This window comes from Thalassomonas sp. RHCl1 (assembly GCF_947387555.1).
Lineage (GTDB): Bacteria > Pseudomonadota > Gammaproteobacteria > Enterobacterales > Alteromonadaceae > Thalassomonas.
This window is the reverse complement of sequence record NZ_CANDNZ010000007.1, coordinates 230,327-345,669: the sequence shown is the minus strand read 5'-3', so window position 1 is coordinate 345,669 and position 115,343 is coordinate 230,327. Positions and strand designations below refer to the sequence as shown.

The following is a 115,343-nucleotide window of genomic DNA, read 5'->3' as shown; positions in this document are numbered from 1 at the left end:
ACCGCGTTGACCCTGACCTTAGGGGCACATTCTATTGCCGCCAGCTCGGTTAAGGTCTCCAGAGCTTTTTTGGCGATAAAATACGCCGATTTACCGGTATAACGGTGCGCTAAATTCGCATCTAATATATTAATGATCTGCGCAGAAGGTCCGGTGTTAAGCTTCATCATTTCTTGGATCAGCACCCAGGGACTGGTGAGATGAACATGCATATGGGCCTGTATCTGGGCTAAAGAGGATTCAAGCAAAGCACCCTGCTCAAATATCGAGGCATTATTAATCAATAAATCAAGCTGCGGCACCTGACTGTGCAGGCTTTGAAAAACCAAAGGCAAGGTTTGCGGCTCGGCTAAATTTGCCTGCCATAACACCACCTGAACATCATGCTGCTGCAACTGTGCTTTTAACGCCAACGCCGCCGTTTCCGACTGATGATAATGCAGGACAATATTATAACCCGCCTCAGCAAGGCACTGGTTAAAGTAGGCACCGATACGCTGGGCGCCTCCTGTCACCAGGGCCCAGGGAGAGTTATTCATCATGCTTTTATCAGCTGTAAAAATTCCGCCCGGGTATCTTTATCTTTCATAAAAGAGCCCAGCATGCAGGAGGTTTTCATTTCCGAGTTTTGCTTTTCCACCCCGCGCATTCTCATGCATAAATGGGAAGCTTCCACCACAACCCCCACTCCTTTGGCGCCGGTAACGTCCATAATGGCATTGGCAATTTCCTGGGTCAGGTTTTCCTGGATCTGTAAACGACGGGCATACATATCAACAATACGTGCCAGCTTGGATAAGCCCAACACTTTGCCATTGGGGATATAACCTATGTGGCAGCGGCCGGTAAAAGGCAGCATGTGATGTTCGCATAAGGAATACAATTCGATATGATCCACCACCACCATAGAATCGCAATCTGAACTGAACAAAGCCCCGTTAATTACCGTATCTAAGTCCTGCTCATAACCCCGGGTCAGATATTTCAGGGCTTTTGCAGCCCGGCTGGGCGTATCGACTAATCCTTCACGGCTTGGATCTTCACCTATTGCCGTGATGATGCGCTTAAACTCTTGCTCCATTGGCTGCTCAACCTGGAGATTTTCATCTGCTTCGCTGACAACAGCTTTTAATTGTTGGTCCATCATTTGTCTGCTTATTGCTTTGATTTTTCCTCATAATACGGTAATTACCGGGCCGGTTCAAAGCTGAGCGGGCAATATTTCATTTAAGCGACGTTTTTATGACCTGAGCCTGTCCGGGACAGATATACCGGCTATGTTTTCCTTGACTATTTCAGCCCTGTAACAAGCCATCACCCCCTATTTTTATTCATATCTTTCATATAGTTGATGTTTTCGTACCGCTATCAATACAGTGCGGACAATTAACATAAATATTAAATGCCAGCCCAGGGAGATTTTTCCGGTATTTTGTACTATCACTAACAGGTGAATTCCCCGTCAGCGGAGGTGTTTAAAAAAGAGAACCAGCAGATAAACCAAGCGCTGCCCCTAAGTGCACCACCACTCAGAGACAGCTAACCACAACAGATAAACGAGGTATCCATCATGGCTAAATCTAATGATATGCCAGAGTTTCAATCGGTTAAAGCTTACCTAACAGAAAGTTTAACAGAAAATATACCAACCCCCGCCGTCAGGCAGCCACCATCAGCTTATGCCGGCAACTATACGCCGTTAACTAACAAGGGAGGAAGCTGTCATGTCTGAATCAAACCTGCCACTCACGGAGGATGCAATCAAAAGGGAACAGCTGTCGAGCGATTTTGTCAATCTTGGTGACGACTTTAGCAAATTCAGTGAAGAATACGCCTTCCTGTTCGATGCGTTCGCAGCGGTTACCCGCGAGCCCGAATGCATCACGGAGCACACCAGTGAAGGTATCAGGCACCTGTGCTATTGGCTCAAATATCAGGTTATCAGCTACCGGGAGAAAATAGGCGAGATGCAAGCGTGCTGGAGAGTGCTTAACCGCAAGAAGTAATGTTAACTATGTAAGATTGACTACGGCTTAAACGGAGCAAAAGACGGGCGGGTTAACGGCAATAATAGTTTCAGCTATGTCAGTGACCCGCCCGGTACTAAATGCAATCCTGGCAACCCTGGGGGAAATCGCCTTCCTGTTAGCGCATGTTAACTTAAGCGTTAGTGTTTACCTGTCCGTCACTAGCAATCCATACCTTTTATCGCTACTGGCTACCAATCCTGATGTCGTGATAATCCCCCGTATAGCTGAACTTTTCATACCGCAGTCTACACCGTGGTGAATAATTAACAGCAACACTAAATGCCAACAAAGCCGATATAGCCATTGCCCGGCTTAAGGTTGCTGCTGGCAAATGGTAGTATGTTGGCCGTTGGCGGCATTAAATTGATCTATGGTGGTGCCGACACAATCGGTATTGGTTTCACTGAACCGGTCCATATCGTCATTGAACTGCTGCCTTGCAGTGGCATAGGCCTGCATCGCCTGTTCAAACGCCTGAACCGACATGCCAATAGCACCGCTAAATTGCGGAAAGGGGTTGGCATTTAAGAATTGCATAAAGTCCAAACCGTGACGGCCCTCGTGAAAACCTAAACTGGTATTGCCCGCCTGGACATCCGCCGTTGTCGTACCGCGTCCGTAGCCGGAAGTAGAAGCAGCACTGACACCGCCGCCATAAGTGGTCACTATGGTAATGGTCGTCGCTCCCGGACCGGTAAAGGAAGTTATCCGCCCGCCACTGGCCTGGTAATTGATGTTATAGGCAGAAATAGAAAATGACGTTTGCGCCCGGTTGGCCATGGCCGGATCGGCGCTGACAGCATCCGGTAAAAAGACAACATTGACACCGCCGGCACGCAAATTTGTTGCCCCCGCGGCATTGGCCCGGGTGCCAAAAGGCTGCGGCGTTGAAATTCCCGGTATATTGACATGAGTTGGTTGCGGCGGTGCTTCCCCCAGTACTTCCTGGCGACAATAATCCCTGTTTTCCTCCCCCATAATACGGATACATTCCACCAGCTCAGTGGCTTCACGATAGGGTAAGGTTGAACCCGGGTGTCTTTGCTCGGGGTTTGTCGGATCAAAAGGCAAACGCTGGATCACAGCTCCTGTGCTCTGCCCCTGCCGCAGGATATTGCTTACCGCACGACTTTGCCCGCTAAAGGCAAAATTATCTCTTACGGGAGCTGAACTTTTAGATGGTTGTCGCGCGTACTTTTTCTGTAACAAGGTATGCATATTTTCTCCCTGAACTATCATTCCTTAAAACCAGGTTCACTTTCAACAGCTTGATAAAACAAGATAGCGGCGGCATTTTTTACTATAGGCATAAAACCATTTAAATCCACCCGGCTTCCCCTCTTTTCAGCCACAGTGATGACCCCTGCCGATAAGAGCAGTTAGGTCATTTTTACCATAGACCGACGATATTTTGATCAATTATCTTGTGCCGGTGACGATGTTGTCACTCTTGACGAAAAAAACGATAAAAAACCGCCAAGACATTAAGTGCTCCACCCCGTGGGTATAATGCGCTGACAACCCGGGTTGCCAGGCATTAACAGATAAAATTAACAATAAAAATCCTCCGGGAGCATAGGCACAGGGAAGCGGTGCAGGCTGATTATCGTTGTCCGTCAAGTCACAAAGGAATAGCAACTATGAACAAATTATTAAACAGGATCACCCGTACAGGCCTGGTGGTCGGTACCACAATAGGCATGCTCGCCTCCCCTTTATCATCCGCTTATGCTGCCAGCAGCTGGAATATCGGCTCCGGCATCTATGACGTCACAGGTCCCGCCGCCGATGCCGGCATGGTGGGTTACGGCGATACCAGCCAGACCACCAAAGGCATACATACCCGCTTATGGTCCAGGGCCTATGTAGTTGAAAAACCGGCTAGCGGTAAGCGCCTGGCCTTTGTCAGCGCCGATATCCAGAGTATCCCCCAGGGGGTTAAGCAGGCGGTGGTGGCCAAACTAAAAAGCCGTTACGGCAATTTATACGACGACAGCAATGTCATGTTAACCGCCACCCATACCCATGTCGGCCCGGGGGGATATGATCATTATGTGCTGCTTAACCTCAGCGCCCTGGGTTATGACGAGCTTAACTTTGATGTTATCGTCGACGGCATTTACCAGTCGATTGTCCGGGCAACCGATACCCTGGCACCCGGCAGCATCAAATTTAACCGCGGCGATTTGCTCGATACCAGCTATAACCGCAATCCTGTTCCCTATGCCCAAAACCCGGATGCCGCCAACTATGAGCACACCACCAACAAATCCATGAGCCTGCTGAAATTTGTCCGCGACGACGGTACCGAAATCGGTATGCTGAACTGGTTCCCGGTCCATGCCGTCTCCAACGACCAGAGCCAGCGGCTGATAAGCTCTGACAACAAAGGCATCGCCAGCCAGCTGTTTGAGCGGGATCACAACGCCGATTACAGCCAGGCATTAACCTTTGTCGCCGCCTTTGCCAACAGCAACGAAGGGGATGTATCCCCCAACAGCAATGGGCAAAATACCCCGGGGACTAACCACGAAAAAGCCATTGCCTCCGGACAAAAACAATACGCCAAGGCCCGCAGCCTGTATGACAGTGCCAGCATCAGTTTAAGCAGCGCCGGCAATCTCGATTACCGTCACCAGTACGTAGACTTTCCCGGCTACCAGGTCGGCAGCGAATTTACCGGCAACAGTGCCGCAACTATTTGTGACGGCGCCATCGGCTGGTCTATGGTGGCGGGATCCGACTGGGACGGCCCCACCAATATGGAAGGCATTTTTGAAGGCATGACGGTAGACAACGAAGGCACGGCCTGGAACAAAGATGCCAGTTTATACGACAGCTATTTGGGCAAATACGCCCTCTTTGGCTGGATGAACCTGTTCTCCGGCAGCAGCTTACTGGCCAATGCCGAGGACGATCCCTGCCAATATCCTAAACCGACTTTCGTTAACCGCGAAGCCATAGGGGCCGAGCTTTATACCACCACCCTGCCGTTCCAGATGTTTATCCTGGACTCTTTAGCCATAGTATCAGTACCGGGTGAAATGACCACCATGGCAGGGCGACGCCTTGAAGCCCACCTGTTGGGAGAGCTGGCACCTATGGGAGTCGATAAAATCGTTATCGCAGGTTTAGCCAACGCCTATACCGGTTATATCACCACACCGGAAGAATATTCGCTGCAATATTATGAAGGCGGCCACACCATATACGGTGCCAATACCCTGGCCGGATATACCCAGATTTATCACAACATGGCTAATGCCCTGGTAAGCGGCAGCGCAGTTGATGCCGGACCGACTCCGAAAGATTTAAGCGATGATCAGATCATCACTAAGATCGGCGTGGTTTATGATGATAAACGCTTGTGGGAAAGCTTCGGTCAGGTCACCAAGGACACCAACAACAGCTATAGTTACGGCGATACCATTATGGCGGAATTCCGCTCAGGTCACCCCCGCAACAATCTGAAAACCATGGATACCTTCTTAAAGGTACAAAAGAAGGTTAACGGCAGCTGGGAAACCATCTTGACCGACAACGATATCGAAACGGAGTTTAAATGGATCCGCGATACCGATGCCGACTGTCTGGCCTGCTCAAACGCCAGGGTCTACTGGACACCGAGTGCCGATACCCCGTCAGGTACCTACCGCCTGAAACACCAGGGTCACTGGAAGTCCGGCTGGACCGGGAATATTTCAAGCTATTCAGGTACTTCTGACTCCTTCACTTATAACAAATAAGCAAAAACAACAAGATAAGCCAAAGTGATGATTGCCGCATAAACCACGGCAATCATCGGCTTTTACCATGTCCCTGCCGGGGCTTGCCCAAGGGATAACTTCAACAAGGATGATTTATGAAATTTAAAAAGAAAGTACTTGCCGGATTCATCATTGGCGCTTTAGGGTTTTCCGCCAATGCCCAGGCCGCCTGGTATGACGATGCCTGGGACTGGATCAAGGATAATATTGCCGAGCCCGTCGTAGATGCCGGTAAGGTTACCCTGGACTGGCTCGATACCAAAGTAATTGAACCGATAGCAGGCCTGGCCTCCGATGTCGACGGTTATATTTCTATTTTAGAAGCCACCATGTCGGATCACGGCTACATCGACGCTTATGGCCTGGATTACAGTCCGGCGACAAATTACGCACAAAGCAGCGGCAGCCTGGATGTCATTACCTTTAATATCAAGGGATTTCCCGAAGCCCTTAACGGTATCTCCAACAGCCAGGCCCGCGAGCTCAGCACTATCATTGAAAGCTGGGGTGCCGATATTGTCGGTATCCAGGAAAACTGGGTGCGCACCGATGCCCTGACCGATAACCTGACCACAGCCACTTACCCGTATCGCAGCGATTACTGGGCCGGCACCCCCACCACCTTTGGCGACGGCTTATTAACCCTGTCCCCTTACCCTTTCAGCCAGCACAAGGTGCAATATCATGAGTGGAACAAGTGTCACGGCACCTTGCTGGAATACCTGACAGGCAACGTCAACAGCCCGGATTGCGCCACCGAAAAAGGCTTTACCCTTACCGAAGTCGAAATCGCCAAAGATTTTATCGTGCACTTTTATAACCTGCACGGCAATACCGGCGGCAATGAAGCCAATAACAAGTCAGATCTGGATCAGGTTGCGGAAATGATCCATACCTATTCCGCCGGTTCACCGGTGATCATCGTCGGCGACTTTAATATCTACTTTGCCCAGCGGGATAAAAACTCGCACCAATACCAGCAAATGATAGATTTTAAAATCAAAACCGGCATCACCTTTACCTGTGAACAGCCGCAACCGGACGGCACCATAGAGGGTTGTGACCGCATCGATTACATTGGCTACCGGGGTAACCCCAAATACCAGTTCAGCCATATTCCGCTGGAAGATAATCGCTTAGATCACAATAATATCAGCGATCATCCGCCGAGGATTGGTAAACTGGAATGGATCAATACCTATGCCGACCAGGCAGTTGTCGACTACCCGAAAATCAGCCAAAATATCGCCCTGATCAGCGACAGCGGTAAATACCTGGTGGCAGAAGGCAACGGCGGCGGCACAGTCAATGCAGACCGCAATAATCAAGGCGCCTGGGAGTCCTTTAAGTTAAACCTGGAGCAGGCGAAATACTTCGAAGGCTGTATCCAAAGTGGCGACCTGATCTCCATCAGCACCAGTGAGGGTTATTACTTCAGCGCCCAGAGTAATGGCGACCTGGACGCGGATCGCACCAACCTCGGCTCCTGGGAGCAGTTCACCTTAATCAACCATGATGATAATTCCGGTTGTCTTGAAAACAATGACAAAATCTCGTTTAGATCGGCACACGGTAAATATCTTGTCGGTGAAAACGACGGTGACGCCCATGCCAACCGCAGTGATATCGGACCTTGGGAAATCTTTACTGTGAAGTTTTAATGCTTAAACAGGCTTAGACAGGAAACCGGATACGGCAACCTAGATAAAACCAGGGTTTCCTGCAAAGCGCTTTAATTAAACGATAATTTCTTGATTTTCATTAAAGCTAAAAAAGGCAGGCAATCATATGATTGCCTGCCTTTTATTAACAGCTTAACAGCAAATTTTTAAATGGATTATTCCCATTCAATCGTTGCCGGCGGCTTACCTGAAATATCGTAAACCACACGGGAAATACCGTCGATTTCATTGATGATGCGATTAGACACCAAGCCTAAGAAATCATAAGGCAAATGCGCCCAATGTGCGGTCATAAAGTCTATGGTTTCTACGGCGCGCAATGACACTACCCAGTCATATTTACGGCCATCCCCCATAACCCCTACCGAGCGTACCGGCAAGAATACGGTAAAGGCCTGGCTGACCTTGTTATAAAGATCGGCTTTATGCAGCTCTTCAATGAAAATCGCATCGGCGCGGCGCAGCAGATCGCAATATTCTTTTTTCACTTCACCCAATACCCGAACTCCTAAGCCCGGTCCCGGGAACGGGTGGCGGTATAACATGTCGTACGGTAAGCCCAGCTCCAGACCGATTTTACGTACTTCATCTTTAAAGAGTTCACGCAGCGGCTCAACCAGCCCCAGCTCCATGTCTTCCGGCAGACCGCCGACATTATGGTGAGACTTGATCACATGGGCCTTACCGGTAGCAGAAGCCGCTGATTCGATCACATCCGGGTAAATGGTGCCTTGCGCCAGCCATTTGGCATTAGCAAGCTTACTGGCTTCTTCATCAAAAACTTCAACGAAGACATTACCGATGATTTTACGCTTGGCTTCCGGATCGTTCTCTCCCGCCAGGCGGTCAAGGAACCTTTGCTCGGCATTGACATGCACGATGTTTAAACCGAAGTGATCGCCGAACATATCCATTACCTGCTTGCCTTCATTAAGACGCAGCAGGCCGTTATCGACAAACACACAGGTCAGCTTATCGCCGATAGCCCGATGCAACAACATGGCTACCACGGAGGAGTCGACACCGCCGGATAAACCTAACACCACTTCGTCATCGCCAACCTGGGCTTTCATTTTTGCCACGGCATCTTCGATAATAGAGGCTGAAGTCCACAACTTTTCACAACGACAGATATCTACCACGAAATGCTCAAGAATACGCATGCCCTGCTTGGTATGGGTCACTTCCGGGTGGAATTGTACGCCGTAGAATTGTTTTTCTTCATTGGCCATGGCGGCGTAAGCACAGCTTGGCGTTTGCGCGGTAGTGGTGAAACCTTCCGGAATCGCGGAAACTTTATCACCGTGGCTCATCCACACATCCAGCATGGCATTGCCGTTGTCGCTTAAGTGATCTTCAATTTTCTTAAACAGGGCGGTCTCGGCGATGACTTCCACCGCGGCATAACCAAACTCTTTATGGGTTGAACTTTGTACGCTGCCACCCAGTTGCTCCGCCATGGTTTGCATACCGTAACAAATACCCAATACAGGTACGCCGGCATTAAAAACATATTCAGGGGCACGGGGAGAGTCGGTTTCGGTGACACTTTCCGGGCCACCGGCCAATATGATACCGCTCGGGTTAAATTCACGAATTTGCGCTTCGCTGACATCCCAGGCCCATAACTCACAGTAAACGCCAATTTCACGCACGCGACGGGCAATCAGCTGGGTATACTGGGAGCCGAAGTCTAATATCAGTATTCGGTGATCATGAATATCTTTTGTCATAACAAACCCTTAAATGAGTTAACTTAACTGCTGTCAGTTAAATAAGTAAAACCCGCCGACTTGAGCCTTAGGTATAAAAGTAAAGCCAAAGTCAGCAAATTTAAAATAATAAGTGAGAGCCGCTGTAACCGGATAAACCAAGGTTTTCAGCGACATAAGAGTATCTAGCCTAAGATTAGCCCATACGGTAGTTAGGTGCTTCTTTGGTGATAGTGACATCATGCACATGTGATTCACCCATGCCCGCTGCCGTGATCTTCATAAACTGAGGTTTAGTACGCATCTGTTCGATATTGGCACAACCGGTTAGTCCCATGGAAGAGCGCACCCCGCCCATTTGCTGGTGGATAATCGCTGCTACCGGGCCCTTATAGGCAACACGGCCTTCGATACCTTCAGGTACCAGCTTGTCCGCTTCGCTCGGCTTTTGGAAATAACGGTCGCTGGAACCATCCTTCTGGTTCATGGCCCCTAATGAGCCCATACCGCGGTAAGACTTATAGTAACGCCCCTGGTATAACTCAACTTCACCGGGAGATTCTTCGGTACCGGCAAACATACTGCCTACCATCACACAGTGGGCACCGGCCACTAAGGCCTTGGCAATATCACCGGAGAACCGGATACCGCCATCGGCGATCACCGGGATATCTGTATCCTGCAAGGCTTCTACGGCATTGGAAATTGCGGTTAGTTGCGGTACACCGACACCGGTGACGATACGCGTGGTACAGATAGACCCCGGACCGATCCCAACCTTAACGGCATCAACACCGGCATCAGCCAGCGCTTTGGCGCCCGCTGCCGTGGCAACATTACCGGCAATCAGTTGTAAGTCAGGGTAGGCTTTGCGAATATCTTTCACGCTTTCGATAACCCCCTGGGAATGGCCATGGGATGTATCGATTAATAATACATCAACACCTGCCGCCACTAACGCCGCGATGCGCTCCGTGGTACCGGCACCTACGCCAACGGCTGCGCCGACACGTAAGCGACCTAACTCGTCTTTACAGGCGTTAGGTTTGCTTTCCGCTTTTTGGTAATCTTTTACCGTGATCATGCCTTTTAATTTAAAGACATTATCTACCACCAGGATCTTTTCAATGCGGTGCTCGTGCATCAAGCTTAAGATTTCTTCACGGCTGGCACCTTCTTTTACCGTCACCAGGTCTTTTTTGATGGTCATCAGCTTAGATACCGGCTTGCTTAAATCGGTTTCAAAACGCAGATCCCGTCCGGTGACTATACCCACCAGGTTATTGGCATCGTCTACGACCGGAAAGCCGGAAAAGCCCAGCTCTTTTGCCAGATCTATGGTGTCCTTAATGCTGGCATCCGGGCTAACGGTTACCGGCTCGGAAACAATGCCGCTTTCATATTTTTTCACCATAGCAACATTTTTCGCCTGTTCTTCTATGGTCATATTTTTATGAATAAAGCCCATGCCCCCTTCCTGCGCCAGGGTAATGGCCAGACGTGCTTCGGTTACGGTATCCATAGAGGCAGAAACCATAGGCACATTCAGGTTAATTTTACGGGTTAAACGGGTTTTTAAATCGGCGGTATGGGGTAGTACCGTAGAATGGGCAGGTACCAGTAGAACATCATCAAAGGTCAAAGCTTCTTGAGCAATTCTCAGCATCGCAACATCTCACAAAAGTGGGTAGGTTTGGTGTAAATATTGCCGAAGAATTTTAACCGTTTTATTAAATCAGGTAAACTAATATTTGTTATTATTTGTCCATTATTGGCAAAATTAAAGCAAAAATGAAGCCAAAGCGTCTTTCAAGTCAAATAGCACTTTATTTAGCCGAGGGAATTTCTATCCGTTGACTAATAACCAAAAGGATAGTTCTATCTTCATTTTAAGCCTCAGATATAAGTAATCTATATCTTAAAGTGCTTTTCCAATTGCCTTAACAGCTCTGGCGACTTACTAATCTCTTCCTTTAGGTATTCTTTACATTCAAAAATTTGCAGCAACCACTCCTCAATATCTTCTATATCAGTAACCGTTTCACTTTTTCTTAAACTGTCATTGTACTTAACGGCATCGTTAAGAGCGCATAATATCGTTGCCAGCCAATCATCGTTTACTTGCATTAACTTACCTCTTCTTTTTCAACTAAACCCGCCAACTCATTAAGCAACATTTTAAAATGAAACAAGGGCATATCTCTTTCAGGTGCAATAGTGTAATGAGTTGCATTAAAGACAGGATTATATGAATCCTTAACTATCGCATGCCCCTTAGGCAAGATAGTTCCCGCCGGTAATTTATAATACAGCCAATGCCCACGGAAAGTGTTAGGCCGGTCAAAGGTACTAATGCCTCTTGGCCTATGTCTGACATAAACTCTTCCATCTTTAATCGTTATGTCAGCTTTTCTAGGCGCTCCCCTTTTCCTTACTATTTCTGTTTCAACCAAATCAAATAGTGGCTTATCACTTTTTACTTTTCGGGCTCGATAAAGATCTACAGGGACATGGTCGCCAAAAAATCTCTCTATGCTTCCGGCTTCCAACAATACATCTTTAAGCAATTCAACATCTTCCATAATGTTTCCTTTTGCTTTGTTTTTATGGCACAAACATAATGCTTTTAAAAAGACTCAATTTGACAAAGAAGTTAATTTATCAAGCAGAGGACGAGTGCCTGCCTCTACTTATTTCTCCTTTGCCTGTCGCCACCGAGATAACAATACTATTGTATCACGACACTTTGTCCTTCATTGAGACGTTCAGCGCCACGGATTGCCACTTTATCGCCATCAGCCAATTCGCCGGTAATACTAACCCTGTCCCTGACCCCTTCACCAACTAACACCTGCAGGCGGCGGACCTTGTTATCACTGTCCACCTTGACCACATATGTGCCGTCTTTACGTAAAATCAGGGCGTCCCTGTGCACCGTCAATGCCGCCTCGGTATTTTGTACCGGTACGCCAACCTTGATCAGCTGGCCTGCGGTCCAGGCTTCATTGAGGTGCTGCGGCAGAGCAAGACGCACCTCAAAGGTTTGCGACCTGTGATCGGCACTTGGGATCACTGCTGTCACTGCGGCATTTACCTGCTGTCCGGTGGCGCTTAAATGCAAAGACTTTCCTTTACGTACATAAGACAAGTATTTCACCGGCACATAAACCCTCACTTCCAGTTGCTCGGTATCGAGAAATTTAAGCAAAACATCACTGCGGTTAACATCGGTACCGGCACGTACCAAACGCTCGGTTACCACACCGCTGTAAGGAGCTAATACCGTGGCCCGGCTCAGCTGGTCTTCTATTTGCCTGAGTTTCAAGCGGGCAATTTCAATATCCATAACCGCCAAATCGTATTGGGACTGGGTTTGATCCAGCTGAAACTGCGAAGCCGCCTTGGTTTTCGCCAAAGTTGTTAACCGGGATAATTCATGCTGCTGGTAACGCATATTGATCTCTGCCCGCTTAATTTCCGCCCTTTGCTCTGCCTGTTGCAGCTGCAAAGGCAAGAGATCCATTTTCACCAGGACTTCTCCCTGCTCAACATAACTGCCGGGCTCTGCCAGCCAGGCCAAACGGCCGTTGACACCTGCGGTGATTTGCACGTCGGCGCGGCTATAAACCGTCCCCATAAGATCTGCGGTGGCGGCCAGCACTTCCCGGGTAACGGTATCGACCTTCACCGGACTGGCAGGGGCCTCTTGTGCCCAAGTCCAGGAGGATAAGGCGCTTAGGGAAAATAAAATGCCCGCGGCAAGTAACCGGGATTTACTCTTGTTTTTACTCTGATAGAAATATTGGCGTAACTTGCTCATGATGCGCTCCTAGACGGTAATACTTGCTCCGAATGCAAAGGAGTTATATTGGTTTTTTGTGGTTCTCCCCCCTGTTCCTGCGGTTTTTTATCTTCTCCCATTCTTAGTAAGCTTGGGAATAATACCAGGGTAAATATCGCACTTACCCCCATGCCGCCGACAATAACGGTCGCCAGGCCGCGGTAAATTTCACTGCCTACCCCCGGCATGGTCATCAGCGGTAACATGCCGAATAAACTGGTTAAGGTACTCATATAAACCGGACGGGCCCTAAGACGTACCGCCTGGGCCACCGCCTGTGTTTTATCTAAGCCCTGCCTTTGACCATCACGGGTTTGATCTACCAGTAAGATGGCATTATTTACCACCAGACCCAATAAAATAATGAAACCTATCATGGTCAGTAAATCCAGCGACTGGAACGTCACCAGGTTGAGGATATTCAGGGCGATAACCCCGCCGGCAACCGCAAGCGGCATCACCAACAATACCAGCAAACTGTCTTTGGCGGATTTAAATAAAGCCGTCATCAATAAAAATAAAATGATCAACGCCAGCGCGAAGTTTTTAATCATGTCATTGATGGCCGAGGCCATTTTATTGGCATTGCCGCTTAACAGAATCGATGAATTGGCCGGCAAATCTTTATTCATCACCGGGATCACTTTCTCATTGAGCACCTTCAGCGCTTCTTCCAGCGACATATTAGCCGGCGGCGATACCTGCAAACTGATGGTACGTTTGCCATCCACCCGCCTTAACTGGGTCGGGCCTGCGGTACGGGTGATATCGGTCAGCTCCCCTATGGTCTGGATACCGGCAAAAGGCGAATACACAGGCAAAGCCGCCAGTTCATCCGGGGTATGCCATTGCTCGCCGCGCAGGATGACATTGACCCTGTCGTTGCCGTCAAAATATTCATTGATAAATAAACCGCTGGTATAGGCGCGGATGGCATTGGCGACATCCTGGCGGGTCAGTCCCGCCTGGGTAATCCGCTGATCTTTTGGCACCAGTTTTAATTCCGGCTCTGCCAGGCTTAAGCCGGGAATAGGAAAGGCTGTGGTATCAGGCATATGTTCGTTGATAGCGGCAATACCGGCACCGGCGACCGCCATCAGGCGTTCGATATCCGGCCCTTTAATGTCGATATCCACGGTGCGACCGTTTCCGCCGCCGGAAACATTGATCATAGAACCCCGGAACAAGAATACCTGGGTATCCGGCAAGTCGTTAAGTACCTTGGTGCGCACCACGGACATCAATTCTTCCACCCGGGTGGGGTCATCTGAGTAAATAAAACCGCCGGTGGCACCTGCGCCATAGGAATAGAAGTTATAACTTTTAATTTTGGGCTCTTGTTCTCCGGATAAATAAGGTGCCAGGCGCTCTTTTACCAGGTTAGCCAGTTCATGCTCGATAACTTCAACATTGCCCCCGGGCGGAATATTCAAGCTGAAAAAGAAACCGTCAATGGGTGCACGGGGCATAAAATCGGTTTTTGGCATCAGCATAACGGCAACGGCGATCGACCCCCCCACCAGCAAAGCAATCCAGCTACAACGTTTAGTAACACTGTTGGTTAACGCCATCACCAGACGCGTTAATTTATCCCAGTAGCCGGCGTATGGATCCGCTTGCTCGCTGTCTTTTAACCAGAACTTACTGGCAATAGGTAAAACGCTGATAGCGGCCACCAGGGAGGCGATCACCGCAATCGATAAAGTCAGCGCCAAATCCGAAAATAACTGGCCTTCGATGCCTTCCATAAAAAGAATAGGCAAGAAAATGGCGACACTGGTGGCGGTGGAGGCAAATAATGCCCCCGTCACCTGCAAGGTGCCTTTCATCACTGCCTTATGGTTATCCAGCCCCTGACTGCGGAAGCGGACAATATTTTCCTGGACGATAATCGCGGCATCAAGCACCAGGCCGACCGAGAAAGCCAGACCCGCCAAAGAAATCACATTGAGGCTACGGTCAAAAATGCTCAGCGCGACAAAAGCCACCAGCAGGGAAATTGGGATAGTGGTGGCAATGATCAGGGTATTTTTCAAGCCCCGCAGGAACAGCCATAAGATGATCAGCGCCAGCAAGACCCCGAGTCCCAAATTGTTTTGCACCAGTTTCAGGGCATTGCGGATATGAACCGAAGAATCAAAGCTTAAGTCTATGGTCAACCCGGCTGCTTTCATCGGCCCTTCATTGAGCTCTTTTATGGCAAGGTTGATTTCATCCAATAACGCCACGGTATTGGCATCGTTTTGCCGTTTGACGGTAAAGTAATAGGAAGGCTGGCCGCTGCGCATGTTAAAACCGAAACGATCAACCAGGGTATTTTCCACCGTGGCGATATCTTTAAGGTAAATCGGCCGGTTACCGCTGTAGGCCACTATCATCTCGGTCAGGTTTTCAACGCTGTATTTACCGGCAAAACGCACTGTATATTGCCTGCGGCCGACCTTGGCAGTACCGGCTGAGACATCGCTGGCACGGGCCACGGTATTGCTGATATCACTGATGCTGATGCCCAAAGAAGCGGCGCGCAGGGGATCAAAAGAAATCCTCAGCTCTCTTGGCCGCGAGCTGGCCAAATTCACCTGCCCCATCCCCGGGATACGGGCAAACCTGGGCTGGACCACATCTTCAATCAGCTTTTGGTATTGTCCCATGTCGGTGTCGGGATTACCCGGTAAGGTCTTGATCATGAGTGAGGCGGTATTCGGCCCCCCCTGGCCGCCGCCGGCAGAAACCACAGGCTCTATAGCATCTAAAGGCAAGGGCGGCGCCTGGTTGAGGTTATTGATCACATCCAGCATCGCCCTTTGCATATCGGCGCCGACATCAAAAGTCAAAGTGATGTTACCAGAGCCGCGCTGGATACTGGTGGTTACTTTAGTGACCCCTTGTGTGTTTTTCACAACATTTTCAATGGGCTCGATGATCACCGACTCCATCTCTTCCGGCGCGGCACTGCGCCAGCCGGTACTGATGTTGATTTGCGGCTGTTCGATATCCGGCGTTAACTGGATGGGCAGTTTAAAAACACTTAACAGGCCAAAGACCATGACCAGGGCAACGATCACTATCACCGCTGCCGGGTTTTTCAAGGCGGTTCGGGTAAGATTCATTATTAATTCTCAAATCTATCATCTGCTCGCGATTATATAAAAACCGGGATGAGTTTGAGAAAAAACAGGTTGAACAGCATTAATTCTACGGTGAAAACAAATCCTGTAACAAAGGGTTACAAATAGAATCAATCAACAATACTAACAGCATTATCCCTAATAACCTGATCAGGTGTGTCCATAATAACCTTATCAGTATTAGCCATAATCTGCTTGATAACCAGCTTTCGGCGGTTCAAACCGCCGAAAGTCAGGTAAGGAGGGGGGAACTACTGAGTACCGCCTATGGTCATTTCATCAATTTTTAAGGTCGGCTGACCGACACCCACCGGCACGCTTTGCCCGTCTTTACCGCAAATACCAACCCCGGCATCGAGCTTAAGATCATTGCCGACCATGCTGACATTTTTCATCGCCTCGGGACCGCTGCCGATCAGGGTGGCGCCTTTAACCGGCGAAGTGATTTCGCCGTTTTCGATCATATAGGCTTCCGAGCTGGTGAAAACAAATTTACCAGAAGTAATATCCACCTGGCCACCGGCAAAATTCGGGGCATAAATGCCTTTTTTCACCGACTTGATAATATCTTCTGGCGTGTGCTCACCGCCGAGCATATAGGTATTGGTCATTCTCGGCATCGGCAGGTGGGCATAAGATTCACGACGGCCGTTGCCTGTGGGCTTGACTCCCATTAAGGCGGCATTATGTTTATCCTGCATATAACCTTTCAAGATGCCTTTTTCGATTAAAACATTATATTGTCCCGGCGTGCCTTCATCATCGATATTAACCGAGCCCCTGCGGTTACTGATGGTGCCGTCGTCTACAATAGTACAATGCTCGGATGTTACCTGCTGGCCCACCTTGCCGGAGAACGCCGACGAGCCCTTACGGTTAAAGTCTCCCTCCAGGCCATGGCCTACCGCTTCATGTAATAGCACACCCGGCCAGCCGGCGCCCAATACCACAGGTAAATTGCCAGCCGGGGCTTCAATGGCCACCAGGTTTACCAGCGCCTGGCGCACCGCTTCTTCGGCATAAGCCAGATAGCGGGCCTTGCCGTTTTCGGCTTCAAAAAAATAACTATAATCGGTGCGGGCGCCGCCACCTGAGCTGGCCCGTTCACGTTTACCGTTTTCTTCCACCAGCACAGAGCAGTTAAGGCGAACCAAAGGCCGTATATCCGTGCCATAGGTGCCATCGGTTGCCGCCACCAGCACTTTCTCATAAACGCCGGACAGGTTGACGATTACCTGCTGTACCCGCTTATCTGTAGCGCGGGCATGAGCTTCTACCTCATGCATCAGGCTGATTTTTTGTTCCTGGGTCAAACTCGATAACGGCTCTACCGCGGCATAGGTCAGGATCGGACTTTGCCGCTTAAATGCCTGAACCCTGGCACTTTGACCGCTGTGGGCTATGCCCTTGGCGGCATCGGCAGCCAGCTGCAATGCCCGCGATGAAATATCATCGGAATAGGAAAACCCGGTTTTTTCACCGGAAATCGCCCTGACACCGACGCCACGTTCAATGTTATAAGAACCTTCCCTGACAATGCCGTCTTCGAGCATCCAGGATTCATGCTGGCTCGCCTGAAAATACAGATCGGCATAATCAATTTGCTTTTGCTGAAAGCTTTCCAGGGTTTTGGTTAACACGGCTTCATCAATCTGACTATCGCCTAAGAGCTCCTGCTCAACATTATTCATAAGACATCAACTCTGTTTTAAATTGGTTATGCTCAGACACTGGAATGCTTTCGCGTACCTTGACCAGTTCTTCACTCGAATATTCGGCGGTCGCCACGCCGGTACCGGTTTCCAGGGAAGATAAAACCTCTCCCCAGGGACTGATGATCATGCTATGACCCCAGGTTTCACGACCGTTTTTATGTATGCCTTCCTGATTTGCCGCCACGATAAAGACCTGGTTTTCGATGGCCCTGGCGCGCAACAGGGTCTGCCAGTGCGCCTTGCCCGTTACCCGGGTGAAGGCACTGGGTACGGTAATAATATCAGCACCGCGGCTCCTGAGCTGACGATATAATTCCGGGAAACGTAAGTCATAACAAACCGATAAGCCGACATTGGCAAAAGGGGTCTTGACCACTTCTACCGATTTACCCGCCTGGGTATATTTAGATTCAAAATAATGCTTTTCGTTATCCTGGACATGGACATCAAATAAATGAATCTTATCATAGCGCCCCAACTGCTCGCCCTCGGGAGAGAACACACAGCTGCTGTTGGTAAATTTATCACCCTGCTCGGTTAAGGTCGGTATCGTGCCCCCCACCAGGTGGACCCGGTATTTTTGTGCCAGCTTTGCCAACCCCAGGCGCAGTGAGTCGTTTGCCACCGTCTCTTGTGCCAGGGTTAACTGATCAACATCCCGGGCGCCAAAAAACAAACAACACTCGGGCACAACCACTAAATGCTGCTGAGCAATCTCTAATGACTGTAACTGCTGCTCTATGGCATCCAGGTTGGCATTAACATCCGGTACTGAGCATAACTGAACTGCTGATAATTTAACCATCGATTTCCTTCGCTTGTTGTAAATAGTTTATCGGGAGTTTATTTCCCTGGCCGTCTGGCTTTTTCTTGCCGCTTACCTCAGGTGTAACCTCGGGCGGTTCAATGATCTTCGGCGGGGTTGAACGACCAACGCTGATATCCTTGGTTTTACGGTTCACCACCTGTAAATCCGGCTCGGCGATGCTGCCGGTTAATTCGAAATTAAGCTCTGACACCACCTTGGAGGTAAACACCTCGTCTATGGCGATACCGGCTAAAAAAGTGACCGGATTCAAAGTGGCGATCCAGGCCAATACCGGCAAACTCGATGTCAGGTTAGGCTTGTAGGACATACGGTAGTCCAGCAACTCTTCGCCAAGACGGGTATTGCCTTTCATGGTCAAATCACCCGCCGTCCCTTTCATCATAGTATTATCTGTGTATAACACCCCCTGCTCTATACGAAAATCTCCCTTGATTTCACTATAGAAAACACCGTCACTGAAGATATCGCGAAAATCCAGGGTCAGCTTACGTACCAGCGACTGCAAGCTCAGTACCGACAGGATACGCAAGCCTTTATCGCTGACATCCGCCAGATAGCCGTCATCTATCTTGACGGAAACATCGCCGTTAAGTTCCTGCAAAGCATAATTTTGCGGCCCTCCCGGCCAGTTGGCGGTAAATTCAACTTTACCGCCGCTGTCTTTAATGATGGAGGCAAAGCCCAGCTTTTCAATTTCATGCTCGACATCCTTGGTGGAAAACAAACCGCTCATTTTTGTCTCTGAGCTGGTCTGGTTATGGCTCCACTCCCCTTCCAGGGTCAACCGGGTCTTGTCACGCCGTGAAACAAAATTTTTCAACTCGATAACATCATCCCGGCTATGGCTGATTTCAAAATCCAACTCACCGAAATCCAGTTCATCGAAGCGACAGGCATCGCAATGTACCCGCATCGGCGGTACATTGGCAAAAATAATATCGTTTTCCGCGCGAATGCTTTGTGCGCTTTGCTCTGTGCTTTCCTCGGCGCCGGCTGCTGTTTTCAGGTTCAAAAAGTCCGCATCGATATCTATCCCCTGACCATACCAGTCAGGATAAAATTTAATCTGGCCACGGGCCTCTTTGGCATTAAGCTGCAATAACCACCAATTCTCTTGATCTAACAGGTTAAAAGACACCTCGGTTAATGCCTGGCCGACAATATCTAAACTGCCCACCGAGCCGCGGATGCGTTCCGGTTGGGCCAACAAGCCGGGTTCATCGTCCGCCCCGGTACCTGTCTCTAAACTGTCGAGGATATCTAAAATCAGCGGCTGCCACTGGCTGACCTTGGCCTGATCTAATTTGGCGGTAATATGGAAGCCGTCCATAGGCAAAAGCATAGTTTCATCCCCCAGCACCAGATGGGCGCGGGAGAATTGCACCTTGTCATGGTTAAGCACGCCGTAAAAACTCAGCTGCTCGCCCAAATTGGCATTGATGGTCGACTGGTTAAGCTGCCCGGAAACTTTGGCACTAAAAGCGGTTTGCTCTGTCTCAGCCAGGGAAAAGGGATCCGGCAACATCAGCTCGGTTGCCGCCATATCCGAAGCCAGGGAAAAGTCATAGGAAAAACCGCCGTCATGATGCATATTTAACGACAAATCCCCCTGCCACACCAGGGCGCCGCCGCCATATTGTTGAAGCTCAGACGGCAACTGTGCCAGCCAGAGTTTATCCTGCCAGTTGGCATCAATATCAATTTTTGTATGGTAATACTCAGACTTGTCAGCCGCCGCTACCTTAAGCCTCAGAGGCAAGCCGCGCCAGTTCAGGGCCAGCTTATCTATGGCCAGCACATCATTTTCAAAGGTTAACCGGCCACTGACATCACGAAAGTCCATTTCGGGTGCCTGCAGGGCGATACGGTTATCGATAAAGTCCACCACACCGCTGGCCAGGGTATCGTCCGGGTTCTGCAGCGGGATACTCAGGGAAAACTCACCGGAAACGGGGCCCGACACCGCAAGTTGTTCCAGGGTTGCACCTACCGTGTCTTTCATCGGGCTTAACAGCATCAACTCGGTCACCGCTTCAGGTGACACCTGGTTTATCGGGGCATCAACCGTCAGCAACTGCTCTTGTGACAAGCTCTTGATTTCGGCTTCAACACCGGTGACATCTACTCCGGTCAGCTCACCGCCGCGTGCCGTGATCAACATGCTGTCATTGGTAAAATTCAGGTTGGCGGAAAAATCGGTAATTGCCGGCCATAAGGGATCAAATTGAAAGTGCGCCTGTTCCAGTTCGGCATCTACGGTGAAAATACCGCTATGACCGTCAACCGGGCCGGTAAAAGGGAATCCCTGCAGCGGCCCGTTAAATAATACCGAGGCTTGGGGAATAACCCCGGAAACAATCCCCTCATTGAGATAACCCACCAGGTCTTTGCCCATCAGCAAATGGGGGTAATAATACCGGACATTGGCGGCATCAACATTCTCTACCGATGCCAGCAGCGACATGGTTACCGGGTTATCATCCGCCCCGTCAAGCGCCAGCTCGCCGGAAAGTTCCACTTCCGGCGACATCAAGCGGATATCTTGCACGTTAAGCTGCCAGCCGTTATCGCCCATTTGAGCAAAAACAGAGGCACTTAAACTGTCATAAGGAATTGGCCGCGGGAAGTGTTGCCGGAAGTCCAGGGCGCCGCCACTGGCATGAATATCCAATTGTAATTGCTGATCCGCCAACAAGATACTGCCGGAGGCGTGTTTTATCCCCGGGATACCTGAGCCATATTCGGTACTGATATCATTAAAATTCGCCACCAGTTGCAGTTTTTCACTTTGTTTTTGTAAATAGATATCCGTTAACCTGCCCACAGGCGCCATTTCAGCGATCAGCTGATTCACTTCTTCATTATCTACCAGCAAAGAAGAAAAATGTCGTAACCCGGACAAGTCTACATAGGATAAATAAGTAAAAAGATTAGAGCCCAGCTTTTGCGCCTGCACGGTAAAAGGCTGCAGCTTCTGCTGATCGATACTCAGCGCCAGCGGCGATGACTGCAAACTGAACTGATTAAAGTTGTTTAAGTCGGTAGCAAAAAACTGCCCTTCACTGATGGCCAGCTGATGATGGACCTCCTTATCCTGCCAGCTGATTTCATTGTCCCCCAACACCAGCTGTAACTGGCCGGCAACACCGTTTTCTATCGTCAGCCAGGCATTAAAATTTAATACCGAGTCAGTATTGTCTATCTCGGTTGCCAGCACATCGGCAAGCCAGGGGGTAATATTGACCTGGTTCGCGGCCAGGAAAATCTGCCCGGACATTTCTGCACTGTCGCTGCCGTTGATATCAAGCTGCACTTTTAAATTGTTAGAAGTAATGCCGTCGAGAATCACATCCCCTTTTGCCTGGTGGCGGCTGTCTTTATTGACCCAGTCCAGGTAACTGATCAGGAAGGTAGAGCTGTGCTCCCGGGTTTGTAGAATAATCTGGGAATTGCGTAAAGAGAAACGCTCTATCTGTTCAAGAAACAGATCGGTTAATTTGCCGATTTCCGGGGGCTCGCTGTTATTATCTTGCTGCTCCAGCAATAACTCTGGGTCTACCACCACCTTGGCCCCCGCCAGGGTAAAATCATGGGTGATCAATTGCCGGGCGCGGATACTGGCCCAAAAATCCAGGTGGATATCAATATTTTTGATAAAAACATTCACGGCATCCGACTGCAGCAAGCTGACATTGTTTGCCACCAGCACAGGCCCCAGCCCCTGCCAGTCCATGGATAAACTGCCAATTAAGATCTGGCTCTGATAGGTGTCACTCAGGTATTCCTGAAAATTTTGCCGATAGTTATGGGCATAGGGCAGCATAAGGCGCAAGGCACTGATCACAACCGCGGTCAGCACCAGCAAGATCGCAACGGTTTTATACAGGCGATTCAACCAAAGATTTAATACCTTTGAAACACTCAAATTTTCAGGCACCCTATTAACATTATCACTTAACCTTTTACCTTCTATACAAAAACACAAAGACCACGGTATTGAATATGCTCAAAACTATGGCAACACTCCCTATTTTACACGATAACCGCGGTCACATCATGATGACATCAAATTGTTCCTGGTTATACATGGGCTCGGTCTGTACCTTGATCAACTTGCCGATGAACACTTCCAGCTCCGCCAGGTTATGATATTCATCATTCACCAGGAACTCACTGACCTCGGAGGAGGCATAAACAATAAACTTATCCGCATCATAGGCCCGGTTAACCCGAACGATTTCCCGTAGAATTTCAAAACAAACGGTTTCTACGGTTTTTAAATTCCCCCGGCCGGAGCAGACACTGCATTCGCTGCATAACACATGCTCCAGGCTTTCCCGGGTGCGTTTTCGGGTCATTTCCACCAGCCCCAGGGAAGAGAAACCATGCACGCTGAACTTGACCTTATCCTTGGACATCGCCTGCTCCAGGCTGTGCAATACCCTGTGCTTGTGTTCTTCACTGTTCATATCGATAAAGTCGATAATAATAATACCGCCAAGATTACGCAGCCTTAACTGGCGCGCAATTGCCTGGGTCGCTTCGATATTGGTACTGAAAATCGTCTCTTCCAGGTTACGGTGCCCGACATACGCCCCGGTATTGATGTCTATGGTAGTCATGGCTTCTGTTTGATCGATAATCAAAGAGCCGCCGGATTTCAGTTCAATTTTCCTGTGCAGGGCCCGCTGAATTTCCCGCTCGGCATCGAACAAATCAAAAATCGGCCTTTCCCCGGGATAATATTCCAATACCGAAGTGAGCTCGGGGACAAATTCCCGGGTAAAGTCCGCCAACTGATCAAAACTTAATTTAGAGTCGATACGAATACGCTCCAGCGAAATGCCCACCACATCCCGGATCACCCTAAATGCCAGGGATAAATCCTGGTACAGGGCGGTTTTGACCACTTTCCTTTGTTTTCGTTCCTGGATTTTTTCCCAGACACGACGCAAAAATTCGGCATCATGTTTTAAATCCGGCTCATCTGCGCCTTCTGCCGCGGTTCTGACAATAAAACCATGCTGGTCATCGCAATATTCGCTGACAATACCTTTTAAGCGGTTTCTTTCATTAACATCTTCAATGCGCTGGGAAATCCCGGCATGATGGGCCCCCGGCATCAACACCAGGTAACGGGAGGCTATGGTAAGATCTGTGGTTAACCGGGCACCCTTGGTGCCCAGGGGATCTTTCACCACCTGCACCATCAAATACTGGCCTTCATGCACTAAAGTGCGGATATCCGGCACCTGGTCATTTTCGTTGCCGTTTTTCGCCGTGATCAGTTTCGAGTTGATATCTGAGGCGTGCAAAAATGCCGCCTTGTCGAGATTAATATCAATAAACGCCGCCTGCATCCCGGGTAAAACCCGGATCACTTTACCCAAATAAATATTACCTACCAAACCCCGTCTCGCTTCCCGCTCGACATGCACTTCCTGGAGCACCCCATTTTCAATCAGGGCAACCCGGGTTTCACTCGGGGTCACATTAACCAGTAACTCTGCGCTCATCTTGAACCTTATTGATTTGTTTGTACTTGGGTGGGCAGACCGCAAGCAAGCAACATTTGTGCTGTTTCATATAACGGTAGCCCAACCACAGCAGAATAACTACCCCGGATCCCGGTCACGAATTGCCCGCCAATGCCCTGAATACCATAAGATCCGGCTTTATCCTGCGGCTCTCCCGTTTGCCAGTAACGGCTTATCTCCTGCGCCGTCAGTTTTTTGAAACTGACATCGGTCACCACCAGCTCACTGGTGATCTCCTGCCCGTGCGCCACGGCTATACCTGTGATCACCTGATGGCTGCGTCCGGAAAGCATAGCTAACATTCTTTGACAGTCATTTAAGTCAATTGGTTTCCCCAAGATGACATTATCCACCACCACAGCGGTATCTGAGCCGAGCACCAAGCTATTGGCTGCCTGTTGTTTTTCAAAGGTATTGGCGATGGCAAGGGCCTTTTCCCGGGAAAGGCGCTTTACATAATCCCCGGGGGATTCATTGGCGAGCACGCTTTCATCGATATCCGCGGCCATACAGTCAAACTGATAACCGAGCTGGGCAAGCAACTCGCTTCTTCTCGGGGACTTGGAGGCTAAAACCAGCTTCATGGTTTTCCTTATTTTATTTTAAAGTGACGACGTACTTTGCGCAGCAGTAAAAAGGCCCAGGGCCAGAGCACAATAGTGGTAAAGACCGGGTAGAGGTAGCTGGGCAGAAAAACAATATCGGTAAGAAACCTTTGCAGCCAGAACACCAGCAAATGATATAAAGCCGCTGACACCCCGACGATTAACGCCTGCTGCCACACGGAAAAGTTGCGGATCTTTTGAAAATTCACCGCGATAATGTAAACAGATAAGGCCATGGCCGCGGCATGTACCCCGAGCACTGAGCCCAAGAGTACATCCATCAGAAAGCCCATCACCCAGGCGGTGATAACATTCACCCGGTTAGGCAAAGCCAGGCACCAATATAACAGCACCACCAGCACCCAGTCTGGCCTGAAGGCATCCAGACTCAGCGGCATCGGCATAATCGTCGCCATCAGGGCGATCAATAAGCTAAACAAAATAATGATGCCGTTATTGAGCAGCATTGCTATCCCCTTTGCTGTTATTGCTTTTAGCTTTCGAAGCGGCTTCAGCTCCTGACTTTGAAGAAAAAATACTGCTGGGCTTTTCCGGCCAGAGCAAAAGCAGATACCTTAACCGGTCGATCTGTGCCACCGGCTGGCTAAATACCTGGGCAAAAGGACGGGACTCGTCCTGGGTGACTATGGTCACCCGGGATACCGGATAGCCCTCGGGGTATTTGCCCCCCAAGCCGGAAGTCACCAATAAATCGCCGCTGCGAATATCGGCGCTGTGGGAGACATGGTTATGGGTAAGCCTGTCTATCTGGCCGCTGCCGGAAGCAATTAAACGGATACCGTTACGGCTGATGCGCACCGGCACCCCATGGGTGACATCGGTAATTAATATCACCCGGCTGCTGGTGGTACCGACATGCTGGATTTGCCCAACGATCCCCTGCTCGTCAAGCACAGGCTGACCTTCAAAGACTCCGTCATTGGCGCCTTTATTGATCACTATCTGGTGGGTATAGGGGTCGCTGTCAACAGAAAGGATTTCCGCCACCATTTTCCTGACTTCAGAGCGCAGCGGCGATGCCAGTAAAGAGCGCAAGCGCTCGTTTTCCTGCTTGATGATATCAAGCTGCATCAACTCTTCATGCAAACGTAATTCATTGACCTTAAGCTGCTGGTTCTCTTCCATCAAATGCTTACGGGTCACCAGGTTTTCAGCGGCCCAGGTCATCATCTGCTTGGGGGCATTGGCAATATATTGCAGCGGGCTCACCAGGGATTGCAGGTAACCGCGGACACCGTCAAAACTGTTGGCTTTATGATCAAGGAAAATCAGCAGCACGGACAACAGCAGCACAAAAACCAGTCTGTGCTGTGGGGAGGGGCCGTGTTTAAATATTGGATTCATCTGAGCAGGCTGCGCCCGGCCAAAGGCCAGGCGCACTCATCATTATTCGTAAGAGAAAAGATCACCGCCGTGCATGTCGATCATTTCCAGTGCCTTGCCGCCGCCACGGGCAACACAAGTTAATGGATCTTCTGCAACAACCACAGGGATACCGGTTTCTTCCATCAATAAACGGTCGAGATCTTTTAATAAAGCACCACCGCCGGTTAACACCATGCCGCGCTCGGAAATATCCGATGCCAGCTCAGGCGGTGACTGCTCCAGCGCTACCATAATGGCACTGACGATACCGGTTAACGGCTCCTGCAGCGCTTCAAGAATTTCATTGCTGTTTAAGGTAAAGCTGCGCGGTACACCTTCTGCCAGGTTACGGCCGCGCACTTCGATTTCAATCAGCTCTTCGCCCGGGTAGGCGGAGCCGATTTCATGCTTGATACGCTCGGCAGTGGCTTCACCAATCAGGCTGCCGAAATTACGGCGCACGTAGTTGATAATGGCTTCATCGAACTTATCGCCGCCGATGCGCACCGAAGAAGAATACACCACACCGTTAAGGGAGATAATGCCGACTTCGGTAGTACCACCACCGATATCGACCACCATAGAGCCGGTGGCTTCAGATACCGGCATACCGGCACCGATAGCTGCCGCCATAGGTTCGTCAATCAGGTAAACTTCACGTGCCCCGGCACCTAAAGCCGATTCACGAATGGCGCGGCGTTCCACCTGGGTAGAACCGCAAGGAACACAAACCAAAACCCGCGGACTGGGGCGTAAAAAGTTATTGCTGTGCACTTGCTTGATAAAGTGTTGCAGCATCTTTTCGGTGACAAAAAAGTTTGCGATCACACCGTCTTTCATCGGGCGGATGGCTTCAATATTTCCCGGGGTACGACCAAGCATTTGTTTTGCTGCAATACCGACGGCAGCAACACTTTTCGAACCTCCTGAACGGTCCTGGCGAATCGCCACCACCGAAGGTTCATTCAGTACTATCCCCTGCTCTTTTACATATATCAGTGTATTTGCAGTTCCCAAATCAATAGATAAATCGTTGGAAAACATGCCGCGTAATTTTTTAAACATAACTACAAAATGTCCTTTAAATGTCGCAGGTTCGCAATAGGAACTACTTTTTCTGAGCTTTCACCGGACAATTACCGCGAAATGCCGGATAAAAGCATATTGTTTTTAGATCCGTCAATCATACCCCAGTATTTAGGTCATGTGTTGTATGTTTTCAAAATAAATGTAAAAAAGTGCATTTTTTTTTCAGATCGGCGCAGAGGAATAAAATAAGATTGATTTTCAGGGGATTATTGCCGATAAATTCGCCATAGGGTAAAAACAAGCTTTTAAAGTAAAAACTCAGCCAGCCCGGACAAAATGAGCCAAAAGCGGCTAATAAAAAATTATCCGCAGCCATCAACAAGTATTAGGGGGTTTTTGCTTCCACCTGCACCCTGCGGCTACTTAAGACAATATTTTTACTGTCTTGTGCCATCACGCCTGTACCGCAGTTGCCGGTGCTTTCCAGGGAAAAATAAGCGACAGAAAATCCTTTGCGGTTAAGGTGAGTTCCATCCGTATATAAGGCGGTACAGGTGACGGTTGCACTGCAATGATCTAATCCTGCGATACCGTCAAAATCATAAGTGGCATTTGCCGGACAACTATCCTCATTGGCATCATGCGGAAACAATAACAGTAAATGCGCCTGCATTCCGGAATTGGCCGCCGCCAGCGCCCGGGTGCCCAAAACTTCCTGAACAATAGTTTCACTGCTGCTGGACAAGGTTCGCATCAGGGCCGCCCCCAACAGCAATAATACCGTCAGCACAAACAGCGCCAGCATCAGGGCACTGCCCCGCTGGGCTGAAAAGTGGCGAGCCTGCACCAGTTTTACTTTAAATCGCAGCATTGACATTAGCGTAAAAATAAATAAAAAGCTTTTGATAACAGCTATTAATAGCCGTTATCACCCGACAAAGCAACTTTTTAAACGCACGCTATGCCCCCGCCTTATGCAGCAAAGTGAAACAAAAAACCCGCTAACGCGGGTTTAAAGAAAACAAGTTATTATGCCCTGAGCCTGAATGCCAGCAGGCACATCATAACAGCAAACAGCAATAAGCTTGACGGCTCCGGCACCACAATTTCATGGTCACGTACATAAAAAGTTTCATAACCGGTCGAGCCCCATTCACTGGCAACATAACCGGATAAAAAGTTACGGTAATCCACCGTGGTATAGGCGGTATTCCAATAGGCTGATGCCTGAATTAAACTGCCGTTGCTGGCGACAAAAGCCGATAGCCCTATCTCGTTCAGCAGCATATCCAGTTCGCTCGCCGTGGCATAACGCCAGTTTTCGTGAAATTCAGGCGCCATTAACTGGTTGCTGCAGACATCAGCAGCATTATCATAAACATTTGTTAAATAGTTTTCAGGATCAGCAGGACCGCTGCAGCCCTGAAACTGTATGTTATCCGGGGAAGCCCAGGCCCAGTCCATACCCTGATAAGCAATATAAGCATCTGCGGACAAGTCTGATGTGATCAGGCTGGCCCGGGCGGTGTTAACCGCAAAAAGAGATATCAGCAGCAAAATATTTATTATTGATTTCATCATTATTACATCCGTCTAATGAAGTAAGACCTAAAAACCACCCGCTTCGCCTCACCGGTATTCCCGGTGCCATTTATAGCATTTCTATTAAGCTAAACGGTTAATTTTCCGGCATTATCGCACATTTTTTAGATGAATGGCATGATCAAAAACAATTTGTTCATCATCACGCTCAAAAGTGAGCTTGAGTTTCACCAAAGCATTACGCTGCAAGGTCGGCGCTTCAAGGGAGAAAGGCAAATCCCCGGCATCGATATCCACTATATTTTCTGCCATAAGCACCGAGGGAGTCGGCGGGACCAAGTCCTGATTTTGGCTGATACCGTGACCTTCATAACGTAATAAACGATTATTATCGACACAATAAGCGACAGGGTCATCAAAAATATAAGCCCGCTGAGTCGGAGATGTCCGGGTAAAAGTAAAACCAGGCGGCTCGTCACCTTTTAGGGTTACCACCCATAAATCACTGTCTTCAGGGGAGGGAATATCCAACTCTTTAATCCCAGCCGTCTGCCCTGAAGTCGGCAAGGGATTATTATTGACATCGATATAAACCTCAGAGCTGTCAAGCGGGTAAACCGTGATCGCAGATGGGCAAAAAATACCACATTCAAAAAATTCACCGGTGCTAGTTTTAATTGGAATCACGTCCATGGTTAATCCCGAAGAGCCAAGTTCAGGTATACGGGTATAGGTGGTGCTGGCTTTAACCGGTATATACTCCAGGCATTGCTGATTAGTATCGCTGTCGGTTTTTATGCGTATGCTGTTCGGCACAGCATTGCTTACTTCCCGGTTTAAGCGCTCAATGGCAAAACGGGCACTGGCCAGGAGCTCATCACGTTCGCTGACATTAACAAAGGTTTGTGTCGACAGGGTGACAAAACCGCCGATGCCCGCCGCCATGATCCCCAGCAAGATAATGACGATAACAAACTCAATCAGGGTAAAGCCATTACTTGGTTTTGAAGGGCGACATCGCAGCACATGCAACCTTAGACAATAAGACATTAGAAGTTCGCCTTATAGCCGGTAAAGGTCATGGCCGTCCCCAACGGCGTAGTAACGGTGATCATAATGCGTTTAGCCAGCCGGTCATTACCCAGGCCAAGTTCACTGCCCTGATAAGATACGGCAACGTTTAGGGTGAAGGTATTATAACTGGTATCTAAATTATCACCGCTGGCATTTACCCTGGCGCTATAACCATGATAATCATCAACATCATTAAACAGGCTACGTTCGTTTTCGCCAGCTTCGGTGCCAAAGTTTGCTTCATCGGTACAAGTTATCACTGTCGCACTGGCATCATCACAGCGCACCACTCCGCCCACCATATCGGAATTTTGATCAAAAGCCCGTCCGGTGATTTCTGCCAACAAACTCTGGGCCAATTCCGCAGCTTTTACCTGATGGATTTGATCGGCGCTGTGCTGCTCTGTCGGAATGATCACCCGCATGATCACCGAAAAGGATATCGCCAATACCACGATACCGATAATCACTTCTATCAGGGTAAAACCGGTATTTTTGCTGGCACTAAGACGCTTGCTTCCCGGGGGAAAATTAACCGGCACGGATATACCCCTGCTCGGCAATCAACACAGTCAGCACTTCATATTCACCGGTAATATTTAAGATGCAGCCACCACTGCAATTATTCAACGGCACTCCCATACCGTCAAAACGGATAATGCCGGGATTGGCATTGCCGTTGATATCAAAGCTGATGTTATGTTTGCTATCCACATCGGCGCCGGTTAAGTCCGGCTGCCAGTCGGCGGGAAAGTTAGTGACATTACAATCGGTACGATCCGGAATACCATAACGACTGTCTTGTATAACAATTTGGTGGCATAAAGTACTGTTGGTTTGCTGCATCGCCCTTTGCTGGGTCAATCTCAGCGCGGCTATCAACTGGCTACGATAGGCATAAATTTCATAATCCCGGGTACCGGAAAACCTCGGCAGAACCGAGACCGCCAAAACCCCAAGCAGGATAATGACGGTAACAGATTCGATGAGGGTGAAACCTGAAATACGGCCCGGCATAACAAAAAGCGAGGTATTTAATTACCGCTTAACTGCATCCGGTAACATCAATGTCAATAACGGGCTTAACATTTGGATTGGTACTTTCGGTATATTGTACCCGGCAATTTCCCGGTGCCGCCTCAGTAGGGACGGTATCGCCGCTAATATAGATAAAAAAGGAATCGTCGTCGACAGCGCTATTAAACTGTTCGTTGGCGCCAAATTCTATATCCAGCAAATCATTAAAATTATCTACGGTGGCATTGTGCCAGCCGCTGCCGATTTCGATAGTAGCGCCGGCAACGGTAACTGTGGGGTTGGTCGCCTTTAATGCCGTATGGTTACCGGCAATCAACGACTTGGCATGCACTCCTGTAGTGGCGGTTTCCACCGCAGCTTTCACCCCCTGCAAGGTGGCGCCATTGGCATCGCCGGTCAAATCAACAAATTTAGGCGCCGCGGTTACTGCCAAAATCCCCAAAATAACGATAACCACCACTAACTCTATCAGGGTAAAACCCGCTTGCTTTTGTAAACGTTTCATTTTATGTCCTTACTAGTACTCAAAAATTAATTGGTATTGATATAAACAATCACAGAGCTGTTGGCAGGCTGATAGGTAAAACTATTTCCCACAGTTGTGGCATTGCCGGGATCTGTGGCATTGCCGTCGCCGTCATGGGCCAGGGTTTGCTCTAAATAATAATGGCACAGGCTGTCTGCCCCGGTGCCGGATTTACTGACCAGATAATCGATAGTATCGTCACCGTTTAAGGTGGCCAGGGTATCGGTCACCTTAGGCGGTTGCTGCAGGATATTTTCCCAGATATCGACACAATCATCGGCTCCCAGCCCTGCCAGAGTATTGCCGTTATCCGACAAGCCAGTCACATAACCGGGACGTATGCCGGTCCCTTCAAAGGTTAAAAACATTTCGGTGCCGTCATAAACCACGCTATTTTGATCCGAGGCATTACTGGGGCGTCCTTCCGCCTCCCACTGGGCGCGGATCAGGGAAACGCCGGTGGCAAAACCGCCCGCCATGCCCTCGATATTGGCCTGTTGCGCCTGGCTGGTCAGGTCAAGAAACTTAGGGATCGCCGTCACCGCCAACAACCCCAAAATCACTACGACGATAACCAATTCAATAAGGGTAAATCCCGATTGTTTTTTCATATCGACCTCTTGCTTGTCGTCCTAATGTCGCCTTCTTAAGCAATCTCATTTGATTCTATCAATGAAATACTAATCAAGTCACTTACTTAGTGTTGCCCATTGTATTTATTTTGCTAAATTTTTGCCTGTCTTCCGGTTATTTTTCGCCTGATTTTTACCGTTTTCATCCCAAACCGTCATTTTAACCTGCGCTGGTTTCTACCGTGCCGTTAAACAAATGGTATTGAAAATACTCTCCCGACAACAGGCTATAACGGCAGATGCTGCCAGGGTGTTGGCGATATTGTTCCCTTGATGACGGTCTTACCGGCTCCCTTGGCTTATCCTTTTCCGGCAGCGAAACCGGCCTTATCAGTTCTAGTGAACTCACCGGAGATTTTAAAAACATCATAGGCATATCCATTACCTGCTGCCAGATAAGATCACAGCGGGATAAATTTTTCTTGCCCCCCGGCGGCGCATCTACCCAGCCATAAGCATTAAGTGCTACCCTTTGCTGTTGCCTCGCTTGGACTCCTTCTCCCGCCAGTGAAGTAAGCAGCACCAGCGAAGCGGGTTTTCCTTCCATCAGCCACTGGGCATGTACCGATGTCAGCTTTGCACTAAAACTATGGCTCAGGGCATTAAAACCTACCGAGCTGACCCCCGCCTGATGCTTAAAATAATAATAAATAAAACTGGCCATCAACACGACCACCAGCAAGATCACCATCAAGGTTTCTATCAGAGACCTTTCCCGCTTTTCAACCTGCTGCTGCCGAGACATTATTTTCCCTGGAAGGCAGAAGCCATATCCCACATCGGGGTAAATATACCCAACGCCAGCATCAATACCATGCCCGCCACCAGGATCAACAATACCGGCTCAATACGTGCGGTCAGGGTACTGAGTTCGTAATCCACTTCCCGCTCGTAGTAATCGCCCACTTCTGCCAGAAGCTCGTCTACCCGGCCGGTTTCCTCACCCACGGCTATCATCTGCAATACCAGGGAGGTAAATAACTCACTGGCCACGGCAGAGCGCAGTAAACTTTCGCCGCTTTCAATACCGCTGCGCATGGTGAGGATTTTTTCCTGCATATAACTGTTATCCACCGCATCCGCCACCAGACTCAAGCCCGAGGTCATGGCAACCCCCGCCCGCAGCACAATGGCAAAGCTGTGGGAGAAGCGTGATAAAATCGACCTTTCAATAATACCGCCGACGATAGGCAGCCGGGTTTTAAACTTATCCCACTGGTAACGCCCCGCAGGCGTCCTGACATAATAACGGCTGCCGAAAAAGCCAAAAATAGCCAGCACCAGCATATAGGGCCAGTAATTGACAAAAAAGTTAGAGCTAGTGATCAACACCTTGGTCGCCCAGGGCAAATCACTGCCCAATTTGGCAAACATATCGGCAAAGGTCGGGATCACCCAGATATTGAGCACCACCATGGCCGCCGTCAGCGCCACCAGCACAAAGCTGGGATAACGCAGCGCGGTCTTAATCCGTTTTCTCGTTTCCAGCTCCCGTTGGAAATAACTGGCCAGCTTAAGAAAGGCTTCATCCAGGTTACCGGTATTTTCCCCGACATGGATAATGGAAACCACTAAAGGAGAGAAGAGTTTGGCATGCTGATTCATGGCAGACGACAAGGCAAAGCCCCCTTCAAGCTGGCTGGCAACATCAGCCAGCGCCAGGCGCAGCCTGGGGGAATTGCTCGACTCGGATAAACCGTGAATGGCCCTGAGGATAGGCACGCCCGAGCGCATCAGGGCATACATTTGCCGGCAAAAAACAATCAGATCATCTAAAGAAACCAGGGAAAACCCCAGCGCTTCCCGGATATCCAGCTGGGCAAGGCTGGCGCCGGCGGTTTTCGCAGGCTCTATCCCGGTCACGATAATTTGCTGGCGCGCCAGCTGCTCGGCCACCGCTGCCGCATTCGCCGCTTCCAACTGGCCTTTGACCTGTGCGCCTTTATTATCCCGACCTGTATATTGAAATGCCGCCATAGGGGTTAATTATCCTGTCACATTCACGGTTTCTACCAGGCGCAAGACTTCTTCGACACTGGTGATACCGGCATTGGCATAATCAAATGCCGATACGGCCAGGGGTTTAAACCCGGGATGCTCTTTGGCCAGCCGGGTAAAACTTTCGGCGTCGTCCCGTTTAAGCGCCGCCATCATAGGTTCATTCATTTCCAGTAACTCAAACACCCCGATACGGCCTTTATAACCGGTATAGTGGCAAGACTGGCATCCCAGGCCGCGTTTAAAGTGTGCCTGCTCCGCCCGGTTCCCCACCAGGTGCTGTAACCATAACATGTCCTGACTTTCCACCTCATAATCGGTGGCACACTTGGTACATAACCTTCGTACCAGGCGCTGGGCGATAATCGCCCTAAGCGAGCTGCCCACCAAAAAGCCCGCCGCCCCCATATCAATCAGGCGAATAGCACTGGTGATGGCGTCGTTGGTATGTAAGGTGGATAACACCATGTGTCCGGTTAACGCGCCCCGCAAGCCGATTTCCACGGTTTCCTGATCCCGCATTTCCCCCACCATCAAAATATCGGGATCCTGACGTAAGGCGGTACGCAGGACGCTGGAAAAGTCCAGGTCAATCTTAGCGTTGATCTGTACCTGGTTGACACGCGGCAGCTGATATTCCACCGGATCTTCCACGGTAATGATCTTTTTACTGGCCAGGTTCAATTCGCTTAAGGCCGCATATAAAGTGGTAGTTTTTCCGCTCCCGGTTGGCCCGGTCACCAGCACCATACCATGGGGACGGCTGATCTGGTTCCTTAACCGGGTAATAAGTTCTTCCGGCATACCGGTTTCATCAAAAGAGAGCAAACCGGCAGACTGGTCCAGTAGCCGCATGACCACAGACTCGCCATGCTGCACCGGCATGGTCGACATACGCACATCTATGCTGTGGCCTTTGGTTCTCAGGTTAAAACGGCCATCCTGGGGCAGGCGCTTCTCCGAAATATCCAATCCGGCCATCAGCTTTAACCTCAGTACCATGGCCGAGGCTATTTTGTTTTCCTTTAACACATTTTCCTGCAAAACCCCGTCGATACGTTGACGGATGCGCAACAGGTTTTCATCCGGTTCAATATGAATATCCGAAGCACGCATTTGAATGGCATCTTCAAACACGGACTGCAGCAACTTGCCGACGGTGGCATCACCGCCGTCATCAAAGGTGGTGGTGAGATCAAACTCTGTGGTTTGATCGTATTCTTCTTCCAGCTGGCTGGCAAAAGATTCAATATCCGCGGTACGCCGGTATAAGCCGTCAAAGGCTTCAAATATCTGCGACTCCATGACCACCGCCAGGTTAAGCGCCTTGGGAGAGAGCATCACTTCCAGCTGATCCAGGGCATTAAGATCCGCCGGATCGCTCATACCAAGCAATACCGAATCTCCCTGATCTTCAATCACCAGCGCCCTTAACCGCCGGGCATGCACCTCAGGCAGCAGCGCCGCGACATTTCCCGGGATATTACGCTGACTGATATCGAGAAAAGGCACCCCCAATTGTTGCGCCAAAAACTCCAGCAACTGACGTTCACCGATATGCCCCAGTTCTATCAGGGTATCCCCAAGTTTTCTTCCGGAAGTTTTCTGGCTGCTAAGCGCCTGCATCAACTGCTCATTGGTAATGATATGCTCATGGACCAAAAGGTCCCCCAGCCGCATCTTTAATTTAGGTGCCACCATAACTAACAAGCTCCTGATGATAAAACGGGTATAAACCCGAGGGAGAATTTAGCCGGCTGTTTAACAACAAGCGGCTTTACCATGTTCAGCAGCTCGCCGCCAGCGGCTTTCACTTTACGGATATCAAACATGGTTAACCTCCCAGCTGCTGCAAACGTTGCCGGGCAAACTGTGAGGAGCTCATGGATAAATTCCCTGTTTCCAGCGCATAACGATAGGCACTGATGGCCTGGTCAAAGCGGCTGTTACTGTCATGGGCAACGCCAAGTCCCAGCCACCAACGGCTAAGCGTCGGCTGTGACCGGGTTAACTGCAGATAAAGTTCGCTGGCCTGCTGATAACGCCCGGTTTGCTGGGCGGCATTGGCCAGTGCCGCCAGGTAATCGTTATTTTCTGCTGCGGCTAAAACCTGCAACACCTGGTAGGCTTTTTCTTTAAGGCCCCGAGACAGGTAAATTTTTGCCTGCATCAGGCGAAATTCCTGATTATCCGGCGCCAGGCTGATGCCCTGTGCCAGGACGTTGATCGCCGCCTGATATGCCTGGCGGCCGAACCACAGCGCCGCCAATTGTTTACGCCCTTGCTCGTGGCCGGGCTGAAGCAGCAGAATATCTTCAAGTAATTCTTCCGCCAGCGCCAGCTGCTTGCTGTTAATGGCCTGCTCCGCCTGTAGCCACTTTTGCCTCACCAGCTCATCGGCACTGACTTTTTTGCGGGATATTGCCAGCCTGGGGGGCTCTGCTTTAAGTTCAGGCTCAAGTCCTGCTGTTTTGACGGCAGGCTTTTGACTGGCTAAAGGCTCTTGCTTGGCTGAAGGCTCTTGCCCCGTTGAAGACTCCACCTGCACTAAAGCTTGCTTTGCAGCCAAAGGAAGTTCTTCTGTCAAACCTGCCTTAGCAACTACAGCTTGTGCTTGCGTTAGCATGGTTTCCTCAGCCGAAGAATTAATCGCTTTCAGTGCTGCTTTAGTACCTGAAGAGTCTTGCTTGGCTGATAACTCCCTGGAGGCTAACGGCTCTGCACTTTTTAAACTCTCCTCAGCAACCGAAGGCTCTTTAGATGCTGAAGGCTTTGCGCTTGTCAACTCTTGCGAAGTGACGGGCACTTGTTGCGCCAAAGTTTGCTTTAACAGCTGGTTTTCATTAGACAATTGCCAAAGAAAAAAAACAACACCACAACTTATCAGGGTCAGTAACACCGCCAGCACTGAATTTCTGGAACTTGAGGGCACCTTAGCCGCGACAACGGCAGAAGCAGTGAGCGCCGCCGATGCCTGCTGATCTTGCCCTTGCTTTTGCCGCTCCCTTTGCTGTAAATCATTTAACATCTGATTGATAACACTCAAGCGCCTGCTCCAAAAATAAAATAACCTAAAAACAACGCCGCTAGCACCGAAACACTTGCCACCATCAAATAAGCACGGTTGCTGCTGTCAACCGATTCAGTATCCTTGATTGCCGCCTGCAGCTGTTTACCGGTTAACTGATAAGAGCCCTGCCCATACCCCAGCATCAGCATCTTATGGCATAAAACATTTACCAGGCGCGGAATGCCTTGGCTAACCCGGGCAATTTTCCGGCTAAGGGCGGCGGGAAATAACTCCGCCCCTTTATAACCCGCTACGGTTAACCTGTGCTGGATATACTGCTCCACCTCGGTCGCATCCATGGCTCTTAAGCGATAGGAGAAAGTGATCCTTTGTCTAAGCTGGCGAAAATGCGCTTCACCAAGACGCTGATCCAATTCCGGCTGGGCGAACAATACCACCTGCAATAGTTTTCGGCTTTCGGTCTCCAAATTAGTAAACAAACGCAGTGCTTCCAGGCTTTCCGACGGCAGTGCCTGGGCCTCATCTAAAATCAGCACCACAGAATGTCCCTGCCGGTGCAGCTCCAGCAAGCGCTCCTGAATACGTTGGGTCAACAATTGCACCGACATCCGCTGTGCCTGTTTTACCCCCAACTCTACCGCCACCGCCCGGCGCAATTCATCCGGCTTCAAATAAGGGTTGGGAATATAGGCAGTCACAAAATGTTCGGGCAACTCATTCAGCAGCTTGCGGCATAACAAGGTTTTGCCGGTGCCGACTTCTCCCACCAGCTTGATAAAACCTTCACCGGTTTTCAAAGCGGTCAACAGCACCGCCAATGCTTCATTATGAGGCTGCAACCCCAGATAAAAGCTGGTATTCGGGGTTAAGGTGAAAGGCAGCTCAGTTAAGCCAAAATGATAAAGATACATAACTCCCCCTGATTATTGCCCCAACAGCTCTAACTGCCCGCACCAACACGGCCTCTTGCCCATTTATCAGGATTTCTCTTCTGGAAACCATTGTTTTAGCAGAGATCTGGCATCTTCTAACTGGTTATGCCAAGTATCCTGCCCGATAACGATAGGTTTTAGCATGATCACCAACTCTTTTTTCTGGCTCGCCTTACTTTTATTTTTAAACACTTCCCCCAAAATAGGCAGATCCCCCAGCAGCGGAGTTTTTGATTCGAGGTCGGTTTTTTGGGTTTCAATTAAGCCGCCGATCACCACGATTTCTCCGGATTTGGCCTTCACTATGGTATCTGACTCCCGGACACTGCTTTGCGCCAGCGGCAAAACATAATCCCCTTCACTTAAGGTGATAACTTTTACCTGCTCTTCAATCACAGTAACCGAGGGATGGACATGTAAAATCACTTCGCCGCTGCCGTCAATTTGCGGCGTAACATCCAGGGCAATACCGCCAAAAAAGGAGGTTAATTCAACTTCCGGCGATGTTGTGGTGGTTGAGCCGGTAGAGGTAGTATTGCTGGATAACCCGGTGACAAAAAATTCGTCTTCGCCAACCTTGATCACCGCCTTCTGGTTATTGGTGGCGGTAATACGCGGGCTGGATAATACCTGGACATTGCCCTGGGTAGATAATAAAGATATGACACCATTAAAGTCAGCATTAACAAAAGATAGACTGGTCACCCCGCCTATGGCTTTGGAAATAACATTGCCGGCAATCCTTTCCCCTGAGCCATTGGTACTGGTGGAAAAGTTGAGATCTGTACTGCCAATATGACCAACAACGTTTTGCCAGTTAATACCCTGCTGGAAATCATCATTGAGGGTGACTTCCATGATTTTCGCTTCGATAATTACCTGGCGTCTTAAGCGGTCCTGACTGTCGTTGATAAAGTCTTTCACCGCCTTGATTTCATCCGGCAAAGCGCGCACCGTCACCAGCCCGGCATGAGGAGAGATAAACACAGATCTGTCTTCCCCTTCACCAATCAACATCTGCAGGGTTTGTTCAAGTTCGGTCCAAAAATCCGAGCTGCTTTGCGTTTCGATATTAATACCGCTGCCGCCCTGGTTGTTGCGGTTATTATTGTTGTTGTCCGAGTCATCGTTATTATTCGAGGTATTATTGCTGGAATTATTATTGTTATTGCCGCTGCCCTCGACATTTTCCGAAACCCCGCCGGAATTGATCTGGGTACTGGATCGGCCAAAACGTTTCACGAATAAATAATTTAACGGAATCGTTTCGGTGCGGATCCCCGCCGGAAAAACCTGGATAATTTTGCCCTGGCGGTTGATATCAAAACCGTAAAGCTGCTCCAGCACTTCCAGCACTTCATCCAGGGTGACTCCTTTAAGATTAAGGGTAATATTGCCGGAGACCCCGGGATGCACGGCAACGCTGTATTGGGAATCATCGACGATGGCGGCAAAAAACTCCGCCGCCGGAATCTGATTGGCGGCAATTTCCAGGCGTTTTTCTGCCAACAGGCTCTGTTTTCCCTGCTCCAGCCCCTGCGCCATCAACTCCTGGTTGACAATATCAGGTACCTGCTGCAGCGGTTTGGGCGCTTTGAGTTCAGCACTTTCACTGATGGCTTGCTCTAACGCCTGGTTGATCTCTGTTGGCGCCTCAGGCACCGACTGGCAACCCAACAGCAGCACAGAGCAGATAAGCGATGATATTTTTAACTGTTTCATTCGATAAATTCTTTTCATTTTTGTTTTTTTACTTCGCCGGAAAACTCTGCGCCCGAAAGCTCTTTACCAGAAGGCTCTCTACCAGAAAGCTCTTTACCCGAAAATATGGCGCCGGAAAATAAGGATAACTCAAGCTGATTTTCTGCGGACTTTAACAGTACCGAAGAAGACCTGATTTCAACCACCCGATATTCATTGATGCTGTCCCCCTGGCTCACCACTTCACCATTAATCACCGCTTTATGTGCCTGCTGTTTGCGGATAATGGACTGCAGTACAATATCACCTTTACTTTTTATCGCAGCAGCCGTCTGCCCCGGCACAAGGGGCCGGGTAGGATCTGCCCCCTGCCAGGCAAACACGGGAAGCGATAACAGAATACATAATAAAACTAACGTCAATCTAAACACCGAGAAAAGCCCTCTTGGTACTCAGACTATAAATTTCTACCTCCAGCTCACTGCTGGGATACTCGACTAAACGGTAATCAAAATCTTGCCAGAAAAAACGCCAGGAGAGTTTTTCCATTTGCGCCAGATAATCCCGCAGCTGAAAATACCCCCCCTGAAGTTTCAACTTAATGCCATGGCGATACAAGGTCATGGCTTTAAGAGGGCTATAGCTTTCCGCCTCCAGACTATTTTTTTGTTTACTGCCTGATGCTGGTGCTGAAACTTGTGTTGCCGGCTCCTCAGTTGCCGGGGCTGAAATCAATTCCCTCGGCGGGATCAGTTCAAACGAAAGTAATTGGATCTCAGGCTGCATTGCCAGTAAGTCGATAAGTGCAAAACGCATTTGCACCGGGTCGATCAAATCTGAGGTTAAGGTCAATAACTGCTGATCGGCGGCTAACAGTTCTTGTTCGTATTGCTCCAGCTGTTGCTTCAAGGCAATATTGGGATCCCGCTTTAACGCCTGCTGCAAACCGGAAACCGACTCGCTTAATCCCTTATTTGATGAGGTCAACTGCTGCTTTTGCTGTTGCAGGTTGCGCACCGCCACCAGGTTTTTATCTATGGCCAGGGTAAAAAAGGTAAAAACAATCAACACAGTGCCGGTTAACAGGATCAACAGCTGCTCCCTTTGGCTCAGGGATAAAAACTTTTCACTTAACTGCTGCCATTGCTGCATTATTTTTGCCCCATCAGAGAAAGTAAACTGGCTTTTTTCACCCCGTCCGCGGGTTTATCATCCCCCCGGGCCGCCATAGTGGCCGAAGTGCTGACCTTAAATTTCAGGTACTGCTCCTGCTCAGGGTCTTGCTCCAGGCTGAAATCAGAAAAAACCTGGCCGGATAAAACACTCGATTGTTCAAAATTGGCCAGCCACTGCGGTACCGCCTGGGCAGAGCGGGTCATGCCCTCAAAGCTTATCTGTTTACCGGCGATGCTGATATGCTCTAAACTGATATCCGCACTATGAAACTTGGCCAGTTCAGTCATGGCCCCGGAAAAACCGGCAACATAACTGCCGGAAACATCCGTTAACTGCCCGTGCAAATCTTGTTTATTGGCAACGATAAGTTTCATGGTCTCGAGTTTAGCCAATAGCAGCGAATCCGGTTTGTGCCGGGTAATGTCCTGCTCTAACTTTTCCAGTAATTTTGTCTGTTTATTCTTTTCTGTATTCAATTGCCCGACCTCGGCCTTCACCTGAGTTAAGCTATAATCACTGCTATACCACCAGCTCAACATCAAGAACAAGACCACAGTCCACAGCGCCAGCACCCGGTTTAAGGTGACCAGGGCTTTTGGCGGCAATAATTCCGGCTGTAACAGGTTAATACCGGTTTTTATCGCCATCAGGAAACTCCCCGGCGTTCGGCTAAAATCGCTCCCCGGGCCGCAGATTTTTCACGCGGCACCGTGTCTTCCACGGCTAGCAGAGTAACCGGCACATTGGTATTTTCACCGAGTTTTTCCGCCAGAAACGCCTCCTGCGCCATTGGCAACATTAAACGAATATGTTTAATCGGTGCCTGTTTTAGCTGACGTTCAAAAAAGTCACTCGACCTTTGAATTTCCAGGCTCAGGGCGTCAACCACCCCCGCCTGTAATTCAAGCTCAGAGCGCTTGGCAATCTCACTAAAGCCGCGTAAGCGGCGATGAAAATAAATTTGCCCCTGCTTGATAATTAACAACACGATTTCTTCATGGGGCTGCTGGCATACCAGCAAACTGGCATCTTCTTCCGGCGGCAACAGGGCGCTAAAGGCAAATTCTTCGGTAATAATGCTTTTTAAACGCAGGCGTTTCTCCTGCAGCAGGGCCACCATTTCCTTCAACACAGACTGGCGCGCGCACACGACATTAATTTTTTGCGGGCTGTTCGGCAGCTGCGGTGCATCGAAATAATCCAGCACCATATCTTCGGGAGGAAAAGTGACTAAATCTTTTACCTGCCACTTTAAGGCCGCATTAATCTCATCGGGAGGCACCTGGGGTTTATCCAGCTGTACCACCTGGTAAAACTGAGACGACAATACCAGATGGCAATCCCCTTTGAGGGAGCCGTCCTCGGCAAGCTTCATCAGACCAAGCTGGTAATTATTATCAATTAAAGGGATTTCCTGCGCCTTAGGCGCTGAATTTTCAGGAAAATAGCAAAATACCAAGGCATCCTGGCGTAAGCTGATACCAAGCTGGTGATGAGATTCTTTTTTTACAAAGAATTTTGTTAATGAGTTAATAACTGGCATTTATCAATATTATTATTGCTATTGGCATGATGCTATAATCCATTATCGTCTATTCATCTCGCGGCGCAAGCTTTTTAATTTTAAAAAACAAAGCTTAACAGATCAAAATCAAGACCTGACACCGGGTATTATACTATTTATGCAAACTCACTCTCCTTTACAAACTATACAACACCCGCTCTTTGCAAAACATAAGCTGGAGGTAAAAATTAAACGGGATGACTTGATCCACCCGATTATTTCCGGCAATAAATGGCGTAAACTCAAATATAACCTTAGCTTTGCCCAAGAGCAGGGATTTAAAGGCGCACTCAGTTTTGGCGGCAGTTACTCCAACCATATCCATGCCCTGGCTTTTGCCTGTTACCAGCAGCAACTTCCCTGTCGGGGCATCATCCGCGGTGAAAACCAATATGCGGCCAATTGCACCTTAAGCCAGGCAAAAAATTGGGGCATGGAACTCACCTTTGTCGATCGCCAGACCTACCGCTTACGCCATGACGAGGCTTACCTGCAAGAGCTGCAAGCCTTATACCCGGATTATTTTATTATTCCCGAAGGAGGCAGTAACGAACTGGCCTTGCCCGGTGTCGGGGAAGTGATAACAGAATTAAATGAGCAAACCGATTTTGATACCTTAATGACCCCGGTAGGCAGCGGCGGTACTCTGGCCGGCTTAATTGCCGCCGATAACAACCAGCATCAACTGCTGGGAGTAGCGGTATTAAAACAGCAAGATTACCTGATACAGGAAGTTAACCGGCTATTAGGGAGCAGTGCCGAGCAGCAGCATAACTGGCAAATATTAAACACCTTTCACCGCGGCGGATATGCCAGGTTCTGCGAACAGGATTGCCAGCGAATCTTAGCCTTCAACCGACACACCGGCATCACCTTTGAACCGGTTTATTCCGGTAAAATGTTGCTGGCCTTGTTAGATTTAATCGAACAAGAATATTTCCCGCCGGGACATAAAATCGTGCTCTTGCATACCGGGGGCTTACAGGGCTTAGGCGGATTGGCAGAGCGTGGCCTGATTGAGCATAAGGACTGGCCAGTGCCTTCTTTTGAAGGAAATATCTAGCTTATCAAGGATATATAAGCAAAAATACTTCCACATATAAACCCGGCTCATTCAAATCCATTTGACCGCAGGATTGCTTGCAGGGAGGCAAGTAGTTAACTTATGCCGGGAGCTGATAAGTTGAAATACATCCATGTATAAACCCAGCTCATTCAAATCCATTTGAACGCTGAATTGCTTGCAGGGAGGCAAGTACTTAACTTATGCCGGGAGCTGATAAGTTGAAATACATCCATGTATAAAAAAACACCGCCTTGTTGCCAGGGCGGTGTTTTTATTAATTTTAATGGTTACCGGCTTATTCCTGAGAATCAGCCCGTTAACCGGTAAAATTAAGCTTCAGCGATAACAATTACTTTGATGCTGGTATCAACATCATTGTGTAAGTGAATAGCGATATCGAATTCACCAGTTTCGCGGATAGTACCTAAAGGTAAACGTACTTCAGCTTTAGCTACTTCAACACCGGCTTCGGTGATGGCGTCAGCAATGTCACGAGTACCGATAGAACCGAATAACTTACCTTCGTCACCGGCTTTAGAAGCGATAGTCACTTCAGCTAATTCAGTAACTTTAGCAGCACGAGCTTCAGCAGCTTTTAATACTTCAGCAAGTTTCTTTTCTAAGTCTGCACGACGCGCTTCAAAATGTTCAACATTTTCTTTAGAAGCGAAAACTGCTTTACCTTTTGGTAATAAGAAGTTACGAGCATAACCTGATTTTACGGTAACTTTGTCACCAAGACCGCCTAATTTGGCGATTTTATCTAGAAGAATTACTTCCATTATAAACCCCTTATTAGCTTACTTATGTAAATCGGTGTATGGTAAAAGTGCTAAGTAACGAGCACGCTTGATCGCACGACCAAGTTGACGTTGGTATTTAGCATTAGTACCGGTAATACGGCTAGGAACAATTTTACCACTTTCAGTGATATAGTTTTTCAGCGTAGCGATATCTTTGTAATCGATAGAGCTAACGCCTTCCGCTGTGAAGCGGCAGAACTTACGACGTCTAAAAAAACGAGACATGGATTTCTCCTAATTAATCATTTCAATCTGTTGGGCATGTAATACCAAAAGCGGATTACCGTTTCTGGATTCATGGCGGTTGATAAAACCACTCACTTTTATATTACTGCCTGCAGTTAAATCACGAGTTAAGTGTTGTGACCATTCCCCGGTTGCCACTACCTGCATCCTGACAAATGCCTGCCGGTTCAAACCGGCTTCGTTTTGTATAGAGCGATGCTCTATCGAAAACTGACAATGATGAATGCCTGCCGGGCTGGTTGATAATTTAGGGGCCTTAACCACCTGCCCTATCAACACCAGGTTATTTTCAATCACAGACGACTATTATTCGCCGGCAGCTTCTTCTGTTTTTTCAACAGCAGCTGGGGCTTCAGCAACGTCTTTCTTAACTTCGCTGCGCTCTTCGCGACGGTCGTCACGACGCTCTTCTTTGGCAGTAGCCATAGCAGAAGCTTCGGTAACGGCAGTTTTAGTGCGCATGATCATGTTACGGATGATGACATCGTTATAACGGAAAGATGTTTCTAGTTCATCAATAACTACTTGAGGCGCTTCAATGTTCATCAGAACATAGTGAGCTTTGTGTAGTTTGTTGATTGGGTATGCTAATTGGCGACGTCCCCAGTCTTCAAGACGGTGGATTTTACCTTCGGCACCATTGATAAGATCAGTATAACGCTGGATCATACCTGGTACTTGTTCACTCTGATCAGGGTGAACCATAAATACGATTTCGTAATGACGCATTACGAGCTCCTTACGGTTGTAGCCTTATACCTGGCTCAGCCAACACCAGCATTAAGGCAAGGAACAAAAAATTCTAGGGCTGAATTAAGGTCGCGTATTGTAGGGAAAACAGGCTAAAAAGGCAAGCTGCGGCCAGAGGTATTTTGCTTTTAATTCATTTTTACCCGGCTATTGGCTTATTTTACCCGGACTGGCGGGCAAAATAACGCCGCTTTTCCGGGGAGCGATTTTGAAATTAACCCGGCTAACTGCTAAACCTATAGATACCTGTGCCTAAAGGGAGTTAGCGCCATGTCCTTGTCTGTCCTGAACCGTATCGCAAACCTGACTATCAAACGCAAGTTACACCTGTTATTTTTCCTGATCCTCGCCAGTATCTTGATACTTGGCTTAACCGGGCAGTATTTTCAACATAAAATCGACACCCTGGCAACAATAAAAAGCCAGGTGCAAGATCTGCAGTTATTACAACTGCAGCTGCGCAGAAATGAAAAAGATTTCCTGATGCGCTTTGATGCCAAGTATCCGAAACGTTTTACCGGCAATTACCAGACATTAACCACCGGCTTATCCCAGCTGAGCGGGCAGCTATCCCGGGAAGGTATCGACTATAATACCGATAACTTTAGCCAGTTGATGCAAAGTTATCAGCACCACTTTAATACCCTGGTACAGGCCTATTTCAAAAAAGGCATAGCAAAAGATAAAGGCCTGTATGGCGAATTACGCGCCAAAAGCCACGAATTAGAACAGCGTTTTATCGATAACAATCACCAGCTCAATTATCTGACTTTGCTGAAAATCAGGCGCAGTGAAAAAGATTATATGATGCGTCTGGAGCAAAGATATGCCGACCAGCATGCCCAACTATCCGGGCAGCTAAAGCAAGCCCTGAAAAATGACAACCGTTCGTTGTTGCTACTCGATAGCTATAGCCAATTGTTTAGCGCTTTTTCTGCCCTGACCGCCCAAATAGGGTTAGATGAAAACAGCGGCTTGAGAGGGGAATTACGGCAAAGTGTCCACCTGGCGGAGCAGGAACTTAAAGCCCTGTCTGCAACCATCATCCAGGCCAGTTTAGCAAAAACCAACAGCAGCTACCTGAGCGCTATCATCCTATTTGTCCTGATCACCCTGGCGCTGGCCACTGCCATTTTTTATATGATCCGCACCATATTAACCCCAATTAATTACTTTATCGAAGACATCAATACCATTAAAACCAGCAAAGAAATGAGCTTAAGGGCAAGAAAAATCCGCGATGATGAAATCGGCGGTTTTGTCGATGTCTTCAATGACTTTATGAACTTTACCAACAAGGTATTACAACAGGTCAAACAACTCTCCAATGTCACTTTTGATGTGCAAAACAATGCCGAGCAAATTTGCGGCCACCTGAGTCAGCAAATGGGCCAAAGTGAAATGGTCGCCTCGGCAGCCACCCAGCTCGAAGCATCCGCCAATGAGATCGCCGTCAATACCAGCGATACCGCAGAGTCTGTCGCCAATGCCAATGAGTTTGTCAAACAAGGCCAGGAGAAACTCAAACAGGCAAGCGAGATGATCAGCCAGTTATCCGATAAGTTAGTGCACTCAGATCAACAGATAAATACCCTGAATGAAAAAAGCACCGGCATTTCAGATGTGATCGAAGTGATTCGCAGCATTGCCGAACAAACGAATTTACTGGCCCTTAACGCGGCTATCGAGGCGGCCCGCGCCGGCGAGCAGGGCCGGGGATTTTCTGTGGTGGCCGACGAAGTGCGGATGCTTGCCAACCGCACCCAGGAATCAACCGAGCAAATTTCACAGATCATCAATGAATTGCAGCAATTTACCCAAATCATTGTCACCGATACCCAAAGTTGCAAGCAAGCAGGTATCAACAGCTTACAGAGCATCAACAGCACCAGCGATATCCTGGGGCAGGTGGTGGAAAAAATGAACCTGGTTAATCAAAAAAGCGCCAGCATCGCCACCGCGGTAGAAGAGCAAACCCAGGTGATGCATGAGGTTTCACAGAGCATAGTGCAGATCAAAGACTTTACCGAGCAGGTAAGCACACATTCAGAAAGTAACCTGCTTTCCTGTAAGGATGTCAATGAACAAACCCGGGGCTTGTTAAGCTTATCCGCCCATTAATAATAAAGCCCCTAAAACAACAGCGCAGGCTTAAGCCTGCGCTGAAAAACCTTGCCTGTTATGCTTTGTCTACAGCCGACGCTGCCTGACCATCTCGAACAAACAAATCCCGGTAGCCACCGAGACATTCAGGCTCGACACGCTGCCCGCCATCGGCAGCTTCACCAGCTCATCGCAATTTTCCCGGGTTAAACGGCGCATGCCTTTACCTTCGGCCCCCATCACCAGCGCCATAGGGCCGGATAATTTAACATCATAAAGGCATTTGTCGGTTTCCCCCGCCGTCCCTATGATCCAAATCCCCATCTGCTGCAGGCTTTTCATGGTACGGGCCAGGTTGGTGACCTGCACCAAAGGCACACTTTCTGCGGCGCCCACGGCGACCTTACGTACCACGCCGGTTATCCGCGCGGCATTATCTTTGGGTACGATAATCGCCTGTACCCCGGCAGCATCGGCATTACGTAAACAGGCACCTAAATTATGAGGGTCGGTGACTCCGTCGAGGATCAGCAAAAATGCCTGCTCCCCTTTAGCATCTGCCCGGGACAAAATATCATCGAGATCGGCTTCTGTTAACGGTTTCTCAGCCTTAACCCGCGCCAATACCCCCTGGTGCTGCTCGCCGCTGCTTTTATCGTCAAGCACCTTACGCTGGACGAACTGGGCGTTAATGCCGTATTTACGGGCGAGATTAATCACCGGCATCAAACGTTCATCGTCACGGCCTTTTAACAGCCATAATTCTATAAAGCGCTCCGGCGCTCTTTCTATCAATGCTTTAACGGCATGAATGCCAAAAACGAGTTCTTCTTGTTTCGCCATGATCTTTGTTTACCTAACTAAATACTGTTAACCGGGTTTATTTCACTTTCTTGCGGGCATTTTTTCCGGGTCTTGATTTTCTCGCCTTACGCTTGGCCGCCTTAGACTTTTCTTTTTTCACCTTCTCTTTTTTAGCGCCTTTTGTCTTTGCTGTGCTTTTACCTTTGACCGGCTTATCGCTTGTTTTGCCTTTGCCGGGGGCTGATTTCGTGCCCGCCTCGGCGTTAGCACGGCTTTTAGCCGGGGATTTTCCCGAGCGCCTGCCGCGAAGCGGTTTTGCCCGGCTCAGCACCGCATGCTCACCGGATAATACCAGGTCAATTTTTTTCTCATCCAGGTTCACGGCGGCCACTTTCACTTCCACCACATCTCCGACATGGTATTTAGCGCCGGTATTTTCTCCGGTCAGCGACATGCGGATATCATCGTAATGATAATAGTCATGCCCCAGGGAAGTGATATGTACTAAGCCTTCGATATGCAGCTCGCTTAAGCGGACAAAAAGACCAAAGTTGGTTACTGTGGCTATCACCCCGGTAAAAGTATCACCGACGTGATCCTGCATAAATTCACATTTTAACCAGTCGCTGACATCCCGTGTGGCGTCGTCGGCGCGCCGCTCAGTCATGGAACAGTGTTCGCCAAGCTCAATCACAGCCTCCACCGGATAAGCGTAACAGCCGATGTTCACGATGTCGTCTTTCTGTCCCTGCAAAATGGCTTTTATCACCCTGTGGATCACAAGATCCGGGTAGCGACGTATCGGCGAGGTGAAATGGGCATAAGAAGCCAGAGCCAGGCCAAAATGGCCGACATTATCACTTTGATAAACTGCCTGTTTCATCGAGCGCAATAACATGGTCTGGATCAGCTCCTGATCCGGCCTTCCGGCGACTTTTTCCAGGATCCGGGAATAATCCGCCGGTTCCGGCTGCTCCCTGGCAGGCACTTCAATACCAAGCTCACCAAGATAACTGATAAAGTTTTTATACTTATCTTCACTCGGTTTGTCATGCACCCTGAACAGGCCCGGCACCTGATGCTTTTCCACAAATTTCGCGGTAGCGACATTGGCCAGGATCATACATTCTTCGATGATCTTATGGGCGTCATTGCGTACCACTTCCTCGACCGCTTCAATTTTACGCTGGGCATTAAAGATAAACCGGGATTCATTGGTTTCAAAGGCAATGGCGCCGCGCTTGTTTCTGGCCTCGGTGAGGGCATGATACATCTGATGCAGGTTTTCCAAATCTCCCACCAAGGCGGCGTATTGCTCGCGCAGCTCCTTATCGCCGTCAAGTATCGCCGCTACCTTGGTATAGGTAAAACGGGCATGGGAGCGCATCAGCGCCGGATAAAACTTAGCCCCAGATAACTTGCCCTTGGCGCTGACCGTCATTTCACACACCATACACAGGCGGTCAACATCCGGGTTTAGTGAACATAAGCCGTTGGAGAGTTTTTCCGGCAGCATAGGGATCACCTGGCTGGGAAAATAGACCGAGTTGCCCCGGCTGATAGCCTCATCGTCTAACGCCGAACCGGGACGCACATAATAGCTGACATCGGCAATCGCCACCCACAGGCGCCAGCCGCCGCTTTTTTTCTTTTCACAATACACGGCATCGTCAAAGTCACGGGCGTCTTCACCGTCTATGGTCACTAAGGGTAAATCGCGCAGGTCGATACGGCCTGCTTTGGCCTTGGCATCCACTTCTTCCTGCAAAGGCTCAATTTCATCCAGCACCGCCTGGGACCACTGGTGCGGCAAATCATGCTCGCGCAGGGCAATTTCGATTTCCATGCCCGGCGCCATATGGTCCCCTAACACTTCCACCACCTTACCGACGGCATTGGCCCGCCTGCTCGGCCGATGAATAATTTCCACCACCACCATCTGGCCATGACGGGCACCGTGCTTTTCATCCGGAGAGATCAAGATATCTTGCTTGATGCGGGTATCGTCCGGCACCACACAGGCAATGTTATGTTCAACAAAAAAACGCCCAACAATACCGGCTTTTCTCGGCTCGACCACATTGAGGATACGCACCTCTTTGCGGCCTTTTTTATCCAGGCGCTCGATCAAGATAGCTTCAACGATATCGCCGTGGAAAACCCTTTGCATTTCATGGGAGGAAATATAGTAGTCTTTGCCGCCGCTGTCGGGGGCAAAAAAACCATAGCCGTCCCTGTGGCCGATGACCTTACCCGTCAAGACACTGTCTTTAGGGGCGAGTACATATTGTTTGAATTTATTAAAAAATAACTGGCCGCTGTTTTCCATCGCCCGCAAACGGCGTTTCAGCCCTATCTGCTGTTCATCTTGGTGATAATTGAGGGCTTTACACAGGGCTTTAAAGGTATAGGGGGAAGGTGCTTTTTCAATTATGGAGAGCAAGAGTTCTCTGCTTGCTACCGGATTTTCGTATTTTTCAGCTTCTCGCTTCGAAAAGGGATCTTTATGTGTCACAGGCTAGGGTCGTTGGTTTTTTGTCTAGTATATCCCAGAATAGCATTCAAATACATCAACTAGAGATAAACTGACAGTTTCACCTCACCCTGAGGTTTACTGTTAAAAGCAAGGACCTTGGCGTGCTTATGGCAAATCACCGGCAGTACAGCTGACTAGCGACAAGATTAATAAACCGACTTTTTCGCCGCCCGCACCACATGTTCAGGCATTTTCTCCGCCAGCTGTGCCAGCAGTTTACTGATTTTTTTATGCTGCTTTTTATCATCCGTCACCGAATGGTGCAGCTGGGAATAGAGCATAGGATAATCAAGCGGACTGCCAAAGCCCTGGTGATAAATGTCCGCCAGCCGCATCTGGGCCTTAAGGTTATTTTGCGAGGCCGCCACGCGCAGAAAAACAATAGCCTTTTCAATATCTACCTGCATAAACTTGCCGATATGATAATAGCGCCCCAGTTGCTCCAGCGCTTCCGCCAGCCCCTGATCCGCCGCTTCCCGCATGTAATGCAGACCTAATTCAATATTTTTATCGACACACACCCCATAGGCAAGCATATCCCCCCACAGGAACTGATAGGAAGGCATTTCCGCCTTGATCGCCCGCGCTTCGATATCTTGTACCAGCTGGCATTCATCCAATACCACCTGGCCCAAGTGTTTATTTTCTTTGATCAAATCAAGCAATTGATCATCGGTATAAACCTGAACCGCCTGTAAATTCTGTGCCTGGGCCATACCGGCCAGGGAAAGCATCATTAAAACTATCAAGTAGCGCATATATTTCCTGCTTATTTTCCAGCAATCATTCCTGCCAATACACAGGAATAGCGTGATCTTATTTGCTGCTTATTACTAAGCAACCTTGCCTCTGTTAATTATCGGCCAATAACCCAATAAGTTAAGGGTCGGCTTAGCAGATAACTCCTAAAAGGCGAAGGTACTCACTCTTTTTAATATTTCTAAAGCAATTTCAGTACCAGAAATTAGTCAATATTATGCCATTTGGCTAGCTTACTCCTAAAATTTTAAGCGCTAAAAGTTTAGGCAAAGTTTGCTTGCCAAAAAGTCATAAAAAAACCACAATGCCGGTAAAGCTCAGTATTAACAAAGTTTCAGTTTCAGCTATGCCCGATTTACAACAATTAATTGAGAACTCCAGAGTTAATGAAAGCATAGCGAACAAGCTGTTTGAAATTGAAACCGAAATCCTGGCCTGCCAGTCCAGCCAGGAACTGCTGCAGCGCCTGCTGGAGTTGATCAAGGAAAAGTTTACCTTAACAGGTATTAGCCTGTTACTGGCCGAACCTACCCCCATCAGTTATCTGCTCGGGGTCAAACTACAGTCTAGCTGGCACCAGCAAAACAGCCGCCAGGTAAGCGCGGAAACACTTAAAGCGTTTCATCCCGACAGCAAACCTTTACTCTGCAATGAACTGGACTCGCTGAAACCTGCTTTACCTCAGTCTTTACTGGCAGGTGCCGAGTCTGTAGCCCTAATCCCGTTAAGGCTGGAAAATAAACTCTTTGCCAGTTTATTGTTTACCGACTGTGATAAAAACCGCTTCCATCCCGCGCTGGGCACTTTACATTTAGAGCAGCTAGGGGTCAAAGCCAGCTTATGCCTGTCCAATGCCCTTATTCGCGATCAACTTGAATATATGGCCCATTACGACAGGCTTACCGGGGTCGCCAACCGCCGCTTAATGGAAAGCACGATTTCTGAAGAACTGGTGCGGCAACGACGCTACGGCGTACCTTTTTCCCTGCTGTTTATTGACTGTAATAAGTTCAAGCAAATCAACGATACCTATGGCCATGATTGCGGCGATAAGGTACTGACCTATGTGGCGGATCAGCTCAGGGAGCTGATCCGGGAAAATGATCATTGTTTCCGTTATGCCGGTGATGAATTCGTGATCACCCTGGCGGGCCAGAGCTACCAGGAAGCCCGGGCGGTGGCCAAGCGCCTGATGGCATTTTTCCAAAATAACCCTATGCCCTACCAGGAGCAGAAATTGGCGGTTACCATCAGCTGCGGCGTCGCCCAAAGCAAAGGGCAGGAAAACATGGACGAGCTGTTAAAAGCTGCCGACCAGGACCTGTACCGGATAAAATCAGCTCAACCAAGCTAGACTAAACCCCTAATATCACTCCTTTTTTAACTCCTTGCTCTTTACCTCGGCAGAAAATTGCAAATTCGCCCATCTTAAGCTTATATAAATAATAACATTGGAAAACCGGCGCTCTCGCCAACCGATTGCAGGCTGTTGGCCGGCCCTTCTCACCCCATGGAAGTATGCTGCGCTTTTTTACCTGTTAGTTTTCAACTGAGCTTATATGCAATAAAACTGACGTAACATGATAACGATAAAAAAAATTTCAGAATTATCCGTCGGGCATTACGTCGTTGCCATCGCCGAACAAACAGGTCAGTTTACCCTGACCCAGCCCGACTATATCAAAAGCAAACTGGTGATCCGTAACCTCAGTAAAAAAGGCGTGTTATCGGTTAAGGTTGATATCAGTAAAAGTCTGGATATCAAAAAAAACAACCAAAACGTAGAGACAGCTGTCGACTACCCGATAGCACCTTTTCCCCAGACGCCGGTGATACGGGATCTTAACAAGGCGCGCAAACTGTTTAACGAATCAAAAGAAATACAACAGCAGGTGATCACGGATGTGCAAAACGGCCGCCAGCTTGATTTGCGTCCGGTGGCGAATATTACCGGCGAGACCATGGAGGCGATCATGAAAGATCCCGATGCCCTGGCCTGCGTGATCAACATCCGGGAAAAAGATGCCTATTTACTCGAACATTCGATTTCGGTATCGGTATTAATCACTATCTTCGCCCGCTATTTAGGCTTTAAAAAGAAAATTATTCACCAGCTGGCCATAGGGGCTTTTCTGCACGATGTCGGCAAAATCAAGATCCCGGATAATGTTTTGAATAAACCGGCAAAACTAAGCCATGACGAATTCGAGCTGATGAAAACCCATGTTAATCACTCCATCAAAATTGTCAAAAACCTGCCCGGGATCAGTAATGCCGCTTTGTCCGTGGTCGCCCTGCACCATGAAAAACTTACCGGCAATGGCTATCCGCTGCAGCTAAACGCTGAAAAAATATCCAGGTACGGGCGGATGATCACCATCTGCGACATTTTTGATGCCTTAACCGCCGACCGGGTATATAAAGAAGGTTACTGCCATGTCAAAGCCTTCAGCATATTACGTAAACTGGCCCAGCAAAATGAACTCGACCGGCCGCTGGTGGATCAATTTATCAAGTGTATGGGGATTTATCCGGTCGGTACCCTGGTAGAGCTGAACTCACATCGCTTAGCCATAGTTGACGGCCGCAACCAGGAAGATCCCATCCGTCCCAAAGTGCGTTCGTTTTATAATGTCGAACATCAGCATTATATGATGACGGAGGACATAGATCTGGCCGTCAATGAAGACTATATCGTCAAAGGAGTCAGGGCGGACGATTTTAATCTGGATATGAATAAAATCGTCGAATTCCTGCTGATGGAAGGCTAAGTTTGCCGGTAGCAAGCTTAGCGGTCAAAAGCTGTCTACTGCCTGAAATCTATACCGCTTTGGGCGGCAAAATAACTGAATAGGGTATATACAGCGGTGGTTTGCTTAAGATCTTCGGCGTTGACCTTATCCAGGGTATCATTTTCGGTATGGTGGTAATCAAAATAAGCTAAGCCGTCCGGCGAAAAATTAATGCTCGGCATACCGGCATCGCTTAACAGCCCCATATCCGACTGTGCCCGGGCGTTATTTTCCGGCGACAAGGATACACCCAGAGGAGCCAGATAGCCGGCCAGTTCACGTACGCCGTTGAGGGCGCTTGCACCAACCCCGGGAGTCATCTGGTAAATTCGGCCGCTGCCAAAGTCCCACTCGGCTCCTATCATATGTTTGTCCATGTCATTTTTATGCCTTTTCACATAATCTTTCGCCCCCAATAAGCCGATTTCTTCCGCGGCAAAAAGGATGACCCTGATGCTGCGCTTGGGCCGTTTCGGCAGCTTGGCAATATAATGGGCGGCTGATAACACCATGCCTATGCCTAAACCGTCATCCAGAGCGCCGGTACCGACATCCCAGCTGTCCAGGTGTGCGCCGATCACTACCACTTCGTTTGGTTTTTCACTGCCGGTAATTTCACCGATCACATTTGCCGACTTCACCAATTGTTTTTCCCGGCTTGAACTCATATTCAAGTGAAAACTCACCGGCTTGCCGCGCTTCAGCTGGTTCACCAGCAAATCGGCATCCGGGTTAGACAAGGCCGCCGCCGGGATTTGTTTGACCCCGTCTTTATAACGCATCAAGCCGGTATGGGCGGTGCGGTTATTATCTGTACCGACAGAGCGCATGATCAGGGCAAGCGCGCCTTTTTCAGCGGCGATGCTGGCACCGACAACCCTGGTACCTACTGCGGCGCCATAACCATGCCCGTCGATATGGCGTTCCATACGATAAGAGACAAAGGCAATTTTTCCATCCAGGCTGCCGGGCTTGGCGGCTTTTAACGCATCCAGGGTAGCAAAATGCGCCACAGGCGCCGTAATGCCGTCGCTTGACGTGCCGACACTGCCGCCAAGGGCCAATATCGTCATTTTTTGCGGATAAGGGGCAACAATTTTTGCCTGCGCTTCCCCGCGCAGCCATAACTCATTGCTGATTTCTTCGGTCCAGACTTTATCAAACCCCAGGGCCTTCATTTTCTCCTGCGCCCAGATCACTGCTTTTTCATCCCCCGGCGTGCCCATCATGCGGTTACCCACTTCCGTGGTTAACGACTCAATCAGCTGATAAGACAAATCGGAATTTAACGTGGTATCTTTTAGTTGCTTTAACTCTTCCTGCTCTGCAGCCGATAAGGAAGCTGCCTGACTCAGGGGGGCAAGCAAAGTGGCGGCACTGACAAGCGCCATAAAACCTAGTGTTTTAACGAACATGGGGGACCTCTTATTAGTAAGGGGCTCTATGGTAATGGAAAGAATCACCGGGGGTAAAGCAAAGTTTTAGCAGATAAAGAATAAGGGGGTGTTGCAAGAATATTGCTACACCCCCTTCTTAAGCTTTAGATAAGTTTAACCAGGTTAAGGCAAAAACCGTTAAGCGGCATCATTCACGGCATTCACCACGGCCTGCCTTTTGATTGCCCGGGTTTTAGCCCGCTGACTCTTACCTCTGTCCCTAAGCACCAGCAAACAAGGAGTCAATACCAGGGTTAATACCGTGGCAAATGCCAGGCCGCCGGCAACCGCCGTAGCCAGCTGTGTCCACCACTGGGTTGAAGGTGCGCCGACAACCGCAGTACGTGCGAAGAAGTCGAGGTTAACCTGCAACACCATAGGCAATAACCCCAGAATAGTGGTCACTGTGGTCAGGGCCACGGGACGAAGACGCTGGGCACCGGTGCGTAAAATCGCATCTATGGCATTATAACCCTCTCTTCTAAGCACATTATAGGTATCGATAAGCACGATATTATTGTTCACTACGATACCCGCCAGAGAAATAACGCCAATCCCCCCCATCACGATACCGAAAGGTTTCTGGGCCAGTAACAGGGCCAAAAAGACCCCGACGGTTGAGAAGATCACCGCACTGAGAATTAAAAATGCCTGGTAGAAACTGTTGAACTGGGTCACCAGGATGATCGCCATCACGAACAGGGCAATACCAAAGGCTTTCATCAAAAAGTCCTGGGATTCCTGCTGATCCTGGTTTTGCCCTTTTACATTGATCTCAACGCTGGGATCTATGCCCAAACCGGGAAATGCCTGCTGCAACTTAGGCAATTCTTTTATCAGCTGCTTGCCCGGCATCAGGTTTGCCTGCACGGTCACAACACGCTTGCCGTCTACCCGGCGGATGGTATCGACTTTTTCCGCCGCCTTGCGGCTGACAAAACTGCCGATGGGCACCAGGCCTTCACTGGTTTTTAACCGTAAGGAATCCAGGCGGCTGATATTACGTTTTTCCAGCGGGTAACGCACCCGGATATCGAGCTCATCATCAACATCATCCGGACGGTATTCCCCGAGCTTAAGGCCGTTGGTCACCATTTGCACTGTGGTCCCCACCAGGGCGGCATCGGCGCCGTAAGTGGCGGCCAGGTTCCGGTCGACATCCAGCTGCCATTCGATACCCGGTTTGGAGCCAGAGTCTTCGATATCGGTGAAGCTGCCGCTTTCTACTAAGCCCTGGCGGATAAGGCCCACAGATTGCTGTAGCTTCTCTGGAAAACGCGAGCTGAGTTCAATTTTTAAATCTTTGCCGCTTTGCGGGCCGTCTTCATTTTTCCTGACTTCAATTTCAACCCCCGCCAGGTCTTGGGTGCGCTGGTGGATTTCTTCTATAATGGCATCCGCCGGGCGCCTGAACTGCCAGTTGGTAAAGTTCACCTGGAAGCTGCCCACCTGATCATTACCGCCGGTACGGGTATATAAGGTGCGGATTTCCGTCATATCCAGGATACGATCTTCTATCGACACCATAATGGCATCCTTTTCCTTAATCGACAGATCGCCGTGGGAGCGCACCACCATAGTGGCGCTATTGGGTTCGATATCCGGGAAGAAAATCGCTCCCAGCCCCGAGTTGGCGTAAAGCATCATCACAGTGATCGCTATGGCAATAGTACCGAGTACAACCTTCCACGGATGATGAATCGCCTTGGTTAACAGGCGCACATATTTGCCGGTGAAACCGGTGAGTTTACTTAAGTCTCCCTGCTCCGCCTGTTTTACCTGTGCCTGTTCTGCGGCGCTGATCACACGGGCCTTACCGAACACTGTGCCTAAAGTCGGCACAAAAACCAATGCCATCGCCAGCGATGCCGTTAATACCGCTATCAGGGTAAAGGGCAGATATTTCATAAACTCCCCCATCATGCCCGGCCAAAACATCAAGGGAGCAAAGGCGGCCAGCGTGGTCGCGGTAGAGGCAATAATGGGCCAGGCCATGCGTTTGGCCGCCTGGCCATAGGCTTCTTTTCTGGGCACCCCTTCATTCATTTGCCGGTCGGCAAATTCCGTCACCACTATGGCGCCGTCCACTAACATGCCGACGGCCATAATCAAACCGAATAACACCACGATATTGACCGTCATACCGGCAATAGCAATCACCAGGATACCGGTGAGGAAAGCACCTGGAATGGCCAGTCCCACCAGCATAGCGGTACGGCCGCCCAGGGCGGCGATAACGACGATAACCACCAGTAACACGGCAGAGAAAACATTGTTTTGCAGATCTGTCAGGGTATCTTTAACGTCTTTGGACTGATCGCCGATATAGTCCACGTTCACCTGCTCGGGCCAACGCAAACGTTGCTCTTCGATCAGTACTTTAACCTTATCGACGGTATCGATAATATTTTCACCGGAGCGCTTTTTCACTTCCAGCGAAATGGAACGATCACCGTTCAACCGGGCGAAACTGCTGGGGTCTTTATAAGCACGACGCACTTGTGCGACATCCTGGAAAGTGATCACCCGATCGCCGGAGGTTTTTATCGGCAACTCCAATAAATCCTGGATATTTTCAAAAACCGAAGGCACCTTGATCGCAAAACGGCCTTTACCGTTATCCATGGTACCGGCAGGCACTAAGCGGTTATTACGCTCCACCAGGTTATAAATATCATTTTGATCCAGGCCGTAGCTTTCCATCAGCAAGGGATCGACGATGATTTCCAGCATATCCTCGCGGTCGCCGCCGATATCCACTTCCAACACTTCCTGCATGCCTTCAATTTTATCTTTGACGTCCCGGGCCAGGGTCAGCAAACCGCGCTCGGTCACGGGGCCGGATAAGATCACCGTCACCGCCGCCACCTGGTTGGCCATAGTCACTTCATGTACTTCCGGCTCTTCGGTTTCCGAAGGCAGTTTGGCCTTGGCCAGGGTAACTTTATCCCGTACGTCCGCCAGCGCCTCTTTTGGATCTAAACCGGCAATAAACTCCAGGTTAATGGAGGCATGCCCTTCGCTGGCATTCGATTTCATTTCCTTGATGCCGGCAATGGACTTTAATTCATTTTCCATCGGCCGTACCAGCATGCGTTCTGCATCTTCCGGTGAAATACCGTCATGTACGATAGAGACATAAATATTGGGGATAGTGATATCCGGATTCGATTCTTTGGCGATATTGGCATAAGTCACCGCCCCGGAAATCAATAATAATAAAAAGATCATCAGCACCGAGCGGGTGCGGGCCAGAGCCGCTTCTATGATAGCTAACATAAAACCTCCCTAGCGGACCTGGGCCTTAACGGCTTCAACCTTGTCACCGGCACGGACAAAGCCCTGCCCCAGGGTGATAATATCTGCCTGTTCACCTAAACCGGATAACCAGATACCGTCACTTTCGCTTTTTACGATATTAATCGGCGTGAATACCACGATATCATCAACCACAGATTTAATGCCGACATTACCGGACTCATCCAGCGCCAGCAGTGCAGGAGAAACCTTAACCGCCGGCAGATTTTTCATGGCGATGCTCACTTCGCTGCTCACTCCCGCCAGGGTCTGGTAATCACCGTTATCCAGGGTTATTTCGATTTTAAAAGTATTGGTGGCTTCATCGGCAACACTGGCAATATAACGGATAGTCCCCTGCTTTAATTCCTGCCCCAATAAACGCACATCGGCTGTTTTGCCGGCGGTTAAAAAAGGCACCTGGTTTTCCGTGGCATAGGCACGCACCACCAGGGGATCAAGGTCGGCAATCACGGCAATATCATCGCCGGAAGCAACATAGTCGCCGACTTCCACCATACGGGTATTTAATACGCCATCAAAAGGTGCGCGGATCACGGTATTTTCAATATCGATTTCCAGACGGGCAACTTCCGCTTTTGCGGCTTCGAGATAGGCAAAGGCACGGGCCAGATCGGCTTCCCCCTGGTGCCCTTTGGCATGTAGTTCTTTTGCTCCCCGGTATTCAATTTCCCTTTGTACCAGTAAAGCCTTGCTATGGGCCAGTTGCGCTTTAAGATCGTTCAGGGCGATTTTCACAATCACCTGTCCCTGCTTTACCTTAGAACCGCGCTCTGCATAAACGGCGGCAATCTTCCCGCGTACTTCTGCCTTCAAGGTGGTAATGCGATCCGGCTCGGTACGGCCGTAAAGCTCTATCACTTCAGAAACATTTTCGGCAAAGCGGGTATCGATTTGCACCTTAGGGATAATGGTTTCTTTGATACCGGCGTCCATGTCTTCTTCGTTGGCCTGCGCAGAGCCCGACAACATGCCCGATAACATCCATATGACTAAAGCTGCGGCAATCACTACCGCGAAGATATAAGGTCGTTCTGCCAGCCATTGACGGCGGCCACTTGCCATGTTGTTCATATTATTTCCCAAGCACTGCGTTAATTTAAGAAAGTAAGAGAGTTAACGACCGTTATTATATCGCCTATACGCGGGAATTAGTGTAAAAAATTGTTAGCGAATGATACGAATATCAACAAAGAACAGAAACAGGTAAGAAAAAATAGCAGAGCAGAAAAATACAGCAGATGATTTACATTAAGGACACAGACAGCAAATGCCTGCGCCCTTTAGAGCTTGATGGCTAGATCGAGAAAGACGAGCCACAGCCACAGGTAGTCGTGGCATTGGGGTTGTTGATCAAAAACCGGCTGCCTTCAAGACCTTCGGTATAGTCGACTTCACCGCCGACCAGATATTGCAGACTCATGGGGTCCACCACCATAGTGACGCCATTTTTTTCTATGGTCATATCACCGTCATTGACCTTCTCATCAAAGGTAAAACCGTATTGAAAACCAGAACAGCCGCCCCCGGTAACATACACCCGTAATTTCAGCTCCGGATTTTCTTCCTCGGTGATCAAGGTCATCACTTTATTGGCCGCAGCATCGGTAAATTGAATAGGCAATTCGGGGTTTGACATGTATCTTTTCTTCGCACTAGAGGGTTTAAAAGCCAATTATCTTAAACCTGACCTCTTTAATCAAGTATTAGTGTCGAAGTTTGTAGATCATTTTTAACTATCATAGGCCAGGGATAGCTTTCATCCAACCGACGATATTTTTGCCATTTGCCTTTGGGCAAGATGGCGGCAACCTCAACTTTCTCGGGAACAAAAGCTTCCGGCAGGGTAAATTCCCCTTCAATCACCTGGAAATATTGAAAGCTGAATTTTAAGTCTTCCCGCTTTAAGGTCGAGATATCGGCAAGTTTAATTTCACTGGGTTTATCATTTAAACTGCCGCTTAACGCCAGCTCAACAAAACCTTTGGCATAACGTTTTTTCAGCACCTGCTGCACCAGCACCACCTGGAAACGATAATGGTTCGGGCTTTCGGTAGGCGTCACCGAGACTTGGTCTATCACCAGGCCGTCTGCCTGCTTCTCCGGCGCCATCACTTTTTCATAAAACGCCAGTTCTTTTTTCAGCTGGTAATGCTTTTCTCCCATCTCCTTAAGGCTGTCCTGGGTGCCCTGGTTTGCCAGGCGCTCAAAGGCAAGTTCCGCTTCCAGAGTATTGATCTGGCGGACATATTCCACCTGCCGGGCATAATAATCATCCAGACGGGCCTTTTGCTGCTCCAGGGTCTGTACCTGAAAACTATGGAAACGGTTGCCCAGGCGATAACCGCAATAGACACAAAGTCCGACCAACGCCAGGATCAGGATTGTCAGGCGAAACGGCCCCAGGCGTCCCGGTATAGTGTTAAAATTATTCTTTGCTAACCAGTTCATTTGTAAAGTATTATATATCCTACAACTAATAAGGGGTTATGTGACGACATCGGATATAAGATCGTCTTTTTTGTTTATGGTATCAGCTGCTTCCCTCAGAAAAAGACTGGCCTTGCCGAAAACGTCCTGGCAGTTATGCCTGCTGGCCATTATTGGCGGCGCTGTCTCTGCACTGCTGGTGATCCTTTTTACCCTGAGCATAGATCTGCTCCAGCAGTTTTACCTAACAAAACTTGGTGACTATACCAGTTTAAGCGGCATAAGTCGTTTGCTATTGCCAATAATCGGCGTCTGCGGCATTTTGCTCTTTGCCAGATTAACCGGGTTTCACTACCTCAGGGCCGGTATTCCCTTTGTTTTGCACCGGCTGAAAATTTCCTACGGCATTATCCCGTTAAAAAATACCCTCAACCAGTTTGTCGGCGGCGTGATCGCCCTGTCCACCGGTTTTTCCCTCGGCAAGGAAGGCCCGGCGGTGCATCTTGGCGCCGCCTGTTGCGGCTATCTCGGCAGTAAGCTGCACCTGCCTTTTAACAGCATCAGAACCTTGTCCGCCTGCGGCGTTGCCGCCGGTATCGCCGCCTGTTTTAATACCCCGGTAGCGGCGGTAATTTTTGTTATGGAAGTCATTTTACGGGAATACAAGGTGCATATGTTTATTCCCGTCATGCTCTCCGCCATTGTCGGCTCCATGATCACCCGCAGCTTTTTGGGCCAGGCCCACGGACTGGACTTTTTTACCCATGTCTCTTTCGGCCCGGAGCATTACCTGCCGCTGATCTTATTGGGGGTTTTACTCGGTTGTCTGGCTTCTGCCTTTAATCACCAGCTGGTGTTGATCATCAAATATTTTCAGCGCTGGCATATCACCACCCGGTTGCTGGTAGCCGCCGTAATTACCGGCACCCTGGGCTATTTTTTCCCCTATGCCATGGGCATAGACAGCAGCGCCATTTCCTTTACCCTGGCTAACCAGGATCAGCTCTCGGTATTGCTGCTATTGCTGCTGGCCAAGTTTTTGATGACCATCTTTGCCATCGGCTTAGGCGTACCCGGCGGTATTGTCGGCCCTATTCTCGGCATAGGCGCCATCGCGGGTACCTGCTCCGCCCTGATGATTATGCAGCTGTTACCCGGGGACTATGTCGCCAGTGATTTTGCCCTGATGGGCATCGCAGGCTTTATGGCCGCTACCTTAAATGCGCCGTTGGCAGCATTGCTTGCTGTGGTGGAGCTTTCCAACCAGGTAGAGCTTATCATCCCGGCGATGTTGTCGATCGCCAGCTCCTGTTTGATCTCCGGACAATTTTTCAGAAACCGTTCGGTATTTTTGATGCAGCTGGATGTGCAGCAACTCAGTTACCGCAAACCGCCGATTGAAAGTTCCCTGCAAAAAATCGGGGTCGCCGGCGCCATGAAAACCGAATTCAGCTTGCTGGAAAGCCCTTCTCCGCAATCGATTGCCCAAGCTTTAACCTCATCGGATAGCAAGGCGCTGCTCATCAAAAAGCCGCTGCAAAATTCAAATGACTATTATTTCGCTGAGTTTAACGTCCCAAATCAAGCTCCTTCGGCGGAAACCGTGGTAAAACATAAAATGACGCCGCTTTCAAGCCAGGAAACATTAGCCGAGGCTTACCTGGCCCTGGGGGAAGCACGTTGCGGCGCCGTATATATCTATCACAGGGACCCGGACAATATCCTGGGTTTTATTACTTTTGAACAAATTCGTCGTTATCTATTAGAAGGAAAGCTCCGTTCATGACAAGTCTACTCTGGTTAAAAGCATTTCATGTGATTTTTATGGTGGCCTGGTTTGCCGGGATTTTTTACCTGCCACGGCTGTTTGTCAACCATGCAGAAACCGACAATAAAGATATCAGCGAACACTTTAAGGGCATGGAGCGCAGGTTACTTTATTTCGTCACGCCTTTTGCCATTTTCACTATCGTCCTGGGCCTAGCGATGATCTTTCTCTATGGCCACGCCTGGTTTGTGCAATCAACATGGCTGCACATCAAAATCACCCTGGTGATTTTCCTGGTCGCCTATCACCTTTATTGCTTTAAGTTGGTGAAAGATTTCCGCGAAGATAAAAACACCCGCTCCGGCAAGTTTTACCGCCTCTTCAATGAAATCCCGGTGCTGATTTTATTTGCCGTGATTATCCTGGCTTATGTAAAACCTTTTTAGCACTTAGCCCCTGATTATTTTCCCGTACCAAATAAAGGTGCGGGAAAGCACCAACAGAAAATATTCCCATCCGGTTGAACAATTTCCTTTACCGGCTGTCCAACAGCAAAATCCCGCTCCAGCCAATAAAAGCCGTTTTTATGATCCAGCTCTGCTTGTGCCGAAATTTTCCCCCGCCATTCGATTATAAATTTTCAACGATACACATATATGCTATATTCCTGCGGCATTTTACCTCTAGCTTAACCAAAGCACGGGTAAAACTTTAACCATGAAACAGCGGTAATTTATCTGTGTCTTAACAAGCACACAAATAAAGTTTTAACCATGAAATAGCAAATTTACTCGCTCAGGTAACCCATTATGATGAAGTTTCAAGGCAGCCATATCCTTTCCGTCTCGCAATTTGACCGGGATGCAATCTCCAGAATATTAGAAGTTTCTGCCCGCATGGCTCCTTATGCCGCCAGAAAAAAGCGCTGCCACGTGCTCGATGGCGCCATATTAAATAATCTTTTTTTCGAACCCAGTACCCGTACCCGGGTCAGTTTCGGCACCGCCTTTAATTTACTCGGCGGTTATGTCCGGGAAACCGTAGGTGAAGAAAATTCTTCGTTAAGCAAAGGAGAATCCCTGTTTGATACCGCCCAGGTACTGAGCGGCTATTCCGATGTTATCGCCATGCGCCACCCGAAAATTCTTTCCGTGGAAGAGTTTTCCAAAGGCAGTACGGTACCTGTGATCAACGGCGGCGACGGCGCCAACGAACACCCGACCCAGGCCCTGCTCGATTTATTTACTATAGAGTCGGAAATGGCTCCTTTTGGCAAAGGACTCGACGGTCTCAATATCGTACTGATGGGAGATCTTAAACACGGCCGCACGGTACATTCACTGTCGAAACTGCTCAGCCTGTATAACAACCTTAAAATTACCCTGGTCTCCCCCAAGGCGCTGCAAATGCCGGATAATGTTGTCTCTATCCTCAGCAATGCCGGCCACAGGGTGGAAATTACCGATCAACTGGGCACCAGCCTCGCCTGCGATGTGATTTACCAAACCCGAATTCAGCAGGAAAGGTTTTCCGATAAAGCCGAAGCCGATTTATACCGCGGCCATTTCAGCTTAAACAAGCAGGTTTACCAGCAATACTGCAAAGAAAATACCGTGATCATGCACCCCCTGCCCAGAGACTCCCGCCCGGAAGCCAATGAGCTGGATGTTGACTTAGATGATATGCAAAACCTGGCCATTTTCCGCCAGGCACAAAACGGCGTTCTGGTACGCATGGCGTTATTTGCCTTGACCCTGGGCGTGGAAGACAAATTAAGTGAATTTGAACAACCGGTTCACTGGTACACAAACAAAAATTAAAGCGAAATTATTATGCAAAAATCTCAACAATTATTTGAAAATGCAAAAGATATTATTCCAGGTGGCGTAAACTCACCGGTACGTGCCTTTAATGGTGTCGGTGGTACCCCTTGCTTCATCAAGCGTGCCGAAGGCGCCTATATTTATGATGCAGATGACAAAGCCTATATCGATTATGTCGGCTCCTGGGGCCCGATGATCTTAGGCCACAACCATCCGGCCATCCGTGAAGCCGTGATCGAAACCGCACAAAACGGTCTCAGCTTCGGCGCGCCCACCGAGCTGGAAATCACCATGGCGGAGAAAGTCCGCGAACTGGTACCGTCGATGGAATCCCTGCGTATGGTCAGCTCAGGCACAGAAGCCACCATGAGCGCCATCCGTTTGGCCCGCGGTTACACCGGCCGGGATAAAATCCTGAAATTTGAAGGCTGCTACCACGGGCACGCCGACTCCTTATTGGTCAAAGCCGGCTCTGGCGCCCTGACTATGGGCGTGCCAAATTCTCCGGGCATCCCGGAAGATTTTGCCAAACATACCCTGACCGTCAGCTACAACAAACTGGACGAAGTTAAAGCCATGTTTGAAGCGGTAGGACAGGAAATCGCCTGTATTATCGTTGAGCCGGTTGCCGGCAACATGAACTGCATCCCACCGGTGGAAGGTTTCCTCGAAGGCTTGCGTGAAATTTGCGACCAATACGACAGCGTATTGATTTTTGATGAAGTGATGACAGGTTTTAGGGTTGCCTTAGGCGGCGCCCAGGCGTTTTACAATATCACCCCGGACCTGACCACGTTAGGTAAAGTGATCGGCGGCGGCATGCCGGTTGGCGCTTTCGGCGGTAAAAAAGCCATTATGGATTATATCGCCCCAGTAGGCCCGGTTTACCAGGCTGGCACCCTATCCGGCAACCCTATCGCCATGGCCGCAGGCCTGGCATCTCTCAATGAATTGTCCCAGGGAGATAAACACCAGCAGCTGGCCAGCGCCACAGAAAAACTGGCAATGGGCTTTAAAGCCGCAGCAGAGCGCAACGGTGTCTCGTTAAGTATTAATTATGCCGGTGCCATGTTCGGTTTCTTCTTCACCGATGAAGAGCAGATCACTACCTATGAGCAGGCCACCGCCTGTGACGGCGAGAAGTTCAAACGTTTCTTCCATTTGATGTTAGAGCAAGGGGTTTACCTGGCACCTTCGGCGTTTGAAGCCAGCTTCCTGTCTACCGCCCATAGCGAAGAGATTTTAGATAAAACCCTGGCTGCGGCTGATATCTGTTTCGCACAACTCTAATCTTCTTTGATCACCTGCTAAAAAAGGCAAGCTATTGGCATAGCTTGCCTTTTTATTTACCATATTCACAACAGTAAAGCCGGATAAAGTCCCTAATTCGCTTCCGTCATCACCAGTTCGCTTTGCAGCCAGTCATACGCCTGTTGCCAGCCTAACTCCAGACCGGAAAAACTTTTCAGGTTCCAGTCGTCCATGGCACGCTTTTCCAATAACTCCCTGGTAATCTGCTCGCTCTGCTTATTGTAGGTAACCACTGCCATGGCCTTGATCTTTTCATAAGAAACCACAGTGAGCTGGGCTTCATAGGTAAAAGTGTAGTTATTGATTCTGTGCACTAAAATACCGAGATCGCCGGAAAATTCAGACGCCAGGAAATCATCACACTCTTCTGTCATTTCCAGCGTGATTTCAACGCCTTCGTCCACGATAATTTCTGCGATGTTTTCCGATAGGATATTTACATAACCAAAACTTAACTTATGCTTCATACTTCTCACTTCCTTTTGTTTTAATTGTGTATTTTACTAGAGTAGCAAGCAGACAATAATGATATTGCTCAATGAAGTTTTAATGACAACTCCCGAAATGTTTTTGATGTGCTGCCGTTACCAAACCCTGGCTCCTGCTTCGGCTAAGGGTTAGCCGAAGCAAAATATTAACATAAATTTACAACGTGTTAATAAGAAGAGCCTATTTGTTAACTATAGTTCAAGAATTTTTATTTGCGTGATTTTCCTTTAGTGAGCTTTTATTTGCCAAGCAAACGCTCCAGCCAGGAGCGGGTATCCGGACGTTTCTGCAGGCAATTTTCGTTCACCCGAATAGCCAGGCTGATGGCAGGATAAAGCTCGGTATTATCGCATTCATCCGTGACCGCATTACCGCTTTGGCGTTCAAACAAGGTCATGGCGATCCCTTCCGGCATCACCACCTGCTTCTCAACAACCCCCTGTTGCTTTAAAAAATCGGCAAATAACACCAGGGCGCCGCTGCTGCCGGTAAGGCCCATGGATTTGTTATCGTCACGTCCGACCCAAGTGGTTACCAGGTGACGGGCATCGTAACCGATAAACCAGCTGTCGCGTAAATCATTGGTGGTGCCGGTTTTACCCGCCACCTGCTGGTCTTTCAAACGCCAGCTCAGGGAGCGGGCGGTACCCCGCTGCGTGACCTGCTCCAGGGCGTAATCAAGCAGGTAGGCGGCGTTTTCCGACATCCTGGGCTCAGCCGGGCGGTCAAACTGCCATAAGCTTTCTCCCTGTCCGGAAACAATATGGGTGATGGTGTGCGTTTGCTGATAAGCCCCCTGCGCGGCAATGGGCAAATAAAGCTGGTTGATTTCCATCGGCGACATATTGATAGAGCCCAGCAACATCGACGGCCGGGTGGTAATATCGCGCTGATAACCAAGTAAATGAATGGCATCGGCAACCGCATCCAGCCCCAGAGACATACCCAGATTTACGGTGGGAATATTTAATGACAATACCAGACTGTCCATCAAAGAGACCTGCTCCCGGTACTTGCCGTCATAATTTTTCGGCCGCCATTCTTTACCGCCGTCGCTGGCCAGGGTAATGGCCTTGTCATCAAGTACGGTGGCAAAGTTATATTCTTCATATCTTTCCAGCGCCGCCAGATAAACTGCGGGTTTGATCAAAGAGCCCACCGGGCGCCTGGCGTTTAACGCCCGGTTAAAACCGGAATAATTGCTTTTACGGCCGCCGCTTAATGCCCTAATTTCACCGCTGGCAATATCGGTCACCAGCATCGCCGCCTGCAATTCTTGCTGGCCGCTGCTTTTTTCCAGCGCCGCCAGGCGCTTGGTAATGGTTTGCTCCAACAAATCCTGGCTGCGGTGGGAAAAGCCGGTAAAGACCTTGATATCCGACAGCTCCCGGTAGTTTTCCAGATGCTGGGATAACTCGCGTTTCACCTGCTGCAAATAAGCCGGGTACTTTTGTTTCACCAAACGGCGGGACTTTCGCACCGATAGAGGATCATTGAGCGCCTGCTCAAAATCCGGCTGACTTAATAAGTGGTGCTCATACATCAGGCGGAGAATAAGGTCGCGCCGCTTTTTGGCGCGCTCGGGGTAACGCCAGGGATCATAATAACTCGGTCCCTTGATCTGGCCGATCAACAGTGCCATTTCTCCGGCATCGAGCTGATTAACACTTTTGCCGAAATAAAATTTTGCCGCCAAACCAAAACCATAGATACCGTTGGCATAATGCTGGCCGAGATAAACTTCATTGACATAGGCTTCAAGCAACTGATCTTTGCTATACCTGTACTCAAGAATGAGCGACATCAGGGCTTCATTGACCTTACGCCACAGTGTTTTTTGCCGGGTTAAAAACATATTTTTCACCAGCTGCTGTGTCAGGGTGCTGCCCCCCTGCACCGTACGACCGGCCCGGATATTTTGTACCAAAGCCCTGAGAATGCCGAGCGGCGAAACCCCGGCATGAAAATAAAAATCCCTGTCTTCTACCAGCAATAGGGTATCGAGCAAGGCTTCAGGGACATTTTCCAATCCTACCAAGACTCTGTCTTCTTTGTTTTCCGGTACGATGCGATCCAAAAGTACCGGCTCAAGCACTAACTGCGCCGACGGTTCATTGTCCCGATATAAGCGAGAGATCTGGCCCTGGTTGACATCCACGGTCAACTCTGCGGCAGCTTCTATGCCTGAGCCGAAATCAAAGGCGCGGCGAAAAATAATGATGCGCTTTTTAGATAAGGCAAATTGCCCGGGACGGCTGACCCTGGCCACTTTTTGATAACCGTTGTAAGTTAATGAGGAAGCCAATGCCTTTAAATCCAGCGGCTCCCCCACCAGCAGGGTTTCGGTCCGGCCAAACACCTGTACCGGCACCTGCCACTTTTGCCCCTCAAAGGTGCGGCGAACTTTACCGTCCAGGTAGATGGCGTACCCCCCAAGGACCAGCAAAGCCACCAGGGTTAATTTCATTCCGGTAAAAAACAGCCAGCGTAGCCAGCCTCTGCTGCGGACAGCGGCCTTTGCCTGTGTTTTTTGCTTGTTACTTTTTTTACTGGTTTTACTGCTTGTTGCTTTTTTCTTCGCCATTTTAATTCTGCTCTAACATAAGGTTGCCACGGGCTAAGATTTGCGCGGTTTAATGGATCTGCCTGCTTTTTCCAGCAAGGGCTGCTCCGGCCAACGGTGTTTCGGATAACGACCACGCATGTCTTTTGCCACTTCAAAATAAGAGTTTTGCCAGAAGTGGTTTAAATCACTGGTCACCTGAATCGGCCTTTTCGCCGGTGACAACAATTCAAAACATAACGGGGCCTTGCCCCAGGCCAGCAGAGGTGACGCCAGCTCGCCGAACACTTCCTGCAACACCACAGACACTTTAGGGTTATGCTGCTGGCTATAGGTGATTTTGACTTTTTTATCCGATGGCGTCAGATAATACTCTGGCGCCTGCTGCTCCAGCTCAGCCTGTTTTGACCAATCCAGGGTTTGCTTTAATACCGACAGCAGGTTGATTTTTTTCAGCTCGGCCACCGAGCTGATGCCGCTCAGGTAAGGCTGCAACCATTCCGATAATTGTTCCAACATATTCTTTTCGGTGAAGACCTCAAAACTGCTGTCATATAACGCCAGCCACCTGGCCCTGTCCAGCCAGGACAGGGATGCTTTATCCCAGGGCAGAATGGCCAGCTTAGTTTCTTTTACCGCCGCCAGCAAACAGGCTTCAATGACCGCTTTATCCGGCTCGGTTATCGTTTGCCTGCTTATAACCAGCGCCCCCAGCTTATGCTCGACGGTACCGGATATTCTGTTTTTTTCTTTATCGTAACGGTACTGGCTTTTTTGCTTTAGCTGGTCGCCAAACAGGGATTTAATGTCCTCCAGGCTGACAGGCGCCGCCAGATAAATACGCCCCTGTGTTTTTTGCCCGTCTACCTGGGGTGCGACTAAAAAGGCTTCTTCCGCCAGCGGATCATCGTCGAACAGCATCGCCCCTTTGCCGTTGGCTAACTGGAAATTGGCGGCATGGCCTACGCGCCGTTTGCCTATCCGGTCCGGATAGGCCAGCGCCAGCAGTTGCCCGCTGTATTGATGAATGTCGGCCAGGCTATAAGCCCGGGCCTGGTTATCGCCGCCAAGCTTTCGCTGCCAGTTACGGCTGTTTTGCAGCGCCTGCTCGGCAGCAAAGGTCGTTAAAGGATATTGCCCGCGGGCCTTATTGCGCTGGCGGCGATAATCTTGCAGGGCAATTAACCGGGCATTCAGATCTGCCCCCTGGCCGCTGGTAAAGATATCCCGCTCCGACAGCAGCGCCGCCAAATCGCAGGCCAGGGTCAGCTGCTGCCATTTTTTCCCCTGCATCAGCATTTTGGCAAAGCGCGGCTCTATGCCTAAGGCAATGCCCTGCTGGCCGGTCTCGGTTATGCCGCCGTCTTCATCGAGCAGGCCGACTTCGGTGAGCAGGTTTTTCGCCTGCTGAAAATGTGCGGCCGGCGGCGGCGTCAACCAGCTAAGCTCGGAAATCTGTTTTACCCCCCACATCGCCAGCTCGAGCACCAGGGAGGCAAGGTCAACCACCTTGATTTCTTCTTCGTAATAATCCGCCAGCTGATGGTGCTGGCTTTCGGTCCACAAGCGGTAACAGCTGCCTTCGCTGAGACGGCCGGCCCGGCCTTTTCTTTGCTCTGCCGATGCCTTGGACACCATACAACTGACCAAACGTGTCATGCCGCTTGAAGGATCATACAGGGATCTTTTGCTTAAACCGGTATCGATCACGCAGCGTATGCCTTCTATGGTCAAACTGGTTTCGGCAACATTGGTGGTAAACACCAGCTTACGCCGCCCTTGGGCATCCGGCAAAATCGCCTGTTGTTGCTTGTCTGCCGACAATTCACCATATAAGGGCAACAGCAGTACATCGAGATCGCGATAATCCGGCGCCAGGATTTCAATCGCCTTATTGATCTCCCCTTTACCCGGGAGGAATATCAGGATATCGCCTTCATGCTCGCGAAAGGCCGCTGCCGCTGTCTTTTTCAATGGCTCAAGATAACTGTAACGGCCGGTCGCCGGTGTTGGCCGGGGCAGATAAAAAGTCTCCACCGGAAATACCCGGCCGGGGCAAATCACCACAGGCGCATCCGACAAAAACTTGCTGACCGCCGCCGTGTCTATGGTGGCAGACATCACCAGGATTTTCAGGTCATCGCGCAGGGCCTGTTGAATTTCCAGGCCCAGGGTCAAAGACAGATCGGCATGTATGGAGCGCTCGTGAAATTCATCAAAAATAATCAGGCCGATATCCGCCAGTTCGGGATCATGTTGGATCCTGCGGGTGAGTATGCCTTCGGTCACAATTTCCAACCTGGTGGTTTTAGAGCAGGTATTATCATTTTTTACCTGATAACCGACACTTTGCCCGACTTTTTCCCCTAACTGAGCTGCCAGGTAGGTAGCAATAGACTTAGCCGCCAAGCGCCTGGGTTCAAGCATAACGATTTTTTTGCCTGCGCCGATATTCGCCTGTAACAGGGACAGGGGCACCTTAGTGGATTTACCGGCGCCGGGGTCCGCCTGCAATACCAGGGTGTTGTTTGTTGTCAGTAACCGGGTGATCTCAGGCAGGAAATCGTCAATGGGCAGTGATTTAGTCAAGGTTATGTCTTTAATGCAAAGTAATATCAAAGGCATATAATAAACATGAGACGCACTCCCGCAAAGGCTTATTTTACCAAGCAGGCATGTTAATTATGAACCGGTATTTTTTTGCCCTGAACCTGTCCCACAAAAGCAAAAAACAGTTGATACGCTGGCGAGACAGTGAACTGCCCCTGCCCTGTCACCCGGTAGCCGAGGACAACCTCCATATTACCCTGGCGTTTTTAGGGGTGTTAACAGACGAGCTGAAACAGCAGCTGCTAACCGGAGCCGGACTGTTGGCCGATACCCTCAAACATGAAGAGATAACCCCGTTAACTCTCAACCGCCTGGGTTACTTTAAAAGGCCCAAGGTACTCTACCTTGCCAATGACGATATCCCTGACTGGCAAAATGAACTGGCAGCAGGCATAACAAAACAGGCTTTGGATGTTGGCTTAAACCAGGAACAACGCCGTTATCTTTCCCATATAACCCTTTATCGAAAAGTACGCGCTTTACCCAAAGAACTGCCCCTGCCGAACATGCTTATCCCTATTGACAGGTTCAGCTTATTTCAATCACTGTCAACAGAAACGGGTGTGCGTTATCAGGCAGTAAAAACCTGGCAGCTGACAGTAAGTCAAGATGCAGGATAACAGCAGGTGATAACAAATCCCCCGGGTTTTAATATCCGGGTCTACTGCTATTAACGGATAAAAATCAGCCAGGATTTTAGCGCTAATATTTTGTCCGGCTTTCTTACTTGGCAACTCAGGCTAAACTTGGTACTAATAAAGATCACATTGACAAATGGAATTTGAAAATGACTGAAAGCACTCTAGGCAATAACAGTGGCAATTTCTCCGGTTACGAGCCAGGTAGTTACACGATAGAACATCAGGATAATATTCTCGCCTCGACAGTACGTGGGCCGTTAACCCCTCCGATACTCGAACAATACCAACTGGATATGCGCAACGCCTGTGAAAAGTTTCACGGAAAAACCTGGGGAGCGCTGGTGACTTATTACGGCGGAGATCTGCTCACGCAAGATACTGAAGAAACCTTGCTCAACATCGCCAAACACCGCATACGACATGGCATGGTGGCAAACGCTACCGTGATCCTCGAAAGTAAACACACCGACCTGCAGCAGATGCAATTAAAGCGTATCTATCAAAACTGCCAGCTGGAATTTCATGTCTTCACCAATACCGAAATCGCCAGGAACTGGTTATCTCAATATTTAGCACAACAGTAACTTATCGGAAATAGCAGCAGCCAACGGCGCTCATTTGAACTAGTCCATGTGTTCACCCATGCAGAGATCGCCGGGAACCGGCAAGCTCTGCATTGAGCGCAGCAAAACCTTATGCTTTATCGCAAATCAAGGCTGCAATGGTCGCGATGCCCTGGCCTGTGCCGCCGGCAGCCCACAGACTATTAGCACTGCCGTTATAGGCGGCAGCTAAATCCATATGCAACCAGCCTTTGCCTTCGTTAGGCACAAAACGCGCCAGGAAGCCCGCGGCATTGCTGGCGCCACCGGCACCACCGCCTTTTTGGGTGCGGCTGTTGGCGGTATCGGCAAATACCGAACTACATTTATCCTGATGCCAGCGCTCTAAAGGCAACTGCCACACCGGCTCATTCGCTTTTACGGCTTCGGCTTTGGTTTGCTCCATCAAGTCGGCATCTAAACCGAATAATGCGGTGTAATCACCGCCGGTGGCCATCATCGCCGCCCCGGTCAGGGTTGCCGCATTGATGATCAGGCCGCTGCCGGCTTCTGCCGCCGCCAGTAAACCATCCGCCAGCACTAAACGGCCCTCGGCATCAGTATTGGCCACTTCCACCGTCAGGCCGTTTTTATAGGTTAAAATATCACCGAGTTTATAGGCATGGCTACTGACCATGTTCTCGGCGCAACATAAAAAGAGCTTCACTCTTTTATCCAGCCCCTGGTTGATGGCCAGCGCCAAAGCGCCGGCAACAACGGCCGCACCGCCCATGTCACATTTCATGTCAAACATGCCGGCACTGGGTTTTATGCTGTAACCGCCACTGTCAAAGGTGATGCCTTTACCCACCAAACTGGCCGCAACCGGGGCCTGACTGTCGCCGGTAGGGTTATAATCAAGGATCATCAAACAAGGGGGATTGATGCTGCCTTTACCGACATTATAAATCCCGGTCCAGCCTTGTTGCTCCAGATCTTCCCCGGAGATGGTTTCCACCGATACATGCTCAGGGGCCTGAGCTTTAATGTATTCCGCCGCCAGCTCTGCCAGTTTCAACGGGTATAACTGCGACGGCGTCTGGTTGGTCAGATCCCGGCTCCAGGCAAAAATAGCCAGTTTATCCGCCAGCTGCTCAGCCTTATCTCCGGTAAACTCAACATTGGTGAGTTTACCGACACAGGTAAAGCCCATAGCAAATGCCCACTGGCTTTGCTCTGTCCATAGATCGCCGGTTAATTTAGCGGTATCTATGCCCAAACCTTCAATTTTGCGCCCGGCCTTTTGGATGTCCCTTAACGACAACTCCTGGCCTTCCTTAAGACAAATATGAATTTCATTCTTAAAAATCTGTACCGGATTATCCGCCTGCCAGCCTTCTGACACCGGGGTATTGGTTAATATGATATTGGTTGTTTTAGTCATTATTCTTCCTTCACTGGGCGTTATCTGCCTTAGTCTATCTTAATCACGGCGTTTTTTTGCAATTTTAGTCATAAAAATGATATTTATAGCTTTTTCTGTATTGCCAACAAAATAACCCTATGCAATTAGCCTTACAAAGCGCAACCTTATTAAAACGTTATAAACGCTTTTTAGCGGATATAGAATTCCCCGACGGCGAGCAAACCACCATACATTGCGCCAATACCGGCGCGATGACAGGATGTGCCGATCCCGGTAATACCGTCTGGTACAGCCAGTCGGACAACCCGAAACGCAAATATCCCTTTAGCTGGGAGTTATCGCAAACTCAGGCGCAAGATATCATTTGCGTCAATACCATACGCGCCAACCAGCTGGTGGAAGAAGCCCTTGAGTCGGGAAAAATAGCCGAACTGACCGGTTACGATGAGCTAAAACGGGAAGTCAAATACGGCAATGAGAACAGTAAAATCGATTTTTACCTGTCCTCCCCCGAAAAAGCCGATACCTATATCGAAGTAAAGAGCGTCACCCTGCTCAGCGATGGCCAGGGCTATTTTCCCGATGCCGTGACCACCCGGGGGCAAAAGCACCTGAGGGAATTAACCGAACTGGCGCAACAAGGTAAAAGAGCGGTATTATTTTTTGCGGTATTGCACAGCGGTATTCACTCGGTAAAAGCCGCCGACCATGTAGATCCGCTTTATGGCCGGTTATTGGCAGAAGCCATCGAAGCCGGAGTAGAAGTCCTGGCCTATAAGGCCAGCTTTACCCTGGGAGATAAAGTGACCGAGATCAGCTTATCTCAGCCCCTTGATTTTAAGCCGTAACAGTAAATTTTTATGGTACTATAGTGGAATTATATTTGACTGACGGTGTCAATCATTGATAGAAAGGTCTCAATAGAAAGCCTGATTGCGAGAGCTGATAAAAACAGCCCTCAAAACAGTTAACAGCGCCGGCAAAATTAATCTTGATAATGTGTGATTTTACATATTTATAAAAGATTGATTTATAATGAATATGGTTTTTTTTGCAATTAAGCCTTGATATTTATTTACGTCGGCACAATATAGGCCAGATACCAATGGTCTATTTAATATTGGCAATTGCAACCACGTGGTTTTTAACCGGTATCCGCAATAGAGTGCGCTTTACCAGCTAAATTAAGGTCACTTTGGTCTATGTAGCATTAGGAGATTCAGCATGCCAAACAGTAAAAATAAAGCCTTAGGCATCCTAGCATTAGCCGGCGTTGAGCCGTATCAGGAAAAGCCTGACGAAGAATACATGAACGTTGAGCAACTGGAGCATTTTAAAAAAATTCTCGATGCTTGGCGTGTTCAACTCAGAGAAGAAGTTGATCGCACAGTAACGCATATGCAAGATGAAGCGGCCAACTTCCCCGACCCTGTCGATCGCGCAGCCCAGGAAGAAGAATTCAGCCTGGAACTACGCACCCGGGATCGTGAACGTAAGTTGATCAAAAAAATTGAGAAAACGTTACAGTTAATCGAAGAAGATGAATTCGGTTTCTGTAAGTCTTGTGGCATCGAAATCGGTATCCGTCGCCTTGAAGCGCGTCCGACTGCCGACCTTTGTATTGAATGTAAAACCTTACAGGAAATCAAAGAGCGCCAGATGGCAGGTTAATACCCGGTTCATCTATGGTATTACCCCTCCCCCAGCGACCACAGCCAGGTTATCGTGGTCGCTTTGCTCCATCCCCTTCAGGGCTATTACACTTTGGCTCGTTAATATCGGCCTTAGCCAGTTATCTGCATGCCAAAAGCTGCCAGGGAAAATGGCTGGTGCGTATTGAAGATATCGATCCCCCCAGGGAGCAGGCAGGCGCCAGTTCAGCCATTTTATCCACCCTGGAAGCATTCGGCTTACACTGGGATGAAGAAGTGCTTTACCAGAGCAACCAAACCCAGATTTACCTGGATGTGCTCGACTATCTCAAGCAGCAAAAACTCAGTTATTTTTGCCAATGTACCCGGGCTGAAATCAAGACCGCAGGCGGTATTTATCCGGGTATCTGCAAATCCCGGGAACATCCGGCAGCCAACAGTGCCATCCGCTTGATCAATTCTGTCGGACATTATCAATACCAGGACATCTTTCAGGGAGCAATCAGCTGCGATCCGGCACTTGCCCGGGAAGACTTTATCCTGCTGCGCAAAGACGGCCTGTTTGCCTATCAACTGGCGGTTGTCGTAGACGATATTTGCCAGGGGATCAGCCATGTTATCCGCGGCTGTGATTTACTCGAACCCACGGCGAGACAATTAAGCTTTTATCATATCCTCGAGCAGCCAAGTCCCCAATATGGCCACGTTCCCTTAGCCGTGACCAATGAAGGTTATAAACTGAGCAAGCAAAACAAGGCGCCTGCGATAGATAACCGGCACCCGCAACCGGCACTGATCGCCGCATTAACTTTCCTTGGCCAGGAGCCGCCAGCTGAGCTGGTTGATGCTTCAGTTGAAGAAGTCATCACCTGGGCCATCAAGCACTGGAACCTGGATAAAGTCCCGAGAAAACAGCAAATCATCTTGCCTGAGTAAACCGGGAAAAAATCATTCTGCGCAAAGAAGCGGGTAAATTCGGCAAAGATCACTAAATAGTGCGGTTTTTTCATTCTCTTTTGCCCTGTGCTGTTATATCATTGCGCGATAATTTCTAGCGAAAATGCGCATAACCTCGAGGTCAAAAATTATCAAAAGCGTGATTAATTTGTGTAAAAAAGTTCTGGGACGAAAAACCAACAAAACGGAAAAGAAAGCAACATTTTCCAACCCGGTAGTTTTAACACGTGATCAACACCCTGTTTCCCGAAAACATATCAGCACCAATGCTTTAAAGGTACTTTATCGCCTCAATAAAGGCGGTTATGACGCTTATCTGGTGGGCGGCGGCGTCAGGGATATTATTTTGGGACTGGAACCGAAAGATTTTGATATCGCCACCAATGCCACCCCGGAGCAGATTAAAGAGCTGTTTCGCAACTGCCGCCTTATCGGCCGCCGTTTTCGCTTAGCCCATATCGTGTTTGGCCGCGATGTTATCGAAGTCGCCACTTTCCGCGGACACCATGACAACAACAACCAGGAAAAGGCCAAAGGCAACCAGAAAATCTCCAAGCAGAGCGAGCACGGCATGCTGCTGCGCGACAATATTTACGGCTCGATTGAAGAAGACGCCGAGCGCCGCGACTTTTCCATTAACGCCCTGTATTACTCGGTCACCGATTTTAAAGTCTATGATTTTGCCAATGGCGTTGAAGACGTCCACAACCGCATTATCCGGTTGATCGGCGATCCCGAAACCCGCTACCGCGAAGATCCGGTGCGCATGCTCAGGGCAATCCGTTTTGCCACTAAGCTGGATATGACCATCAGTGAAGAAACCCAGGCGCCTATCGCTGAGTTGGCCCCGCTGCTGGCCAATATTCCCGCCGCCAGGATGTTTGAAGAATTCAATAAGCTTTTTCTGTCCGGCAAAGCCCGGGCAAATTTTGATATGCTAAGGGATTACGGCCTGTTTCAATATTTCTTCCCTGTGGTGGAGCAAAACCTGGAGCATGAAGAGAACATCCATTTAAATGATTTTATCCGCCTGGCATTAAAAAATACCGATTTGCGCATCAACAATAACCAGAGGGTCACCCCCGCCTTCTTGCTGGCAGCCATGTTATGGTACCCGCTGCAGGCACGTATCCAGAGGTTGAATGCCGCCAGTCAGTTAACGCCGCAAGATGCCTTTTTTGCCGCCTATAACGAGCTGATCTCCGAGCAGCAACGCAGCATTTCAATTCCGAAACGCTTCCAGCTGGTGATGAAAGATATCTGGATTTTACAGGACAAACTGGCGCGCCGTGACGGCAAACGCGCCTATAAAAGTTTCGAGCATCCGAAATTCAGGGCCGGATACGACTTCCTGTTGCTGCGCGGCGAGATAGAAGGCGGACCGGCTCAGGAGCTGGCCAAATGGTGGACAGATTTTCAGTCCGCCCACCCGGAAACCCAGCAGCAAATGATCAAAGCGGTTGCCGGTAACCGCCCTGGGGGCCGCAGATCCACCCGCAAGCGGAAAAAGCCCGGTGCTCAGAGTGCCGATAAGGCAAGCTCTGAGAAAAACAGCGTCTGATAATCCGCCACTTCGGCGTAGACTTTTGGCTTAAACTTTTAGCTTAATAATTGACCCGATCAAGAACATGAGTACAGACAACCCTCAGGTTAACACCGAAAAGCATACTGCCTACATAGGATTAGGCAGTAACCTGTCTGATCCTGAGCAGCAGATCCGCCAGGCAGTTATTGCCATAGCGGGCATAGCAGATTCAAGTATTATCCGGATATCTTCCCTATATTTCAGTAAACCCATGGGACCACAAGATCAGCCGGATTATATGAATGCGGTGCTGGCATTAACAACAAGGTTAGCTCCGCTGGCCTTACTCGATGCCCTGCAAGACATAGAAAACAAAGCCGGACGGATACGCAAAGACAACCGTTGGGGTGCCCGGGTACTGGATCTCGATATCCTGCTGTTTGACCAGGAAACTATCGATAACGAACGCCTGACTGTGCCCCATTACGGGATGAAAGAGCGGGAATTTGTGCTCTTGCCGCTGGCAGAAGTTGCCCCTTCACTGGTACTCCCCTGTGGTGAGTCCGTGCTGGAACTAAGCAAGAACATTAACCCTAACGGTCTGAAAATACACAGCAAACTCGGCTAAGAACTGATAGAAAGTGCTGACGATACTTATTTTTAACGGAAAAGAGCTTTAACGGAAAAATTATGGCGAAAATAACAACATCCCGCTTATTAAAAATGAAAGAGCAGGGGGAGAAGATTTCCACCATTACCGCTTACGATGCCAGTTTTGCCAAGATCTTTGATCAGGCAGGCATCCATGCCATTTTAATCGGTGACTCCCTCGGCATGGTTTTGCAGGGAGAAAATGATACCGTACCGGTAACCATAGAAGATATGGCCTATCACACCCGCTGTGTCAGCAAAGGGGTAGAAGAAACCTTAGTGATCAGCGATATGCCTTTTATGAGCTACGCCACCAAAGAGCAGGCCTTTGTCAACGCCACTAAGTTGATGCAGGCGGGCGCCAATATCATCAAAATGGAAGGCGGCAGCTGGTTGGCAGAGACTATCTCCTCGCTGGTAGAGCGCGGTATCCCGGTATGCGGCCATTTAGGTTTAACGCCGCAATCTGTCCATGTGCTGGGCGGCTTCAAGGTACAGGGGCGCGAGCAGGAAAAAGCGCAAGAAATGATCGCCCAGGCCAAAGAGCTGGAACAGGCAGGTGTGCAGTTATTGGTACTGGAATGTATTCCTGCCGAACTGGGTAAAGCCATTTCAGAAGCGGTAAGTATCCCGACCATCGGCATAGGCGCGGGTAAGGACACCGACGGGCAGATCCTGGTGATGCACGATGCCTTAGGCATTTCCTGCAGTTATATGCCAAAATTCTCAAGGAATTTCCTGGTGGATACCGGTGATATCAAAAAAGCGATCGAGCTTTATATCAGCGAAGTAAGCGAAGGCAACTTCCCCGGTCCCGAGCATATTTTTAAGTAAGCCGTCCAAGCGAGCGAGTAAGAAATAACATGAAAACAGTTAATGACATTACCGCGCTGCGCCAACAGGTTAATGAATGGCGTCAGCAAGGCCTTAAAATAGCCTTTGTGCCGACCATGGGCAACTTACATGCCGGACATATAGCTTTAGTAGAAGAAGCCCGTAAACATGCGGATAAGGTGGTTGCCAGCATCTTTATCAATCCGATGCAGTTCGGCCCCAATGAAGACATCGACAGCTATCCAAAAACCTTAGGCGAAGATCAGCAAAAACTGATCGCCGCAGGCACGGACCTGCTGTTTACCCCGACCGCGGCCATCATCTACCCCAAGGGGCTGGATCAGCAAACCTATATCGAAGTACCGGATGTCTCTGAAGGCAGCTGCGGCGAAAGCCGTCCCGGGCACTTTCGCGGCGTTGCCACCATAGTGGCCAAGTTATTTAACCTGGTACAACCGGATGTTGCCTGTTTCGGGAAAAAAGATTACCAGCAGCTCCAGGTGATTCAAACCATGGTGGAAGACCTGTCGATGCCGATCCGCATCATAGGGGTTGAAACCGTACGCGAAGCCTCGGGTTTAGCCATGAGCTCCCGCAACGGTTATTTAACCGAACAGGAAAAAGCCATGGCCCCGGCCTTAAGGCAGGCCCTGTTATGGTTAGGGGAGCAGCTTGAACAAGGCAACCAGGATTTTCAAGCCCTGAGCAAGCAGGCCGCAGGAAAAATTAATCTGGCGGGACTCAATACCGACTATATCGATATTCGCCATGCCCGCACCCTGGCCCGGCCAAAGCCGGCAGACAAGGAGCTGGTTGTCCTGGCTGCAGCCCATTGCGGTAAAGCCCGGCTGATCGATAATTTACAAGTCTCTGTAAAGTAAGGTTAAAGTAGCAAATAGACAAAGGGGAGCTTTATAGCTCCCCTTTTTAATTACAGGATGTAATGTATGTCACGGGTTCATGGATGAACAGGAGTGACGCTACAGGATGTAATCTATGTCACGGGTTCATGGATGAACAGGAGTGACGCTACAGGATGTAATCTATGTCACGGGTTCACGGATGAACAGGAGTGACGCTACAGGATGTAATCTATGTCACGGGTTCACGGATGAACAGTAATGACGATAATGCCTGTTTTTCTAGAGAAGTCTTACAGCATAGCCTTCAGCTGGGGATAGAAGTTCTCACTTTCCTGGGCCAACTCGGTTTGTTCCTGCAAAATATCATGCAAAATTTCTTTAGAGGTCAGTGGGTTGGCCAGTACCACTCTGAATACCAGAATTTTCTCACCGCCGTAACGGGAAACTTCAATCCGGGTACGGGAAACAAACGATTTACCGTTTTCCCGCTGGCGTTTCTGGATAAACTTGGTGAGCTTGCCCAATAAGCCATTGATCTCTTGCTGCTGCTCTTGTGAGCCATTACGCAAGAGCTCCTGTATCCCGGGAGGAACATAGCGGTAGGTCAATAAACACAGCTCAGGCTCGGAAATCAGTTCAAATTCCGGGTGCTGGTTAATGATCCCGGCAAAATAAGCAGCTTTTTCTATGCCCTGGTTGATCAGCATTTCATAACCCGGGCGGCTGATAATATGCAAACTGGCATACACTAACATCGCCATACCGGGACGGGAACCTTCCAGGGTATGGCTACCCAAATCTTTCGAGCCCTTACGCAGGATATACTCGGCATGATGCTCGATGGCAGTTACCGAGGAAGGATTTTTAAAGACCACCAATCCTGCCCCCATAGGCACATACATTTGTTTGTGAGCGTCTATGGTGACAGAGTCGGCCCGCTCTATGCCGTTAAGCAAAGGACGGTATTTTTCCGACAGCAAGGTTGCCCCACCCCAGGCGGCATCCACATGGAAGTGACAGCCGTATTCCCCGGCGATATCCGCCATCTCGTTTAACGGATCGATATTGCCGGTTTCCGTGGTGCCTGCCACGCCGACAATACTTAAAATCTTGATGTTGTTTTCCGTCAGCTCCCGGCACTTCTGGCGCAGTAACTGACAATCGATGCGGTTATCTTCATCGGTAGGAATAGCAATCACACTTTCCTGGCCTATGCCCAGAACATCGGCGGACTTTTTCAGGGAATAATGGCCGCGCTCCGACACTAGAATAGCCAAACCGTCGCAGTCATAATGTTTAAGGGCTTTAAACAGGCCTTCGCGGGCAATACCTTTAAAGTCGCCGTCTGGCTTTAACAGATTATTACGCGCCACCCACAAGGCGGTCAGGTTGGCTACGGTGCCGCCTGAACAAAAGGCACCCAGGGAGTGGTTGGCACTGTGCATCCAGCGCTGGTAAAAGTCTTCTTCATCCCGGTAAACCAGGCGATGTATCATACCCAGCACCTGACGCTCCAGCGGGGTAAAAGCCTTGGACGTTTCTATCTTCACCAGGTTCTGGTTAAGGCCCACCATCAGCTTGGACAGGGGTAAAATAAAATACGGCAGGGCCGAAGTCATATGGCCGATAAAGCTCGGGCTGGAGGTATGTACCGATTGCGAGATCAGCTTATCCAGCAAGTGGTGCATATGATCCGAAACAAATTCCGGCTCTTCCGGGATCTGCGAACAGGCAAAGTCCTGCTCGATATCGGTTAATGGTTTTTCAGTCGCAACAATATGGTTGCCAAGAAAACCCGCCAGGTTTTCCGAGATCTCTTTCTCGATCAAACCCAGGGTTGATTCCGGAGCTTCTGGAATTGTGAAGATGCGATGCAAAGACTCTTGAGTTGCTTTTGCTTTACGCTTGCCAGTCGTCATACCTTACCATTCTTTACATTTTGCCTAGCTATTTACTCAGCTATCTCGTTAGCGATTTACTTAATTATTTGCTTAGCAAAAAGCCTGATTGCTTTTGAATGCGGCACTGTAATAAAAAATGAAGCAAAAGTCTTCTCTTTTTAATAAGAAGTCATACCAGCTGGCTGGTTTTCTTGTTACTGCTATAAAGAACTCGCGACATAAATCAAAGCAAACTGTGATAAGGCGACACAGGATAAAGCCGGGACAAAAACATTTTTTCTTATGGTTAAGCGCATGATAGTTATCTCTTGTTAAGTTCACAGGAACATAAACAAGATCCAGACCACAAAGCTAAACCATTGATTTACATTGGATAAACAAAAAAGTTAAGGCTTGCGCTAAACGTTGAATTAGCAGATAACACTAAATAGTGGGGAAATTTACCAGTATCCCCACTTTAAATGCCATTTATATAGATAACTGCCAGCATTGCTGGCCGCTGGCCCGGTATTTGGCCTCAAACGGCGTTAACGGCTCGATATCTGTCACCTCGCTAATGTCACCGCTTTTTCCGGCAATTTCGGCGGCAAACAGAAATTCTTCCAGATACAAGCGCCAATTGCTGCGCAGGATGATCTGCTCGCCGATATTGATAATATCCGGGAATACGGCTGTGCCGTGCCAGCGGCGCTGCACATGCTTGGCTTTCGGCCAGGGATTGGGATAAAGAATATAATGCTTGGCCACTTGCCACTGCGCCTTAGTCACCAGGCGATAAAAGTCGTTGAGATCGGCGCGGATCAAATGATAATTGTCCGCCTGCCAGAGATCTTCGACATTACGCTCGATACGGTGGGCGGATTTATCCACCCCTATCACCAGGGCCCCGGGATTATTTTTTGCCAGGATACGGGTACTTTGCCCGACACCGCAGCAGGAGTCTAAAATCACCTCGCCGTCAAAGGCCTTAACCTTGGCATCAATTTCGGCAAAAGCGTCCAGGGTATGCTGCTGGAACGGTTTTTTCGAGGTATGGCTTAAATGCTTGTTGACGATATCCGCCAGGTTCTCGTGGATCCCCGGCTGATTGCTGACAATGGCTTTTGAATCTCCGAAACTCATTAACTTCTCAATCCTATACCTTTGGTGATCAAGGTCATGGCTATGGTGTATAAAGTTACAATAAAGACGCCCAGTACGGAAAATGCCAGGGTCAGGTTAACATCTGTAATACCCAGGAAACCATAACGGAAGGCATTGACCATATAAACGATAGGGTTGATTTGCGATACCCCCTGCCAAAAATCCGGTAACAGGCTGATCGAATAAAATACCCCGCCCAAATAGGTTAACGGCGTCAGCACAAAAGTGGGGATAATGGAAATATCATCAAAACTGCCGGCAAAAACCGCATTGATCAGTCCCCCCAGGGAAAACACCGCCGAGGTTAAACACACGGTAATGATGATCACCGCCAGGTTATGGATCTGGATATCGACAAAAAACAAAGACACCAGGGTGACGATCAAGCCCACCAGGATACCGCGGGCCATACCGCCGCCGACATATCCGGCCACTATCACCCAGTTGGGCACCGGGGCCACCAGCATTTCTTCAACATTACGCTGCCATTTGGCGCTAAAAAAAGACGAGGCGACATTGGAATAAGAGTTAGTGATCACACTCATCATGATCAGGCCGGGTACGATAAAGGACATGTAATCAAAGCCGCCCATTTCCCCGATGCGTGAACCGATCAGCGAGCCAAAAATCACGAAATACAAGGTGATAGTGATCGCAGGCGGCACTAAGGTCTGCACCCAGATACGCATAAAGCGGTTTATTTCTTTATAAAGTATGCTCTTTAAGGCAATACGGTTAACCTTGGCCGACATCTTAATTGTTCTCCTGGGTAGCGCCATTCACCTGGGCATTGCCAATCAAGCTGACAAACAATTCTTCCAGGCGGTTGCTTTTATTTCTCATACTGTAAACTTCAATCCCCTGCTCGCTCAGCTGGCTGAACACCTGGTTGATACTTTGGGATTTTTTCACATCCACTTCCAGGGTATGGTCATCTATCATACGGCTGTTGAAATCAGACAATTGCTCGCAAATACTGCCTTTGGCAATATCAAGCACAAAAGTTTCCATATCCAGCTTCGCCAGCAAGGCCTTCATATTGGTATTTTCCACTATGGTGCCTTTGTCGATAATCGCGATATTGCGGCACAACATTTCCGCTTCTTCCAGATAATGGGTGGTTAAAATAATGGTGATGCCCTGCTTATTGATTTCCCTCAGGAAATCCCACATAGAGCGGCGCAGCTCAATATCGACCCCGGCGGTTGGTTCATCCAAAATTAATATCTTAGGCTCATGCATCAAGGCCCTGGCGATCATCAGCCGGCGCTTCATGCCGCCGGAGAGCATACGGGCGCTGTCATTGCGTTTATCCCATAACTCCAGCTGTTTCAGGTACTTTTCTGCCCGCTGGTGAGCCACGGAGCGTTCGACACCATAATAACCCGCCTGGTTGACCAAGATGGTGGTCAGTTTTTCAAACTGATTGAAATTAAACTCTTGCGGCACCAGACCCAAATAGCTCTTGGCCTGCTCCAGCTCGCTATCGATATCATGCCCGAAGACCTTGACCTTACCCGAAGTTTTATTCACCAGGGAGGAAATAATGCCGATAGTGGTCGACTTACCGGCGCCATTAGGCCCCAACAAGGCAAAGAAGTCCCCTTGTTTCACCGTTAAATCTATGCCTTTAAGGGCCTTGAATCCGCCTTTATATACTTTTTCTAAATGAGAAATTTCTAACGCGTGCTGCATGCTTAATACCTAAATCATTTGAACTTTACTAAATGAGGGGGCGGCTCGCCTTTTTCAAGTAGGCACCCGGATATATTGTGACCCTTAGCTGCCGGTTGAAATAAGGACGTAAAAAAACCAGCAATGTTGTTCCCCGAGATAAAAATCGGGATAACAAGACGGCTGGTTTTATCAGCCCGGCCAAGATTGAACTCAGCCGGAAAACAAGCTTAAGTTACTTACCTGCGCGTGATACATATTCGCCGGAGCGGGTATCAACTTTAACCACTTCACCGATTTGCACAAATAAAGGCACACGAACAACAGCGCCTGTGCTTAAGGTTGCAGGCTTGCCACCGGTACCCGCAGTATCGCCTTTAAGGCCCGGATCGGTTTCAGTGACTTCCAGCTCAACAAAGTTAGGCGGGGTTACCGAGATAGGTGAACCGTTCCACTGGGTAATGGTGCAAACGTTACCTTCCACCAGCCATTTCTCGGCATCGGCAACCGCTTTTTCATCGGCAGCGATTTGCTCGAAGGTGTCATTGTTCATAAAGTGCCAGAATTCACCGTCGGCATAAAGGTATGCCAGTTCGCTGTCCATCACATCGGCGCCTTCAACGCTCTCACCTGATTTAAACGTTTTTTCCAGTACCTTACCGGAAATTAATTTGCGAATTTTCACCCGGTTAAAAGCTTGACCTTTACCCGGTTTAACGATTTCATTCTCAAGAATGTTGCAAGGTTCGCCGTCAAGCATTATTTTAAGCCCGGCTTTGAATTGGTTTGTACTGAAATTAGCCATAATGTTCTCAATTAACGCAGAGATAGAAATTAGAAATGCCGCAGATAATAACCCAAATCAGCGAACAATTGCACACTTCTTGGCAAAAAGAATTGGCAAATGTTGTGACAGATCCAAAAACCTTACTGGAAATGCTGGATATTGCCCCACAGGCCTATCAGGATCACTTTAAGGCAAGGAAATTATTTCCGGTACGCGTCCCCCGGCCTTTTATCAAACGTATGAAAAAAGGCGATATTAACGACCCGCTGTTAACACAGGTAATGCCGTTAAGGGATGAGTTTGACCTAAGCGACGGTTATCTCACCGATCCGCTACAAGAACATGATACCGTCGCAGAAGGGTTATTACACAAATACCGCCACCGGGTGCTGATGATAGTCAAAGCCGGCTGCGCGGTGAATTGCCGCTACTGTTTCCGCCGACACTTTCCTTACGCCGATAACAGCCCGAACAAGGCCCGCTGGCAGCAGGCGCTGGACTATATCGCCGGGCATAAAGAAATCAGCGAAGTCATTTTCAGCGGCGGCGATCCGTTAATGGCCAGCGACGAACACCTGGCCTGGCTGATAGAGAGAATTGAAGCCATTCCCCATGTAAAACGCCTGCGCCTGCACAGCCGCTTACCTGTGGTGATCCCGCAGCGGATAACGCCAATGCTGGTGAACTTACTTAGCAATAGCCGGTTAAAAGCCACCATTGTCTTTCATATCAACCACGCCAATGAAGTCGATGAAACCTTTATCTCGGCAGTCGAGCCGCTGCGGGCTGCACGGGTTCCGCTGTTTAACCAAAGCGTATTACTTAAAGGGGTAAACGATAACAGCCAAGTTTTATGCCGGTTAAGCGAAGTGTTATTTGATAACGGCATACAGCCCTATTACCTGCATATGTTTGATCCCGTCCAGGGAGCCGCCCATTTTGATGTCAAAGAAGAAGATGCGGTCAAAATAGTCAATGAAATGCTGGCGGTTTTGCCCGGTTTCCTGATGCCGAAACTGGTACGGGAAATAGCCGGCGAAGCCAACAAAACACCGATTAATTTAACTTAGGAAATAATGGCTGAACATTGCCCCGAATGAAGGGACAATCAGGGAAATAGCGACATAAGCTGACAAAACCTGATCTAATTTGGCATAATAAGCCAATAATGGCGCCAGCAGCCGCTCAGCGAAAAATGTGAAGATATATGACAGCAACAGCAAACGTTAATCAACAACTCATCGAAAATATTTCTATTATCCTAAAAAAATCCCTGACCGCAGATGCCACGCTGCAGGATCTGCGGGAACATAAAAAAGCCGGTTTTGAGGCTATTTTTAAAAAAGATGCCGGCTTTAAATGCTCCGCCAACACTTTCCAGCCGTATGTCCAGGAAGTGGCGGATAACCTGCTGCACTGGCAAGAGCACCAGGATCAACCAACCCTGGTGACCTTAGTCAAACAAATAGAACAGTTATTTACCGTACTCGGCCAGTTTGAGAACAGCCACAGTAAATAACATCACAGGGGAATAAACGCCTTTATTCCCCTTGCGTTGCAGCGGCTACCACAGGAGAAAACGTTTCTTCAAACCAGTCATCCAGCATATTTTTTTCATAGTTAAAAGATTCACTGCGATGCTTTAAGCGGCTGCCGCGCATAAAGCTCATGTCTTTGAGATCCACCTCACCCGAGCTGAGCAGCGTTTCATCGGCAGAAAACAGCTGATAGGAAAACGTCATGCGCGGCGCATAAATTTCTTTAATGATCCTTATTTGCCGGTGACTGCCAAAGCGAACATCTCCCGCCAGATCGACATCGGTAACCTCAATTTTTAATTGCTGTTTTTCCGGCAGCCTGGCGGCCAGTTTGGCAAAATATAACTCAAGCTCTTTAAAGGTACGCTCCTGAAAGCGCTTGCGGTTCTCGTCACCGGGGCGGATATCCCGGTATTTTTCCGGCTCCGTCCATTTAACCTCACTGCCAGCGGCAAAGGCGGTCGACAAAGCCGTTGATGTCATCAGTAACAAAGCACCCGTGGTAATAATCAAGCCTATATGTTTTTTCATTGTTAGATCCCTTATTTAAAGTTGCTATCGGAGTAACGTCAGCAGAACAAGCCATAGCAATGAAACTTCTATGATATAAGACCACAGACAAAGGGAAAAAGTCACTGATATTTGTAATTTTTTGTATAGATTTATCACGCTCCGGCGTGGGCGGAAATTAGCAAGACAATATATCCATTTAACAAGCGCTATATCCGGCATGCTCCCTGGCTGAGTACAAGCAGCGCATTGGCCAACTTGTCTGTCGGTATAAAACCACGCTTTTTGGCAACCAGCTCACCTTTACCGTCAAAAATCAAGGTGGTTGGTGACGCTTGATAGCCCCCGATTTTCCGCAAAAACTGTCGATCGGCGGCATATGCCGGCATGTCTTTATGGTAATGCTTCAACTCCTTTTTGAGCTGCCGGTCATTGCCCCGGGTGCCCACCAAAGCAGTATTCACCGAAGACTGGCAGTGCTTAAAGGCTTTTGCCAGCGCCTTTCCCTGCTTTTTACACCAGGGGCAATCGGGTTGGTAAATCATGGCAACGGTTGCTAAACCGTTATTTTCAAGCATCACCGACTCTTGAGCAGGTTTTAACGATTTTAAGGTAAATGGCAGCGCCTGAACCCGGGCAGAGGCAATAATAGCGCTGACAGAGATCAGCACTATTATTTTCAGCCAGTTGAGAATATTACTTTTCATCATCGACAATAGATAACTTACAATTTGATTTCTATACCGGCATACATTTCACGGCCGTGCAGGGCGCCGTAGATGTAGGCAACATCATAACCGCCGTCGGCATCGTAAAACAACGGGCTGTCGCTGCTGTCTATCTGGGTTTCTTCAAAAACGTTAGAAACACCGGCGTAGACCTTTGTCTGCTCGGTCAACTGATACTGTACCTTGATATCAGAGGTTGAAAATGCTTTACCGGTTAACGTTTTAACTGTGCTCGGGTCATTACGTCTGTTATAACCTTGGTAGCCGTAATCACTCAGGTCTTTTTCTCCAAACCAAACCGTTGACCAGAAGACTTTTAAGTTGTCCATTTCATATTGCAATTCAACACTGGCGCGCTCTTCTACCGGTGCAATGGCATAGGAAGACTTAAAGGCACTATCATAATTGAACTTCTCAAGGCCAACATTAACGGTGAAATTGTCAGTGACGTTGTAACCCAAAGTAATATCAAATGTTGTCACCGCCGCGCTGTCATCTAGTTGTGTAAGCAAAGGTACGCCTTCTGCCGTTTCCACCAGGCTGGCCAGATTATCAACTCTTGAATGGGCAAGTGATGCGGTGACCGCCAAGACCTGGGTATCGTAACTGAAGGAGTAGCTTGCCGACAGGGATTCTTCCAAAGCATCAATCGCAATTTGATAGCCTAATTCCGCATCTAAGATACCGTGGTCGGTTTCAAAGAAGGACAGCGGCGCACGATAACCCCGCCCGGTAGAAAAACGGGACGTTATCTCATCGCTGTGGAAATAGCGGATATCCACCCGAGGTGCAAAGAAGGTTTCATCAATTTCAGTGCCTGGCTTTTCAGGGTCAACAAAATCTGCAGTCACCCTGTCAACACGTAACGCCAGCGCCACTTCAATCTCTTCGCTGGGGGTCCAGGTATCCTGAAAGAAAATCCCACTGGTATCATAATCAAAGGCATCGCTTTGATAGGCCTCTACCGCTTCCAATGCCTCGGTAGAGGAGCGCATTTCTTCACGGCGCGTATCTATCCCAAAGGTCATAAAGTGCTCATCGGAGAATTCCATATCGAACTTGGCGCGGGCATACCACATGGTATCGTCGGCTTGATAATCTATGCCTTCATAGAAAGAGTCTTGCTCATGTTTTGCATAGCTGACGGCAAATTCTGCAACGGTATAGTCACTTAATTCGGTGAGATACTTGATATAGGCTTCATCACGGGAGGTATCGATCCACTCGGTAGTTTCCCAGGGCTTGCCGATATATTGATTGCGAACATCATCATTTTCAAATAATTGCCCGGACTCAAGTTGATCATAACCCGAGATGGCCGCCCCAATGGAACTGACTTGATCACCTATAACGGGGCCGCCAAATATTTCAGACTGCACTTTAGAAATGCGCACCTGGACATTGCTGGTATCGGTCAGATCCTGGGTTAAAAAGCTGGTAAAAGATAAGTTTTCAATGAAAGGCGCTTCACTGACTCCGTTATCATCATGATCTTCCTGATCCTGTTTGTCATATTGCGCCATAAAGGTCATCCCTGTTTTACCATCTTCAGAGATCCCTGTGGCCATGCCTTTCATCGCGGTAAAATCATGGGAGCCTTTGGCAAAATCAAAGCTGGCGGTATTCTCGTACGCCTCTTTGGTAATAATATTAACCGTGCCGCCAATCGCTTCCGGCGCTATCAGCGATGCCCCGGCGCCGCGCGCCACTTCAATTCGGTCAACACCTGTGGTTGCTATGGCATCGACGGCATAAAAACCTGAAATCAGGGTATGGGTAGGCAAACCATCCACCAGGATAGTGGTATGCTCACCTTTCATGCCGTTGAGCATAATACGCTTAACGCCACACATTGAGCATTCATTCGAGACATTAACACCCGGTTCATTGTTAATGGCAGCCGTAAGGCTTAAGGCATTCTTATTTTCTATGGTTAACGCATCTAAAATTTCAGTTTGCTGAATAACATCTTTTAATCTCCCTGCCTGATCCAGCTTTTGCCTGAAGCTACGCACCTGGATAACTTCAATTTCATCATCAGCTTTAGCGACCTCCTCTGCAAAGACCTGTGTGGTTGTACTTAAGGAGATACTTGCTGCGATGGCAAGATATAAGGGAGATAAAACTTTCATTGGCAACCCTGTTATAAATGTGAAAAAAACACTAAATTAAACACGAGAGACAATGTAAATCATTCTCATTTGTATTGGGTTGATCGATATCAAGTTTTACCAGGCATTATGAAAATCATGACAATTTGAAGGTTGTTGAAACATGCAAGAACGGTGATACCTTGTTAAGACTCCAGGCAAAGAAAAAGTCACTGATATCCGTTGTTTTGCCTGGTTCTCATCAGTAGCGGATAAAGGATTAAAGCTACCTGAGCGGATGTGCCGGTAAACCCGCCGGGTTATTTCCTATAAATTCGATTATAGCGCTTACCTATTTCAACCTGCGCTTCTTTGAGTTCAGTTGCCGATAAATGCTTACCGATAGTATACCTGTGAAAAAAGGCCATATCATCTCCGCCCATTGCCGCTACCCCGCACCAGATATAAGCCTGAATATTGTTTTTGGCCACCCCTTCACCACGGAAGTATTTCATGCCCAAATTATCCTGAGCCAAGACATTGCCCTGCTGCGCGGCCTTTCGATACCAATAAACCGCTTGATTATGGTCCTGCTTCACCCCGCGGCCAAAATGGTACATGGCCCCTAAATGATTTTGAGCGCGGGCAAAACCCTGCTGTGCGGCTTTTTGATACCAGGATAGCGCTTGTTTATAATCCTGCTTAACCCCCCGTCCAAAGTTATACATCAGCCCCAGGCGATTTTGAGCAGCGGCATAGCCCTGCTCTGCGGCCTGTAAATACCAGTGTAAGGCTTGACTGTAATCCTGCTTGGTAGCACTGCCATACTCATACATAGTACCGAGGTAAAACTGGGCCTGGGCATGACCCAACTTAGCCGCTTTCAGGTACCAATTAAAGGCAGTTTTATAGTCTTTTGCTTGATCGGCACCCTCACCTTGAGCAAAAGCTTTTTGCCCTGGGTGAGTTAAACCGCCTGAGACACTGGCATGGGAGGAGCTTATCAAGAATAAACAAAGGGCAGTCCATTTCCATCTCACCTGAATAACATCCTTGTCTGCTAACAGAAGATTTTCCCTGCAAAGCAAATAATCACAGCCGCCCGCTTTGCAACTAAGGTAATATATTTTATAACTCTATGTTGTTTTTAAATTTATTCAACATAGCAGCCAAAAACAATGTAAAAGCTAGATCTTATCTTTTAACCATTAACACTTAGCCATACAGCAAGCAGCCCGGTAATCCGTCTCAGCTTGCTGAATGCATTCCTTCTTCCCTTCTATTTATTATTGAGAATACAGGGATCACTTACAAAAAAACGGGGGCTTCACTTAGTCCGCAGCCATAGCAAGCCAATATGCTTCCGTATTGCTATAAACTTCCCTTGTTACCTATCAATAAAGTAAAAGTCTGGACTTTTTTCGAAGATAAACTAACAAAACGCCAATAAATTTACCGGTTCAACTAGCTTAGGCCAATCAGGATGGTTGACAGGGTTAACAGCCTGCTCACATTTGGCAGCATTGAGATACCGCCAGGGCTCACCTCCCGCTTTGAGCAGCTTACCTTGGCCATCGATAATAAAATAACTTTTATCTATCCTCCTTAGGGTGATGTTTAATGCGTTGTCTTTCGATATGATATTTAAAAAATAAAAATAATTTATGGATAAAGAGGGCCTAACATGACGGATGATATAAGCTCAGAGCACAAAAAGCCTTTCTGGAAAGACCTGAAAATTCAAGTTATCGGCCTACTGGTTTTAGCAGTGCCTACTTTCATAGTCGAACATTCGACCAGCATTCTGGAAAAAACTTTCTTTAACAAAAATCCCAAAGCAAGCTTTAAGATTACTGAACCTGTGGTGGTTAATAAGTTTACGACTTTTGATGCCAGAGACTCTTATGATCCTGATCCGGAAGGTGAGATAAAAGAATATCGCTGGAAACTGATCACTGACGAAAAAGAAGACGAAAAAAAGAATAAATTTGAAACGGTTGATCACAAGTTTACAAAACCAGGTATTGTTCGGGTAGAGCTAACAGTAAAAGATGAGTACGACAACATAGATAGCTATGAACGAACCTTTGAAGTCATAAACCCCGCTAAAAGCCCTCCCCCTGAAGCAAAATTAACCACGATAACGTCAAAGGATAACAGGAAGGTCGACAACTCAATTTTGTTTAGCGCGATTGGCTCTACAGCCCCTCCGGATGAAAAATTAAGTTATCAATGGACTGTTATGGATGTTATTCAAACTGAATTTAGCCAAGATAATATTTTTTCACACTCGTTTGAGCAAAGTGGCGAATATTATGTTTTATTAACCGTGAAAAGCTCAAGCTCCCAGGTTAGCCAGGCAATTACATCCGTGGTTATTAAGGAGAACGATCTAAAAAAAGAAGCTGATAAGAAAAAAAGCAGCGAAACGCCTCCTAAAAACCTCTATATTGCAAAAATATCAAACCTTTCCGGATTTCCAGTCAAGCTTAATGATGAACTCAATTTGTCAGCTGAAGACTCTAACCTCGCCACAAAAGATGGCAAGAATACTTATCACTGGACATTAAAAAACGAAAAGCATCAGGATGAATTAAAGGAACAAGAAGGAGAAAAGGTCAAATTTCTTATTGCAAAACCTGGCAATTACACTGTTTCTGTAGAGATTAAAAGAGATGGAAACATAAAAGGTGAAAAAGCCAAGCTATCTTTTTACGTCGAGAAACCTGATTTTCAATATAAAGTCTTATCTCCCCAAGTCACAACTATCACCAGATATGGCGCTATAGATACAGGTTTAGTTGCCTGGTACTCCAAGCACCCCCTTGATCGTAAAGTAGATCTCAGGCTTTTAGAAGAGCCAAACTCAGGCAACGAAACCCATAAACTGGAATTTGGAGAGCAGTTTAAAATAAACGGTATCGAAACCTTAAGAAGATTCTCTATCGGCTCTCGCTATTATTATTTAAAACTACAGCCGCTTGCAGCGCCGGCAAAGGCTGGATTTAATAATTTTGCCCTGGGTTCAATGAAACTAAACACAGACTGTAGCAAGGACTTTTCAAACCAAGCTGTAGAATCAGCTGGAAAGAAGTCATACACACTTAAACTGCAAAATGAAGGAACATGCCAAAACTGGAAAAGTACGGGAATTAAGCTTAACAAGGGGATGCCCTACCGGATTAAAGCACAAGGCCATATGACCCTGGGAGAGAAAGCGAAACAAGCAGGCCCACAAGGCGTTAGCTATAGCAAATGGCAGAATAATTACAGTTACTTAATGCATGAAAACAAATATGAAAATGTTGGTTTGCTGGTCGGCAGATTAGGCCGTGAGGGAGACATCTTTAGCGTTGGCGAATGCATGTCATTTGAAGCGGATAAGGATGGAATTTTATATCTAAATTTAAATGATATTCATATGTCTAATAATCATGGTGAGTTTAAAATAACGGTTGAAGAAGGATATAAAAACATAAGCTGTAAACCTTAAAAAAACCTATTTAGTACAGCTGTAACTACTATCTTTTAGTAGCGTAACCACAAGGCGTAAATCAAAAGCCCGAACATTTTTGCTCGGGCTTTTTATCAAGGTATTCACTCTCGCTAAGTCTCGGACTTTAGCCATCTTGATTATAATCCGTAACTTTATCCAAATATACACCGAAAACAAGCGCCTTGGCTCCTGGTTACATACACAAGATCACCGCCATGGTTGATCATAATTTGCCTGGAGAGGCTTAACCCTATACCCGAGCCTTGCTGTTTAGTGGTAAAAAATGGCACAAAAATCATTTCAATAACATGCTTGCCAATACCGGCGCCGTTGTCCGTAATTTCAACGAGCAGTTGTTGTGCATCGTTTTTGGCGACTGTGAGTTTAATTTTTCCTTGGCTGTCGCCATTATGCTCAATATTTTCTACTTGGTTAAAGTAGAGAGTTAATGCTTCAATGGCGTTCTTAACCAGGTTAATGAGCACTTGTTCTATTTGCCCGCTGTCCAACATAACCAGTTGCCGGCATTGGATATCAATTGCTAACGCTATGTTGCTCTCTTTGAGCTGCTGGCGATGAAGCATTTGGATGCGATCCAAAATAGTGTCTATAGCAACGGGGGCTAATTGTGGCATGGGTAAACTACTGATCTGCCTGAAACTCGTGATAAACTCGCCTAAATATTGGGTACGGGAAGCCAGTGTATGTAGCGCAAAACTTAAATCTTGCTTACTTTCTTCATCGCTAAAACATAACTGCTGCGGAATAAGCCCTTCACAGGTCTGCGCTATAGAGGCAAGTGGTGTAATGGTATTGGCAACTTCATGTGTTAATACTTGTGTTAATCGCTTATAGGCCTGTTGTTCTTTATTTAGCAGCATTTCGTGAATTGATTGTAAGGTCACAATTTTATGCTCTTTACCTTGAATCTCGGCAATGCTGACTTGTAGCGTTAAGGTGTCTTGTTGTTCACCATATAACCATTGTACCGTGCTACGCAGGTTCTTTTCTGCAGCAAGTACCATAGTGCCGATATGCTCCAATTCACTTAGATTTTTGATACTTTTTCCCATTAACCGGGCGACAGCCGGATTAGATTCAACAATATTTCCTTTGCCATCACAAACAAGTACAGCAAGATCGATATGCACTAACAGGGCTTTTAAAAACTCGCTTTGATGCTCAGCTTTAAATCGTGCGGATTGCATTTGTTGCTTAACCTGGTCGTAATACTCTCGCATCGGATGATGGGGGGCGAATCCTAAAGTGTTATCACCATTAGCCAGTGCTCTAATCACTTGTATCAGCTGTTTATTCTGGCTTTTAAGAAGTGAGAATAATGCGACCGTAAAGCTTGCCGATAATGTTAAAACCAATAACCAGGCCGGTGATATGCCGGCATTGATGTACATGCCGGTCAGCAATACTACGCAAGTTATTAGCAAAACTAAGTTGCTGGTAAATATTATTAAGGGTCGTCGACTGATGTTGTACATGTTCACTATTCTTTTATGTTGTTTTACTCATGGTACACGCCTAAGCCTTGCCCAAGAATTTAGCTTGTTATAAACCATACTTTTCCAATCGGCGATACATAGCCCCTCGTGTTAGCCCTAATGCTTTAGCAGCCTGAGTGACATTGCCTTGATGGAATTTAAGTGCCGCCCTGACTGCCCGTTGCTCTAAAATTTCCAGATCAAAAGTATCGTAACTATTATTGTGTTCAGCAGCCAAATTGCTTATTTTCGTACTGGCCTGCTCACAGGCATCTGCCGGTATAACTGCGCGAATATCCACATATTCACTGTCACTTAGGATAACGGCTCGCTCAATAGAGTGTGCCAACTCTCGTACATTGCCAGGCCAGGCGTAACGGCAAAGGAGCTCAAGGTCGCTGGCGGCAATAGATAATGCTCTTTTATATTTCTGATTGAAATAATCAAGATAATATTCTGTCAGCAATGGGATATCTTCAACTCGCTCCCTTAGAGGCGGCAAGCGAATTTCAATGGTATTAATACGATACAAGAGATCTTGTCGGAACCTGTTATCGAGAACCGCTTGCGGTAAATTTTCATTGGTTGCACTGATCAGTCGAATATCTACATCTATGGTCTTGACACTGCCCACAGGTGTCACTTGACGGTTCTGTAATGCCGCCAATAAAGTCGCTTGTTGGTGAGCGGGTAAATTGGCTAATTCATCTAAAAATAACGTGCCGCCATGGGCAAGCTCAAAATGCCCTACCCGATCTTCTTTAGCATCGGTAAAAGCCCCTTTTTTATGGCCAAATAATTCACTTTCAAACAAACTTTCGGCAAGCGAGCCCATATCTAAGCCAATAAAAGGGTGAGCACTTCTATTACTCGCCATATGGATGGCGTGTGCGGCGAGCTCTTTGCCGGTTCCGCTTTCACCGGTGAGTAAAATATTAGCGTCGGTTTGCGCGGCTTTTTCAATGGTGTTAAAAACCGTTTGCATTGCAGGGCTCTGTCCCAAAAACTCAAATTTTTGATTACTGAGTGCTTGATTGAGGCCTTGAGTTTGGCGAGTGAGTTTATTGACCCTTTGTTTGTCTTTGGCATGAGAAAAAGCCGCAGCCACAGCCCCCAGTAGCTGTTCATTTTTCCACGGCTTGGCAATAAAGTCGGCAGCTCCGGCCTTAATGGCTTCAACGGCAAGCGTAATATCGCTGTATGCGGTCATCAATACCACGACAACGGCAGGGTCTTGGCTAATAATTTTCTTTAACCAGTAGAATCCTTCCTGACCGCTTATTGCGTCATGATTGAAATTCATATCAAGTAAAATAACTTCTATTTGTTGTTCTTTAAGAAGCTTTTCTATATCGAAGGGGTTATCTGTGGTTATCACCGTTTGATAATATTGTTTAAGTAGTAATTTTACTGCGATTAAAATATCAGGATTATCATCTACAACTAAAATGGCACCTTCCTGTTTCATTCAACCTGTCTCTCTGTTGTGAATATCTGGTCTAACTCAATGTTATTGGGAGAGCTTAACAAGATTGCGTCCAGAAATGGACACTATATTCAAACTAAGTGTTCTATTGGCGGACACCTTATCATAAAAACCAAGTTCAACTTCAAGCCAACACTTTGTATTTACTGTGTTTTACCTCTTGGCATGAATGTTGTTTTGTTTTCTTGGTAGCAGCAGTTTGCGTGACATTTAATGCACGCATAGAGAGGAGCCGTCTTTATGGACAAAAAAATAACCCGTTCACCACTACAAAAATATCTTAAAAAAGCGCTTTTGATTACAGGGATCATTGGCCTTGCCACTGCCGTATATAGCTTTAGTCAATCTGCTGCGGGCGGGCGTAGTCATAAGTTAGCACTTAGCAGTATTACCGTGAGTCCGGTTACACAAGGGGCATTTGTTGATGCGCTTAATTTACGCGGGCAGGTGGTACCAAAAACAACAATTTACTTAGATACCATTGCCGGAGGCCAAGTTGAGCAACGTTTAGTTGAGCAAGGAGCCTATGTTGAAAAAGGACAGCCGTTAGTGCGTTTGCGTAACACCAACTTACAACTTGATGTGATGGGGCGTGAAGCACAAGTAACTGAACAGCTTAATTTTTTACGCAACACACAAATGAACATGGAAACCAGTCGATTGAATTTGCGTCGCGACTTATTGGAAATAAACCTGCAAATCAGTCACCTGGAGCGGCGTTTAAAACAGACAGAACCTTTAGTGACATCCGGCGCCCTTGCCAAAGACAGACTTGATGAGCTTAAAAGTGATTTAGCCTATTACCGGTCGAGAAAACAGCTCACTATTGAGCGACAAGAACAGGAAAACAGTATCCGCCAGGTACAAATTAAACAATTGAAAGACAGCGCGGTAATGCTCGATAAGAATTTAAAATTTGCCCGCAAAAATTTAGAAAACCTGTTAATTAAAGCGCCTGTTGCAGGTTATTTGAGCGAGCTTAATGTCGAAATTGGCGAATCGAAAGAGCGGGGTGCCCGCTTAGGGCAAATCGATATTCCAAATGACTACAAGCTGGCCATTGCCCTGGATGAATTTTACTTGAATCAGGTACAGCTGGACGCTGTTGTTTTGATCAAGCTGGAGACGGGAGATATTCAAGCCAAGGTCAGTAAAATTGACAGCCGGGTCAATCAATCCCAGTTTCAAATCGAGGTCGACTTACCCAGGACTGATGGCAACATCAAACGCGGCCAGAGTATTGATGTTGAGTTGATGCTTGGTGGTAATAAAGACAACGCCTTACTCCTCAGTCGCGGCGGCTTTTTTGCCAGCAGCGGCGGAAATTGGGTGTATGTGCTCAATCAAGCGGGTGACAAAGCCGAACGCCGCAATATTCGTTTAGGTAAAAAAAATAAACACTACTTTGAAGTATTATCGGGTTTAAATTTAGGTGACAAGGTCATCACCTCAAGTTACGGCAACTTCGATAACGCGCAACAATTACAATTAAATTAGGGAAATCATAATGATCACAATAACTAACTTAAGTCGTGTTTTTCGTACACAAGATCTGGAAACAACAGCGTTAAGTAACATTAACCTTAGTGTCGAAGAAGGAGAATTTGTTGCCATTATGGGCCCTTCAGGGTGCGGTAAATCGACCCTGCTTTCAATATTGGGCATGCTTGATTCTCCCTCTTCGGGCAGCTTTGAATTTGCCGGCCAGGATATTGCCAGTTTCAGTGAGAACAAATTAGCCGAACTGCGTAAAGCGTCAATTGGTTTTGTTTTTCAAAGCTTTAATTTAATTGATGAGCTAACGGTATATGAAAATGTAGAGTTACCTTTGCAATACCTGAAGATTTCAAAAGCAGAGCGCAAAAAGCGAGTGGAAACCATATTAAAGCGTGTCGCCATTGACCATAGAGCCGATCATCTGCCTCAGCAACTTTCCGGTGGCCAGCAGCAACGTGTTGCTGTCGCCCGTGCTTTGGTTATCAACCCCAGGTTGATTTTAGCCGATGAGCCGACAGGTAATTTAGATTCAAAAAATGGTGATGAAGTAATGACCATGTTACGCGAACTAAATCGTGAAGGCACCACCGTCATTATGGTGACTCACTCAGAAAAAGAAGCGAATTACGCCGATCGTTTAGTGCGTTTACTTGATGGCCAGATCATGATTGACAAGGCGAATAATGCTTCCTTAAAAACAGAGGTCGCTTGATATGCTTAATAATTATATTAAAACAGCACTTCGCTCAATCAGTAAGGATAAACAGCATTTTTTTCTTAATCTTATTGGTTTTAGCATAGGTATCGCTGCGGCCATCTTAATGGCGTTATTTGCTCAACACGAATTGTCATATGATAAACATCAGCCGGACAGCGAGCGGGTGTACCTTGCCCATACCGACTATACGTCCGCAGGTTTACAGGTTATTGCAAGTTCCGGATACAGCAATGCGGAAAAATTAACAAGCCATAGCCAGGTAGAGGAGATATTCAGGTTAGCTGAGGCCGGCATGCTTACTGAAAGAGTCCATGAACTTGTTCAGCTTGGTGACAATTATTACCGGCTAAATAATTTTTATGCAGTAACGAATAATATCTTGAATTTTATCCATTTAGAAACGGTGGCAGGAGATATTGAACAGGCATTAAGCCAACCTAATCAATTGGTATTAAGTGAGCGGGAAGCTAATCGAATCTTTGGCGATACTCAGGTTGTCGGTCAAAGCTTAAACTTTGATCAGGGCCAATACCGTATCGGCGCAGTCTTTAAAGACTTGCCGGAGAATACCCATGTTAAGTTTGACAGTTTAATTCAAATGCCGGTGAAGTTTAGCCAAAATGGTTATGGTTTCGCCTATTTTAAACTGGTAAAAAATACCGATATAGCAAGTTTTGAGCAACAATTTACTGAGTTATTACACGAGTCCTGGGGCGAAAACGCAAACCCTGCCATTACTATGAAGTTAATCAATATGCAGGATATGCACTTAGAAGGCCAAGGACCTCTTTTTATGAAAAAAGCCGGTTCATCGTCAATCTTGCAAATTTGCATTGGTCTAAGCCTGATTTTGGTATTAGTCGCCAGCATTAATTTTATCAACCTTAATATTGCTCAATCGGCAAAACGTGCGAAAGAAGTAGGCGTGCGTAAAGCCTTAGGTGCAAGCAAAGGGCAAATCATTGCTCAATTCTTAACAGAGTCTCTTTTGGTGGTGACTTTTGCCAGCTTATTGGCATTTACCCTAGTGGAGTTTGCATTACCACATTTTAATCAAATGATGGACAGACAACTGAGTTTACAATACGGCTCAGAATTTATGCTGATGACAGTTGTGGTCATTTTTTCTGTCGGCTTACTTTCGGGCTTCTATCCCGCATTGTTTATTGCTTCCTTTAGTGCCAAACGCGTACTTAGCGGTGACTTGGTTCGTGGCGGCACGGCTATCTTTGTCAGGAAATTAACCTTGTGTCTGCAGGGAACCTTATCTATAGGTTTGATTATTGCGGCGATTTCTTTCTATCAGCAAATTAATTTGATAAATAGCCTGGCGGTTGGCTATGCAAAGTCATCAAGATTGGTGGTGAAAGAGCTGCCAACCCAAGCCCTGTATAAAAAGGATAACAATAGTTTATTGACGGCAATTCGCAATGTACCCGGGGTTGAACAGGTTACGATTTCGAATACCGACCTGACCAATGATATGGAATATAATTTTGATTTTACCTGGCCCAATGGTGAAAAAATAGATAGCTACCAGCCGACAGTAGGCACAGGTTATTATGCCGCTGAAACGCTGGGATTAACCTTGATTGCAGGCAGAGACTTTTCACCTGAGTTTAGCGGTGACTGGTATGCTCAAAATGGTGAAGATAATCCAACCCTTGGTGTCTTGGTCAGTCGACGTATGGTTGAATTGGCGGGTTATCAAACACCGGAATCGGCTATTGGACTTTTGCTGATAGAGCCCAGATTTAAAATAACGGCTAAAGTGGTGGGTGTCGTTGAAGATGTTAAAATCGGCTCAGCCAGGCAACAGGCATTACCGGTATCATTTAACTTAGGGTTTAACACTAATGCCACAGGTCACCTGGTTATTAAGGCAAATACTGCCGATATGGCTCAGTTAAGCCGAGAAATTCAGCAAATTGTACGCCAGGAGTTGCATTTAAGTGATGTGCAAATCAGCTTAATCGCACAAGACTATGCTGATGCACACCAAAACGAACACAGAGCATTAGACATGGTGTCTATTTTTAGCCTGCTGGCTATTTTTCTTACCTGTTTAGGGACTTTTGGTTTGGCATCTTTTGCCACCATAAGACGCCAAAAAGAAGTAGCCGTGAGAAAAGTGCTCGGGGCATCGCGTCTGAGTATTGTCAACCTGCTCGCAAAAGAGTTTTTGTTACTGGTAGCACTAAGCATTATTATTGCTTTTCCATTAAGTTATTGGTTGGTTGGTGATTGGTTAGCTAACTTTAATGACCGCATCAAACAAGTACTTTGGGTGTATCTGCTGGCTGCAGGCATTATCGCGATGATCACCTGGCTTACCGTTGCGGTTCTGGGCTTTAAATCGGCCAGTGCCAGACCTTCGTTAATATTACGTTATGAATAACAGCTGACATCCAAAAGAATAAGTGTTTAAGAGGCAAGTATGGTTTATCACTTAGCCTCTTTACTACTTAAATCTTACCGTTAAGATAAATATTTATTGTCACCTTTAGTCACTTTCTCCGGCATAGATAAAGCCAATTAGAAAACCAATAAAATGGACACAAACTTCAGTTCACCTACTGGATTAATTATAAAAAATAAACTTCTCTTTAACGGCCAACCAATCCCTAACCAGATTGCAAACTGGTGCAGGAAAATGAGTCTAAACGAAAAGACTTACCTCTCCCTCCTCTTATCCTCGCGAAACCAACCAGCGTAACCACTTGATATATAAACACTAACCATTAGTCAGCAAGAAGTCAGCTAAACGTCATTAGAATTTCAAGCATTTAAATTTCGATTCGTTATCTTTGACGTTCTCAGTTCACTTGAAAAACAAACGCCAGGTACGCTGTTTACACTGACCTTGCGTGGTTGATAACAACAGGAGAGTTATATGACCATAAATATAAAATTTAAGAGCTTATTCGTCGTCGCTTTATTAAGTAGTTTCAGCAGTATTACTACGGCAAGCGCAGAAAAAAACACTGGCCTTGCACCGAAGGCCACAGCCAAAGAGGCCGAGCTCTCATTCCGGGATCTTCCTCTACTGGAAAAAGCTTATATCGACACCTCGCCTGCCCCCGGAAACGGCGCTATTGCCGTGGGAGAATTGGGCGTAGATGCAGGAAAAAAGGCCGGTATTGTCAAACTGGCTAAGGAGATCGGTGATGGCAAGCACGGCCGCTACGACAGCCTGCTGATCGCCCACAAGGACAAGCTGGTGTTTGAAAGTTACTACCGGCGCGGTCGCATCAACCTGGCTCACCCGCAAGCATCAGCCGTTAAAGCCATAACCAGCCTGGCACTGGGCCGCGCTATCCAGTTAGGCTACCTGACAATGGCCGATCTCGATAAACCCCTGGTTAGCTTTCTTAAAAATCTGGACGCAACAAAACTTGCCGAGGGCGCAGAAAAAATCACGCTCCATAAGGCATTGACTATGCACGGGGGGCTTAGCGTCAGTCGTGATAAATGGGAAGAACTTCAGAAAGATCCCGCGCCGTTAAAGGGCCAGGGGCTGGTTCAGACCCTGCTTGAACATAGTGGACCTATTACCTCAGAATCTCAGACCTATTTATACGGCAACCATAATCCAATGTTGGTGATGACGGTCATCGACGCCGTCGTGCCCGGCACCGCCAAGGATTTCATCAAAAATGAAATCCTCGATAAATTGGGCATCAGCAATTATAGCTGGCAGACTCACGTGAGTGGCCTGCCGCAAGCCGGTTGGATGGTGAGCATAACGTCTCGCGACATGCTCAAGTGGGGCAGCGTGGTCCTCAACAAAGGCAAGTGGAACGGCAAACAGCTTATTCCGGCAGATTACCTCGCTAAGGCCACCAGCGGGCTTGTTAAGCCTACTGAAGACTGGATGCCTGATAGCTACCGTTACGGTTATTTCTGGTATCAAACGCCTATCGCAGTCGGTGATAAAAACTATAATGCCACCTTTGCCTGGGGCGGCGGCGGACAACGCATCATTGTGGTTGATGAACTTGACCTTACCATAGCCATCACCGGCCATGATGGGGACGACAAAATCATGGCTCAGGTATCAGGAACAATCCTACCGGCGTTTCTTTAAGGAAACAACGAGGATAGCTATTTAGGCTTCAATAGCTCTGCTACTTGCTATATTAATTGTGAGTAACAAAGGTATATTCATTTCGACCAGGCCTGGCAGTTAACCTCATAGCAGGCCCTGTTATCTGCACGTTGCAAACGAAAAAGCCGGGCATACAAGCTGCCCGGCTTTACATGATTAAACGCTTAAGCAGTGCTCAGCTTAAGTAAGCAATGATGGTACTTAATACTCATGGTAGCAGAGCTCGCTACCCGCTTTGTTTGCACGCCCCTATTCGCTTAAGATTAATTCCGCCACTTCCTTTTTGCCGGTGATCATAACCGTCAATAAAATATCGGTCTGATTAACGTCTGTTAAATAATCAAAGTCATCAAGTGTTTTCCCCAGGATCTTAAATGCATTTTCATTCAGATCATATGACCACAATTGCAGTTCATCACTGATCCCATAAATGACATTGTTTTTTACCAGGAATGGTTTATCACTTCCTTGATTGTCCAGTGCATCAATCAGTTGGTATTCGGCAGGGCCTGACTGCCAGAATCGATCCATTTGATCGGTATAAATTAATCGGCCGTCTTCAGTTTTGAGTGCCCAATTGACTTGGTTATTATGTATTACCCTAAGCTCTGAACTGTTCAGGTTGAATTCGACAAGTCTTATTACCCCCTTGATACGCACATTCATTAACGCGGTATTAGCTTCACTATCCCATTGGAACAATTGCTCAACAGAGTGAACTAAGGGGATGGGTTTAGCACTTGAGTCCAAGAAGACCTGAGTCAGCTTTTTATTTGCATTAACCAAAATGCTCGCACCATCCATAGCCCAATTCATGCCATAAATACGAGTATCTAACGGAAAATTTGTAAGTTGTTGTGAGTTGGCGCCATCGGTAACCCATAGTTGATCTTGTCCGGAACGTCTGGACCTGAATGCGACTAAGCCTCCATTTGGCTGAAAAATACCATGTTGTTCTATTCGTATCGAGCGTTGCAGTACTGAGTAATTATTGATTGCTTCATTTTGCTTTTGCGCCTGTTCTGCTTGTGCATTGGCAAATTGTGACAAAGGCAATTTCGCAATATCAGTATCGAAGATTGCCTTTGTCGTCACCATTCGATTGCCATCTGGATGAAATAATGGTGATCCCATGGGTTCATCTAAGGGCAGACTGATATTCGTTATATTACCTTCATAGGAAATGGTAAAGAACTGTCGACCGGTGCTGAAAATAAGTTGACCACTTTGCGGCATAAAATTGGGGGAGATGTCTGTTAAGTTTGCAATTTCTTCCGGATATTTAATTTGATAACTCGATAACAGCTGGCCGTCGGGTTTGAGTATTTCAATGTATTTTTGTCCGTCGCTATGAGTGCTGGTTAATGCGATAAGGTCTTCTTTAGATGAATAGTCGAAGTCGTTTATGTTGCCCTCGTCCAGTTTATGGATAACAGTACTTTTGCTGTCTGCAATTGAATAGCTGGTCAATTGCCTACGACTTGAAAACTCCTGCAAGAAAGCAACATTGCTATTATTCAACCACTTAGGACTCATAATGGTTGAATTTTTACACTCCATCAGAACACTTGGTGTTTGAGGCGTTTCAAGCGCTTTGTGAAAATCCAGGTTCGATAATTTATAACATTGCTTCTGGGTGATCGGTTTATTGCAGTCTTCCTTTTCAATAACGACCAACTCTTTACCGTCTTTAGAAAAACTATGTGCACCGAAAGAACCCAAGTTTTTTGTCAGTTGAAATTCTTCCTGGGTGCTAACGTTTTTGGCCCAGAGATTATTAACACACAAATCTTTAGGGAAGCGATTGAAAACTATGTATTGACCGTCCGGTGTATAGTTGCCGTTGCTCTCTGAGTGCTCAGTGGTAGTCAGTGAACGTAATTCCGCAAAGGCTAATTTCGAGGGTTGAGCTAGTGTCAGGGATTTAATCCCGACAAAACTCACAATTGCAATAAGCCCGAGAATCACTATGCCAACAAGGGGAGAGTTCAGCGTTAAAACCGATCCGGATGGCTTTGCTAAGTCGGCTCTCTCAATTTGAGGTTCTGTAACCGCATCTTCCTTAACAGCTTCATCTTCAGCTGTAGGCGCAGTGGATAAAGTAGCTTGTGTAATTAGCGATTCGCTGTCCGTTAATTCCTGCCAGCGAACTTCAACTTCCAGACTATAACCCTGTTTAGCATGGGTCTTAATGTAGGACTGGCTGCCTTCGCCGAGCGCTTTTCTTAATCGGGCGATGCTTCTTTGCAGGGTATTTGGTGTTACTACAGTGTCAGGCCACACTGCTGATAGTAACTCATCATGACTAACGACTTTATTGGCGTTTTTGGCAAGGTAAGTTAACACCGCTAAAGCTTTCGGTGGAATAGTTTGAGATTGCGTTTTCTGGGTTATTTGATTGCGAGTTAAATCGATAAAAAAATCACCTACCCAATACTGTGCTGACATATAACCTCTGAGTCATTATCTCGTCATCATTAATTTGCTCAGGAACTTAATGAAAGTAGGAGCCGAGAAGTAAGTTTAAACAAAAAGATCTGCCTTAGCATTAGCTCCGCTTACAGCCGATTGATAAGTAACAGGTATTTCAACATCGGCAAAAATACAGCAAGCAATCAGTAACACTTCAAGCATTCTCCTTTCTATTCGTTTAAATTCCATTTTCAATCGAATCAAGGTAAAACCTTATACGAAAAGATCAATATGAAAAAGGGTTTACTCGTCATTCTTTTAGTGTTTTTGCCTTTTTTAAAGCTTGACGCAAGTGCTTGACTGACACTGAAAATAGATAAAGCAATTTTTCAGCTAGATATTCTCAAAGAGAAATAAGTAAAGCTCTTGGTTGTCACCATAGTACAGTCAGCAGGATATCAAAATGTGGGAGCTTGACGGGTAGAAGAAATTAGCCGTAAATGTTTTCCAACACCAATATCTAAGTTTAAAAGAAGCTCAAATAAAAAAGCCCGAATATTGCTATTCGGGCTTTCAGCTGTATGGATTAAACCACGGGCTTTAGAGTTAAACTCTATTTACATCATACCGCCCATGCCGCCCATGCCGCCCATGCCGCCCATATCAGGCATAGCTGGCGCAGGAGCATCTTTCACAGGTGCATCGGTTACCATGGCTTCTGTGGTTAGCATTAAACCGGCAACTGAAGCAGCGAACTGTAATGCGCTACGGGTAACTTTAGTCGGATCCAGGATACCCATTTCCAACATATCGCCGTAAGTGCTGTTACCTGCGTTGTAACCGAAGTTACCTTCACCATTGCGTACTTCGTTCAGTACAACAGAGGCTTCATCACCACAGTTGTTGACGATTTGACGAAGCGGCGCTTCCATGGCGCGAATCGCTACATTGATACCGTGCGTCTGGTCTTCGTTGCTGCCTTCAAGCGACTTGATTTTGTCCGCTGCGCGTACCAGGGCAACACCACCACCGGCAACAACACCTTCTTCAACCGCGGCACGGGTTGCGTGTAGGGCGTCTTCTACGCGGGCTTTCTTCTCTTTCATTTCAATTTCGGTAGCAGCACCGATCTTGATCACCGCAACACCGCCGGCCAATTTGGCTAAGCGCTCTTGCAGTTTTTCTTTATCGTAGTCTGAAGAAGACTCTTCAATCTGGCCGCGAATTTGTGCTACACGGTTTTGGATGTCGGCTTCTTCACCGATACCGTCGATGATAGTGGTGTTGTCTTTAGAGATAACAACACGTTTCGCCTGACCTAAATCTTCTAAAGTCGCTTTTTCCAGTTCCATGCCGATTTCTTCAGAAATCACGGTACCGGCAGTTAAGATAGCGATGTCTTGTAACATGGCCTTGCGACGGTCACCGAAACCTGGTGCTTTAACGGCAGCAACTTTTACGATACCGCGCATGTTGTTAACAACTAAAGTCGCTAAGGCTTCGCCTTCAACATCTTCGGCAATAATAAGCAGCGGCTTACCGGCTTTAGCAACGCCTTCTAATGTCGTTAATAATTCACGGATGTTTGAAACTTTCTTGTCTACCAACAGGATGAAAGGGTTTTCCAGTTCAACTGAACCGCTTTCCTGGTTGTTGATGAAGTAAGGAGACAGGTAACCGCGGTCGAACTGCATACCTTCAACAACGTCCAGCTCGTCAGTTAATGCCTGACCTTCTTCAACGGTAATAACACCTTCGGTGCCTACTTTATCCATAGCAGTAGCGATAATTTCACCTACTGAGCTGTCAGAGTTGGCAGAAATGGTACCTACCTGCTCGATAGCTTTGTTATCAGAGCATTCCTGAGAAAGACCTTTAAGCTCTTCTACCGCAGCAGTAACGGCTTTGTCGATACCGCGTTTCAGGTCCATAGGGTTCATGCCGGCGGCAATAGATTTTAAACCTTCGTTAACGATGGCTTGAGCAAGAACGGTGGCAGTAGTGGTACCGTCACCCGCTTCGTCATTGGCTTTAGAAGCAACTTCTTTCACCATTTGTGCGCCCATGTTTTCGAATTTATCTTCTAATTCGATTTCTTTTGCCACGGAAACACCGTCTTTAGTGATGGAAGGACCACCAAAGCTTTTGTCTAACACTACATTGCGGCCTTTAGGGCCTAAAGTCACTTTTACCGCGTCGGCTAAAATATTTACGCCGTTTAACATTTTTACGCGTGCGTCATTTCCAAATAAAACGTCTTTTGCAGCCATTATTATTTTCCTGTAATTTTTTAATTAATGTGTGAGACGGAGGTCTTGGCTCAACATCTCGATTAAAATTCTTTGTTTAGTTGCCAGTAGAGTTAAAATTACCCGGCTATTCTTCGACGATTATTCGACAATCGCCAGAATATCTGACTCGCTCAGGATCAGTACTTCATCGCCATCAATTTTTTCTGTTTTAACGCCGTAACCTTCATTGAAAATTACCTGGTCGCCAACTTTTACATCTAACGGACGTACTTCGCCGTTTTCTAAAATACGGCCGTTACCTACCGCAACAACTTCACCACGAGTCGATTTTTCAGCAGCGCTACCCGTTAAAACAATACCGCCAGCAGACTTAGACTCTACTTCTTTACGTTTTACAATTACGCGATCATGTAATGGACGAATGCTCATTTATCTCTCCTGAGAATTTAAATATTTAAGGTTTAACAAAATTGGTTGATTCAAAGATGGGGATTAAAAAATACTTCACAAGTGCAAAGTGTAATTTTTTTAATCTTTACGCTCAAAATCCCCTTCCAGGGTGTGACCACTCTGCCCTTTTGATTTTTCGATGAAATCCCCGCCTGGAGCCTGCTCATGACCTTGCGAGAAACTCTGGCTTTGCGAAAAATGCTGGCTTTGATGGCTAAAGCCCCCCTGAGCCATCTGGCTGACAACAATTTTTTGCTGGACCGCTTTGATCAGCGCCCGTCTGAACTGAGGTACCAGCAAAGCCAGACCGAAAAAGTCGGTTACAAAACCCGGAGTAAGCAATAATACCCCGGACACCAGCAATAACACACCGGCCACAATTTCATCCGATGGCATCTGCCCCTGGGCCATTTTCGTTTGCACCGAACTTAGGGTCGCCAGTCCTTGCTGACGCACTTTTTTCGCCCCGAACCAGGCGGTCAAAACAACAATAGCTATGGTCGGCCAGGCGCCTAAAAAGGCGCCTACCTGCATTAACACCATGATTTCTATGATAGGTACAGCAATAAATAATAAGAATAAGATGCGAAACATTGGCACTCCCAACAACAATCAGTAAGGGGGATATATGGGCAGTTAAGCTATTTTCAATAGCCTTTTACCAATGAATCCGGGCAAAAGACGCCTGCTCCGCCAATAGGCGGCAATATGAAAAAATACTTACATTTTTCCCCTTTATTTGTGCAAGCTTAAGTTTTTTTTACAGCAAATAAAGGTAGAATATTGGCCATTAATGAAATAAATTTTCAATATTATGTATCTATTAGTGTTATGTACTTGCCCGGATAACAGCGTTGCCGAACTTATCGGCCGTGCCCTGGTTGAAGATAAACTGGCTGCCTGTGTTAATATCATGCCGGGTGTCACTTCCGTTTATCGCTGGCAAGGTAATGTAGAGTTTGCCGCAGAAGTGCAGCTATTGATCAAAACAGCCTCGGATAAATATCCGATGCTGGAAGAGAAAATCAACAGCTTGCATCCCTACGACACTCCGGAAATTATCGCCTTGAACATCCAGCAAGGTGATAAACATTATTTAAACTGGATCACTGAGTCATTAAAAGAAAATTCATGAAACAGCTAGCTATTTCCCTGTTATTACTGCTGACCAGCCTGTCTTTTTATAGCCAGGACGTTAGCGCACAATCTTCCATCTTTGATACTTCAGCGTCATCGCTATTTAGCAACGATGACGAATTCCTGAAAGTGGAAGAGGCCTTTGTTTTCGATTTTTTCCAAAAAGATGACAAATTACAAGTTAGCTTCAATATTGCCGATGGCTACTATTTATACCGCCACCAGTTTAAGTTCTCCGCTGACAATGCCACATTCAGCGCACCGGAACTGCCCGAGGGAATAGAGCACGAAGACGAATTTTTCGGTATCACCCAGATATTTACCGAACCGCTTAATTTTACCTTTGATATTGAAGAAGCAGCCGACAGCGCCAATATCACCATACGTTATCAGGGCTGTGCCGAAAAAGGCTTATGTTATCCCCCTACCAAGCAGGTGGTGCCCCTTGCCTACGTCAAAAGCAAACTCAATGGTAACGGCAACAACAGTAATTCCTCACAGGCAGTCTTATCTGCGCTGACATCAGAGAAAAACACCCCGGCGAAAGCCCAAGAGCAGGCTGGCAGCAATAACAGCGAACAATACCAACTGGCCGATATGCTTAAGGGAGATAACCTCTGGCTGACCCTGGCGGCATTCTTTATCGGCGGCCTGCTGCTTTCTTTCACCCCCTGCGTTTTCCCTATGTATCCGATTTTAACCGGCATCATAGTCGGCCAGGGTGACAAGCTTACCAACAAGCATGCCTTTACCTTATCTTTTGCTTACGTCCAGGGCATGGCGGTCACTTATACCCTGTTGGGCATAGTGGTGGCGCTGGCAGGGGCACAATTCCAGGCCATGTTCCAGCACCCGTATGTGCTGATCGGCTTAAGTGTGCTCTTTATCTTCCTGGCACTGTCGATGTTTGGCGTGTTTAATTTAGCCCTGCCCAGCAGCTGGCAAAATAAACTCAACAATTTAAGCAACCAACAAAAAGGCGGCTCAACGTTTGGCGTGATGGCCATGGGGGCAATATCGGCGTTAGTGGCCTCTCCCTGCACCACGGCACCGCTGACCGGCGCCCTGCTGTATATTTCCCAGACGGGTGATATCACCTTAGGTGCTTCCGCCTTATATGCCTTAAGTTTAGGTATGGGTCTGCCTTTATTGGTCCTTGGCAGCTCAGGCGGCAAACTGTTACCTAAAGCCGGTAACTGGATGACAGTGATCAAAAACATTTTTGGCCTGCTGCTGCTGGCTGTGCCGGTATTCCTGTTAGAGCGCCTGATCCCTGAGATGGCCACCCAGTTATTATGGGCGACGCTGATCCTGATAAGCGCCAGCTATTTTTATGTTATCAACCGTGACACCACTCCGGGATTCTGGTTTGGCGTACGCAGCCTGGCAATCTTTCTTGCCCTGTTTTTCGGCGCCAATAAGGCCTATCAGCTTATTTACCCGCAACACAGCACTACCTATCTGGCCCATGTGGAAGAGCCTGAGTTTACCCGGGTAAACACCCTCAGTGAACTGAACCAGGTGGTAAGGCTGGCAAACGACCAGGGGAAAACCGTGATGGTCGATCTTTATGCCGACTGGTGTATTGCCTGTAAGGAATTTGAAAAATACACCTTCCCCAAACCGGAAGTGCAAAATGCCCTGGCCAACACCCTCAAGGTACAAATAGACCTGACAGATACAGGTACAGATACCAGCATAGAGTTGATGGAACATTTTAATGTCTTTGGCTTACCCTCTATTTTGTTCTTTGACTTACAAGGCAATGAGCTAAGCCAGCAAAGGATCACCGGCTTTATGGAAGCGGTGGAGTTTGCCGAACACGTCAATAGCATTTTTAACAGCTAAAGCCACGGCTTAGTTGTTATCCGTGAAAAGGCCGGTTAACCGGCCTTTTTTAAACCTGCTATTTACCTTAATGCTTCTGAGGCAGCCAGAAGCCATCGATGATTTTTTCACGGATAAAGTCCGCCAGCTCCACTTCCGGCACCGGCCTGGAAAAGTAGTACCCCTGGATATAATCGCAATCGTGCTGGGTTAAAGCTTGTAGCTGAGCACCGGTTTCCACCCCTTCCGCCACCACCTGTAAACCTAAATTTTTCACCATGGCTATGGTAGAGATAATAATCTGGTAATCGGCATTATTTTCCAGCATGCCAAAAACAAAGCTTTTATCGATTTTGATGACATCTACCGGCATTTTTTTTAAGTAAGCCAAAGAAGAATAACCGGTACCGAAATCATCGATAGCAAAGCTAAAACCTAGCTCCCTGAGGGCCGACATCACCTCTATCGCAACATTGATATCTTTTACCAGGGTTTGCTCGGTTAATTCCAGCTCAAAATGTCGGGCTGAGACGGAAAACTCCGCCAATAAAGCCTGGAGGTAACCCGGCAACTTAGGGTCGACAAACTGGCCGGCAGATAAATTAACCGCCATACGTACCTGGGTTAAGCCCAGCTTTTGGATCTCCAGCAACAGTTCAAAGCTGCGCCTGAGTACCCAGTAGCTGAGCTCAAGCATATAAGCGGAATTTTCCAGGATAGGAATAAAGTCATCCGGGGGGATCAGGCCTCTTTTAGGATGATGCCAGCGCAGCAACACTTCAAAACCGTATAACTTGCGGCTTTTTGTTTCCAGCTGCGGCTGCAGGCTTAAGCTAAACTGCTTTTTTTCCAGTGCCTGCCTGACTTCCCCCTCGAGAAAAACATGACGGGCGATACGCTGATACATTTCACTGTGGTGCATATGATATTGGCCGCCGCCATCTTTTTTTGCCTCATACATGGCGATATCAGCGAAACTGATCAACTGCTCCGCCTTTGCCTTGGGATCTTCGGTATAGGCTATGCCTATGCTGATGGAAATATAGAAAATACTGGCATCAAGCCGGATGGGTTGTTTAAACTGCTTTAGTACCTGTTCGGCAATCTCAACCGCCTGCTGTTCATTCTTGAGCTCCCCCAATACGATCACAAACTCATCACCGCCAAAGCGACATGCCAGATCATCTTTTCGCAAGGCAGAGCGAATGCGGTTAGCCGCTTCGATCAATAAACGATCCCCTTCATCATGACCGTAACTGACATTCACCTTTTTAAAATTGTCTAAATCAAGAAAGAGCACAGCCAGGCCGCTATGATGCTTTTCAATCATAGCAACCGCCTTATTCAGCTTATGATTGAGCATGTTACGGCTCGGCAAACCGGTCAGCAAATCATACATGGCAATGTTTTCCAGCTCGCGTGCCTTTTGTTCGATATTTTGATCCAGTTGTTCCAGTTCGAAACTCAGCTCTAAGGCGGCATCAGACAAGACATCAAGTTCATCGGAAAATAGACGCATGCGGCGAAATTCTACCTGGCGAAATTCGCTAAAGTGCTTTCGCGCCAGCAAAGGCAAGGCATCGGACAAAGCCAATAACCGCTGGGAAAAAGGCCCGGTGATATAAAACACCAGCATCGCCAGGGTGAAGAAAATGATACTCACAGACCATAAAAATTGTCGCCGATCCTCGTCATGCTTTAAGGTGAACGAGGTCATATCATGGATCAATACCAGGAAAAATACCCGCTGCTGACTCTCGGACAAGGAAAGAAAGTTGACTAAATAACTCTGCTGTTCAACCTCTGCCTGTAAGCCGGTTTTACTCACCTGGGAAACCAGTTGCCTGCCCTGCTCACCGTAAAGCAGGATATTGCTCAGTTGCCTGTCAGAGGAAGAAATAATACTGGCCTGTTGCACCTGGGGTTTGCCTTGGCGGGGATAACTGACAATAGCGACTTCGTTCTCCAGTGACTGACCTATGGCGAATAACATATCCACCAGGGAAGCGGTAATGGCAATCACCGCCAGCTCCCCCTGCTTATTAAATACCGGGATAGTGATTAACTGCAGACAAAGCTGATCGCAAAGTACCTCATTATGGGGATGCTGCAATTTTAACGTTGCGGAGACTTTCTCCTGAATATCCGGGGATAATACCCCGGTACCGTATAATTCCTGACCGCCTTCCTTCACCAGCCAAACATCTTCCACGTTCAGCTGCATTTGTAAGATTTCAAATTGCCTGCCAAGGTTTAAGGCCAGCTTTTTAAAGTCATCCTGCTGATAGAGGCGGGCAATACCGGAAAAAGACTCTAACCAAATCCTCAACTGACGCTGCAATATATTACTTTGCAAATAAAACTGTACCTGGCCATGTTGCAACGCCGTTGTTTGAAACTGTTTAAACTCATCCTGCAGGCGTAACAGCGAGAGATAGGCAAAACCACTGGTCACCAGCAGCAAGGTGCCGATGATCAGGATCAACAACTTGGTGGGCACACTGATAAACTGCTTTTTCATCGGCTAGAACCAATACATCAATTGCAATGCCCACAAATTCCAGTGTTCACGGCTATTGGCCCGGGCATCCGGCAACACCACAGGCGTTAACCGGGCCGTGCCTTCAAACCAGTGATGTTCAAGTTCAAGGCGCACATTAGCCAGGAGATCATAGGATACGCCTAAGGTAAAGGAGTTCTGATAGCCAAAATAGGCGGGGATCTGTCCCTGGCTTCCCTGTTCCAGTTTACGGCCGTGCTTATCATCTTTATTGATATAAAATTTTTCATAACGTCCGAGGAAGGTTAATCGGTTACCGGCTTTATAACGCCCTTGCAAAAATATCCCCTGCCCCAGGTTATCCTGATGGAAGCCGGGAAAATAAAAGTCATCAAAAACAAACCTGTCCTGCAGCAGCTC

General features: G+C 47.9%; 99 protein-coding genes (2 of these 99 running past the window's edge). 30 read left to right on the top strand and 69 right to left on the bottom strand.

Features of this window, described 5'->3' with window-relative positions:
• Positions 1 to 542 carry the 5' portion of an SDR family NAD(P)-dependent oxidoreductase gene (locus QL234_RS20520; RefSeq protein ID WP_281559639.1) on the bottom strand. It extends 208 nt beyond the left edge of the window, so the window shows 542 of its 750 coding nt (coding positions 1–542); it begins with the start codon at positions 540 to 542; its stop codon lies beyond the left edge, outside the window.
• Positions 539 to 1,081: a GTP cyclohydrolase I FolE gene (folE, locus tag QL234_RS20515; protein WP_281559674.1), complete on the bottom strand. Its 543-nt coding sequence runs from the start codon at positions 1,079 to 1,081 to the stop codon at positions 539 to 541. Before folE ends, QL234_RS20520 begins: the two co-directional genes overlap by 4 nt.
• A gap of 489 nt (positions 1,082 to 1,570) precedes the next feature.
• On the opposite strand from folE, the gene QL234_RS20510 reads away from it, so the two are divergent.
• Positions 1,571 to 1,732, top strand: a complete 162-nt coding sequence (locus QL234_RS20510; protein WP_281559638.1) for a hypothetical protein — start codon at positions 1,571 to 1,573, stop codon at positions 1,730 to 1,732.
• Positions 1,725 to 2,006: a hypothetical protein gene (locus QL234_RS20505; RefSeq protein WP_281559637.1), complete on the top strand. Its 282-nt coding sequence runs from the start codon at positions 1,725 to 1,727 to the stop codon at positions 2,004 to 2,006. Before QL234_RS20510 ends, QL234_RS20505 begins: the two co-directional genes overlap by 8 nt.
• A 336-nt stretch (positions 2,007 to 2,342) precedes the next feature.
• Here QL234_RS20505 and QL234_RS20500 read toward each other — a convergent pair whose 3' ends face one another.
• Complete coding sequence (locus QL234_RS20500) at positions 2,343 to 3,248, bottom strand: hypothetical protein (protein ID WP_281559636.1); 906 nt, start codon at positions 3,246 to 3,248, stop codon at positions 2,343 to 2,345.
• Between the two features lie 422 nt (positions 3,249 to 3,670).
• Between QL234_RS20500 and QL234_RS20495 the strand changes: the two genes are divergently transcribed.
• Positions 3,671 to 5,776: a neutral/alkaline non-lysosomal ceramidase N-terminal domain-containing protein gene (locus tag QL234_RS20495; protein ID WP_281559635.1), complete on the top strand. Its 2,106-nt coding sequence runs from the start codon at positions 3,671 to 3,673 to the stop codon at positions 5,774 to 5,776.
• 116 nt (positions 5,777 to 5,892) lie between these two features.
• Positions 5,893 to 7,458 (top strand): endonuclease/exonuclease/phosphatase family protein, encoded by a 1,566-nt coding sequence (locus QL234_RS20490; protein WP_281559634.1) that lies wholly within the window; start codon positions 5,893 to 5,895, stop codon positions 7,456 to 7,458.
• A gap of 176 nt (positions 7,459 to 7,634) precedes the next feature.
• Here the strand turns inward: QL234_RS20490 and guaA are convergent, their stop codons facing one another.
• The 32 genes from guaA to QL234_RS20330 form a co-directional block, all read right to left on the bottom strand.
• The gene (gene guaA / locus QL234_RS20485; protein WP_281559633.1) at positions 7,635 to 9,212 is read right to left on the bottom strand and encodes a glutamine-hydrolyzing GMP synthase; all 1,578 of its coding nucleotides are present in this window, start codon (positions 9,210 to 9,212) and stop codon (positions 7,635 to 7,637) included.
• Between the two features lie 175 nt (positions 9,213 to 9,387).
• Complete coding sequence (gene guaB / locus QL234_RS20480; protein ID WP_281559632.1) at positions 9,388 to 10,857, bottom strand: IMP dehydrogenase; 1,470 nt, start codon at positions 10,855 to 10,857, stop codon at positions 9,388 to 9,390.
• A 245-nt stretch (positions 10,858 to 11,102) separates the two neighbouring features.
• Entirely contained in the window at positions 11,103 to 11,318 is a 216-nt protein-coding gene (locus QL234_RS20475) for a hypothetical protein (RefSeq protein WP_281559631.1), read from the bottom strand.
• Positions 11,318 to 11,773: a hypothetical protein gene (locus tag QL234_RS20470; protein ID WP_281559630.1), complete on the bottom strand. Its 456-nt coding sequence runs from the start codon at positions 11,771 to 11,773 to the stop codon at positions 11,318 to 11,320. The genes QL234_RS20475 and QL234_RS20470 overlap by 1 nt, the downstream gene beginning before the upstream one ends.
• A gap of 146 nt (positions 11,774 to 11,919) precedes the next feature.
• Positions 11,920 to 13,011 carry an efflux RND transporter periplasmic adaptor subunit gene (locus tag QL234_RS20465; protein WP_281559629.1) on the bottom strand — a complete coding sequence of 364 codons (1,092 nt, stop codon included), beginning with the start codon at positions 13,009 to 13,011 and terminating at the stop codon, positions 11,920 to 11,922.
• Complete coding sequence (locus tag QL234_RS20460; protein ID WP_281559628.1) at positions 13,008 to 16,142, bottom strand: efflux RND transporter permease subunit; 3,135 nt, start codon at positions 16,140 to 16,142, stop codon at positions 13,008 to 13,010. Before QL234_RS20460 ends, QL234_RS20465 begins: the two co-directional genes overlap by 4 nt.
• Before the next feature lie 269 nt (positions 16,143 to 16,411).
• On the bottom strand, positions 16,412 to 17,851 hold the full coding sequence (tldD, locus tag QL234_RS20455) for a metalloprotease TldD (RefSeq protein WP_281559627.1): 1,440 nt from the start codon (positions 17,849 to 17,851) through the stop codon (positions 16,412 to 16,414).
• Positions 17,844 to 18,680 (bottom strand): carbon-nitrogen hydrolase family protein, encoded by an 837-nt coding sequence (locus QL234_RS20450; protein ID WP_281559626.1) that lies wholly within the window; start codon positions 18,678 to 18,680, stop codon positions 17,844 to 17,846. The genes tldD and QL234_RS20450 overlap by 8 nt, the downstream gene beginning before the upstream one ends.
• Complete coding sequence (locus tag QL234_RS20445; protein WP_281559625.1) at positions 18,673 to 22,629, bottom strand: YhdP family protein; 3,957 nt, start codon at positions 22,627 to 22,629, stop codon at positions 18,673 to 18,675. Before QL234_RS20445 ends, QL234_RS20450 begins: the two co-directional genes overlap by 8 nt.
• Before the next feature lie 124 nt (positions 22,630 to 22,753).
• The gene (gene rng / locus QL234_RS20440; protein WP_281559624.1) at positions 22,754 to 24,220 is read right to left on the bottom strand and encodes a ribonuclease G; all 1,467 of its coding nucleotides are present in this window, start codon (positions 24,218 to 24,220) and stop codon (positions 22,754 to 22,756) included.
• An 8-nt stretch (positions 24,221 to 24,228) separates the two neighbouring features.
• Complete coding sequence (locus QL234_RS20435) at positions 24,229 to 24,825, bottom strand: Maf family protein (RefSeq protein WP_281559623.1); 597 nt, start codon at positions 24,823 to 24,825, stop codon at positions 24,229 to 24,231.
• 8 nt (positions 24,826 to 24,833) lie between these two features.
• Entirely contained in the window at positions 24,834 to 25,313 is a 480-nt protein-coding gene (gene mreD, locus QL234_RS20430) for a rod shape-determining protein MreD (protein WP_044830512.1), read from the bottom strand.
• On the bottom strand, positions 25,300 to 26,211 hold the full coding sequence (gene mreC / locus QL234_RS20425; RefSeq protein ID WP_281559622.1) for a rod shape-determining protein MreC: 912 nt from the start codon (positions 26,209 to 26,211) through the stop codon (positions 25,300 to 25,302). Before mreC ends, mreD begins: the two co-directional genes overlap by 14 nt.
• 42 nt (positions 26,212 to 26,253) lie before the next feature.
• Positions 26,254 to 27,297, bottom strand: a complete 1,044-nt coding sequence (locus QL234_RS20420) for a rod shape-determining protein (protein WP_044830513.1) — start codon at positions 27,295 to 27,297, stop codon at positions 26,254 to 26,256.
• Positions 27,298 to 27,646: 349 nt separating this feature from the next.
• Positions 27,647 to 28,132 (bottom strand): MSHA biogenesis protein MshP, encoded by a 486-nt coding sequence (locus tag QL234_RS20415; protein WP_281559621.1) that lies wholly within the window; start codon positions 28,130 to 28,132, stop codon positions 27,647 to 27,649.
• Between the two features lie 158 nt (positions 28,133 to 28,290).
• Entirely contained in the window at positions 28,291 to 28,842 is a 552-nt protein-coding gene (locus tag QL234_RS20410; RefSeq protein ID WP_281559620.1) for a PEP-CTERM sorting domain-containing protein, read from the bottom strand.
• Positions 28,843 to 28,953: 111 nt separating this feature from the next.
• Positions 28,954 to 29,853, bottom strand: a complete 900-nt coding sequence (locus QL234_RS20405; protein ID WP_281559619.1) for a type II secretion system protein — start codon at positions 29,851 to 29,853, stop codon at positions 28,954 to 28,956.
• Positions 29,853 to 30,419 carry a prepilin-type N-terminal cleavage/methylation domain-containing protein gene (locus QL234_RS20400; protein WP_281559618.1) on the bottom strand — a complete coding sequence of 189 codons (567 nt, stop codon included), beginning with the start codon at positions 30,417 to 30,419 and terminating at the stop codon, positions 29,853 to 29,855. The genes QL234_RS20405 and QL234_RS20400 overlap by 1 nt, the downstream gene beginning before the upstream one ends.
• Entirely contained in the window at positions 30,409 to 30,894 is a 486-nt protein-coding gene (locus QL234_RS20395) for a type II secretion system protein (protein ID WP_281559617.1), read from the bottom strand. Before QL234_RS20395 ends, QL234_RS20400 begins: the two co-directional genes overlap by 11 nt.
• A 28-nt stretch (positions 30,895 to 30,922) precedes the next feature.
• Complete coding sequence (locus QL234_RS20390) at positions 30,923 to 31,420, bottom strand: type II secretion system protein (RefSeq protein WP_281559616.1); 498 nt, start codon at positions 31,418 to 31,420, stop codon at positions 30,923 to 30,925.
• A gap of 26 nt (positions 31,421 to 31,446) precedes the next feature.
• A complete protein-coding gene (locus tag QL234_RS20385; protein WP_044830520.1) occupies positions 31,447 to 32,052 on the bottom strand; it encodes a type II secretion system protein in 606 nt (201 codons plus the stop codon).
• Positions 32,053 to 32,233: 181 nt separating this feature from the next.
• Complete coding sequence (locus tag QL234_RS20380; protein WP_281559615.1) at positions 32,234 to 32,818, bottom strand: hypothetical protein; 585 nt, start codon at positions 32,816 to 32,818, stop codon at positions 32,234 to 32,236.
• A complete protein-coding gene (locus QL234_RS20375; protein WP_281559614.1) occupies positions 32,818 to 34,050 on the bottom strand; it encodes a type II secretion system F family protein in 1,233 nt (410 codons plus the stop codon). The genes QL234_RS20380 and QL234_RS20375 overlap by 1 nt, the downstream gene beginning before the upstream one ends.
• 9 nt (positions 34,051 to 34,059) lie before the next feature.
• Positions 34,060 to 35,772 carry a type II/IV secretion system protein gene (locus tag QL234_RS20370; protein WP_281559613.1) on the bottom strand — a complete coding sequence of 571 codons (1,713 nt, stop codon included), beginning with the start codon at positions 35,770 to 35,772 and terminating at the stop codon, positions 34,060 to 34,062.
• Between the two features lie 2 nt (positions 35,773 to 35,774).
• A complete protein-coding gene (locus QL234_RS20365; protein ID WP_281559612.1) occupies positions 35,775 to 35,903 on the bottom strand; it encodes a hypothetical protein in 129 nt (42 codons plus the stop codon).
• 2 nt (positions 35,904 to 35,905) lie between these two features.
• Positions 35,906 to 37,117, bottom strand: a complete 1,212-nt coding sequence (locus QL234_RS20360; RefSeq protein WP_281559611.1) for a tetratricopeptide repeat protein — start codon at positions 37,115 to 37,117, stop codon at positions 35,906 to 35,908.
• Positions 37,114 to 38,013 (bottom strand): AAA family ATPase, encoded by a 900-nt coding sequence (locus tag QL234_RS20355; RefSeq protein WP_281559610.1) that lies wholly within the window; start codon positions 38,011 to 38,013, stop codon positions 37,114 to 37,116. The genes QL234_RS20360 and QL234_RS20355 overlap by 4 nt, the downstream gene beginning before the upstream one ends.
• Positions 38,014 to 38,079: 66 nt before the next feature.
• Positions 38,080 to 39,756 carry a pilus (MSHA type) biogenesis protein MshL gene (gene mshL, locus QL234_RS20350; RefSeq protein WP_281559609.1) on the bottom strand — a complete coding sequence of 559 codons (1,677 nt, stop codon included), beginning with the start codon at positions 39,754 to 39,756 and terminating at the stop codon, positions 38,080 to 38,082.
• Positions 39,757 to 39,770: 14 nt separating this feature from the next.
• A complete protein-coding gene (locus QL234_RS20345; protein ID WP_281559608.1) occupies positions 39,771 to 40,157 on the bottom strand; it encodes a hypothetical protein in 387 nt (128 codons plus the stop codon).
• A gap of 1 nt (position 40,158) precedes the next feature.
• On the bottom strand, positions 40,159 to 40,887 hold the full coding sequence (locus tag QL234_RS20340) for a hypothetical protein (RefSeq protein WP_281559607.1): 729 nt from the start codon (positions 40,885 to 40,887) through the stop codon (positions 40,159 to 40,161).
• Positions 40,887 to 41,558: a PilN domain-containing protein gene (locus tag QL234_RS20335; RefSeq protein ID WP_281559606.1), complete on the bottom strand. Its 672-nt coding sequence runs from the start codon at positions 41,556 to 41,558 to the stop codon at positions 40,887 to 40,889. Before QL234_RS20335 ends, QL234_RS20340 begins: the two co-directional genes overlap by 1 nt.
• Entirely contained in the window at positions 41,558 to 42,454 is an 897-nt protein-coding gene (locus QL234_RS20330; protein WP_281559605.1) for a hypothetical protein, read from the bottom strand. Before QL234_RS20330 ends, QL234_RS20335 begins: the two co-directional genes overlap by 1 nt.
• A gap of 139 nt (positions 42,455 to 42,593) precedes the next feature.
• On the opposite strand from QL234_RS20330, the gene QL234_RS20325 reads away from it, so the two are divergent.
• The gene (locus QL234_RS20325; protein WP_281559604.1) at positions 42,594 to 43,538 is read left to right on the top strand and encodes a pyridoxal-phosphate dependent enzyme; all 945 of its coding nucleotides are present in this window, start codon (positions 42,594 to 42,596) and stop codon (positions 43,536 to 43,538) included.
• Between the two features lie 332 nt (positions 43,539 to 43,870).
• Here QL234_RS20325 and rplI read toward each other — a convergent pair whose 3' ends face one another.
• Genes rplI through rpsF form a run of 4 tightly spaced genes read right to left on the bottom strand, consistent with a single transcriptional unit; the run spans position 43,871 to position 45,319 of the window.
• Entirely contained in the window at positions 43,871 to 44,323 is a 453-nt protein-coding gene (gene rplI, locus QL234_RS20320; protein WP_044830531.1) for a 50S ribosomal protein L9, read from the bottom strand.
• Positions 44,324 to 44,341: 18 nt separating this feature from the next.
• Entirely contained in the window at positions 44,342 to 44,569 is a 228-nt protein-coding gene (rpsR, locus tag QL234_RS20315; RefSeq protein ID WP_044830532.1) for a 30S ribosomal protein S18, read from the bottom strand.
• A gap of 9 nt (positions 44,570 to 44,578) precedes the next feature.
• On the bottom strand, positions 44,579 to 44,887 hold the full coding sequence (priB, locus tag QL234_RS20310; RefSeq protein ID WP_044837997.1) for a primosomal replication protein N: 309 nt from the start codon (positions 44,885 to 44,887) through the stop codon (positions 44,579 to 44,581).
• Positions 44,888 to 44,896: 9 nt separating this feature from the next.
• Positions 44,897 to 45,319, bottom strand: coding sequence for a 30S ribosomal protein S6 (rpsF, locus tag QL234_RS20305; protein ID WP_281559603.1), 423 nt, complete (start codon positions 45,317 to 45,319; stop codon positions 44,897 to 44,899).
• A 291-nt stretch (positions 45,320 to 45,610) separates the two neighbouring features.
• Here rpsF and QL234_RS20300 point away from each other — a divergent pair, with 291 nt between their 5' ends.
• On the top strand, positions 45,611 to 47,461 hold the full coding sequence (locus tag QL234_RS20300; RefSeq protein WP_281559602.1) for a methyl-accepting chemotaxis protein: 1,851 nt from the start codon (positions 45,611 to 45,613) through the stop codon (positions 47,459 to 47,461).
• Between the two features lie 69 nt (positions 47,462 to 47,530).
• Here QL234_RS20300 and rlmB read toward each other — a convergent pair whose 3' ends face one another.
• The 3 genes from rlmB to QL234_RS20285 all read right to left on the bottom strand — a co-directional run bounded on the left by rlmB (position 47,531) and on the right by QL234_RS20285 (position 51,541).
• Entirely contained in the window at positions 47,531 to 48,286 is a 756-nt protein-coding gene (gene rlmB, locus QL234_RS20295) for a 23S rRNA (guanosine(2251)-2'-O)-methyltransferase RlmB (protein ID WP_281559601.1), read from the bottom strand.
• Between the two features lie 37 nt (positions 48,287 to 48,323).
• On the bottom strand, positions 48,324 to 50,762 hold the full coding sequence (gene rnr / locus QL234_RS20290) for a ribonuclease R (RefSeq protein WP_281559600.1): 2,439 nt from the start codon (positions 50,760 to 50,762) through the stop codon (positions 48,324 to 48,326).
• 167 nt (positions 50,763 to 50,929) lie between these two features.
• Positions 50,930 to 51,541 (bottom strand): tetratricopeptide repeat protein, encoded by a 612-nt coding sequence (locus QL234_RS20285; RefSeq protein WP_281559599.1) that lies wholly within the window; start codon positions 51,539 to 51,541, stop codon positions 50,930 to 50,932.
• Positions 51,542 to 51,888: 347 nt separating this feature from the next.
• Here QL234_RS20285 and QL234_RS20280 point away from each other — a divergent pair, with 347 nt between their 5' ends.
• Entirely contained in the window at positions 51,889 to 52,896 is a 1,008-nt protein-coding gene (locus tag QL234_RS20280) for a DUF484 family protein (protein WP_281559598.1), read from the top strand.
• A gap of 226 nt (positions 52,897 to 53,122) precedes the next feature.
• Positions 53,123 to 54,313: an HD-GYP domain-containing protein gene (locus QL234_RS20275; RefSeq protein ID WP_281559597.1), complete on the top strand. Its 1,191-nt coding sequence runs from the start codon at positions 53,123 to 53,125 to the stop codon at positions 54,311 to 54,313.
• Positions 54,314 to 54,348: 35 nt separating this feature from the next.
• Here the strand turns inward: QL234_RS20275 and QL234_RS20270 are convergent, their stop codons facing one another.
• The 5 genes from QL234_RS20270 to QL234_RS20250 all read right to left on the bottom strand — a co-directional run bounded on the left by QL234_RS20270 (position 54,349) and on the right by QL234_RS20250 (position 61,539).
• Positions 54,349 to 55,749, bottom strand: a complete 1,401-nt coding sequence (locus QL234_RS20270; RefSeq protein WP_281559596.1) for a M20/M25/M40 family metallo-hydrolase — start codon at positions 55,747 to 55,749, stop codon at positions 54,349 to 54,351.
• A 159-nt stretch (positions 55,750 to 55,908) separates the two neighbouring features.
• The gene (locus tag QL234_RS20265; RefSeq protein WP_281559595.1) at positions 55,909 to 59,049 is read right to left on the bottom strand and encodes an efflux RND transporter permease subunit; all 3,141 of its coding nucleotides are present in this window, start codon (positions 59,047 to 59,049) and stop codon (positions 55,909 to 55,911) included.
• A 9-nt stretch (positions 59,050 to 59,058) separates the two neighbouring features.
• Positions 59,059 to 60,162 carry an efflux RND transporter periplasmic adaptor subunit gene (locus tag QL234_RS20260; protein WP_281559594.1) on the bottom strand — a complete coding sequence of 368 codons (1,104 nt, stop codon included), beginning with the start codon at positions 60,160 to 60,162 and terminating at the stop codon, positions 59,059 to 59,061.
• Positions 60,163 to 60,385: 223 nt separating this feature from the next.
• On the bottom strand, positions 60,386 to 60,727 hold the full coding sequence (gene erpA, locus QL234_RS20255; protein ID WP_044830542.1) for an iron-sulfur cluster insertion protein ErpA: 342 nt from the start codon (positions 60,725 to 60,727) through the stop codon (positions 60,386 to 60,388).
• A 56-nt stretch (positions 60,728 to 60,783) separates the two neighbouring features.
• Entirely contained in the window at positions 60,784 to 61,539 is a 756-nt protein-coding gene (locus QL234_RS20250) for a DUF6776 family protein (RefSeq protein WP_281559593.1), read from the bottom strand.
• 40 nt (positions 61,540 to 61,579) lie between these two features.
• Here QL234_RS20250 and QL234_RS20245 point away from each other — a divergent pair, with 40 nt between their 5' ends.
• The 4 genes from QL234_RS20245 to hemL all read left to right on the top strand — a co-directional run bounded on the left by QL234_RS20245 (position 61,580) and on the right by hemL (position 66,399).
• The gene (locus tag QL234_RS20245; protein WP_281559592.1) at positions 61,580 to 63,304 is read left to right on the top strand and encodes a chloride channel protein; all 1,725 of its coding nucleotides are present in this window, start codon (positions 61,580 to 61,582) and stop codon (positions 63,302 to 63,304) included.
• Positions 63,301 to 63,732: a protoporphyrinogen oxidase HemJ gene (hemJ, locus tag QL234_RS20240; protein ID WP_281559591.1), complete on the top strand. Its 432-nt coding sequence runs from the start codon at positions 63,301 to 63,303 to the stop codon at positions 63,730 to 63,732. Before QL234_RS20245 ends, hemJ begins: the two co-directional genes overlap by 4 nt.
• 363 nt (positions 63,733 to 64,095) lie before the next feature.
• Positions 64,096 to 65,106 (top strand): aspartate carbamoyltransferase, encoded by a 1,011-nt coding sequence (locus QL234_RS20235; protein ID WP_281559590.1) that lies wholly within the window; start codon positions 64,096 to 64,098, stop codon positions 65,104 to 65,106.
• A gap of 12 nt (positions 65,107 to 65,118) precedes the next feature.
• Positions 65,119 to 66,399 (top strand): glutamate-1-semialdehyde 2,1-aminomutase, encoded by a 1,281-nt coding sequence (gene hemL / locus QL234_RS20230; RefSeq protein ID WP_281559589.1) that lies wholly within the window; start codon positions 65,119 to 65,121, stop codon positions 66,397 to 66,399.
• 92 nt (positions 66,400 to 66,491) lie between these two features.
• On the opposite strand, the gene QL234_RS20225 is transcribed toward hemL, so the two are convergent.
• The 3 genes from QL234_RS20225 to hrpB all read right to left on the bottom strand — a co-directional run bounded on the left by QL234_RS20225 (position 66,492) and on the right by hrpB (position 72,061).
• Complete coding sequence (locus tag QL234_RS20225) at positions 66,492 to 66,887, bottom strand: hypothetical protein (RefSeq protein ID WP_281559588.1); 396 nt, start codon at positions 66,885 to 66,887, stop codon at positions 66,492 to 66,494.
• A 260-nt stretch (positions 66,888 to 67,147) separates the two neighbouring features.
• Positions 67,148 to 69,493, bottom strand: a complete 2,346-nt coding sequence (mrcB, locus tag QL234_RS20220; protein ID WP_281559587.1) for a penicillin-binding protein 1B — start codon at positions 69,491 to 69,493, stop codon at positions 67,148 to 67,150.
• Positions 69,494 to 69,526: 33 nt separating this feature from the next.
• The gene (gene hrpB / locus QL234_RS20215) at positions 69,527 to 72,061 is read right to left on the bottom strand and encodes an ATP-dependent helicase HrpB (RefSeq protein WP_281559586.1); all 2,535 of its coding nucleotides are present in this window, start codon (positions 72,059 to 72,061) and stop codon (positions 69,527 to 69,529) included.
• Positions 72,062 to 72,156: 95 nt separating this feature from the next.
• On the opposite strand from hrpB, the gene thpR reads away from it, so the two are divergent.
• Together thpR and QL234_RS20205 are read left to right on the top strand one after the other, a co-directional pair.
• A complete protein-coding gene (gene thpR, locus QL234_RS20210) occupies positions 72,157 to 72,702 on the top strand; it encodes an RNA 2',3'-cyclic phosphodiesterase (RefSeq protein ID WP_281559585.1) in 546 nt (181 codons plus the stop codon).
• A 167-nt stretch (positions 72,703 to 72,869) separates the two neighbouring features.
• Complete coding sequence (locus tag QL234_RS20205) at positions 72,870 to 73,307, top strand: hypothetical protein (RefSeq protein WP_281559584.1); 438 nt, start codon at positions 72,870 to 72,872, stop codon at positions 73,305 to 73,307.
• A 109-nt stretch (positions 73,308 to 73,416) separates the two neighbouring features.
• Here the strand turns inward: QL234_RS20205 and pepB are convergent, their stop codons facing one another.
• On the bottom strand, positions 73,417 to 74,709 hold the full coding sequence (gene pepB, locus QL234_RS20200) for an aminopeptidase PepB (protein WP_281559583.1): 1,293 nt from the start codon (positions 74,707 to 74,709) through the stop codon (positions 73,417 to 73,419).
• A gap of 119 nt (positions 74,710 to 74,828) precedes the next feature.
• Here pepB and sfsA point away from each other — a divergent pair, with 119 nt between their 5' ends.
• From sfsA to panC, 7 genes are all read left to right on the top strand, one after another.
• Positions 74,829 to 75,539: a DNA/RNA nuclease SfsA gene (gene sfsA, locus QL234_RS20195; RefSeq protein ID WP_281559582.1), complete on the top strand. Its 711-nt coding sequence runs from the start codon at positions 74,829 to 74,831 to the stop codon at positions 75,537 to 75,539.
• Positions 75,540 to 75,915: 376 nt separating this feature from the next.
• The gene (gene dksA / locus QL234_RS20190; protein WP_044835474.1) at positions 75,916 to 76,362 is read left to right on the top strand and encodes an RNA polymerase-binding protein DksA; all 447 of its coding nucleotides are present in this window, start codon (positions 75,916 to 75,918) and stop codon (positions 76,360 to 76,362) included.
• Between the two features lie 14 nt (positions 76,363 to 76,376).
• Entirely contained in the window at positions 76,377 to 77,279 is a 903-nt protein-coding gene (gluQRS, locus tag QL234_RS20185) for a tRNA glutamyl-Q(34) synthetase GluQRS (protein WP_281559581.1), read from the top strand.
• Between the two features lie 169 nt (positions 77,280 to 77,448).
• Positions 77,449 to 78,861 (top strand): polynucleotide adenylyltransferase PcnB, encoded by a 1,413-nt coding sequence (gene pcnB, locus QL234_RS20180; RefSeq protein ID WP_281559580.1) that lies wholly within the window; start codon positions 77,449 to 77,451, stop codon positions 78,859 to 78,861.
• 67 nt (positions 78,862 to 78,928) lie between these two features.
• Complete coding sequence (gene folK / locus QL234_RS20175) at positions 78,929 to 79,453, top strand: 2-amino-4-hydroxy-6-hydroxymethyldihydropteridine diphosphokinase (RefSeq protein ID WP_281559579.1); 525 nt, start codon at positions 78,929 to 78,931, stop codon at positions 79,451 to 79,453.
• Between the two features lie 62 nt (positions 79,454 to 79,515).
• Positions 79,516 to 80,310: a 3-methyl-2-oxobutanoate hydroxymethyltransferase gene (panB, locus tag QL234_RS20170; protein ID WP_281559578.1), complete on the top strand. Its 795-nt coding sequence runs from the start codon at positions 79,516 to 79,518 to the stop codon at positions 80,308 to 80,310.
• Positions 80,311 to 80,339: 29 nt separating this feature from the next.
• Complete coding sequence (gene panC, locus QL234_RS20165) at positions 80,340 to 81,191, top strand: pantoate--beta-alanine ligase (RefSeq protein ID WP_281559577.1); 852 nt, start codon at positions 80,340 to 80,342, stop codon at positions 81,189 to 81,191.
• A 272-nt stretch (positions 81,192 to 81,463) separates the two neighbouring features.
• Here the strand turns inward: panC and panP are convergent, their stop codons facing one another.
• The 5 genes from panP to efp form a co-directional block, all read right to left on the bottom strand.
• Entirely contained in the window at positions 81,464 to 83,092 is a 1,629-nt protein-coding gene (gene panP / locus QL234_RS20160; protein WP_044835479.1) for a pyridoxal-dependent aspartate 1-decarboxylase PanP, read from the bottom strand.
• Positions 83,093 to 83,542: 450 nt separating this feature from the next.
• Positions 83,543 to 84,196 (bottom strand): SAM-dependent methyltransferase, encoded by a 654-nt coding sequence (locus QL234_RS20155; protein WP_281559576.1) that lies wholly within the window; start codon positions 84,194 to 84,196, stop codon positions 83,543 to 83,545.
• On the bottom strand, positions 84,196 to 84,969 hold the full coding sequence (locus tag QL234_RS20150; RefSeq protein ID WP_281559575.1) for an ABC transporter permease: 774 nt from the start codon (positions 84,967 to 84,969) through the stop codon (positions 84,196 to 84,198). Before QL234_RS20150 ends, QL234_RS20155 begins: the two co-directional genes overlap by 1 nt.
• Before the next feature lies 1 nt (position 84,970).
• The gene (locus tag QL234_RS20145) at positions 84,971 to 85,912 is read right to left on the bottom strand and encodes an ABC transporter ATP-binding protein (RefSeq protein ID WP_281559574.1); all 942 of its coding nucleotides are present in this window, start codon (positions 85,910 to 85,912) and stop codon (positions 84,971 to 84,973) included.
• A gap of 214 nt (positions 85,913 to 86,126) precedes the next feature.
• The gene (gene efp, locus QL234_RS20140) at positions 86,127 to 86,696 is read right to left on the bottom strand and encodes an elongation factor P (protein WP_044835483.1); all 570 of its coding nucleotides are present in this window, start codon (positions 86,694 to 86,696) and stop codon (positions 86,127 to 86,129) included.
• Between the two features lie 35 nt (positions 86,697 to 86,731).
• On the opposite strand from efp, the gene epmB reads away from it, so the two are divergent.
• Together epmB and QL234_RS20130 are read left to right on the top strand one after the other, a co-directional pair.
• Entirely contained in the window at positions 86,732 to 87,748 is a 1,017-nt protein-coding gene (epmB, locus tag QL234_RS20135; protein WP_281559573.1) for an EF-P beta-lysylation protein EpmB, read from the top strand.
• A gap of 137 nt (positions 87,749 to 87,885) precedes the next feature.
• Positions 87,886 to 88,197, top strand: a complete 312-nt coding sequence (locus tag QL234_RS20130) for a hypothetical protein (protein ID WP_281559572.1) — start codon at positions 87,886 to 87,888, stop codon at positions 88,195 to 88,197.
• A 22-nt stretch (positions 88,198 to 88,219) separates the two neighbouring features.
• Here the strand turns inward: QL234_RS20130 and QL234_RS20125 are convergent, their stop codons facing one another.
• From QL234_RS20125 to QL234_RS20110, 4 genes are all read right to left on the bottom strand, one after another.
• The gene (locus tag QL234_RS20125; protein ID WP_281559571.1) at positions 88,220 to 88,747 is read right to left on the bottom strand and encodes a DUF3016 domain-containing protein; all 528 of its coding nucleotides are present in this window, start codon (positions 88,745 to 88,747) and stop codon (positions 88,220 to 88,222) included.
• A gap of 188 nt (positions 88,748 to 88,935) precedes the next feature.
• On the bottom strand, positions 88,936 to 89,436 hold the full coding sequence (locus QL234_RS20120; RefSeq protein ID WP_281559570.1) for a thioredoxin fold domain-containing protein: 501 nt from the start codon (positions 89,434 to 89,436) through the stop codon (positions 88,936 to 88,938).
• Between the two features lie 14 nt (positions 89,437 to 89,450).
• A complete protein-coding gene (locus QL234_RS20115) occupies positions 89,451 to 91,586 on the bottom strand; it encodes a TonB-dependent receptor (protein ID WP_281559569.1) in 2,136 nt (711 codons plus the stop codon).
• Between the two features lie 278 nt (positions 91,587 to 91,864).
• Positions 91,865 to 92,584, bottom strand: coding sequence for a tetratricopeptide repeat protein (locus QL234_RS20110; RefSeq protein WP_281559568.1), 720 nt, complete (start codon positions 92,582 to 92,584; stop codon positions 91,865 to 91,867).
• Between the two features lie 644 nt (positions 92,585 to 93,228).
• Here QL234_RS20110 and QL234_RS20105 point away from each other — a divergent pair.
• A complete protein-coding gene (locus QL234_RS20105; protein ID WP_281559567.1) occupies positions 93,229 to 95,037 on the top strand; it encodes a PKD domain-containing protein in 1,809 nt (602 codons plus the stop codon).
• A 155-nt stretch (positions 95,038 to 95,192) separates the two neighbouring features.
• Here the strand turns inward: QL234_RS20105 and QL234_RS20100 are convergent, their stop codons facing one another.
• Together QL234_RS20100 and QL234_RS20095 are read right to left on the bottom strand one after the other, a co-directional pair.
• Positions 95,193 to 96,536, bottom strand: a complete 1,344-nt coding sequence (locus QL234_RS20100) for an ATP-binding protein (protein WP_281559566.1) — start codon at positions 96,534 to 96,536, stop codon at positions 95,193 to 95,195.
• 67 nt (positions 96,537 to 96,603) lie between these two features.
• Entirely contained in the window at positions 96,604 to 98,004 is a 1,401-nt protein-coding gene (locus QL234_RS20095; protein WP_281559565.1) for a sigma-54 dependent transcriptional regulator, read from the bottom strand.
• Positions 98,005 to 98,262: 258 nt separating this feature from the next.
• On the opposite strand from QL234_RS20095, the gene QL234_RS20090 reads away from it, so the two are divergent.
• From QL234_RS20090 to QL234_RS20075, 4 genes are all read left to right on the top strand, one after another.
• Positions 98,263 to 99,519: an HlyD family efflux transporter periplasmic adaptor subunit gene (locus tag QL234_RS20090; protein WP_281559564.1), complete on the top strand. Its 1,257-nt coding sequence runs from the start codon at positions 98,263 to 98,265 to the stop codon at positions 99,517 to 99,519.
• Between the two features lie 10 nt (positions 99,520 to 99,529).
• A complete protein-coding gene (locus QL234_RS20085; RefSeq protein WP_281559563.1) occupies positions 99,530 to 100,231 on the top strand; it encodes an ABC transporter ATP-binding protein in 702 nt (233 codons plus the stop codon).
• Position 100,232: 1 nt separating this feature from the next.
• Positions 100,233 to 102,635, top strand: a complete 2,403-nt coding sequence (locus QL234_RS20080) for an ABC transporter permease (RefSeq protein WP_281559562.1) — start codon at positions 100,233 to 100,235, stop codon at positions 102,633 to 102,635.
• 495 nt (positions 102,636 to 103,130) lie between these two features.
• Positions 103,131 to 104,324, top strand: coding sequence for a serine hydrolase (locus QL234_RS20075; protein WP_281559561.1), 1,194 nt, complete (start codon positions 103,131 to 103,133; stop codon positions 104,322 to 104,324).
• 270 nt (positions 104,325 to 104,594) lie between these two features.
• Here the strand turns inward: QL234_RS20075 and QL234_RS20070 are convergent, their stop codons facing one another.
• From QL234_RS20070 to QL234_RS20050, 5 genes are all read right to left on the bottom strand, one after another.
• Positions 104,595 to 106,793 carry a transcriptional regulator gene (locus QL234_RS20070; RefSeq protein ID WP_281559560.1) on the bottom strand — a complete coding sequence of 733 codons (2,199 nt, stop codon included), beginning with the start codon at positions 106,791 to 106,793 and terminating at the stop codon, positions 104,595 to 104,597.
• Positions 106,794 to 106,868: 75 nt separating this feature from the next.
• The gene (locus QL234_RS20065; protein ID WP_281559559.1) at positions 106,869 to 107,012 is read right to left on the bottom strand and encodes a hypothetical protein; all 144 of its coding nucleotides are present in this window, start codon (positions 107,010 to 107,012) and stop codon (positions 106,869 to 106,871) included.
• Positions 107,013 to 107,374: 362 nt separating this feature from the next.
• Positions 107,375 to 109,027: a chaperonin GroEL gene (gene groL, locus QL234_RS20060; RefSeq protein ID WP_281559558.1), complete on the bottom strand. Its 1,653-nt coding sequence runs from the start codon at positions 109,025 to 109,027 to the stop codon at positions 107,375 to 107,377.
• Positions 109,028 to 109,147: 120 nt separating this feature from the next.
• Positions 109,148 to 109,438, bottom strand: a complete 291-nt coding sequence (locus tag QL234_RS20055) for a co-chaperone GroES (RefSeq protein ID WP_044838040.1) — start codon at positions 109,436 to 109,438, stop codon at positions 109,148 to 109,150.
• A 99-nt stretch (positions 109,439 to 109,537) separates the two neighbouring features.
• Complete coding sequence (locus QL234_RS20050) at positions 109,538 to 110,053, bottom strand: FxsA family protein (RefSeq protein WP_281559557.1); 516 nt, start codon at positions 110,051 to 110,053, stop codon at positions 109,538 to 109,540.
• 220 nt (positions 110,054 to 110,273) lie between these two features.
• On the opposite strand from QL234_RS20050, the gene cutA reads away from it, so the two are divergent.
• Both cutA and QL234_RS20040 read left to right on the top strand, forming a co-directional pair.
• On the top strand, positions 110,274 to 110,594 hold the full coding sequence (cutA, locus tag QL234_RS20045; protein ID WP_281559556.1) for a divalent-cation tolerance protein CutA: 321 nt from the start codon (positions 110,274 to 110,276) through the stop codon (positions 110,592 to 110,594).
• The gene (locus QL234_RS20040; protein WP_281559555.1) at positions 110,591 to 112,444 is read left to right on the top strand and encodes a protein-disulfide reductase DsbD; all 1,854 of its coding nucleotides are present in this window, start codon (positions 110,591 to 110,593) and stop codon (positions 112,442 to 112,444) included. Before cutA ends, QL234_RS20040 begins: the two co-directional genes overlap by 4 nt.
• Before the next feature lie 67 nt (positions 112,445 to 112,511).
• Here QL234_RS20040 and QL234_RS20035 read toward each other — a convergent pair whose 3' ends face one another.
• Together QL234_RS20035 and QL234_RS20030 are read right to left on the bottom strand one after the other, a co-directional pair.
• Complete coding sequence (locus tag QL234_RS20035) at positions 112,512 to 114,944, bottom strand: EAL domain-containing protein (protein ID WP_281559554.1); 2,433 nt, start codon at positions 114,942 to 114,944, stop codon at positions 112,512 to 112,514.
• Between the two features lie 3 nt (positions 114,945 to 114,947).
• Positions 114,948 to 115,343, bottom strand: partial view of a hypothetical protein gene (locus tag QL234_RS20030; protein WP_281559553.1) — the 3' end only. 840 nt of this gene lie beyond the right edge of the window; only the last 396 of its 1,236 coding nucleotides appear in the window; its start codon lies off the right edge, out of view — the gene reads right to left on this strand; its stop codon occupies positions 114,948 to 114,950.

Coding starts and splice junctions, on each gene's coding strand:
- folE (WP_281559674.1), bottom strand. CDS start 1,081: ATGGAGCAAGAGTTTAAGCGCATCATCACGGCAATAGGTGAAGATCCA.
- QL234_RS20510 (WP_281559638.1), top strand. CDS start 1,571: ATGGCTAAATCTAATGATATGCCAGAGTTTCAATCGGTTAAAGCTTAC.
- QL234_RS20505 (WP_281559637.1), top strand. CDS start 1,725: ATGTCTGAATCAAACCTGCCACTCACGGAGGATGCAATCAAAAGGGAA.
- QL234_RS20500 (WP_281559636.1), bottom strand. CDS start 3,248: ATGCATACCTTGTTACAGAAAAAGTACGCGCGACAACCATCTAAAAGT.
- QL234_RS20495 (WP_281559635.1), top strand. CDS start 3,671: ATGAACAAATTATTAAACAGGATCACCCGTACAGGCCTGGTGGTCGGT.
- QL234_RS20490 (WP_281559634.1), top strand. CDS start 5,893: ATGAAATTTAAAAAGAAAGTACTTGCCGGATTCATCATTGGCGCTTTA.
- guaA (WP_281559633.1), bottom strand. CDS start 9,212: ATGACAAAAGATATTCATGATCACCGAATACTGATATTAGACTTCGGC.
- guaB (WP_281559632.1), bottom strand. CDS start 10,857: ATGCTGAGAATTGCTCAAGAAGCTTTGACCTTTGATGATGTTCTACTG.
- QL234_RS20475 (WP_281559631.1), bottom strand. CDS start 11,318: ATGCAAGTAAACGATGATTGGCTGGCAACGATATTATGCGCTCTTAAC.
- QL234_RS20470 (WP_281559630.1), bottom strand. CDS start 11,773: ATGGAAGATGTTGAATTGCTTAAAGATGTATTGTTGGAAGCCGGAAGC.
- QL234_RS20465 (WP_281559629.1), bottom strand. CDS start 13,011: ATGAGCAAGTTACGCCAATATTTCTATCAGAGTAAAAACAAGAGTAAA.
- QL234_RS20460 (WP_281559628.1), bottom strand. CDS start 16,142: ATGAATCTTACCCGAACCGCCTTGAAAAACCCGGCAGCGGTGATAGTG.
- tldD (WP_281559627.1), bottom strand. CDS start 17,851: ATGAATAATGTTGAGCAGGAGCTCTTAGGCGATAGTCAGATTGATGAA.
- QL234_RS20450 (WP_281559626.1), bottom strand. CDS start 18,680: ATGGTTAAATTATCAGCAGTTCAGTTATGCTCAGTACCGGATGTTAAT.
- rng (WP_281559624.1), bottom strand. CDS start 24,220: ATGAGCGCAGAGTTACTGGTTAATGTGACCCCGAGTGAAACCCGGGTT.
- QL234_RS20435 (WP_281559623.1), bottom strand. CDS start 24,825: ATGAAGCTGGTTTTAGCCTCCAAGTCCCCGAGAAGAAGCGAGTTGCTT.
- mreD (WP_044830512.1), bottom strand. CDS start 25,313: ATGCTGCTCAATAACGGCATCATTATTTTGTTTAGCTTATTGATCGCC.
- mreC (WP_281559622.1), bottom strand. CDS start 26,211: ATGAATCCAATATTTAAACACGGCCCCTCCCCACAGCACAGACTGGTT.
- QL234_RS20420 (WP_044830513.1), bottom strand. CDS start 27,297: ATGTTTAAAAAATTACGCGGCATGTTTTCCAACGATTTATCTATTGAT.
- QL234_RS20415 (WP_281559621.1), bottom strand. CDS start 28,132: ATGCTGCGATTTAAAGTAAAACTGGTGCAGGCTCGCCACTTTTCAGCC.
- QL234_RS20410 (WP_281559620.1), bottom strand. CDS start 28,842: ATGATGAAATCAATAATAAATATTTTGCTGCTGATATCTCTTTTTGCG.
- QL234_RS20405 (WP_281559619.1), bottom strand. CDS start 29,853: ATGTCTTATTGTCTAAGGTTGCATGTGCTGCGATGTCGCCCTTCAAAA.
- QL234_RS20395 (WP_281559617.1), bottom strand. CDS start 30,894: ATGCCGGGCCGTATTTCAGGTTTCACCCTCATCGAATCTGTTACCGTC.
- QL234_RS20390 (WP_281559616.1), bottom strand. CDS start 31,420: ATGAAACGTTTACAAAAGCAAGCGGGTTTTACCCTGATAGAGTTAGTG.
- QL234_RS20385 (WP_044830520.1), bottom strand. CDS start 32,052: ATGAAAAAACAATCGGGATTTACCCTTATTGAATTGGTTATCGTCGTA.
- QL234_RS20380 (WP_281559615.1), bottom strand. CDS start 32,818: ATGTCTCGGCAGCAGCAGGTTGAAAAGCGGGAAAGGTCTCTGATAGAA.
- QL234_RS20375 (WP_281559614.1), bottom strand. CDS start 34,050: ATGGCGGCATTTCAATATACAGGTCGGGATAATAAAGGCGCACAGGTC.
- QL234_RS20370 (WP_281559613.1), bottom strand. CDS start 35,772: ATGGTGGCACCTAAATTAAAGATGCGGCTGGGGGACCTTTTGGTCCAT.
- QL234_RS20365 (WP_281559612.1), bottom strand. CDS start 35,903: ATGTTTGATATCCGTAAAGTGAAAGCCGCTGGCGGCGAGCTGCTGAAC.
- QL234_RS20355 (WP_281559610.1), bottom strand. CDS start 38,013: ATGTATCTTTATCATTTTGGCTTAACTGAGCTGCCTTTCACCTTAACC.
- mshL (WP_281559609.1), bottom strand. CDS start 39,756: ATGAAACAGTTAAAAATATCATCGCTTATCTGCTCTGTGCTGCTGTTG.
- QL234_RS20340 (WP_281559607.1), bottom strand. CDS start 40,887: ATGCAGCAATGGCAGCAGTTAAGTGAAAAGTTTTTATCCCTGAGCCAA.
- QL234_RS20335 (WP_281559606.1), bottom strand. CDS start 41,558: ATGGCGATAAAAACCGGTATTAACCTGTTACAGCCGGAATTATTGCCG.
- QL234_RS20330 (WP_281559605.1), bottom strand. CDS start 42,454: ATGCCAGTTATTAACTCATTAACAAAATTCTTTGTAAAAAAAGAATCT.
- QL234_RS20325 (WP_281559604.1), top strand. CDS start 42,594: ATGCAAACTCACTCTCCTTTACAAACTATACAACACCCGCTCTTTGCA.
- rplI (WP_044830531.1), bottom strand. CDS start 44,323: ATGGAAGTAATTCTTCTAGATAAAATCGCCAAATTAGGCGGTCTTGGT.
- rpsR (WP_044830532.1), bottom strand. CDS start 44,569: ATGTCTCGTTTTTTTAGACGTCGTAAGTTCTGCCGCTTCACAGCGGAA.
- rpsF (WP_281559603.1), bottom strand. CDS start 45,319: ATGCGTCATTACGAAATCGTATTTATGGTTCACCCTGATCAGAGTGAA.
- QL234_RS20300 (WP_281559602.1), top strand. CDS start 45,611: ATGTCCTTGTCTGTCCTGAACCGTATCGCAAACCTGACTATCAAACGC.
- rlmB (WP_281559601.1), bottom strand. CDS start 48,286: ATGGCGAAACAAGAAGAACTCGTTTTTGGCATTCATGCCGTTAAAGCA.
- QL234_RS20285 (WP_281559599.1), bottom strand. CDS start 51,541: ATGCGCTACTTGATAGTTTTAATGATGCTTTCCCTGGCCGGTATGGCC.
- QL234_RS20280 (WP_281559598.1), top strand. CDS start 51,889: ATGCCCGATTTACAACAATTAATTGAGAACTCCAGAGTTAATGAAAGC.
- QL234_RS20275 (WP_281559597.1), top strand. CDS start 53,123: ATGATAACGATAAAAAAAATTTCAGAATTATCCGTCGGGCATTACGTC.
- QL234_RS20270 (WP_281559596.1), bottom strand. CDS start 55,749: ATGTTCGTTAAAACACTAGGTTTTATGGCGCTTGTCAGTGCCGCCACT.
- QL234_RS20265 (WP_281559595.1), bottom strand. CDS start 59,049: ATGTTAGCTATCATAGAAGCGGCTCTGGCCCGCACCCGCTCGGTGCTG.
- QL234_RS20260 (WP_281559594.1), bottom strand. CDS start 60,162: ATGAACAACATGGCAAGTGGCCGCCGTCAATGGCTGGCAGAACGACCT.
- erpA (WP_044830542.1), bottom strand. CDS start 60,727: ATGTCAAACCCCGAATTGCCTATTCAATTTACCGATGCTGCGGCCAAT.
- QL234_RS20250 (WP_281559593.1), bottom strand. CDS start 61,539: ATGAACTGGTTAGCAAAGAATAATTTTAACACTATACCGGGACGCCTG.
- hemJ (WP_281559591.1), top strand. CDS start 63,301: ATGACAAGTCTACTCTGGTTAAAAGCATTTCATGTGATTTTTATGGTG.
- QL234_RS20235 (WP_281559590.1), top strand. CDS start 64,096: ATGATGAAGTTTCAAGGCAGCCATATCCTTTCCGTCTCGCAATTTGAC.
- hemL (WP_281559589.1), top strand. CDS start 65,119: ATGCAAAAATCTCAACAATTATTTGAAAATGCAAAAGATATTATTCCA.
- QL234_RS20225 (WP_281559588.1), bottom strand. CDS start 66,887: ATGAAGCATAAGTTAAGTTTTGGTTATGTAAATATCCTATCGGAAAAC.
- mrcB (WP_281559587.1), bottom strand. CDS start 69,493: ATGGCGAAGAAAAAAGCAACAAGCAGTAAAACCAGTAAAAAAAGTAAC.
- thpR (WP_281559585.1), top strand. CDS start 72,157: ATGAACCGGTATTTTTTTGCCCTGAACCTGTCCCACAAAAGCAAAAAA.
- QL234_RS20205 (WP_281559584.1), top strand. CDS start 72,870: ATGACTGAAAGCACTCTAGGCAATAACAGTGGCAATTTCTCCGGTTAC.
- pepB (WP_281559583.1), bottom strand. CDS start 74,709: ATGACTAAAACAACCAATATCATATTAACCAATACCCCGGTGTCAGAA.
- sfsA (WP_281559582.1), top strand. CDS start 74,829: ATGCAATTAGCCTTACAAAGCGCAACCTTATTAAAACGTTATAAACGC.
- dksA (WP_044835474.1), top strand. CDS start 75,916: ATGCCAAACAGTAAAAATAAAGCCTTAGGCATCCTAGCATTAGCCGGC.
- gluQRS (WP_281559581.1), top strand. CDS start 76,377: ATGGTATTACCCCTCCCCCAGCGACCACAGCCAGGTTATCGTGGTCGC.
- folK (WP_281559579.1), top strand. CDS start 78,929: ATGAGTACAGACAACCCTCAGGTTAACACCGAAAAGCATACTGCCTAC.
- panB (WP_281559578.1), top strand. CDS start 79,516: ATGGCGAAAATAACAACATCCCGCTTATTAAAAATGAAAGAGCAGGGG.
- panC (WP_281559577.1), top strand. CDS start 80,340: ATGAAAACAGTTAATGACATTACCGCGCTGCGCCAACAGGTTAATGAA.
- panP (WP_044835479.1), bottom strand. CDS start 83,092: ATGACGACTGGCAAGCGTAAAGCAAAAGCAACTCAAGAGTCTTTGCAT.
- QL234_RS20155 (WP_281559576.1), bottom strand. CDS start 84,196: ATGAGTTTCGGAGATTCAAAAGCCATTGTCAGCAATCAGCCGGGGATC.
- QL234_RS20150 (WP_281559575.1), bottom strand. CDS start 84,969: ATGTCGGCCAAGGTTAACCGTATTGCCTTAAAGAGCATACTTTATAAA.
- QL234_RS20145 (WP_281559574.1), bottom strand. CDS start 85,912: ATGCAGCACGCGTTAGAAATTTCTCATTTAGAAAAAGTATATAAAGGC.
- efp (WP_044835483.1), bottom strand. CDS start 86,696: ATGGCTAATTTCAGTACAAACCAATTCAAAGCCGGGCTTAAAATAATG.
- epmB (WP_281559573.1), top strand. CDS start 86,732: ATGCCGCAGATAATAACCCAAATCAGCGAACAATTGCACACTTCTTGG.
- QL234_RS20130 (WP_281559572.1), top strand. CDS start 87,886: ATGACAGCAACAGCAAACGTTAATCAACAACTCATCGAAAATATTTCT.
- QL234_RS20125 (WP_281559571.1), bottom strand. CDS start 88,747: ATGAAAAAACATATAGGCTTGATTATTACCACGGGTGCTTTGTTACTG.
- QL234_RS20120 (WP_281559570.1), bottom strand. CDS start 89,436: ATGATGAAAAGTAATATTCTCAACTGGCTGAAAATAATAGTGCTGATC.
- QL234_RS20115 (WP_281559569.1), bottom strand. CDS start 91,586: ATGAAAGTTTTATCTCCCTTATATCTTGCCATCGCAGCAAGTATCTCC.
- QL234_RS20105 (WP_281559567.1), top strand. CDS start 93,229: ATGACGGATGATATAAGCTCAGAGCACAAAAAGCCTTTCTGGAAAGAC.
- QL234_RS20100 (WP_281559566.1), bottom strand. CDS start 96,536: ATGTACAACATCAGTCGACGACCCTTAATAATATTTACCAGCAACTTA.
- QL234_RS20095 (WP_281559565.1), bottom strand. CDS start 98,004: ATGAAACAGGAAGGTGCCATTTTAGTTGTAGATGATAATCCTGATATT.
- QL234_RS20090 (WP_281559564.1), top strand. CDS start 98,263: ATGGACAAAAAAATAACCCGTTCACCACTACAAAAATATCTTAAAAAA.
- QL234_RS20085 (WP_281559563.1), top strand. CDS start 99,530: ATGATCACAATAACTAACTTAAGTCGTGTTTTTCGTACACAAGATCTG.
- QL234_RS20080 (WP_281559562.1), top strand. CDS start 100,233: ATGCTTAATAATTATATTAAAACAGCACTTCGCTCAATCAGTAAGGAT.
- QL234_RS20075 (WP_281559561.1), top strand. CDS start 103,131: ATGACCATAAATATAAAATTTAAGAGCTTATTCGTCGTCGCTTTATTA.
- QL234_RS20070 (WP_281559560.1), bottom strand. CDS start 106,793: ATGTCAGCACAGTATTGGGTAGGTGATTTTTTTATCGATTTAACTCGC.
- groL (WP_281559558.1), bottom strand. CDS start 109,027: ATGGCTGCAAAAGACGTTTTATTTGGAAATGACGCACGCGTAAAAATG.
- QL234_RS20055 (WP_044838040.1), bottom strand. CDS start 109,438: ATGAGCATTCGTCCATTACATGATCGCGTAATTGTAAAACGTAAAGAA.
- QL234_RS20050 (WP_281559557.1), bottom strand. CDS start 110,053: ATGTTTCGCATCTTATTCTTATTATTTATTGCTGTACCTATCATAGAA.
- cutA (WP_281559556.1), top strand. CDS start 110,274: ATGTATCTATTAGTGTTATGTACTTGCCCGGATAACAGCGTTGCCGAA.
- QL234_RS20040 (WP_281559555.1), top strand. CDS start 110,591: ATGAAACAGCTAGCTATTTCCCTGTTATTACTGCTGACCAGCCTGTCT.
- QL234_RS20035 (WP_281559554.1), bottom strand. CDS start 114,944: ATGAAAAAGCAGTTTATCAGTGTGCCCACCAAGTTGTTGATCCTGATC.